The sequence below is a fragment of the Bacteroidota bacterium genome (genome assembly GCA_016713765.1).
Classification (GTDB): Bacteria; Bacteroidota; Bacteroidia; order AKYH767-A; family 2013-40CM-41-45; genus Pollutiaquabacter; species Pollutiaquabacter aromativorans.
The window spans coordinates 1,211,098-1,326,440 of the sequence record JADJON010000001.1 but is presented as its reverse complement, the minus strand read 5'-3'; the positions used below and the strand labels follow the sequence as shown (position 1 = coordinate 1,326,440).

Sequence of the window (115,343 nt, the reverse complement as noted above, 5' to 3'; positions counted from 1 at the left end):
TAGACGGGTTCATAATCAAAGAGCGGGTCTTTGACCTTCCGCACGACGAACCAGAGCAGGTTGCCGATGAACTTCTTCTCTTCGAGTTCGAAACCCGCTGCGTAGAGACGCCCCAGGGCTTCGGTCTTGGAGAGGATCTTGTTCCGGTCACCGGTCAGGAAACGATACAGGTCGCGGGTCACCGGAAGCTTCGGGAAAACGCGCTTGTAGATGAAGTCGACCAGGATCATGAAGTAATTGATCCCGAACGGATACTTATGCAACACGCGCTGGCGGCGGAGGTACTTGGTCTCCACACAACCGACGTAGGTTCCGCCGAGCGGTAATCCGCGGTTCGCAGCGCTGAGAAACGCATTGATCGATCGGATGTCGTTCAGGCGCTTGAGGTTGACGATCGCTTCACAGGAGTCGGGCAACTGCCGTACGCTTTCAGCGATCGAGGTGCGGACGATGGAAACTTTCTTTCCCGACAGTTCTATGAAACGTTCGATGAAGGCACGCACCTGCGGCTCCATCCCGCCGATCTTCTCGAGATGCGGACGCGGGCTGTACCGTTTCTTCCGGGAAGCACCCTGCTTTCTGGGTTGTTGCCAGGCAAGCGCGGCATTACCGTTACCGCTGAACACATTCCAGCGAAGGTCCTGCAGCAGGTTCCGGTTATTGGTGGTCCTTCCGTTCTTCTTCATAGCGCAGCCCTACAAGGGGGAATAGCAAATTACCCCGTGGTAAAGCGGACGCAAACGAAACTCAGCCGAATCATTACAGGATTAAGGCAGTCTTCGGTATTCCGGAATGAACCCCATTCATTTCCGTCGAAGATCCTTGGTGAGCCGGGATGGATAGAAACGGTTCGCAGCCGCTATCCCAGTCCTGGTGTGTGTTTCACGTAAGGGCCTTGATGCTTCCCCTGGTACTCGATTGTTGCTGTTTGCAGTTTCGAATATAGTGCAAGGATTCAGTTGAAGCAACCTTTCTTGTAGAAAATCCGCTTCCAGCGCGGTCTTTGGGCTAAATCACGCGATTTTCTTACGGTTTGACGATTTGCGGGGCTGTAATTTTCTACCTGAAAAAAAGCCGAAATTGCGCGAAAAGCCCGCGGCGGGAGCAACCTACTCCGTCAGGAATTAGTATAATATCAGACTGGGAAAGGGCTTTTTTCCCTGGAGACCGCGTGTTCGCAAAGCCCGCTACCCGCTCACCCGAATGCCTGATAAAAACAAGAAATATTGTCTGCTGACCAACGATGTGGAAACACATTCGATCTGGTTCAATACGCTGCGCGACGAAACCGGCGAGAAGGTACGCGACGAGGGCATGCCGATCCTGCTGGACATTTATAAAAAGTTCGGCGTGAAGAGTACGTTTTACTTTGTGGGCGACATGGTGGTGAAGTTTCCGGAAGTCGTGCGTGCCATCCTGGCCGACGGTCACGAAGTGGCCTCGCATGGCTGGACCCACGAAGTGGATGAAGCATTCGACGTGCTGCCGTATGGGAAACAAGTCGAGCACCTGCAGCGTTCGCGCAAGGTCCTGGAAGACATTTCCGGTCAGGCGGTCGTTTCGTTTCGTGCACCAGCGCTGCGTGTCAACGAACATACGCCCCGCGCATTGGCTGAAGCGGGTTACCGCACCGATAGTTCCGTGGCTTCCCAACGCTTCGACATGTTTCTGTCGTTCGGCGGCATGAAGAAACTGAACTGGCTCAAGGCACCGCGCCTACCCTACCGCACCGATCCCGACAATCTCTTTCGAAAAGGTAACGGACCGATCGTAGAGGTACCGCTGACCGCTTTGTTGTTCCCATTCGTAGGGACAACGCTACGCCTCTTCCCGGGCGTCACCAGTCTGCAACAACGGCTTTTGCATGCCGAGACCCGTTCCAACGGAAAACCGATGGTATTCGACGTGCATCCAAACGAATTCATCGAAGAACATACCGAACACCGCACCATCGCACGACGAACCAACAACCCGGTCAAATACCTCCTGAACGATGTGGTCCGTGGGAAAATGAAAGTGAAAAACCTGGGACGCAAAGCGATCCCGCTGTACGAGCAATTCATCCGCTTCTATCAGTCGCGCGGGTATGAATTCATCACCGTACGCGAGTACGCAAAGCGACAAGGGTTTCTGAACGACTAATCACACGTTGTATGCCGGCACAAGAAGTACTGGATTTTTACGGATACAAAGGCACGCTGGGCAAGTTGCGCTACGCGATCAAATTTGTCTGGCGGTTTTTCCTTGACAAGCTCGCCTTCTTCTGCTTCATCAAAAGCTGGCGTACAGTCATCCACCGGTGGCGCGGCGTGAACATCGGCAAGGACGTGTACATCGGTCATGAAGTGATGTTCGACCGCGTCTTCACCGATCAGATCTTCATCGGCGATCACACCTCCGTGGGCGACCGGACCATCATCACCGCGCACGCGAACATTCCGTCGAATACACGATTGAAAAAAATATATCCGCGCAAAGTCATGCAAACCCGCATCGGGCGCGGCGTCTGGATTATGCCGAACGTCACCATCGCTCCGGGCATCACCATCGGCGACGAAGCGGTGATCGCGACCGGCTCGGTGGTAACGAAGGATGTGCCGCCCCGTTGTCTTGCGGCCGGGGTTCCTGCCAAAGTGGTGAAGGACTTTTCCGATCACGAAGCGTTCAAGAGCGGTCCACTGCCCGACTGACCGCAATTACTGCCAAGGCATGCACGTACTGATCTATCTGCACCATCCGGCGCATTTCTATCTCTTCAAGCACACGATCCGCAAGCTGAAGGCCGACGGTCATCGTCTCACACTGATCGCGACGAAGAAGGACGTACTCGAAGACCTGTTGCGCAAGGAGGGACTCGAATACCGGAACTTTCTTCCGCACGGCCGTAAGGACAACAAGTGGTCGATCGCGCTGGGATTGCTCAAGCAGGACCTCCGCTTGGTTGCTCAATGCCTCCGCGACCGTCCGGACCTGATGATCGGGACCTCGACGGAGATCTGTCATGTCGGTTGGTTGTTGCGCATTCCGAACATCTTCGTGAACGAAGACGATGCCGCGATCGTGCCGCTGGTCGACAAGCTGGCTCATCCGTTTGCCAAACACCTGTTAGCACCGGAAGTCTGCGTAACCGGACGGCCCGGCAAGACCATCACCTATGCCGGCAACCACGAACTGGCCTACCTCCACCCCGATCTGTTCACGCCCGATCCCGCCGTCAAGCAGCGTTACATACCGGAAAACACGCCCTACTTTCTCCTGCGCTTCGCCAAGCTGGGCGCGCACCACGACACCAACGCCAAAGGGATCAGCGACGCGATCGCGCGTAAACTCATTGAATTGCTGGAGCCGCACGGAAGAGTGTATATCACTTCGGAACGCGCGCTGGCTCCCGAGTTCGAGCCCTACCGCTTGAACATCCATCCGATCGACATTCACCACATCATGGCCTTTTCATCGCTGTTCATCGGTGACAGTCAGACCATGTCGGCGGAATCCGGCGTGCTGGGCGTTCCGTTCATTCGCTTCAATGCCTTCGCCGGGAAGATCGGCTACCTGGTCGAATTGGAAGAAAAGTACCGCCTGGGTGTCAGCATTCACCCCGATAACGAAGAGGGCTTGTATCAACAAGTGACGACCTGGCTACCCCTGTTGCACGATCGTCAACACTGGGAAGCAAAGCGCCAGCGTTTCCTGCACGACAAGATCGAAGTCGCGAGCTTCATGACCCGGCTGATTGAGTCGGGGAATTGGTAGAGGGAGGAAGACGCGAGACCGAGACCGAGACCGAGGGACGAGGGACGAGGGGCGAGGGACGTGGGGAAGACGCGAGACCGAGACCGAGGGACGAGGGACAGGAGGAAGACGCGAGACCGAGACCGAGGGACGAGGGACGTGGGACGAGGGATGTGGGGAAGACGCGAGACCGAGACCGAGACCGAGGGACGAGGGGCGAGGGACGTGAGACAAGGGGAAGACGCGAGACCGAGACCGAGACCGAGGGACGAGGGGCGAGGGACGTGAGACAAGGGGAAGACGCGAGACCGAGACCGAGACCGAGGGACGAGGGGCGAGGGACGTGAGACAAGGGGAAGACGCGAGACCGAGACCGAGACCGAGGGACGTGGGGCGAGGGACGTGAGACAAGGGGAAGACGCGAGACCGAGACCGAGACCGAGGGACGTGGGACGTGGGACGAAGACAGCTATCGAAACTCACTATTCACTGCCGCCTTCGCTAAAGCTATGGCGTGCAGGATTCGATATTCGCTATTCACTCCCGCCTTCGCTAAAGCTACGGCGAGCAGGATTCACTGTTTACTGTTCACTGTTTACTGTTCACTATTCACTATTCACCAATTCCGCCAATGCCAGCATCATCCAGGCGTTGCTCCAGCGCATGAAGGAGATGCGGTTAGTATGGTGGGGGTATTGACGATAATAGAAATGTCCAGTCTTAGGATCCTGCATGTGGCGGATGGTCCAGTCGGCGATCGTCTTGGCTCTGGGGGCCGTCTCCGGCGATAGTGCGCGCCAGCGGTTCAGCGTCAGGATGCCCTGGCTCTGGTTGTGGATCTCGGTGGGATACTCTTTCGGAATGCGCCACAGTCCGCGCCCGTCGGCATGAAATTGCACATCGTGGAAATAGCGCAGACCTTTGTGCACGGCTTCGGGCCAATGCGCGGGCTGGTGCCCGGTCAATTGCATCACATACGCGATCGAATCGATCACATAGCCCTGGTGAAAGTCGACCTGGTGGCGTTCCACACCTGAATCGGGTTCAAAACTGTATTTCCAGTGTCCGTCGGCGTGCTGTTGTCCGACTACGAATTCGGTGGCGGCAACTGCCAGGCGCTTATCCGTTTCGTCACCGTTTAACGCGTAAGCACGCGCGAGGATCTCGGCGCCGAGCAGGCTGGCATTGTAGCAGACATCCGGGAAATAGGGACTGTAACTGAAGCTGATTCCGTTCTTCAGTTCCGTACGCGGAAGATCGTTGACCACGAACTTCCCTGCATCGAGGATCAGTTGTTTTGCAATCGGATCCCCGGTAAGTTGATGATACTCCCAAAGCCCCTTGACCACGAAACCGGTGGCCACCACCGTCGGGGCGAAAGCCGGCAGATGCTTTTTCGGTGTACTCCAGCCGAAGTTGTAACCCCAGCAAGCATGTTGGAAACCCTTGCTCCTGTTATCGCTCAGCCAATTCAGCAGGAAGCTCATCTGCTTCCGGTAATCGCGCTCCGGAAATTTCCGTTGCAACAACGCGTAGGCATGCAGGAAGAGGCCCATCGCCTTCGGATTATGTCCTTTCCGAATGCCTAAGAGAGACCGGATGTTGACGGGATTTCGCTTTTGGATCTGGGTCGCGATCACTTCACCCCAGCGGCCGAACCAGCGGAAGGGGATGACCGCGTTGAGCGTATCGTACGGATCATAGCCTTTGTAGCCTTCGCGCTCGACGTAGGCGACGAGACGATCCAGGGCGTCCCGAAGATCAACCGTTGCTTCCCCGGATTTCATTGATCAAGGCGCACGACCTGGCCCTTTGTCGCGATCGATTCGAGGATGGCAAACGTGGCGGCAGTCGCGTTGAAAACGTCCGACGCGGGAATCGGCGAAGGTTGACCGTTCCGAACAGCCTCCAGAAAAGCGCGCACTTCCGCTTTGTGGCCCTTATCCTGGACACCTTTTTCGCTCACGCTGTTCTTTCCAAAACTCGAAAGCTCCCGGAAGTCGTTCATCACGGAAACATTTCCTGACTGGTATACCTCCAGGTATTCTTTCGGCAGTTGCTTGTTGCCGTTCGAGAAATAGGTGATACCGGCCACACTGCCATTGGCAAAGCCGAGGGTGATTGAAAGCGTATCCTGCTGATTGGCGGGATCGGCCATGGTCATGGCTGAAACCTGGGTAACCTGCGACGCGGCCAGGAACGAACAGAGGTCCACGAAGTGGCAGACTTCTCCGACGATGCGCCCACCTCCTACCGAAGGGTTGTGGATCCAGTGATCAGCGGCCACATGCCCCGCATTGATCCTGTATTGGATGGCAACAGGCGCGTTCGATGAGAGTGTTCGCTTGATCTTTTTGATCATCGGAGCGAAACGACGGTTGAACCCTACCATCAGACGCGATTGTCCTTGCTGATAGGCTGCTTGAATAGCCGTCAACTCGTCGGGATGCAGGCAGAGCGGCTTCTCGACGAATACATCCTTCCCGGCCTTCAAGCCATCGAGCACCAAGGCTGCATGGGTATCGTGTCGTGTTGCAATGAAAAGGACGTTGACTTCCGGATCGTTGATGACTTCGGAAGCATCGCCGGTACACCGCACGAAACCATGCTTATCGGCGATGTTACGCGCGTTGTTCGACCTGGCGGTGGAGACATGGATCATCCGGCCGAGGCCTTTCATAGCCGGCAGCAGGAAATTCTGTCCGAAGGAACCCGCGCCGACCAGGCCGATACCCGGTTCGCTTCCCGCCTTCTTTCGTTCCTGAAACTCGATGCGGGTCTTTAACGGACGGCTCGTATCGTATCGCAGGAGAACCCCGACAAAGGGTTCGGCGCGGTCGAGAATCAGTTGGTAAGCGTTTTTCGCTTCGTTGAAATCGAAGCGGTGCGTCGTCAGTGGCTCCAGGTCGATGCGTCTTGAACGCAGCAGCTCGACAAAGGCCATCATATTCCGGTTCTCGGTCCAGCGTACCCAGGCATAGGGGTAATCCAGTCCCTGTTCTTCGTATTCCGGATCATAACGACCGGGACCGTAGGAGCAGGACATGCGGAGTTCCAGTTCTTTCTTGAAATAATTCGGACGTTTGAATCCGGTCGGGACCGCTCCGACAACCACTACCCTGCCCTTTTTCCTGCAAAGTGCGCCGGCCAGATCGACCGGATCGGTGGAGTCGGTGCCGGCTGTGATGATTACCGCGTCGGTACCATGTCCGCCCGTAAAGTTGGAAACGATATCTTCCAACTGTTCGAGGCGCCGTGACAAGGCGAGGTCACATCCCATCGTTTCCGCGAGGCGGACCATCCGTTCGTCGATGTCGATCCCGATGGTTCGTACCCCTGCTGCACGCAGCAACTGAATGGTGATCTGCCCCAGGAGTCCGAGTCCGATCACAACGCAATTTTCCCCCAACCGCAGATCCGCCTGGCGAATCCCCTGAAGGGCGATGGAACCGACGGTCGTATAGGCCGCCTGTTCCAGTGATACGTTTGGATCAAGCTTAACGCACAGGTTGACAGGAACCATCACCACCTCCGCGTGATTGGCGGTAGAACCGCCGCACGCTACGCGATCGCCGACCTGGAAATCACGGACATCGGATGCCACCGCGATCACCTCCCCCGCGCAGCTATAGCCGAGCGCTGAGGGCGCATCGAGCCGATTCATGACCATGCGGTAGGTGTCTTTCAGTCCGAACGTCTTGACCGCTTGCAATACCTTTTTGACTTCTTCCTTACGTGCACGCGCTTTGGCGATGTACCCCAGGCGCGCGTCCTTGACCGACTTACCTTCCGTACCCGCGCTGATCAGGGAAAAATGATTTCTGACCAGAACAGTACCGGATGTCAATGCCGGAAAAGGAACTTCCAGCAGTTGCATGGTTCCGTCTTTCAGATTCTGCGTCAGTTGTTGCATACGATGTGGTACTACGCGGCGATAACGGCCCGAAAGGTCGCAGCCAGTCTTTCTACCATACGTTTTTCGGTAAATTCCGTTTCATACAAATGCCGCGAAAACTGTCCCATTTCAACCCTTTTGGCGTCGTTTTGGATCAGTTCCTTCAGGTGCGCTGCAATAGCGGCCGGATCACGAACGGGTACAATGAATCCATTCTTTCCATCCAACACACTCTCGACGATGGCTCCCTGGTCGGTGGAGATGATCGGCAGTCCGGCAGCCATGGCTTCAACCACCACCCAGGGGTGACCTTCCGGCGCTCTCGGCGGAAAGATGAAAATATCGGCTTCGGATAAGAATTGAAATTTCTTCTCACCGGCATCGGCCGGATGAAAGCTGACCGGCAGTTGATGCGTCTGCACGAGCGATTCGCAAGATTGTTGGGTCACCGATGATCGCCATCCGCCCACTACATCCAGTCGAAAATCCGCCACCCCCTGCTCTTTCAATAACCGAACAGCCTCTACGAGGTCTTCGATCCCTTTGGATGCCTGCAGGTTGGCCAGGTAGAGCAAGCGAACCGGATGATTCGCTTTGGGTCGACTGCTAAGCGCATAATCCGCACCGTTGGGAACCACATAGATTCGTTCTGGCGGATAGATCCCCGCGAACAGGTAGCGCAGGTTGTTCCCGAGGACGATGACACCGTTGGTTCGTCGCAGGACACCTTTGACGAACGCCCGTGTGATCGCGCTACTACCCTTCATCCAGTTGAGGAAATTGCTACCACGCAGGTGGATGAGCACTTTGCGACCAAGGAGCAATGCGATCAGGATAAATACCGCGTCTTTTAAGAAGCCGATCGTCGACTGACTGATCGGCACCAACACCACAGCCGGGTGCTCACGCCGGATCGTTTTCCAGAGATGACGGTAGATCCCGATGTTTCGTCCGATTTTCGCAAACGAAAACTTACCCATCGCGGTCAGCGACTTTACCGCCCGTGTATCGACGTGTACCAGCCTGAACTGTTCATTCAGGGAGGACTTCAGGATGATCTGCGTGGCGAGTGAAGGCCCCATGTAAGGCGGCGGGATCTTACCCAGAAGGACAACAACCGGTTTTTCCATCAGGTAGCGGTCGAAGTTGATGGGGCCGGTCCCGCTGCCGGGAATTGAGGCGAAGTACGAAACACCGGTCGGGGAGGCGGCGCCCCGTAGGCTTTTTGCTTCTTCAGCAAAGCGAAACTGAACACCGAAAAGAACACATACTGGAACCCGGGATAGATCATCGGGAGCGTGGTCATGGAATACATCATCAGGGCCGCCACCGAGGTCAGGATGAGGAAACGTTCGGGCACTTTATAGATGGTCCAGCGAAAGAAAATACTGAGGATAAACAATACATAAAGCGCTACACCGAAAATTCCGGTCATGAAAAGAATGCGGACAAAATCATTGTGCATACCTCCACTCATCATGATCGGCGCCTGTCGGAATCCGGACAATGCAACGCCAAAGAAGTGAGCGATGGATGGCATCTGACCCCAGATCTCAAAGTACCGCTCCCAACGGGATATCCGGCCATTGAAACCGTATTGTATGTCCACATCCCCTTCCCACACGTTGAATTCCTTTGCGATCAGGGGATAGATGTACTGATCGTAAACGAGTGTTGCCAGTAAGGGTACCACGATCAATCCCACTACGATCAACACGCCATACCCCTTGACATTTTTTGAATTGAAGTAAAGCAGCAGTGCGATGATCACCGCCAGGGCTCCCCAGGTGGTCACGTGTCGCAACTGGATGATACCGATCAGCGCCGCCGCGAACAAGATGAGCAGTTTGCTGGCGGTCATCGGATTCGTCTTGCTCTTGGTGAAGATCCGATCCAGGAAGAAGTAGACGCTGATGATCACCGAGTTGATGAAGTAGATAAAATAATTGGCGCTGTCGGCATAATACCCCCGCAGACGGGCGCCTCCGCCCCGACCAGCCGAGACGTATTCCGGATCGACCGGACCGAAGACCAGTTCGAGGGCCATCGAGAGGTACGGATAGACAGCTGAGTAGAGAAACGTCTGGAGAATGAAAACGAGGTCGCGCTTTGACTGGATAAAGTGGCGGAGATAAAAGAACAACAGGGGTGGTGATAAGTACTTCAGCGTGTTGCCGAAGTTATCCATCGAAGCGTCGTAAGTGAGCAAGGCGATCCCGTTTACCAGGATCATGATGGCCCAGATCCGCATGTACTGGTCTGTTGCGACGGACCGGATGTTTTTCATCCGGTTCATGGCTACGAAGCACAGGATCGGCGTCAATACACCAAGTATATAGATGGGCGAATAAAGGGAGCCGTAGTCCTTGAGAAAGTAGAAGTTGTCGGCGACGGGACGCAGGAACAGGAAGATCGGGAACCACTTCCGGGTCCAATCCAGTTCCTTCCAGTGATCTTTCCACTCGCGAAACGTCAGCATGCTAACAACATCAAAGCCGCATTAACCTTCGGCAAGCAGGGTTTCGACATACGCACGCGCGCTGTCGGTGAGAGAGAATCGCTGCCGGATGCGGTCCGCTGCACGGATACCCATCTGCCGCGCCTGTTCGGGATGATCGAGCAATTGACTCACCCGATTTGCGACGCCGATGGTATCAGCATAGTCCATGATGAAACCCGTTTCACCTTCCACGACGAGATCCGGAGCAGCCCCGGCATGCGGAGAGCAAATGACCGGCAATCCTGCTGCCATTGCTTCGTTCAACACCAGTCCCCAGATATCGAAGTCGGTCTGAAACAGGAATACACTGCTGCGAGCCAGAATGGCCGGCAATTCTTCCTTCTGCTTATACCCGTGAAATACCACACAGGTTTCCAAACCGTTGTTTTTTGCCCAATTTTCAAGCTCTTCACGTTGATCGCCATCCCCGACCAGGTCAAGAACGAAATCAGTACGCGATTCTTTGAGCTTTTTGACCACTTCCAGGACCCTGACCACATTTTTCCTGGCGGAGAGATAACCTACATAGGTCAGATGAAAAGGCGGGCCGGCGGTAAGGGATTTTCGAAGGCCTTCGGTTTCTTCGGAAAAAAAGGTCGTATCGACCGTATTAAAGGCCAAGCCAACCCGATCCGGCCGTGCACCCAGCCCGATGAGATAGTCTTTGGCCAGTGTTCCATAAGCCAGGAAACCGCTTGCTCTGCTGACGACCAAGCGTCTCTGCAGGCGACGTAAAAACGAGTCGTTTCGACCTGGATGCGCGATGGCACCGGACCAGATGATATACTCCTGTCGGGCCCACCAGGATCTCCACCAAAGCCGCATGGTTGCAAGTGAAAAGCCGCTGACCACTACCCGATCCGCCTGTTCGGCGCGAATCGCTTTCATGATGCCCCCATAAGAGAACATGGTCTTTTCGGAATCGCCAAACGCCACCGAGGAGGAACCGAGGAAAGCAAAGGGGAACTGACATTGCTCCGCCTGGAACCTGAACTTCCGACGCGCATATCCCTCAGCGCCAAAGAGCACTTTCAACTCGATGCCACGGACTTTCAACTGCCGGTACACCTCATTGAAAAGCGGGATCCGGTAGGGAGTCGGAATATTGGTAACGATGAGGATCTTCCGGATGGCCATGATCGGTTAACCCAGCCACCGGCGGAACCAGGCCATCAGGTAATAGAGGGTCCAAAGGGTGTTGGCCACCTGTTCGTTCCCCCCTTTCAGGCGTTCCACCTGCCGGTGTAGTCCTTCATACCTGAACTGAGGGAAATCGTTGCAGAAAGGCCGGAGATTTTTGCTGATATAATCGACCATCAGGTCACCCGCCCAGGCCTTCAGGGGTACGTTGAACCCCCGCTTTTTCCGGTATAAAATATCGTGATCGAGCAGTCCCTCGAGCGATTTTTTCAGGATCCATTTCGGTTCTCCATCGCGGATCTTCCACTTTTCCGGGATGTTCAGCGCCATGTTGACAAACTGATAGTCCAGAAAAGGCGTTCTCACCTCGATGGAGTGTGCCATGCCCAGCCGGTCCATGCGATGGAGGTAATAGTTGGGCACGTTGAACTTGAATCCGAGGTAGCACATCCAGTCCAGCGGACTGCTGTCACTTCTCCGGTCAGCTTCCTCGTACTGCCGACGGAACGAAGCGATGACCGAATGACTGTCCAGCTCAGCTGTCCGACGATTATAGTCTTCGGATAGAAAATCACGCTTGGTACTCTCCTTAAAGCTCTTGGCTCCTCCCCAGAAGAATTCCTGATCACGCGCCGCCCTGGATAAGATCTCGTAGCGGGGAGAGGTGCTATCCAACAAGCCGTACAAACCGGCAACCGGACGTTTAAGCATGGCAGGCATTGCCCGAAAACGTTCGAAGGCCGGATACAAGCCGGCCACCCGCATCCAGTTGCGATAACCGGCGAAGAGCTCATCACTGCCGTCGCCGGTCAGTACGACAATGGTCCCGTTCTCCCGGGCTTTTTCCGAAATGAAATGGATCGGAATGCAGGTCGCGTCAGCGAGCGGCTCATCAAAGATGTCCACCATCTTCGGGAGAAACTCCCGGATATCGTCGGGGGTGACTTGCCGCTCGTAGTGGTCGGTACCGAATTTTTTGGAGATCCTTTCGGCATAGACGCGCTCGTCGAATTCGGGCTGACCGGAAAATCCGATGGAATACGTTTTGACCGGCACAGTTGTCATCCCCGACATCAACGCGACAATGGCGCTGGAATCTACACCACCACTGAGGAATGCTCCTACCGGCACATCGGCAACCATGCGATAAGACACCGCTTTGCGCAGTCCTTCCAATACTTCCGCGGAAAGTTCCCGCTCGTCGCGTGCGCCGGTATGCTGGTATCCGACCTCCCAATACGGTTGGTACTCGTGAATGCCATTCCGTTTCACCTTCATCCAATGCGCCGGGTGAAACTTGTGAATGCCTTTGAACATCGTCAAAGGAGGCGGAAGCAGATTATAGGTCAGGAAATGATACAGTGCCGACTCGTCGAGTTCCCGTTTCACAAAAGGCAGCTCGAAGAGGGAGCGCAACTCGGAAGAGAAGGCAAAGACGCCCTCCTGCAAGGTGTAATAGATCGGCTTCTTACCGGCACGGTCACGCGCCAGGAAGAGCTCTTCCTTTCGCGGATCCCAGATCGCGAACGCGAACATCCCGTTGAGATGATCCAGGCAACGCTCGCCGAAGCGCTCGTAGAGTAATAACAGGATCTCGGTATCGCTATCGGACCGCAACCGCTCCCCGCGGAAAAACTGCTCCCGGAGTTCCTTGTAATTATAGATCTCCCCGTTGAAGACGATCACATTCCCGGAAGGGCTGAGCATCGGCTGATGCCCGGCGGGCGAGAGGTCGATGATGCTCAGGCGACGATGGCCAAGGTGTACACCTTCCGTTTCGGTCCCCCAGTAGCCTTCATCATCCGGCCCACGGTGTTGTAAAGCCTGATTCATGCGGCCCATCAGCTCGGGAGCATGATCCAGGCGCCTACCGTGAAGATTCCAAAAACCGTTGATGCCGCACATGAGGACAGATACGCTGCTGTCGTAAAAACGCAGCTGCGACGATTATAGCAAGATAACTATTACGGAGAAAAACGGTTTCCGTTCCATTTATCCGCCTTGCATTACCTGGTCGACCACGACTTTCCAGCGTCGCTCAAAATAGGCCAGGTCAAACTGACGGATATAGTCATATCCCTTTTCGGCGTAGGTCCTCCGGTCTTTGAGTACAGTCTCCACGGCGGCCACCAGCTCTTCGGGACTTTGAACCTCGGGTTGCCCGGCGTTTTCCAGGAGTTCGTGCATGCCCCCGGTACCGCTTCCGACGACCGGAGTACCGCTCAGCAAGGCTTCGTGGGCGATACGGTTCCAGCCCTCGATCATCCGGGAATATGCGATCACCACATCGGATGCCCGCAACAAGCCACGATAATCCTGACGGTTGAGCTTCAGGTACTGCACGGGAAGGTCTCCGGCACGGTTGGCAGCACCGGTCATGACCAGGTGGTAGGGTTGATCCTTCAAGGCTTCGGATACCTCGTAAACGCCCTTTTCCCGAATGGCATTACCGATATAAACCAGTGGTTTGTCTTCCGGCAGTCCATGTCGGACCCGAAAGGCACGCGCATCGAATCCGGGAGTACGATAAGGTTCAGGATCAAAGGCGTTGTAAATGACCTCTACCTTATTACAACCCTGTGTGATGAAATAGTCCTGCCAATAGCGGGAAACCGTGACCACGCAATCGCAGGATTTCGTGCGCCGGATCAGGCGGTCGAAATACCAACGGTGGTAGCGACTGGAGCTTCGGATCACCGGATCGATATGATGGATCATCGCGATGGAACGCTGCCCTGGCAAACGTCGGCCGTAAACGATCGGGAACGGCTCCAGGATGAGCAGATCGGCCTTTGCCTTGTGGCGCGACATCTTCCACCAATACGCCAGCACATTCTCCTTTCCCCGAATGGTAACAGGATCGATCGCAATCGAAAAGTGGTTCTTCAACGCAATAGCAGCCTGAACATCGTAGGCATTTCCACCGTTCATGGGAATCTGATCCGGGCCGACCCGGAATGCCTCGGCTACGGTAGCCGTCTTACTTTGCCAAAGGATGTTCATCCGTCTTAAGCGAATACGGCAGAATACTCGTTACGGTTCCAGATCATAGTGAATTCGCATGGCCAACCTGAAAGGCACTGGTGAGGGCGAAGAAACCCGGCAGGTTTTGCCGTGTCCGGTTTCTCAATCCGGTTGAAAAAGCATAATACTCGCGCACCAGCGGGTTGTTGACACTACTGATGAACGGAACTTCGAACACGAACCTGTTCAGGCGGTTTTGCAGGTTGAAGTACTTCCGCCCAAGGAGCGCGTTACCGAACGGGATACGAAAACCGTGTCGGCTTGCACGCAAGACCTTGCCGGACCGAACCTGGATATTCTTCGCGTAGTTGAACACGGAAGTTGCCGGCACTTCAAACGGCTCCGCTTGCAGGTACGTCTTCAGGAAAGTTCCATAAGCAGGATCAAAACGGCGAAACCAATCGTCCACCGCCCGGTTGTTTTCGGCTTCACTTCTCGTGAACCATTGGTCACGCATCATCATCACTTCCTCGAGCATTCCAATCCAGTCCGCCTGTGGAATACCGAGTGAACGGGCATCGTTCAGTAAACCTTTCCCGTGCAACAAGAGCGTCCGGATACGAAGCAGCCCGTACTCCCGTTGGAGAAACAAGCTGATGTACATCCGAAGCATGAATTCAAGGGCGATCTGTCGTTCGATCGTGGAGCGATGACCGGGAGGTAAATCCTGACTGCCAGCCAGCAGGTTTTCGCCCGAAAGCAGATGATAATTCTGATAGAACGAAAAACGCTGAGCAGCCAGGAAGTCGGATCGCCTTGCTCCGTAGAGGGTATGTACGAACAGATAACGCGACATCGGATCAAGACCATCCAAAGGATGTTCAGCAACCGCGGCATCGTCCTCAAAGACGGCTACGAGATCGATATCCGAAATCCCGGGATGCCCGACACTGCCGATCGAGTAAACAGTGACCAAACCGGGCTGTCTTCGCAACCATTCGATGCGATTATCGATAGCGCGCGCATAGTCTTCCCGTGTAGCGGGCCTGACAAAGTCGGAATATTGAAATGAAGGCCCTCTCATTTTCCGATTCGACGACGCATCTCCGTGATCAGCGTCTCGAGGGCTTGCAATTTTTCCTGCTCAAACAATGCTTTCACTTCCCGACTCAGGGGCGTTCCACGGGACTTTCTCCAGTGCAACCAGAGCCAAGAGCTTTTTGACAGCATCCATTTATCGAATCCTCTCGGCTGAAAATTCCAATTGGCCCTGTAGGCCGAGTATTCATCCATGATGGACCAGACCGAAGGGCTGAAATCGGCACGGGCAGCGGTAAAGCTCTCCCGCTTGAAGATTCCTTTTTGGTCGCGGGCTTGCACGTACAAGGCTGGCAAGAGCATCACTTCGCTCATGAAGACCTTGGCCTGGTAGAAATTCGCAGGGACGCGCCCATTGCGGATCTTTCCCGACAAAGTATCCGCCATTCTCCTGAAACCCTGATCCAGAGGATCGTGCTCCAACCTGGAGATAGAAAGGCGCATATCCTTGTATCCGTAGATGCTGCAAGCATTCTTAAGCACTTCAACAGGCAAGAAAGATTCCGGATACTGACGGAGATCCGAGGAAGTCAGTACAAACCATCCATGGTGCTGCAAGGGGTCGATTTGCAACATAGGTGAACGCAATCGATGCAGTCGGGCAGCCAGATCAGCAAGCCTTGGCGCGTCTTGAAATACTTCGTCGTTCAGCAGGATCAGTCCGTCAAAATCACTGTACGCAACCGGCTCCCCGCTACCGAAACTGCCATGCAGGACGATTCCGTCGATGTCGCGTCGAAACTCTTTCTCCAGGGTGCCGCGGAGGTCCTCTATCCGAACATCCCGGTATTTGTAGGGAGGAATTACAACCTCCTCTGCAGGCAGGGTGGGTAGTGCGGGTTCCAAAACGCGATAGTCCTCGCAAATCTGGGCTGCATGCGCGCGAAAACTCCATGTGTCGGAAAACAATGAACGAACCTGATCGGAAGTGCTGAAAATCGCGCCATTCACATAGCGGTTCAGCCTGGCCCGGAATTCCGATCGCTTCATGCTCATATCAGGATGCAGTAAACTGCCACTTTCGTTGAATTGTTTCAGGCTCTGCTATTCGGAACTCCAAAACTTCCGCAATTTACGGTACAGCGGGCAATCCGCCTTGCGAATCATGCAGAGTTATCCCTCCATCAGGAGCACTTGTCAGGGACTCAATCCCTTTTCAGCACAAAGCGCAGCCAGGCACCGGTCCGTTCGTCGAAAGAGAGCGGCGCAACATCCTTTTTAGCCTGAGCAGCGATCCCGGCCGCCCATTCCGGTTGTTCGATGGCTTTCCGGATTCCGATGAGCAGGGCTTTGCTGTCATCCGGTTCTACGAAAATCACGTTCCGATCGTTGATCACATCACGTGTAGCGGCGAAGTCGGGGGTCACGACCGGGTTTCCAGTCGAGAGGTATTCGTTGATCTTTTGTGGGTAGTTGAATTCCACCATATGGTCCTCGGAGGTATAATAAGAAACCAACACATCGGCCGCGAGTTGATAATCGCGGATAGCAGTGGAATCGTTCAGAAACCCGGTCAGTACTACGTTGCGAATGTTTCGCTCCGCACACCAGGCCTTGATCGCTTCAACCGTGCTGGCACGACCGCCGGTAAACAGGAACCGGTAGTTCGGCTCCAACCCAGCGGCTTCGAGGATATGCCGCACTTCCCGGTTACTCAATCCTAACTTGCCGGTATACACCACCAATGGCGCTTTTTCCGAATAGCCGATACGCCGACGGGCCTCCTCTTTGGTACAATCATTCGGATATGCAGGAACCGGCGCAAGCGCGAGCATGAACCGGTCTTCTGGTACGTCAACCAGTTTTCGAACCGCGTCTTTCGTCGCTGAAACTCCTGCCAGTAGAAAATCGCTGTTCTTCGCCACCCACTTGTACAACTTACGGTCCTTCATTTCCGCCAGCAGAAAGACGGTTCTGATCGCGGGTCTGCCGCCCAGCCATTTCATCAGCAGCAGGATCGGCAGCAGGAGATTGGGGTCGCGTGAAAATACCAGCGTTTGTTTTCGCTTACCGGAAAAGAACCGCAGGCGCAAGGCGGTCATGCTAAAGGCGAACATGATCCAGCCGATCCTCCACCAGGAGGGGCTGTGTTCGCGCAAAGGCGTCCAGTGCATGCGTTCACGAACGGAAAACCGCGTGCCATACATCTTCGGGATCTCGGCACGCCGGATGTTGTCCCGCATATACGTGTACGGATAGACGATCTCCACCTCGGCGCCGTGACCGGCCAAAGCGTCGCTCATGCGCATATCGTAGATGCGGTTGGTGGTAGGACGCAACAGGCAATACGGCGACAGGACGATGATGCGGAGGTCAGGATAGCTCATGTCTGGCAAGAAAGTGATGTAGAATATCCTCATCCACCCCGGGACTGAACAAGATCGACCCGCACACCCTGGCCGGTAATGTCGAAGCGGAACTAACAAGATCCCGAAACACCTGGACCATCAATACGTCCTGGATGAAACGATACGTGCGCAATACCCGGTCAAAGGCCTGCAAGCCGTAGTTCGGAAAAGCAGCTTGTGCCAGGATCGGGCCGGTATCCATGCCTTCATCAACCCGGTGCACCGTTGCACCGAGAAACTTATCGTGTGAAGCGGCAAGTTCCTCTTTACGAAACAAACCCGGGTGAGCCGGAAGTATGGATGGGTGGGAATTGATGATCCTTCCGGAAAAACCGCTCACCAATTCTGCCGGCAGCAGAAATGGAAATCCACACAAGAATACCAGTTCGGGATGAGTCGTCTCCCAATCCCTTGCAACAGTGCCGAAAGCCTCTTCCCGGTTGCTTTTGAAGCGAAGCGATTCACCAAGGGCGGGATCAGAGCCGACTTGTCCTAAGACAGCCAGTGCGGTGGACGTAGTACTCGTAGCGAAACAGGAAACGATACTGAATCCGACCAATCCGGCTTCGCGTGCAGACAGCAGTGCACGAAGGTCCCCTCCTGCACTACCACATAACATTGCGATTCGCGGAGCACCAGGTGTTGGTTGATCGCCCATCATCGGCTCCCACGGGTGCGTAGAAAATCCTTGATCTTTCTGGAAACGTTGAGCACTTGTCCACGGGTCATCTCCGGGAAGCTGGGCAGCAACAGGCATTGATGATTCAGCTGGTTGGCGACAGCATGCGCTCCCTTGAACCGGCTGAGGTGCACGTGTCGGTCGATCGGATAGAACATCGGCCGTGTTTCGATGTTGTTCTCGAACAGGAACAACTCCAACGCGTTCTTGGTCGGAAGATCGAAGCCTTCGAACCGGACGGCAAACATCCACTGGGCATGCTCCGTACCGGGTTCCTCTTGCTGGAAGCGGATCTCATCCACCTCCCGGAGTTGCTCCCGGTACAAATCGAACACCTCGCGCTTCCGGTTCCTGATGTCGGCAACGAGTTCCAACTGTCCACAGAGAATCGCTGCCTGAACGTTCGTCATTCGGTAATTATACCCGAGCTTATCGTGCACATAACGCACCGACGATTGTCCCTGCCCTCTTACCGAATTCAGGTATTCGAATAACTCCTCGTCCTGTGTGAAGACCGCGCCGCCTTCGCCGCTCGTGATGGTTTTATTCCCGAAGAACGAGATGGAACCCATCAACGAGCCGGTGCCGGCAGGGATTCCGTCGTAACTGCCGAACAGCCCTTCGCAGGCATCCTCCACGATCACCGCCTTCGGAAACCGTTTCCGCAGGGCGGGGACATTGATGATATTTCCGAGGTTGTGAACAACCAGCAAGGCGGTGTCGTCCGGGATTTCCCGGATCGCGCCATGGTCCATGTTCCAGGTCGACAGATCCGCGTCCACGATCTCGAAATCGAATCCGCCGGAATATAAAAAACTGTTCCACGCTGCTACGTAGACATTGTTCGGAACGATGATCTTACGGATATGCGGATACTTGAACTTCAAGCCCAGCGCCAGCATGTGCGTGGCACAGGTACCGTTGTTGACCAGTACCACGTACCGGCTCTTGATCAGCTCCTTCAGTTGCTCCTTCGCCTTATCGATATAGACACCTTGCGAAGAGATCCAGGTCGAATCGAGGGCATCGTGCGCGTAGCGCAGGGAGGAAGCCGGCAGGTAGGGTTTATAGATCGGCAGCATCAGTCAGCAGAAATGTAATCGGTTCGTTCTCTTAGTCCTTATTCTTCACAGCCGCTCCGCCCTTCGTCGCGAACTGTATTCCCAGGATGCCTTTCTCGGCAACAAACTCCGTGAACGAAGTATTCTTGTGAACATCATCCGAAAGAATGAGTCCATTCTTCTTGACAGCCTGGTAAACCGCTCTGAATTCAAAAAGCATATTCTCATAACTGTGGTCGCTATCGTGAAAGAAGATATCGATCGAACCAAGCTCCGCGATCAGTTTCGGCAACAACTCCTGTGAAGGACCCAGCCTTAACTCCCATCGCTGTCGCAGCAGGTCGGGCACTACCCATCCGGATCCCTGACGAATATTCTCAGGATTGTAACTCCGCAAATCCTGGTTCGGCAGGTCGATGGAATACAACTTGCCTTTACCATTGCGGTGCAGCGCGTTGAGGATGGTCCAGGACGAAACGCCGTGCGCAACACCGGTCTCCACCATCACCTCCGGCTGAGCACAGCGCACGATGAAATAGAGGAACTTGCCGAAAAGATAGGTCGGTCGGTTGCCTGGAAGTTGCACGTCGGGCAATTGATTCATCGGTACGAATTCCCAGGAACGAATTTCCTGGAGCGCCTGACGCGCGATCTTTTCATCGAAACGGTTGCCCAGCAATTTCTTTGCGGAATGCAACAGCATCACCTCGTGCAAGGGCTGCTTATCACCGAAGGCGAACCGCGCCAGGGCGATCGGGTGGTGCAGAAACGTGCTGCGGTTATATTGGATCATCATAGTTGTAAGGATGCGGACTCCGACTCCTGTGAACGAATTTTCCGGTCTGCGGCCCACAGGAAATAAGCCAGACTGAACAAGTTGGTACTCAACAACGCGATCGCCATTCCGGTAGCCTGCCATTGGCCGATCAGCCACCAGGCAAGCAGACTTCCGCCCAGGATCGTGACGACATAGACTTTGATGCGCAACCCGACCAGACCCAGGCTTTGGATCAGGGGGATGGACCAAAAGGTCATGACCCCCACCACCGAGGCGATGAGAAAATAAAAGAACGATGCTGCGGCGGGAGCATACTCCGCGCCGTACAAGGTTACGATCACCCACCGGTTCAGGAAGGCCATGGCCGTCAGGAACAGAATGGCAGGAAGCACCGTAATGGAGGTGATACGAAACAACATTCGCCTTGTTTCAGCGAATTTCCGTTCCGCAAGCAGTTTCGAGAGCTGGGGATAAATGGAGGAAACCAGGGGGTCCGTCAGGATCAGCACCGAATAGGCCAATTTCTTGGAGACGGAATAAAAACCGACCTGTACTGCACTGGAAAGCGCCCCCAACAAGAGCACATCGCCCTGGTTGATCATCGTTTTGAGCGAATTGCCAATGGAATTTCCGAGCACGAATTTTCTGAACTCCGCCAATTCCTGACGGGTGAGACGTACCGACAAATTCCAATTCGGGCCAAGCTCGCGCCGAAGTTCCCAAAACGCCAGCGCATTGATGATAAAGCCGTTCAGGAAACGGGCAACGATCACCGCGAAGAAAAAGATTCGCAGGTCCTTCGGGTACACCAATACGGCTACGGTGATACTGATGGTCTCCACGACATCCATGATCATCTGGATAACGGAGGTCGCCCTGAACTTGTAATAAAGCCGGAGCAATCCCCGGCTGATGGAATTCAAATAGGTCACGCTGGCAGCAACCGCGTAGGCTACAATGAACCAATGCAGATCAGGTAACTCAAAGAAGGTGGAATAACTGAAGAAGGCCAGTCCGGCTACCACGACGACCGATAAAGCCGCCATCGCCGCACTCAGCCACAACGACACCTTGACCAACGCGACCAGCTTATCGTTTCGTTGCTCTGCATGGAAGATCGCGCCTTGTCGAATCAGGGCCGTACCGATGTTGAGATTCAGAAATTCCTGGATGAGTCCGACGAAAGCCGTTACCATCGTAAAGGTTCCAAAAATCCCTGCTCCCAGTCCACGGGCAATCACCACGGACCGGACGAATGCCAGACCCGTGCTGAACATGTTCGAGAAGAACACCCAGGCACTGTTTCGAAATAGCCTCCGGCTTTCGGGATCCAGACGTCGCTTAAGAAAACTCTTCATCTCGAAACGCAGGCAACGAATTATTCGGGAGAGTGGGCAAACCGATCAGGATGCCGACTCGTCGGGGTTCTTCTTCTCCTTCTTCCGGAGGAAACGTCTCTTCTTCGGCTGGTCATCTTCATCCATATAACCGTAGCCACTGCCATAGCCATAACCGTAACCATAACCGTAACCATAACCGTAGCCATAGCCATAGGGCAGGCTTCCTGCTTTCACGGCATTGAGGATGATACTGAGGTTCCGGATCCGGCCGTCCTTGTACAGTTTATTGATCACCTCCAGGTGATGCTTGCGGGTAGTGTTCTGTCGAACGACATAAATGGTGGCCATCGCACGCTGAGAAAGCAGCATGGCATCGGTCAACAAACCGATCGGCGGACTATCCACCACGACATAATCGTAATTCGCTTCGAGGAAATCGAACAGCACATCCATCCGGTCGCTCATCAGCAATTCGGAAGGATTGGGCGGCTTGGGACCTGAAAGCACAATGTCCAGGTTTTCAACACCGGATTTCTGAATCACCTCTTTCAATTCAACGGCGCCGATCAGGAAATTGCTCACCCCGACGTTACTGTTGAGCTCCATCCGCTCCGGAGACTTGGGTTTGCGCAGGTCCATACCTACAAGGATGGTGCGCTTTCCCGACATGGCAATGATGGTGGCGAGGTTGAGTGCGCAAAAGCTCTTCCCTTCTGCCGGAATGGAAGAGGTCACGAGGACCGTAAAACACTTCTTTCGATCGGGATTGAAATACTGAAGGTTTGTCCGAATGGAACGAAAGGCTTCCGCGATGTATCCCTTGGGCTTCTCACGAACGATCATTTCCGTGGTGATGTCGCTCAATCCGACTATCCCCAACATCGGGATGGATGTGGAGCGCTCCAGCGACACACGGTCCTGGATCTTGTCGTTTAGCGCATCGCGGAGGTAGGTAAAGGCTACCGGCAGTAACAAGCCCAGGAGAATGGCGATCGCGTAGATCTGCATTTTGACCGGACGCACGGGAGTAAGTCCTGCCGACGGACGATCGATCAGTTTATTATCCGAAATGGTAGATGCCAGGATGATGGCCGTTTCCGCACGTTTCTGCATGAGATACGTGTACAAGGCCGCTTTGACATCGCGCTGACGCTCGATGTTTACGATTACGCGCTGCGAGCCGGGAAGCAACCGGATCTTCCCTTCCACCCTGCTCAACTGGGTCGTCGCCTCGGATTGCGAAGCTTTCAGGCCCGCCCGGATGCTTTTGATATTCTCGAGCAGGTCCGTCTTGGTATTCTGGATTGCCAGGTTCAACTCGATCATCCGGGGGTTGTCGGAAGTCGCGCTGGTGCTGAGCAGGCTACGCTGGTTTTCCAGGTCGTTGAGCTGCGTGATCAGCTTGAGCAGCAAGGCATCATCGATTCCGATACTTGCAGGAGAAAGTCCCTTGAGGTCCTTTTCCTGACGGACGTAATTCTCGAGATAATTCAGAAAGCTCAGTTTGAGGTCTATTTCTGAAATTCGCGAGTCGTAATATTTTGCGCTCTCCAGGTACGACTGGGCTTCGGTCTGTACGTCGGTGATACCCTTTTCCGAGCGGAATTTCTCGTACTCTCCTTCCACTTCATTCAGGTCGCGTGTGATGATCGCGAGTTGTTCATCGATAAAGTTCAGTGAATTGCGCGCGAGCTCGTTCTTATCCTCAATATTCGATTGCAACCAAACCTCGATCAGCTTGCCGAGAAAATCTACGGCCTTATCCGGTACGGCATTCTCCAGCGACAAGCGCAGGATCGATGATTGTTTATTGGGAATGGCGACTTCCAACGCGGATTGATACTGATCGACCAGGCGTTCGGGATTATTGAAACGCAAGATGTAATTGCGCTTCTCGAACTTGGGATTGTTGAACGCCGTGTTGTTGAAGAAGTCCATCTTCTCCAGCGAGAAGACTCCGATCCGGTTGGTGATCTTCTCTCCGAAGCGATACGTCCCGGTTATCTCCTTCTCCTCCCGGGGATCGAAATATCCGAATTCGAACTTGGCATCATTGAGGATGCGGATGTGTACCGGTGTCGAATAGGCGAAATAATTCAACGTATCCGGCCTGAACCGGAAGGGGGCGTCATTGTATCGTTCAGAGGTCTTGACGAATCCCTTCAGGTAATAGCTGATATCGAAATTGAGATCCTTCACGGTCTTCATGATCAGACCGCGGGAACGCAACACTTCGATCTCATTCTGGATGTTACGATCGGTCGTAAAATCGTCAAGCTGCTTCAGGATGTCCGCCGCATCGGTTGAACTCTTCGGCTGCTTGACCATGACCGTTGCGGAAGCACGATAGATCGGCGTCACGTACCAGGTATAATAGTACGCTACGATCAGGGCCAGGGCAAGGCTGATGATATACAAGTACCAATACCGCAGGACATAATTGAAAAAGAAATAACGAAGGTCAATGCCCTGTTCTTCCTGTTCCTGTTGCAGTTCCGGTATGGGCTGCTGCGATTGCATCATTGAAGGATATTCGGACTGCTTCCAAACGTGGAGATTCCCCGCGTTTGCAAGCCGACCTGTTAACTAATCAATCGTCCAATACTCAGGAAACATCAATTGCTTCCGAATGCCGACATTTTATCCCGATTGTTTACTGAAAAAGGCCGGAATTGTTTCATCTGCTTTGCTTACCGCGCCTGCAGGACAAGAAAAAAAACATCGAAAACGTCCCAAAAAGCGAGACGCAGCCCCATCTTTCGACAAGGCTGCGTCTCTGGTTCGCAGTTTTCCAATTACTCCACTATCAAGGTGAATCGGGTCATTCCCAGTTCATTTCCATTGATCACGAAGAAGTACATACCCGGGGTCATGCCTGCCAGATCCAATTCCCGAAGGTTAAGACCTTGTTCGGCAGTGAAACTGAATCCCTTCACACGTCGTCCGGCCGCATCGTAGGCTTCGAGCGTCACGTTTTCGTGTGCAGGTGCTTCGAATCGGATCTGTGCACGGTCCTTCGCAGGATTCGGGAACAGCTCGAGGCGCGTAGCTACGGCATCATTCGCCAGGCTTCCGGATGCACGGCAAGCGACAGGAGCGATTGCCAGGGTGGCGGTTCCGGAGTTACCGCAGCTGCTGCGAGCACGGATACCGACAACACCTCCGGTAGAACCGACGTTGATGACGGCGAAGGTATTCGTGGTCGGGGTTCCGGTCAGGACAGTCGAACCGACCGGTACCAGTACATCATACGAGGTAGCTCCGGGAGCGGCATTCCAGCTCACCAGAATATCGGTGCCGATGCACGGGGTATTCGATGTGGTGGTCAATCCGGTCGGGTTGGCCGGGTTGCCCGTGACGGTCACGCAGCGCTGGAATCCTGCACCGCAGGCGTTGTTTCCATAGACACAGATCTGTCCGGAAGTAAAGCTTCCGCTGAAGGTCACCGTGATGGAATTCGTGCTGGATGAGCCGGTCGCACCTGCAGGCAAGGTCCAGGTGTAGCTGGTAGCGCTTGCAAGCGCCGGGATCGAATACGTGTAGGTCTGGCCGCAGACACCGGTACGCGGATCACCCGTGATGTTACCCGGAGTGTTCAGCTTGCCGGAAACGACCGACTTGCAACGCTGAGGCGAGTTGGAAACAGGGCTTCCGCAAACACCGACTGCAATCACACATACCGAACCGGAGGTGAATCCGCTCGTCGTAGTTACCGTGGCCGAAGTACCCGAACCCGATACGGAGATTCCGGATCCGGTCGTGCTCCACAAGTAAGATACTGCACCCGGAACAGGCCCAATGACATAGGTAGAAGAACTACCCGGACAGATCGATGCAGGGCCCGAAATGGTTCCCGGGATTCCAGGAGCCACAGAAAGGTTGATGCAACGCGTAGGTCCGACATAACCACAGGAAGTGACACCTGCAACGCAGATGTTACCACCCGTAAATCCAGGACCGAAGTTAACAGTAGCGGAAGTGCCGGTGCCGGATACCGATACGCTCGGACTGGAAGACGTCCATACGTAGGAGACTGCGCCGGCCATCGGTGCAATCGTATAGGTACCGCTGGTGTTCGGACAAGCCGTCAGGCTGCCGCTGATGGCACCTGGAACAGACAGTGTGGCACGGATCCAGAGGCACTTGATGTTCGGAGACACACCGCAACCGTTGGTAGCCTGTACACAGATGTTCCATCCGGAGTTACCTCCAGAGGGCAATGCGGTAAAGGTCAGGGTCACGGAAGTCGACGTAGAGGTGTACGGGGAAGGTTGACCGTTGATCAACACACCCGGGCCTACCGTCCAGTTGTAACCGGTCGCACCCGGAACCGTCGTAGCCGTTACTACAGCGGTGTTACCGATACAAGCAGCATCGGGCCCGCTGAGGATACTGACCGTAGGCAACTGCGACGGGCTGACCACGTCAACGTCCACAGAAACGCAAGCGGTCGTGTTGCAAGCGCCTTCGGCACGGACGAAGTAAGAGATCAAGCCAAAGCTACCCGGAGTAATCGTGATGGAAGCACCAGTGCCAATCGGGCTACCGGTTCCACAACCACCCTCATACCATACCCAGGAGGCGCCGGTTCCAAGACTTCCTCCGGTAACCGATAAGGTTACGCTGTTACCGAGGCAGATCGAAGCGCTGGAAGTATTGGCAGCCGTCGGAGCTACAGAGTTGCTGTTGGTAGAACCGACAGTTGCGCTGCAGGAGGCCGTACAACCATTTCCGTCGGTGACGGTATAAGAGTATGTACCAACCGTCAGGCCACCGAAGGTGCCGATGCCGGAATAAGCGCCATCACCACCAGTTGCAGAAACCGTGATTGATCCAGTATTATCGTCAGGGCAGGAAACATCGGTAGCAACACAAGTAGCCACCAACGGAGTTCCCGTTACGTCCCACTGACAAGTCGTGGTGTTGAATGAAGCAGTTTCGTAGCAGGCAAGCGTCGGCATGGCCGGCTGGGTGCCTGTTACGTCCCACTGACAGGTCGTACCGTTGAACGAAGCAGTCTCGTAGCAAGCCAGGGTCGGCATCACCGGTTGCGTACCGGTTACATCCCACTGACAGGTCGTACCGTTGAACGAAGCGGTCTCATAACAAGCAAGCGTCGGCATAGCCGGCTGGGTGCCTGTAACGTCCCACTGACAGGTCGTACCGTTGAACGAAGCGGTCTCATAACAAGCAAGCGTCGGCATAGCCGGTTGCGTACCGGTTACATCCCACTGACAGGTCGTACCGTTGAATGAAGCGGTCTCGTAGCAGGCAAGCGTCGGCATAGCCGGCTGAGTGCCCGTTACATCCCACTGACAGGTCGTGGTGTTGAATGAAGCAGTTTCGTAGCAGGCAAGCGTCGGCATGGCCGGCTGAGTGCCCGTTACGTCCCACTGACAAGTAGTAGTGTTGAACGAAGCGGTCTCGTAACAAGCCAGAGTCGGCATAGCCGGCTGGGTGCCTGTAACGTCCCACTGACAGGTCGTGGTGTTGAATGAAGCAGTTTCGTAGCAGGCAAGCGTCGGCATGGCCGGTTGGGTACCCGTTACATCCCATTGACAGGTCGTACCGTTGAACGAAGCCGTTTCGTAGCAGGCAAGCGTCGGCTGTGCCGGCTGGGTGCCCGTTACGTCCCAAGAACAGGTCGTGGTGTTGAACGAAGCGGTCTCGTAACAAGCAAGCGTCGGCATGGCCGGTTGCGTACCAGTTACATCCCACTGACAGGTCGTAGTGTTGAACGAAGCCGTTTCGTAGCAAGCCAGGGTAGGCTGTGCCGGCTGGGTGCCCGTTACGTCCCAAGAACAGGTCGTGGTGTTGAACGAGGCAGTCTCGTAGCAAGCCAAGGTCGGCTGTGCAGGCTGGGTGCCTGTTACGTCCCAAGAACAGGTCGTGGTGTTGAACGAAGCTGTCTCGTAGCAAGCCAAGGTCGGCATCACCGGTTGCGTACCAGTTACATCCCACTGACAAGTAGTACCGTTGAACGAAGCCGTTTCGTAGCAGGCAAGCGTCGGCATGGCCGGCTGCGTACCGGTTACATCCCACTGACAGGTCGTGGTGTTGAACGAAGCGGTCTCGTAACAAGCAAGCGTCGGCATGGCCGGTTGGGTGCCCGTTACGTCCCACTGACAGGTCGCACCGTTGAACGAAGCAGTTTCGTAGCAGGCAAGCGTCGGCTGTGCCGGCTGGGTGCCCGTTACGTCCCAGGAACAGGTCGTGGTGTTGAACGAAGCCGTCTCGTAGCAAGCAAGCGTCGGCATAGCCGGCTGGGTGCCTGTTACGTCCCACTGACAGGTCGTGGTGTTGAACGAAGCCGTTTCGTAGCAAGCCAAAGTTGGCATGGCCGGTTGCGTACCAGTTACATCCCACTGACAGGTCGTACCGTTGAACGAAGCGGTTTCGTAGCAAGCCAAAGTCGGCATGGCCGGCTGGGTGCCTGTTACATCCCACTGACAGGTCGTGGTGTTGAACGAAGCAGTTTCGTAGCAGGCAAGCGTCGGCATAGCCGGTTGTGTACCCGTTACGTCCCACTGACAGGTCGTGGTGTTAAATGAAGCAGTCTCATAACAAGCCAGTGTAGGCTGTGCAGGCTGAGTGCCTGTTACATCCCACTGACAGGTCGTACCGTTGAACGAAGCAGTCTCATAACAAGCAAGCGTCGGCATGGCCGGCTGAGTGCCCGTTACGTCCCACTGACAAGTAGTAGTGTTGAACGAAGCGGTCTCGTAACAAGCCAGAGTCGGCATAGCCGGCTGGGTGCCTGTAACGTCCCACTGACAGGTCGTGGTGTTGAATGAAGCAGTTTCGTAGCAGGCCAGGGTAGGCTGTGCCGGCTGGGTGCCCGTTACGTCCCAAGAACAGGTCGTGGTGTTGAACGAGGCAGTCTCGTAGCAAGCCAAGGTCGGCTGTGCAGGCTGGGTGCCCGTTACGTCCCACTGACAAGTAGTAGTGTTGAACGAAGCAGTCTCGTAGCAAGCAAGCGTCGGCATAGCCGGTTGCGTACCCGTTACATCCCACTGACAGGTCGTACCGTTGAACGAAGCAGTCTCGTAACAAGCAAGCGTCGGCATGGCCGGTTGGGTGCCCGTTACGTCCCACTGACAGGTCGCACCGTTGAACGAAGCAGTTTCGTAGCAGGCAAGCGTCGGCTGTGCCGGCTGGGTGCCCGTTACGTCCCAGGAACAGGTCGTGGTGTTGAACGAAGCCGTCTCGTAGCAAGCAAGCGTCGGCATAGCCGGCTGGGTGCCTGTTACGTCCCACTGACAGGTCGTGGTGTTGAACGAAGCCGTTTCGTAGCAAGCCAAAGTTGGCATGGCCGGTTGCGTACCAGTTACATCCCACTGACAGGTCGTACCGTTGAACGAAGCCGTTTCGTAGCAGGCAAGCGTCGGCTGTGCCGGCTGGGTGCCCGTTACATCCCACTGACATGTAGTACCGTTGAACGATGCAGTCTCATAACAAGCCAGCGTCGGCATGGCCGGTTGCGTACCAGTTACATCCCACTGACAGGTCGTACCGTTGAACGAAGCCGTCTCATAGCAAGCAAGCGTCGGCATGGCCGGTTGCGTGCCCGTTACATCCCACTGACAGGTCGTACCGTTGAACGAAGCGGTCTCATAACAAGCAAGCGTCGGCATGGCCGGCTGGGTGCCTGTTACATCCCACTGACAGGTCGTACCGTTGAACGAAGCGGTTTCGTAGCAAGCCAAAGTCGGCATGGCCGGCTGGGTGCCTGTTACATCCCACTGACAGGTCGTGGTGTTGAACGATGCCGTTTCGTAGCAAGCCAGGGTCGGCATAGCCGGTTGCGTACCGGTTACATCCCACTGACAAGTCGTACCGTTGAAGGAAGCAGTCTCATAACAAGCCAGACCCGTCGGAGCTGCAGGTTGGGTACCCGTTACGTCCCACTGACAGGTCGTAGTGTTGAACGAAGCAGTTTCGTAGCAAGCCAGGGTCGGCATAGCCGGCTGGGTGCCCGTTACGTCCCACTGACAAGTAGTAGTGTTGAACGAAGCGGTCTCGTAACAAGCAAGCGTCGGCATGGCCGGCTGGGTGCCCGTTACATCCCACTGACAAGTAGTACCGTTGAACGAAGCGGTCTCATAACAAGCAAGGGTCGGCATCGCCGGTTGTGTACCCGTTACGTCCCACTGACAGGTCGTAGTGTTGAACGAAGCAGTTTCGTAGCAAGCCAGGGTCGGCATAGCCGGCTGGGTGCCCGTTACGTCCCACTGACAAGTAGTAGTGTTGAACGAAGCAGTCTCGTAACAAGCCAGGGTCGGCATTGCCGGTTGGGTGCCCGTTACGTCCCACTGACAAGTAGAAGTGTTGAACGAAGCCGTCTCGTAGCAAGCCAGCGTCGGCATAACCGGCTGGGTGCCCGTTATGTCCCAGGAACAGGTCGTGGTGTTGAACGAAGCGGTTTCATAGCAGGCAAGTCCGGTAGGTGCCGGGGGCTGCGGTGTTACCGTCAGGTCAAGTACTTCGAAAGCGCAAGGACCTACCTGAGCGGTGTAAGAGCCGCTTGCGGTGTAGGACTGGCTATTCACCGACCAAGTGTAACTAATGCAAGCCGAAACCGTGGTGGAGTTGTATGTCGGCGCAGGCCCGTCATTTACAGTGGCCGAACAGGAAGCGGTACAACCGTTCGCATCCGTAACCGTGTAGTTATAGGTTCCCGCTGGTACGGCAAAGGTGCCGTCACCGCTATAAGGAGTGGTTCCACCAACAGCCGCTACCGTAACGGATCCGTTACCGCCGAAGCAAAGTGCATCCGATGCACTACAGGAAGCTACCAGGACCGCAGGTTCGGTGATCACCACCGTACAGTTGGCCGTGCAGCCATTGGCATCGGTAACCGTGATCGGGTTGGTTCCCGCTACTGCTCCTGCATAGGTGCCGGTGCCCGAGTAAGGACCCGTACCGCCCGTTGCGGAAACGCTGAAGGAACCATCGTTACCTCCGTTACAGGAAACATGATTGAGGACGGTGCAGGTAAGCACCAGTTCAGCCGGTTCTCCAACCGTTGCTGAACAGGAAGCTGTGCAACCATTCGCGTCCGTCACGGTGTAGTTATAGGTGCCTGCGGCTACCGAGAAGGTACCGGTGCCCGCGATCGCACCCGTGCCGCCAACCGCTGTGACGTCAACCGAACCGTTGCCGCCGAAGCAGACCGCGTCGGTTGCCGAACAGGAAGCGACAAGTTGAGCAGGTTCACCGACCGTAGCCGAACAGGAAGATGTGCAACCATTAGCGTCGGTGACCGTGTAGTTGTAGGTGCCCGCGGGTACCGCGAACGAACCGTCACCGCTGTAAGGAGTCGTACCGCCGACAGCCGATACCGCTACCGATCCGTTAGCACCAAAGCAAAGCGCGTCGGTAGCAGAGCAGGAAGCAACCAGCTGCGCAGGTTCTCCGACGGTAGTAGAGCAAGAAGCGGTGCAACCGTTTGCATCCGTAACCGTGTAGTTATAGGTTCCCGCAGGTACGGCGAAGGTGCCGTCACCACTGTAAGGAGTGGTTCCACCAACAGCCGATACCGTAACGGATCCGTTACCGCCGAGGCAGGGCGCATCCGATGCGGTACAGGAAGCTACCAGCACCGCAGGTTCGGTGATCACCACCGTGCAGTTGGCCGTGCAGCCATTGGCATCGGTAACCGTGATCGGGTTGGTTCCCGCTACTGCTCCTGCAAAGGTGCCGGTGCCCGAGTAAGGACCCGTGCCGCCGGTGGCGGAAACGCTGAAGGAACCATCGTTACCTCCGTTACAGGAAACATGATTGAGGACGGTGCAGGTAAGCACCAGTTCAGCCGGTTCTCCAACCGTTGCTGAACAGGAAGCTGTGCAACCATTCGCGTCCGTCACAGTGTAGTTATAAGTTCCAGCAACTACCGAGAAGGTACCGGTGCCCGTGATGGCACCCGTGCCGCCAACCGCTGTGACGTCAACCGAACCGTTGCCGCCGAAGCAGACCGCGTCGGTTGCCGAACAGGAAGCGACAAGTTGAGTAGGTTCACCGACCGTTGCGGAACAAGACGATGTACAACCGCGTGCATCGGTGACCGTGTAATTGTAGGTACCGGCAGGTACCGCGAACGTACCATCACCGCTGTATGGCGTCGTACCGCCAACAGCCGATACCGCTACCGAACCGTTACCACCAAAGCAAAGCGCGTCGGTAGCGGAACATGAAGCTACCAGGAGTGCCGGTTCGGCGATGGTCGCAGAACAGGAAGAAGTACATCCGTTTGCATCGGTCACCGTGTAATTATAGGTGCCGGCAGAAAGGCCACCAAAGGTTCCGGTTCCGGAGACGGATCCGGTGCCACCCACGGAGCTGACGACCACCTGGCCGTCTGTAAGTCCGAAACAAGAGATATCAGTAGCAACACAGGAAGCGACAAGGGCGGCAGGCTCGGAAACAGTGATACTGGTCGATGCCTGGCAACCGTTCGCATCCGCAACCGTGTAGTTGTGTGTACCCGCACCTACCGTAAACGTACCCTCGCCGGTGTAAGGACCTACTCCGCCGGATGCAGTTACCGTGACCGTCGTAGTTCCACCGTTACACAAAATCGGCGCGTCTTCCACAACTGATATTGCAACCGCTGAGGCGGGTTGATTGATCGTTACAGATGCCGATCCGGTACAGCCCAAGCCGTCCGTGATCGTTACGCTATAGGTGCCGGCTGCCAGTCCGGTTGCTGTGGCCGTAGTTTGTCCATCAGACCACAAGTAGGCCGTGTAGGAACCGTCGCCACCCGAAGGGGTTACCGTTGCAGAACCGGTCGACTGGCTAAAACACAGGACATCAGTTGATGAGAAAGTTCCACTGATTGCAGGATCCAGATTGACCGAAGCTGATGCAGAGGCGGTACATCCGTTACCCAGGGTTGAAGTGACAGTATACGTGGTTGAGGTGGAAGGAGAAGCGTTCACAGATGCGCCGGTGGTCTGATTGAGACCGGCTGCAGGCGACCAGGTAAAGGTCCCCGGCAGATTAACACCGAAGGTGACATTGTTACGCGAGGTATAGGAATAAGTCATCGTGCCGGTATACCCGTCCAATGTGGCAGGGGTCTGGTTATCGACACGATACAAGGTAGTTGCCGTAAAACCTATACCCGTATTGAAGGTAGCAGCATTGGTACCGGTAGAGGGCGAACTATTGTTCGAAAAGTTCATTTCCACCAACAGGTTACTGGTACCGTTCCAGGTAAAGGGAGACGAAAACGTGAATACGTTCTGGCCGGTGTTCGGCGTATAATTCGTAGGACCGTAGACCGTTGTCCAGCCGGTCGATACCGGGGAAGTCGTCAGGGCAGTAAGCGCCGTGTGTTGCACCTTAACGCGGAAGCTGGTCAGGGCAAGCGATGTGTTGGCAGCTCCGAGGTTGATGGAGATGGAGGTGATCTGCATACCGGCCGTCAAACCAAGCGCCGTCAGTTCACTCGCACGCCAGAGCATTTGTTGCTTCGAACCGCCGTAGTAATTCTGCAGCGGGTTCGGTCCTAGCGTGCTGGTGATAGATTGAGCCGAGCTGGTGGAAGTACCCGTTCCTGAAACGAAACTTCCAGATCCAAGTCCTCCACTCGCGGCAAGTGCTTCGCTCGCACCAGGACAGATCGTCGCAGAAGAAGGGGAAACCGCAACAGCCGAAGGTGCAGCCAGTAAGCTCACGGTGGCAGTAGCTGTCGAACCGTTACAGCCGTTGGCCGTAGGAGTTACGGTGTAGGTAACAGATCCGGTGGGGCTTCCAGAATTAAGGGTAAGCAATTGCGCTATCGTAGCTCCGCTGGAAGCCGATGCACCGGTTGCATTGGACTGGCTGGCCGTCCAGGAAAAGGTTGCACCGGAAACGGGGCTCGACAATGCAAAGCCGGTGGTTCCGGAGCCACAGAAGGATTCAGTTGACGGGGCAATGATGGCAGCAGGTATCGGTTTCACAGTCACAACTACATCGTAAGGCGCTCCAGGGCAGCCATTGGCAGTCGGAGTAACGGTATAGGTTGCGGTGCCATTTGAGGTTCCGCCATTTGTAAGTGTCTGGTTAATACTCGTACCGCAGGAAGAAGCACATGGAGTTGCACCCGATACGCCCGACTGACTAACGGCCCAGGCATAAGTAGTACCGGTGACAGAACTGGTCAGGGTTACGCCGGCTCCGGTACCTGAACAAACAGCGGGCGTGAGGTTGGAGGCATTTCCAACCGGAGTAGGTGTCAGGGTAACGACCACCGTAATCGTGGAACCCGTACAAGTTCCATCGGTCGGCGTCACTGTGTAAGTGGCAGTGCCCGACGTCCCACCTGCATTGGAAAGGGTCTGGCTGATGTTAGTTCCGCAACCTGATGCACAGGCAGATGCACCTGTCACACCACCCGCCTGAGAGACGGCCCAGGTGTAACTGGTACCCGGAAGGGAACTGGTCAGATCGATGTTCGTAGTAGCCGACGATCCGCAGAAAGCCTGCGAGGAAGGAGTAGCCGTAGCCACAGGACTCGGATTCACCGTGATGGTGACTACCGTAGTCGAGGCACTCGTACAACCGGCAGGAGTGGTTGCCGTTATGGTATATACTGCGGTACCGGCAACCGTGTTGTTGTTGCTCAGGATCTGATTGAGACTCGTCTGGTTGCTGGCAGACGTTCCGCCTGTGACACCAGATAATGTTGGAGTCGGCCATGAATATGTTGTACCGGAAATTGCCGGACTGATGCTCAAGGCAACACCTGCTCCTTGTCCACTGCATATCGTATTGCCGGAAGGCGTGGCAGTAGGTGCGGAAGGATTCGCATTTACCGTAAGGGTAGCGGCGTTCGTAGCAACAAGGCCATTGAAAATCGCGCGATACTGATTGCCGTTATCGCCGGTGACAGCTGTAAAGGAATAGGTTGCTGAAGTGGCTCCGGAAATGTTCGACCACGATGAACCGCCGTTGGTAGAGACCTGCCATTGCACAGCAGCTCCAGAAGGACTGCTTGCAGCGGTGAACGATACGGTCCCTGGATCAGCACATACCGACTGATTGGACGGCTGCGTGCCAACGCCAACAAGCTCCTGGATATTGATATTATCCATGGTGATCGTTCCGGTTGAACTTCCGTAATAGAATTTCAAATCCTCCAGGGGATCCCCGCTATCTTCTGCGTTCACATCATTCCAGACGCGGGTGGTACCCACCCAGAAGTCGATACGATTATTTGCAACTGATTCCGATGTACCGCTGGGAGAAATATAGGTCCGGGTAGACCCGGAATTATTCAGCACCCAGGTGATGGTGTAGGTAGTTCCAACGGAATAGTTGGAGCTGGTAGCAGCATTTGAAACATCGTTGAACCGGAAATTTGAAGTTCCCCGGAAATCAATCGACATGCGGGCAAAGGTGTTCGCATCGGATTCATCGGAATTTCCCGTACTGAAACCGGTTCCAACACGCCAGGTGGCGGGAGTGGTGGCATTTGTGGACGGTGTTCCCGATACGCGAAGATCGAACTTGTAGACAATCGCGGACGGAACCGGACTGAAGCTCGTACTGCGAGAAAACGAACAAGCGCCCGAACCTCTTGTGAAGGCCAGGTTATTACTCGAGGCGCTGACAGAGCTACCTGAACCTGCCGTGATCGCGTTGAATTGGCCGGTACTGGGAGTAGTAGCGTTAACATAAGTACTGACCGTCGTCGAGGAGTTAAAATCCTGACTGAACACTTGCGCGTAGCTCTCCGAAGAGAGCAAACTGGAAAACAACAATACGCCCAGGAAGAGTGAGAACCTGGACATTGTCTTACCGGAAGTCGAGTATCCGTGTATCATGCGAGAGGGGTTTGTGTAGTTGCGTATGTAGTGGCTGACCCATCAACTGCTCGTACTTTCGTAAGAGCATTCGACTGGGCAAGTGGTTTTATTAGTTTTCTATCGAAAAAAGCAGAGGGGGTATAAAGAATTAGTTATTTCAGATGGGGCGATATGGCGGTTGATAAGGTTGGAGCAAATGGAATCCTGAATGAAAGATGAATACAAAGAAACCCCCTGAAAGGCCCATGAATCAAGGGTTTTAGGTGAATGCACCTACAGTTTTTGGCCAACGCCCGATAAAACTTGGCCAACAAACCAACCCGCTTTACTGGCAAATGTTAAATCTCCGAAAAAGGCAATAACCCCGGAAACCAGCCATGGTGGCCGGTTTCAAAGCAATACGACAAATGACGTAGGAATCAGACTCGCTGCATCCACATCCAAAACGCCTATCTCAAGGTGTAGGTATGCCCAGGATTGGCTTAAACGTAAAAGGGGTCAAACAAGGTCTCCACGCGTCTGGCGCGACCATAAAAGGCATAATACTCAGGCAAGAAACCGGCATCCGCCTTCCGATGGCGCGGCGAAAACCAACGCTTCAGAAAAAACTCCCGCCGGTTGTCGTTCCATCGCTTCGATTTCTTCCGGCTTTTCTTCATCATCTTCTTCGTCTGCTTCGACTGCAACTTTTCATGTTGCTTCCGTCCCTTGCGGATGGCTTTGTCGAGTTCGGCTGCCTGCTTCGCCTTCTTCTTATCCGCCTTCTTCTGCTCCCGTCCCAACGGCATGGGCTTCGGCGAACGCGCATCCAGGTCCTGCGCCGCCATCGGTTGCAACAACGACATCATGAAAAGGAAAACGATCAGCTTCAGTTGCTGGCGTAAATCGGACATCGAGAGACGTATCATGGATGTGGTAATAACAATTGAACGGCCACCCGGCCGGAACCGGGATGACCGTTCATGGGTAGTGACAACAAGATTCCTTCAACCGCTCGATTAACTCTTCGGCTCCAGGTCCATCCCGCAGGTCGGACATTTTCCCGGCTGGTCGGAAATCACCTCCGGATGCATCGGACAGGTGTAGGTGGTCGTGTGCGCACTATCACCGGCTACCTGAACCGAATCGGTAGCAGGACCGGAAGATTTTTGCTCACCGCTTCCGCAAGCAGCCAGCAATAAAAGACCGCCGGCGGTCAGACAATACAATATTCGTTTCATCGTTGTATTTTTGATCAAAGTTAGACCCAACACCCTGACCTCCTTCCATTGCCCGGACGCACTTTTCAACCTGGACCTATCAACTACCTCCTGCTCCTGATGATCGGGTGGATGGCCATTTCCTCCTGTAGGAAGGAAAACGATTCCCAAATCCCCAATGTTCCGGTCAATTTGACCCTCTATCTGAGCCTTCCCGAATACAGCGCCCTCAACAGCGTCGGCAACTCTATCACCATCAACGGCGGTTATAAGGGAATTATTGTCTACCGAAAAAGTATCGACGATTTCGCCGCCTACGACCGTGCATGTCCTTATGACCCCACGGCCAGCGGCTCCATCCTGAATGTGGACTCCAGCCTGGTACAGGTAAAAGACGACAAGTGCGGTAGCCGCTTCAGCCTGTTCGACGGATCCATCACTAATGGCCCTGCATCACGGCCGCTGCGTGCGTATGGGACAGAATACGATGCGGCGGCGCAGAGTTTGTATATTCATAATTGAGTGAATAGTGAACAGTGAACAGTGAACAGTGAACAGTGAACAGTAAATAGTGAATAGTGAATAGCGAATAGCGAATAGTAAATCCTGTCCGCCGTAGCTTTTACGAAGGCGGGAGCGAATAGTTACCAGTTATTAGTTTCTAGCTATTAGTTGTAATAGTTAGAACTTCACCTGACAGACAGGGTTGGTTAAAAGTTATTTCCGGTCTGACGGATTTTTAAGGATCCGTCGCCCGGAATAACTTTTAACCGGTTGCTAATTTATCGAGCATTTTACTTTGCGCCAAGGGTATGCTGTCCAGGAATGTCTCCATTGGTGTTTTACCAAAGCAGTATTTTCCGGTGTGTGTCCTTTCACAGTTGTACTCTTCTATCCACTGATCCAGATCCTTCTGTAATTCCTCCAGCGATCCAAAGACCTTTTTCGGAAGGCAACCGCATAAAACTCGTTCTGGATTGTCCGATGGAAGCGTTCGCAGATGCCGTTGGTTTGAGGATGCCGGGCCTTGGTACGGCTATGATCGATATCCTCCAGTGTCAGATAAAGACTGTACTCATGACTCTCCCGCTTGCCGTTGTACTCTGTACCCCGGTCTGTGAGTACCCGAAGCAGCGGCAAGCCATGCTCCTCAAAGAACGGTAGCACCTTGTCGTTGAGCATATCGGCTGCCGTCAAGGCGTTCTTACGGTCATACAATTTGGCAAAGGCTACTTTGCTGTAGGTGTCGATGAAGGTCTGCTGGTAAATCCGGCCTACACCCTTGATATTGCCCACATAATACGTGTCCTGGGCTCCAAGGTAACCGGGGTGCTCGGTTTCAATCTCGCCAATGGCTTCCTGCTGTTCCCGTTTCTTTTCCATGGCAACCAGTTGCGCTTCGGTGAGAATCAGTCCGTCTTGGGCCACTTTCGCCTCCAAAGCCTCAAGCGCTTGGCAAAGGTCTCCAGATCATGCCGCATCCAGATATACCGTACCCCGGCCGGTGAAACAGAAATCCCCTTCTTACGCAACTCGTTCGATGCACGAAGCTGACCGTAGGCCGGATAGTCTGTGGCCATCTGTACGATGGCGTTCTCCCAGGCTATATCCATCCGATTGGCCAGTATCGGCTTCTTCCGACTGATCTCCTGCAGAGCCGTCTCCCCACCGGTATCGTACAACTCTTTGATCCGATAGAAACTATCCCGTGAATAGCCCATCACTTTGCACGCCTGGGATACATTACCCAATTGTTCGGCTAACTTCAACAAGCCTAACTTGGTTTTGATTAACTTAGCTTCTGTATTCATTGTCTGACAGTTTAGGGGTTATTGTTATGTTTCGTATCCTAAAGATAACCCTTATCTGTCAGATTAAATACTAACTAGTACATATTAGTTACTAGTTTCTAGTTTCTAGTTTCTAGTTTCTAGTTACCCTTACCGATACCTTGTTACCAGCGCCCTCCTTCATGCTTTCTTGCCATTTACCCTATCGAACTTTGGGCCCATTTTATGGCATGTGTTTTGTCTTCCTGATTCACCCCCATTAATTTCTAATTTTCTTTCCCCTTAACCAGTCGTCCATGAAACTTACACGTCGGGCTGTCCAACATCTTTTTCTTCGTGCCGGTTTTGGCGCGCTGCCGGCAGAGTTGGATCGCTGGGAAGGAAAGGATGTGGAAGATCTGGTGGACCATCTTTTTAACGAGTCGGAACAGATCGAAGACCTGAACCTCATCCCCGATCCCTTGAAAGGTCGGGCCGAGGTTTCCAACTTCCGCGTATTAGCCATGATCCTCCGTTCCGGACCGGAGATGCAGAACCTCAACTTTCACTGGCTTTACCGGATGGTCGAATCGCGGGCTTGCCTGCGCGAAAAGGCGACCCTCTTCTGGCACGGACATTTCGCCACCTCCGCCCCATTCTCCTACCTGATGCAGGGTCAGAACAATTTTCTGCGACGCCATGCGCTCGGTTCCTTCCGGGACCTGTTGCACGGCATTGCACAAGACCCTGCGATGATCATTTATCTCAACAACCAGGAAAATCACAAGGACCATCCGAACGAGAACTTCGCCCGCGAAGTGATGGAGTTGTTCACCCTGGGCATCGGTAACTATACAGAGCACGACATCCGGGAGGCCGCACGCGCCTTCACCGGCTGGAAAGTGAATCGCAAGGGAAAATTCGAAATCATCGACACCGATCACGATACCGGAACCAAAGTAGTCCTGGGAAAAACCGGCCCGCTCGACGGTACCGAGGTGCTCGATCTGCTGCTTGCGCACCCCGCCCTACCCGACTTCCTTTCCGGCAAACTGCTTCGATTCTACTTCCATCCCAACCCATCCGATGAGCGCATTCGGGAACTAGCCGGTGTGTTACAAGAACATGATCTTCATATCGGCAAAACCCTCCGCCACCTGTTCACCCGGGATTGGTTTTATGACGCCTCGGTGATGGGATCCATGATTACCGCTCCGGTACCGTTGCTGGTTCGCATGATCCGCTACTTCGGTATCGAGTTCGAACGGGGCGAAACGCTCCTTAGGCTGCAACAAAACCTCGGTCAGACACTTTTCTTCCCTCCCAATGTGGCAGGATGGAAAGGACACCGCGACTGGATCGACAGCGCCTCTCTCCTCTTGCGGCTCAGCCTCGCCGATCGCTTTTTACGCGAACGCGCCTTAACGGCTCGCGGACGGCCGGAGTTTGAAGAAACTTCACAAAAGAAACTTCAGGAAGAGGCTATCGCCCGCATCACCGCCCGATTCGAAATTCCTGAAAAAGCCTATGGCGCTCAAACTCCGGATACCTGGATCGACGCATTGTCGCGGGACCTGCTGACCACGGACCTTTCCTCCAGCACACGAAAGGCACTCCCGACACCAGCCACCCTGAAGGATGCCTGTATAGCCGTTTGCAGCCTGCCTGAATTCCAACTCGTCTGACCATGCTTCGTCGCGACTTCCTCCGAACAACCGGCCTTGCCTCCACAGCGCTGTTTCTGCCCGCCTTTCTTCGCGGTTCCGTCACACAATCGTTCAGCGGTCGCAGGGTGATCGTGATCCAACTCACCGGAGGCAACGACGGGCTCAACTGCATCGTTCCCTTCCGCGACGACCACTACTACTCCGCCCGGCCGGGTATCGCCCTCCGCAATAACGAATTGCTCCGACTAAACGACGATGCCGCTTTCAACATCAACCTGCGCGGGTTGGCCGATCTGTTTCACAAAGGCGAAGCAAGCATCCTGAGCAGCGTCGGTTATCCTAACCCGAACCGCTCTCACTTCCGTTCCATGGATATCTGGCATAGCGCCAGCGATGCCGACCGCTACGTTCAAACCGGATGGATCGGCCGTTACCTGGACGCGCTGAAATCCTCCAATGCAACGCCCGCACACCTGGCCCTGGAACTGGACGAAAGTCTCAGCCTGGCATTGAAGGGCGAACAGCGTAAGGGCATGGCCACACCCGATTCTAAACGCCTGCAACAACTGCTGAAGCGACCGCTGTTGCGCAGCCTGGCGCAAGCATCACTTCCGGAACAAGGGGAAAGCACCTTCCTGTATCGTACCCTTCGCCAGACGGTCGAGAGCGCGGACTATCTCTCCGCACATACGAATAGCACCCACACGACGGGCAACTATCCGAACCATGCATTCGGCAAACAACTCCGTCAGATCGCTTCGCTGATCGGAGCCGGAGTTGAGACACGGTTTTTTTATGTTTCACTTCCGGGGTTTGACACGCACGCCTTACAGAAGAACATTCAAAACCGCTTGCTGAAAACCTTTGATCAGGGCCTGAGCGCGCTGATCCACGACTTAAAGCAACAAGATCGATTCTACGAAACCCGCATCCTGGTCTTTTCGGAATTCGGCCGACGGGTGGCGCAGAACGGCAGCAACGGCACCGACCACGGCGCCGCCAACTATGTCTTTCTCGCCGGTGGCAATATGCGTCGCAAAGGATTGATCAACGGCCTACCCGACCTGGGTGATCTCGACGAGGGAGACGTGAAGTTCAAAACCGATTTCCGGCAGGTTTACGCGACGATCCTGGAAGAATGGCTGGGCGAAGACGCGACGACGATTCTCGGGAATCACTACCCGACCCTCAACATCCTGTAAGAACTATCGATCCGGCGAAGCGGAGAGGTTGACAACAGGGGCTGTCGACGCGAACCTGACCTGATGGCGATGCAGAATACCCAGGATCTCCAGGTGGATACGCTCCTGTACCGCCAGAAACTCTTCGAATACGGGCGTCTTTACGATATAAACCACCAGCAATTCCAAGCCGTGTTGCGTGACGTTCTGCAGACGAACGATAAAACCGGATTCGAGCTCGTGTTGCACTTCAATGTAGCCGCGAATGTCCGTCAGGACTTCTTCGATCCGTTCCGGCGGAGTGGAATGTTCCAACAGAAAAACCTGACGGGACCTGCGCACCTCACGCTCCGTTTCGTTGATGAGTTCCGCGTCGACCATTTTCTTGTTCGGAACAGTCACCAGCATGCGGTCCAGGGCACGGATCCGGGTCGAACGGAATCCTACGCTTTCAATCTTACCTTCCACCGGACCAACTTTCACCTGGTCACCGACACGAAAGGGTTTGTCAAGAAATATCGTAAATGAACCCAGCAGGTTCTCCAGTGTTTCTTTTGCCGCCAACGCGAAAGCAAGTCCGCCGATCCCCAGTCCGGTGACCAGCGATACGACATCGAGATCAAACGAGACCGCCAGAGTGATGAGCAAGCCTACGCCTGCCAGGATCACCTTTATTCCTTCCTTGACAAAAGGAACCAACTGATCATCCGACCGGTCTTCCGTTTCGCGCGCGCGCTCGATCAGGACCAATCCGAAGAAGTCGACCAACCGCAGCACTATCCAGGTAACGGCGACAACGACGGCGCCTTCGAACAACTGGTGCAGCACGAAGCGCAGGCCGAAGACATTCTCCGGAACCAGCTTCCATTCCTCCGGAAAATGCAGGCGGTCACAAGCCACATAAAGAATCAGGATCAGGAAGAGGAATCCAACCGGCGCCGCAGTCAGCGCCAGGAATTTTTCGGATCCAACCCGGTGGCCCTGCTTCCGCACGACGCGATAGAACAGGCGGGCAATGAGCTTGGAGATAAAACGCTTGAGGGCGAGTCCGGCCAGTAGGATACCAAGGAACCAGAGATAACTCTCCAGCGTGTTACCCAGAAAGGTTTGATTCAAGACGGAACGGAGAGAGAACATGGCAAAATAAACGACCGGGAAGACGAGCATCTTCCCGGTCAAAGTTAACAGCTTATCAGATCAACTTTTCCAGCGCGATCTCAATGGCCGTCTGACTCAATCCACGTTTTCCCGGATTGCGATGATACACGGCTTCCAAGGCGCCGCCGATGCATTCGGAAACATCGTGGAAGATGGCCTCATCGGTGATCGGCGTTTCATCATTCATCAGATAGCGGAATACCCGCGCCATACCACAGTTCGCGATGAAATCCGGAATCACACTGCAGTTGTTGTCGGCGAACTCCATGATCGGTCCGAAGAAGATCTCCTTGTCCGCGAACGGGACATTGGCTCCGGAGGCGATCACTTCCAGCCCCTTGGATTGCATAGCATCCAAGTGCTCGCGTTGTACCAGGCGGGATGCCGCAGCCGGAACGAAAATTTCGGCACCGGTCTGCCAGATTTCCTGATTGATCTTATCAAACGGTATGATTCCCTCCGCGTTCAACTGATTACCCTGACGCTGGAGGAACAATTCCCGTACTTCTTCGAAAGAATAGCCCGATGCCTTGATCAGACCGCCCTGACGATCGATGATTCCGACAATCGAAACGCCCATCTGGGCGAGGTAATAGCCCGCGGCGGCCCCTACGTTACCCCACCCCTGCACAATCGCGCGTTTGCCCTTGACACTTCCGCCCCATAAGCGGTAATAATGCAGGACCGAAACAGCCACCCCATAGCCGGTGATCATATCCGCCACGGTAATGGGTCGGGTGAGTTCCGGCGAATAGGCCAGGTCCTCCAGGCGCTTTTTCACGCCGCGCTGAAGCTGGCCGATGATCCGGGCCTTTTGCTCCTCTCCGGCATTGAAGTGGGCTACGACCGTTCCCTCTTGCGGGTGCCGGAGTCCCAGCTTTTCCGTGATCGGGATGACGTCGTGGATCTCGTCCACGTTCAGGTCGCCGCCCGTCCCATAGTAGGTCTTTAACAGGGGCATCACCGCCTTGAACCATCGTTCCAAAACCCCCTGCTTGCGGGGATCGGACGGATCGAAATTGATCCCGGACTTCGCCCCGCCAATGGGAGGGCCACTGACAGAAAACTTGATTTCCATCGTTTTTGCGAGGGATTCTACCTCCCGCTTGTCCAGGCCCTTCCGCATCCGGGTACCGCCACCGGCGGAACCACCCCGCAGGGAGTTGATGACGATCCAACCCTCCGCTTCGGTTTCAGCATCTTTCCATTCGAATACGATCTCCGGACGCTTTTCTTCAAAACGACGGATCAGATCCTTAACCCGGAGGGCTTCGGCGACAGGCAACGATTGATTCATGGTACTCATTGGCGGGGCAAACCTACGGCAAATAGCCGCACCGGACAACCAAGGCAAACCCCGACCGGGTCCACGATTTTTTTTCCGGAATCGGTTGTATGGTGAATAATTGTTCTTGTAATTTTGGATTCACGGAAATAAGTTTGCCTACCACCACTTCAAAGAACCCAACGCACCATGGCAACCAAGAAGAAGCCCGCGAAGAAGGCGAAAGCCAAGGCTAAAAAGGCTCCGGCCAAGAAAGCCAAGAAGGCCGCACCGGCCCGGAAAAAAGTCGCAAAGAAAGCGGCTAAAAAACCCGTCGCCAAGAAGAAAGCGGCTTCTAAAAAACCGGCTGCGAAAAAAGCTGCAGCGAAAAAGCCCGCAGCAAAGAAACCAGCCGCGAAAAAACCGGCAGCCAAAAAACCAGCGGCTAAAAAACCTGCGGCTCCGAAACCCGCAGCGAAAAAACCCGCAGCGCCGAAACCGGTAAAGTCACCCGAAATTCCGTTCGAACAACCGAAGGTGATTTCCATGCAGGAAGAGATCATCGAGATCCGTCCGCTGACCGAGGCAAGTGACGAGGACAACGGCATGGAAATGTCCATGGATGAGGATATCAATATGGAAGACTCCGGTGGTATGAATGACTTCGACGAAGACGAAGACGATTTCTGATCCCTACTGACTTAAATACAAAAGGCCGCCGAATGGTGGCCTTTTTCATTATCAGCTCTTGCGTCGTTCATAGATAAATCGAACCTGCACAGTGATCCCTGTGTGCACCGGTGACGGACGCGAGTACGTTGACTTCCTGTCGCCAGCGAAGTAACCCGAGGAAAGCGAATATCAACGCTTCTTTAAAGTCAATGATGGATCCGTCGGGAACACAGACTTCGACCGGAGATTTTTTTCGGATCAACTCCAACAGGTAATGGTTGCGTGCGCCTCCGCCGGTTACCAGAAGTTTGCCAGATGCAGACAACCCTTCAGGAGCACGTATCCCGGCGGCAATGCTGGTCGCGATGTGTTCGCAAAGCGTAGCAAGCAAGTCCTCTTCGCGCAACCTGAATCGGGATAGGATGGGATCATAATCCCGCTCCAGATCTTCGCGACCGAGCGACTTGGGCATTGACCGCCGATAATAGGGCAAAGCCGACAGCTCCGCCAACAATTCCGAATTGGGTTGTCCGTCTTGTGCCAGCAGGCCATCGCGGTCGAAGGGTAATCCTCGCCGTGCAGCTACCGGATTGAGCAAAAGGTTGCACGGGCACAGGTCTCCGGCTACACGACGATTACCCGCTGAGAACGATATGTTCGCGATCCCACCCAGGTTGAGGCAGTGCGTAAATTCACCGAACAACAGTTGGTCGCCCACCGGCACGAGCGGAGCGCCTTGTCCTCCGAGCGCCACATCCTGCATGCGGAAATCACTCACCACCGGCAATCCCGCAGCTACCGAAAGTGCGGCGCCATCGCCCAACTGGAACGTAAAACCGTTACCGGGTTGATGGTAGATGGTGTGCCCGTGGGAGGAGACGAAATCCGCGCTGCAGCTGCGTTCGGCCAGGAACTTCCGGACTTGTTCCCCGAGGTAACTCCCATAATGTACCTGCGCTTTTACAAGCGATTCAGCATCCGCTTTATCAATGCTTCGCAACAGGGATGCGATGCTTTCGGGATACGTCACGGTCTCCGCTTCCACGATCCGATAGCTCCAGGTATCGCCTCGGACGAACTCACACAACGCGATATCCAGTCCGTCGAGCGAAGTACCGGACATTAATCCGACCACCTGGTAAGTTTCCGGACTCATTCCGCAACGATTAGTTTACCCTGAAGGTGCGCCCCCGACTCGTTCTCCGCTTCCACGATATAACAACCGGGTAATAATGATCCCAGATCCAAACTTTCCCGTGCTTCCGGAACGCGCATCCGGACACGCCCGAGGAGATCGAAGATTACCAGGTCTTTGACGGGACCAGGAGCGAGACGGACGATCCCCTTTGCCGGGTTCGGATAAAAATGCAGGTAATTGGGTTTCGGAAACCCATCAACCAGGTTGAGGACGATTGCACCCGAAGTATCCATTACCAGGAAATAAAATGCGGAAGAACCGCTGCCGGCACCAGCCGTACCCACGATCGCATAGTTACCCTCCGCCGTTTGAAAAGCGTGCTTCCCCCGATCGTTCAATCCGGCCATGTGCGTATGCGACCAAAGCAAGGAGCCGGAAGAATCGAATTTGGTTACATCCAGTTGCGAAGCGGATTCCCCAACTAAAAGCAGGCAATCGTCTTCAACCGGAAGTATGTCATGAATACGTTCCTGGTTGGCCGTTCCAAGCGATCGCGTCCAGAGCGAATCACCCGGTTCGTTGCACCGCACCACAAAGCGATCGGATGGAGATACCGAGGAAACGGAAGTCGCTCCTGCCACGACAAAACCACTTTGCAGCTGCGCAAGCGAAGCGCCGGAAGCCCATCCATTTCCGAAATACTTCCGAAGCCAGAGCGAATCGCCGAGCAGGTCGGTATGCAGCACAAACAGGCAGCCACTGGTATCGCCCTGATCGAGCAGGTACCCGGTAAACAGATAGGATGAGTCGGGAACCTGTTCCGCATCGAGCAACTGTCCTAAACGGATGTTGTAATCCTTTGTCCAGGTAGTTTGTAAGGCGTCGTCCAGTTTGCGCACATGGAAACGGTAACGGTTGGTCGCGATTTCCAGCCGATAACCCGCCAGCAACCAGCCGCCTTCCAGCGCGTCGACCAGCGCGGTGAACCGAACCCGTTCGCCGGTCATCCGATAACGGACTTGCGTGATCAATTGACCCGTGCTATCGATCTGCCAGATTGCACCCGAGGTGTTGCCCACGCTATCGACGACACCAGCCAGCATCCAACCATTGACCGTTGCGCACCAATCGGTCAATGTCCAGAGGGCGCCGCTTGATCCGTATTGTCGTGTAGAAATCGTATCGCCGTATTCATTCAAATGGCAAATGGCGATGGTGCCCGAACCGGTAGCGGTGTTAACCAGATTGCCAACCAGCAGATAAGTTCCATCGGTCAATTGTGCAGCCCGAATACCCTCGTGTTCACACTGCGGGTCGAGTCGGATAACAGCCGCACAAGTCGGCTCCAACGCGCTAACTTTCAAGGTCATAAACGGACATAGGAGCGACACGCAAATGCTGAAAGCCAGCCTTCGCGTTACGCTTCTCCATTCTTTTAGAATACCGTTCAAATCCGTAGGTTTGTCCGCACAAAATACGCCCTTTCCCGGTTGGAAATGCGGCGTTTTCCCCGAAAAACAACGAATTAAGAACAAGCGACTGCCATGCATTTCGAGCTGACCGAAGAACACCTGATGATCCAAAAAGCTGCCCGCGATTTTGCCCAGACAGAATTGAAACCGGGCGTCATCGAGCGCGACGACCATCAGAAGTTCCCCGCGGAACAGATCCGTAAAATGGGCGAACTCGGTTTCCTCGGCATGATGGTGGACCCGAAGTACGGCGGCGGTGGCATGGATACCATTTCCTACGTACTGGCCATGGAAGAGATCTCGAAAGTGGACGCCTCCGCATCCGTGGTCATGTCGGTGAACAATTCGCTCGTCTGCTGGGGCCTCGAAGCATTCGGTTCAGAGGCACAGAAGCAGAAATACCTGGTTCCACTGGCCAAGGGCGAGATCATCGGCGCCTTTTGTCTCTCCGAACCGGAAGCCGGCTCGGATGCTACTTCGCAACACACCACCGCGATCGACCAGGGTGATCACTACCTGTTGAACGGCACCAAGAACTGGATCACCAACGGCTCCTCCGCTTCGGTGTACCTGGTCATGGCCCAGACTGACGTGGCAAAAGGTCACAAAGGCATCAACGCGTTCATCGTGGAAAAGGGCATGCCCGGTTTTACGATCGGCCCGAAGGAAAATAAGATGGGTATCCGCGGCAGCGACACCCACTCGCTCATGTTCGCGGATGTCAAAGTCCCGAAAGAAAATCGCATTGGCGAAGACGGCTTCGGTTTCAAGTTCGCGATGAAAACCCTCACCGGTGGCCGCATCGGTATCGCCGCGCAGGCGCTCGGCATCGCCTCGGGCGCTTACGAACTTGCCCTGCAATATTCGAAAGAGCGCAAAGCCTTCGGCAAGACCATCTCGCAGCACCAGGCTATCCAGTTCAAACTGGCCGATATGGCCACCAACATCGAAGCTTCCCGCCTGCTTTGTCTCAAAGCCGCCTGGCTGAAGGACCAGAAGCAGGACTACGGGCTGGCTTCGTCCATGGCCAAACTCTTCGCTTCCCAAACGGCCATGGAAGTCACGACCGAAGCCGTACAGATCCACGGTGGTTATGGTTACGTGAAGGAATTCCACGTCGAACGACTGATGCGCGACGCCAAGATCACTCAGATCTACGAAGGCACATCGGAAGTTCAACGCATCGTCATTTCCCGTGAGATCATCGGGAAATAATCCTCGTTCCTGCTGATGAAAAGAATCCTCCCGCTGCTCCACTTCGTGTGGATCGCCCTGCTTTTTTCGGCCTGTACGCCACAGCGGAAGATAGTGTACTTCCAGGATGGACTTCCTTCCGCTCTGGCGCAACCCGGCGCCTATACGCTCCGGATCTATCCCGGAGACATTCTCTCGATCAATATCTTTTCCATTAACGCGGAAGCATTCCCATATCTCGCAGTACCGGCCGACCGGCCGACCAGCGATACGCGTTCGGCTTATGAAAAAGGCTATATCGTAGCCGAGAACGGCGAGGTCAACCTACCGCTGGCCGGGAAGGTCAACCTGAACGGCATGTCACTCGCGGAAGCCAATCGCGCCATCACCGCGAAGTACAAAGAATACATGGAAGATCCGTTGGTGACCGTCAAGAAACTGAACTTCAAAGTGACGGTGCTCGGCGAAGTCAACAAGCCCGGCACTTACCCCGTTCCCAACGAACGCATCACCCTGGCGGAGGCCTTGGGTTATGCGGGCGACCTCAACACCTTTGGCGACCGCTCGGCGGTGAAATTGCTGCGCTCGGAGAACAACCAGATGCGGGAATACAAGATCGACCTCACGAAAAGCTCGAGCCTCACACCCGAAACCTGGTACCTGCATCCTGACGATGTCGTGTACGTCGCTCCGGTACGCCGCCGCGCTTTCCAGAACATCAACCCTTCGGTCACGCTCTTCGCTTCGGTGATCTCCACCGCCATCATTGCCGTCACCTTTTTCCTGACCCAAACCAAATAACATGCGCGCCAGCACCGACAACCGTCCACGCAACGACGACGAGATCGACCTGCGCCTGCTCTTTTCGAACATCCGTAGGAACTGGCACTACTTCCTGATCTCCTTACTCGTTTTCGGAACCGCCGGCCTGTTGTACATCCGTTTTACACTTCCGGTATTCGAAGCGAATACGAGTGTGCTCATCAAGGACAGCAAGAACAAGTCGAGCAATATCGAAGACATCCTGACCGGCGACCTGTTCGGCAATGTCAAAAACGTCGCCACGGAGATCGGCATTCTGCGATCCCGATCCGTCCTGCAGGAAACCATCGAAGAGCTCGGATTGGGCGTCAGTTATTACGGAAAGACCACTTTTTTCCGTTATCCGATATACAAGAACAACCCCTTCATCGTTGAACCGCTGTATGTTCAAGACGGCGTGTACGATGAAGAGTTTCACATCCGCCTGCTGGATTCACTGACCTATCAGCTCGAGATCGAAGCGGACAACCGGTTGGTGGACGATTTCAACTACTCCTCCAAACATCGCTTCGGCGAAGAGGTCCAGACAGCCCGATTCAAACTCCGCATTGTAAGGAACGATCCTTCCTTCGCGGCACGTCAGGACGATGACTTCCGCTTTGTCATCCAATCGACCAACAAACTGATCGCCTGGTATTCGGAAAAGATGAAAGCCGAACCGATCAACAAGGACGCGACCATCATCAACATCACCATCCAGGACCAGGTGCCCGAACGTGCCGTGGATTTCCTCAACACCCTGGGAAAAGTCTACATCAACCAGGACGTAAAGGACAAATCTTCCGTCGCCGCGCTGACGCTGAAGTTCGTGGACGAGCAACTCGAGGAGATCTCCAAGACCCTCAACGCGACCGAACTGGAACTCCAGCGGTTCAAGGAACAAAAAGGAACCGTTGACCTGAGCGAAGAATCCAAGGCCTACCTCGAGCGTGTCACACGGGTCGATGCCGACCGGGCTAAAGCCGAGCTGGAATTGAAGTCGCTGGATTACCTGTACAACTACGTAAAGTCGAACAAGGACCTCGACCAACTGGCTCCGTCCAGCCTGGGCACACCGGATCCCCTGCTGATCGACCTGATCGGTCAACTGAAGAATCTGCAGACCAAACGGCGCAGCCTGCGGTACGGCGCCAGTGAGAACTCTCCGGCGATCAAGGTCATTGACCAGCAGATCGAAGAAACCAAAGCGTCGCTGATCGAGAACATCAACAGCCTCCGCAACCAGACGCGCGTCAGCCTGGGTACGATCCAGGGCCAGTTGGCGGAATACGAAGGCTCGATCCGCAAGATCCCGAACATCGAACGGGAACTGCTCGGCATCCAGCGCAATTTCTCGGTGAATGAGAATATCTACCTCTACCTCCTGCAGAAGAAAGCGGAGACCGGTATCGCCAAGGCAACGGCCGTGTCCGACAACAAGGTGCTGGACAGCGCATCCTTCAACGAGATCCCGGTGATCCCGAACCGCAAGGCGGTGGCGATCATCACGCTCCTCCTCGCGCTGGTATTGCCCATTCTCTTCATCGCCCTGCAGGGCTACCTGAAGAACACCGTCAGCAACCGCGAGGATGTGGAGAAGCAGACGAAAGTACCCGTGATCGGCGTCGTGGGACACCACACCAGCAGTGAACGCCTGGTGGTGAGCGCCAAGCCGAAATCGGCCATTGCCGAAGCCTTCCGTTCCATCCGCGCCAACCTGATGTTCCTCGGACTGGCCGATCAGCACAAGATCGTACTCATCACCAGCTCCGTGGGTGGTGAAGGAAAATCCTTTTCGACCCTGAACCTTGCGGCGGTCCTGGCCTTGCAGCATTACCGCGTCATCATCGTGGGTATGGACTTGCGCAAGCCGCAACTGGTGCAGGATTTCGGCATCGACAACTCCATCGGGGTGAGCAACTACCTCATCGGTCGCGCGACGCTGGAAGAAGTCATCCACAAGACTTCGGTCGACGGATTGGAGATCATCCCGTCCGGTCCGGTCCCGCCGAATCCGGCGGAACTCCTGGCCAACAAGCGGACACTGGAAATGCTCCACTCGTTACGCGACCGCTACGATTACATCATCATCGACACACCGCCGGTGGGGATCGTGAGCGACGCCTTGGTGCTGATGAACCATGCCGACATCAACGTCTTCATCGTTCGCGAGAATTACTCGAAGAAGGAGTACATCAAAACGATCAACGAGATCCACGAACAAGGAAAAGCAAAGCACCTCTGCATCCTGCTCAACGATGCCGGCACCAACCAACGCTATGGGTACGGCTACGGCTATAGCTATGGTTACCACGGCTACGGCTATTATGACGAAGAAAATCGGAAGAAGAAGTTTTTCAGGAAACCGAAGAAGGCATGAAAAAAGCGGCTCCAATGAGCCGCTTTTTTGTTTTATTCGATTATTGGACGTTTTTTATTAAAAAAATAAGCCCGACGGAGTACGCCGGGCTCAAGGTTTTCACCTTCGGCAATTTAGCCTTACTGTGATAAGATGACTAAATGATTTTTCAATCACTTGACACAAAACTACTCAATGAATACATTTGAGTCAAGTAATATTTTTAAATAATATTTTATGAAAAAAAGATTAGGCCTTGATATTGGCACCAACTCCATCGGGTGGGCATTGGTGGAGGATGAAAAAAGAATCCTTGGTTCCGGAGTTCGAATTTTTCCAGAAGGGGTGGTGAATCTAGGAGAAGGAGAAAAAGAAATTTCGAGAAACAGCGAACGGCGACAGTTCAGGGGATTGCGGAGGCAAAACTTCCGACGAAAATTACGGAAGAAGATCCTGCTGAAAGAGCTTTCAAAAGCCGGCTTATGCCCCATTTCGCCGGATGAACTACAGGGATTTTTCCGGGCCAACAAATTTCCAGATTCGCCTGGGATGCGCGAATGGTTTCGCCTAAACCCCTATCTGCTCCGGGCTAAAGCGCTAAAAGAGCAATTGCAAGCGGAAGAGCTTGGTCGACTGCTCTATCACATGGCTCAGCGGCGTGGTTTTCAAAGCAACAGCAGAAGCACCCGAGATGACAAAGAGGAAAGCGTCCTTTTCACAGGAAATCAAGAGGAAGGCAAGACCGGCATTAATGAAACTCAATCCTTAATTGGTAACAGCACATTAGGCAGCTACCTCGCTACCATTTATCCTCCAGATGGAGAATCCTATTCTGCCGGAAGGCCGCGCATTCGAAATCGTTACACTACCAGGGCTATGTATCAAATGGAGTTCAATGCGATCTGGAGCGCACAGAGCAAACTGAACCCATTATTGAGCGAGGAAATGAGAATCCGGTTTGGCGGTACCAGGAAACAGAATGATCCGCAGGATGGAATCTTGTTTTTCCAGCGGCCATTGCGAAGTCAGAAATATCTTATCGGGAAATGCACATTTGAGCCTAAAAAGCCCAGATGCCCGGTAAGTGCGATCCCATTTCAATATTTCCGTCTCTATCAATTTCTAAATACGATTGAGTGCAATGGAGAGCGGCTTAGTCGGGAAGAAGTCGACACTGCTGTTGATTATCTGACAGCTTCCAAAACAGATAAAAAAATCAAAGACCTTCGAAAGCTTTGGAAAAAGAAAGACGAATACTACCGGTTCAATTATCTTGAAGACGACAAAGTAAAGAACGCGCAAACTTTAGCTTCCTTATCAGGTTTGAGTTTCAACAACCGGACCTGGCAGGAGTTAAGTCAAAAGGAACAAGAAGATATCTGGCATGTGCTGTTTTCCTTTGAAGACAAGGATAGCCTGGAAGATTATGGGCGTAAGAAATGGAAATGCAGCGAAAAAGATCTCCAGGCTTTACTTAAAATCCGGCTGGAAGAAGGATACGCCAGCCTGAGTAGAAAAGCGATCAACAACATACTACCTTTTTTGAAAGACGGACATCAATATGATATCGCAGTCTGTCTGGGAGGAATAAGAAATGCGTTTGGCAACACCTGGGATTCACTTTCTCCCGAAAACAAGGACTTCATCATTACCAACGTCCCGGAAATTGTTCGCTCTGGAATTAAAGGTGGTTACCTTGAAGAGCTAAAGGCCTTTCTGGTCCGCGAATTCGGTTTCACGGAAAAACAGTTAAACAAACTCTATCACCACAGCGAATCTATCCGAGCCGGGGAATGGGTTGAAAAACTGCCTTACGGCCCAGCGGCAGACCGCATTATCCAGAATCTTCGAAACCCCGTCGTCTCTACAGCGCTTTTCGAATTGAGAAAAGTCGTTAACGCGCTCATCGAAAAGTTTGGAAAGATCGAAGAAATTTCCGTGGAACTTGCACGCGACTTGAGAAACCCACGACAAAAGCGCTGGCAAATTCGAATGGAACAAAACCGGCTGGAGCGATACAATGAAGAAGTGAAAAAACGGCTGAATGAGCACGGCAAAGTACCTTCCGTCGAAAACATGCTTCGTTATAAATTATGGGAAGAATGCCAGCACACCTGTCCGTATACCGGCAGAGAGATCAGCATTACTCAATTGTTCAGCGGAGAAGTGCAAATCGAGCACATTTTCCCCTGGAGCAAATCGTTGGACGACAGTTGGCTCAATCTTACGCTGTGTTTTGCCGATGAAAACCGTTTGAAAGGTGAACGCACTCCGTACCAACACTTCATCCGCTCCGGGAAAGCAACTTGGGAAGATGTTAAAAAACGAGTCATCACTCAATTCTATGACACGAAAGAATTTCCGAACCGTTACCGGAAATTCAAACGGTTCACTGCTGAAAAGTTTGACGAAGAAGGTTTCATCGCAAGACAACTAAACGACACCCGGTACATCAGTAAAGAAGCGACAAATTACTTATCACAAGTAGCCGAAAAGGTCTCCGTAGCGCCCGGCAACATGACCGCCATTTTGAGAGGAAAGTGGGGACTTAACACGATACTTAGCGATACCGATGCCAAAGATCGTAAAGACCACCGGCACCATGCCATTGATGCCTTGGTCATGGCCACCTACAAACTTGCGCACTTACAGGAATTACAAAAATGGAATAAATACAATCGTGCTGCCGAGCTGCGAAATTTCCCCATGCCCTGGGACAGTTTCCGGCAGGATGCCGAGCTGAGCATACTTTCCATACTGGTATCGCACAAAGCAGATCGCAAGGTATTGACGCAGCGTAAATTCAGATTCAAGAAGGGCAAGAACGAATTTCAGAATACAGGCATCTCGGCGCGAGGGCAGTTGCACATGGACACCGTGTATGGAAAACGAAAAGCGCCCGGACAGTCCGAAGCCTATCATGTTCGAAAATCACTGAAAGGGCTTAGCGAAGCTGCTTTCCCGAAGATTGTCGACCCCCGGGTGCGTGCGCTGGTATATGACCGGCTACGTCAACGCGGGATACCAATTGATCAGAAATCCGGCAAACCCAAACCGGAGACGAAGGAACAAAAGGAAGCCTTCAAAGCTGCATTTGATATTCCTGTTTTGCTACCCAATAAGAACGGGGATCCGGTTCCTGTCCATAAAGTGCGAATCTCCGAAAACCTTGGGAATGCCGCCAACCAGAATGCCGGGATTAACCGCTATGTAAATCCGCGGAACAATCATCATGTGCTGATTTATCAAAACGACAAGGGCATCATGGATGAAGAGGTTGTGACTTTCTGGGAAGCAGTAGAAAGAAAGAGACAAGGCACCCATATCTTTAGATTGCCATCTAATGGAACTAGGACCATTGCTTGTTTGACCTCGAATTCCCCATTCTTTATTGGACTTTCTGGCGAAGAAATAACTTCCAATCGAGATAACCCTTCCTTTCTAAGCAAACATCTTTACCGTGTTCAAAAATTTTCATCTCCTATTTATGAGTTTCGGCTTCATAGCGAAGCAACAATTACAAGAGATGAATCACCGTTTTTTCACCGAGTTTCATCCATTAAAGGTTTTTTTAACTCGAAGGTTACTTCTGTCAGAATAAACGTAATAGGCGATATTATTGGTCAACCTGTTAAAATTGAGCAGGAAAATTCGGAATGATCAAACGCACCATATATATAACAAATCCATTTAACCTTACCACACGAAACAAACAACTTGTCGTTCGTGGTAAAGATAACAATAGTGAAACTACAATACCGATTGAAGATATTGGAATTGTACTTATAGAGTCTCGGGAAGTAAACCTAAATTCCCATCTATTAAGTGAACTTGCAACAGCAAATGTTGCCGTGTGTGTTTGCGACGAGACCCATCACCCGATCGGGCTTCAACTGCCGCTCAACGGACACAACTTGCACGGAGAGCGCTTTCGAATGCAATTATCGGCAGGCGAAACGCTTCGAAAACAATTGTGGTCGACCATTGTCAAGGCCAAGATCAGAAATCAAGGACAGGTTTTAGATTATTATGGGTTTGAAAGCACTGCCTTAAAGGAACGGATACGGCAATTACGCTCAGGCGATCCAGGAAACGAAGAAGGACAGGCGGCACGCTATTACTGGCAAACACTCATGGCTGAAGTACCGGGTTTTTACCGGGACCGGAACGGACCTCCACCCAACGGACTTTTCAATTTCGGTTATACGATCATCCGGACCGCTGTAGCCCGATCCCTGGTAGGTTCGGGTTTGTTGCCGGTGGCAGGCATCCATCACCATAACCGGTATAACGCTTACCCGCTGGCGGACGACCTCATGGAACCCTTTCGACCCTGGGTGGACAGGGCGGTGGTCGCCATTGTCCGTCAGTCGGGCCCCGATGCTCCACTGGATAAAGATGTGAAGACAAGTCTGGCTTCCATACTCACACAAGACGCTGCATTCGAAAAAAGCACCAGTCCGCTTTTGATCGCGATCCAGCAGTCTGCCGCGCAACTGGCCAGGTGTTTTGAAACAGGAAAAGTCGAGCTGTCGTTTCCTTCCCTCTGACCATGCGGCATCAGGAGAGGATCAGCGCCTACCGTGTCATGTGGATCCTGGTGTTTTTAGACCTGCCAACGGAGACTAAAAAGGATCGCAAGAACTACGCGCGATTCAGAAAGGACCTGCTACAAGATGGATTCACGATGATGCAATTCTCCGTTTACCTCCGGCACTGCCCAAGCGGAGAAAATGCTGCTGTACACATCCGAAGAGTGGAAAAGTCCCTACCGAAGAAAGGTCAGGTGAGCGTATTACAGATCACCGACCGTCAGTATGGCGACATCCTGAATTTCTGGGGTAAATCGTCTGAACCGCTTCCTCCCCCGCCACAACAACTGGAGCTTTTCTAGCCAATTTTTAATTTTTATCCGGTAAAGAACCCTACCCAACCAGCTGGTTCACAGGCCAAAATGGAAGGGTAGGTTAGTCAATATCGGTTTTAGTCATCAAACCACAGCCAGTCAATATCGGTTTTAGTCATCAAACCACAGCCACGACGGCAGCCGGCGTTTCTACGTCGGCGTTAGTCAATATCGGTTTTAGTCATCAAACCACAGCGCTGAATGATTTCTCTCTTTCTTCAATTTAGTTAGTCAATATCGGTTTTAGTCATCAAACCACAGCAGATATTCCTTGAATTCGCCAACAGTTATTGTTAGTCAATATCGGTTTTAGTCATCAAACCACAGCTTCGGATTGCGAAACAACGAACACCATGCGGTTAGTCAATATCGGTTTTAGTCATCAAACCACAGCTTCTCAGCGTCACGAGAATTATCCATTAAGGTTAGTCAATATCGGTTTTAGTCATCAAACCACAGCTTAAAGGCTCTCCTCCGGTAACTTGTGTTTGTTAGTCAATATCGGTTTTAGTCATCAAACCACAGCTTCTTTGCCATGGTCTGAATTTATGGGGTGGTTAGTCAATATCGGTTTTAGTCATCAAACCACAGCGTCTGTGTTCCGCTTCCTCCGTTCGCCGCCGTTAGTCAATATCGGTTTTAGTCATCAAACCACAGCCTGAGCGGTCGATGCGACAAAGTCCAGCAAGTTAGTCAATATCGGTTTTAGTCATCAAACCACAGCTGCACCCCTGTCAGTTGATCGGCCAGTTGCGTTAGTCAATATCGGTTTTAGTCATCAAACCACAGCGGCCAGTACTTTCCGAGGACATGGAAGCAGTTAGTCAATATCGGTTTTAGTCATCAAACCACAGCCAGTTGCTTGAAATCCCGCAGGAAGCTCTTGTTAGTCAATATCGGTTTTAGTCATCAAACCACAGCACCTGCTCGGCATCACGTACCACCCGGCCGGTTAGTCAATATCGGTTTTAGTCATCAAACCACAGCTTTATCAGCGTTCGCATGACGGATCGCGGAGTTAGTCAATATCGGTTTTAGTCATCAAACCACAGCGAGGGGTGCGCATCGAAAAAAAAAATCGCCGTTAGTCAATATCGGTTTTAGTCATCAAACCACAGCAGTATAGGTATTTATAGGTTTGTGTCCTTCGTTAGTCAATATCGGTTTTAGTCATCAAACCACAGCTGTAGGTTTCTGCGCCGCGATCGGTGCTGTGTTAGTCAATATCGGTTTTAGTCATCAAACCACAGCGCTGAGCAGTTCGGTATTCTTTGCCAGTTTGTTAGTCAATATCGGTTTTAGTCATCAAACCACAGCACCATGACCTCCCAATATCTTTGGCCGCCGGTTAGTCAATATCGGTTTTAGTCATCAAACCACAGCGGCAGCTTCGACTTTTGCCTTTACTTCCTCGTTAGTCAATATCGGTTTTAGTCATCAAACCACAGCTGTAAGAATACCTATTGACAAAAAAGCAGAGTTAGTCAATATCGGTTTTAGTCATCAAACCACAGCAAAGGCGGGTATCGACATGGAAACGCCGAGGTTAGTCAATATCGGTTTTAGTCATCAAACCACAGCTTGCGGTTATGACGCTGATGTTTACGGGTTGTTAGTCAATATCGGTTTTAGTCATCAAACCACAGCGCTAAATGATTTCTCTCTTTCTTCAATCTAGTTAGTCAATATCGGTTTTAGTCATCAAACCACAGCTCAATGTCTTGTTTCCTGATTACGCAACCGTTAGTCAATATCGGTTTTAGTCATCAAACCACAGCTCGAAATACGGTTCTTCAATTTCCGCACCTGTTAGTCAATATCGGTTTTAGTCATCAAACCACAGCTACACGAAACTGATTCGGCCCGAGCTGATGGTTAGTCAATATCGGTTTTAGTCATCAAACCACAGCAGCATCTCCCTCTTAGCCTTGGTCTTTTCCGTTAGTCAATATCGGTTTTAGTCATCAAACCACAGCCAGGCTACAATCGCGGCGGCACTTGGTATAGTTAGTCAATATCGGTTTTAGTCATCAAACCACAGCCCATTGACAGGATGGAAGAATTGCATTTCTGTTAGTCAATATCGGTTTTAGTCATCAAACCACAGCCTTGATGGTCAGGTGCTCGATCTTCTTTTCGTTAGTCAATATCGGTTTTAGTCATCAAACCACAGCATCAACGACGCAGCACCCATCGTTCGCATGTTAGTCAATATCGGTTTTAGTCATCAAACCACAGCTTGCGGTTATGACGCTGATGTTTACGGGTTGTTAGTCAATATCGGTTTTAGTCATCAAACCACAGCCGTGAAGCGATACGACTGGCAGTAGCAGGCGTTAGTCAATATCGGTTTTAGTCATCAAACCACAGCTTGGGTTTCTTTGCCCTTGTCCAGGGTGGTGTTAGTCAATATCGGTTTTAGTCATCAAACCACAGCTGGGGTCCAGGATTTAGTTCTTCGCACTTTGTTAGTCAATATCGGTTTTAGTCATCAAACCACAGCACGATCAGCACGTCCGAAACCGAGGATACGGTTAGTCAATATCGGTTTTAGTCATCAAACCACAGCCAACGCTCGATTTTCGTCTTTGCATAGAACGTTAGTCAATATCGGTTTTAGTCATCAAACCACAGCACCGTCTTTGTAGTGATATAGTTGTGCTGTGTTAGTCAATATCGGTTTTAGTCATCAAACCACAGCGTTAAATACTTTGGTGAGCCTTATTTCAAAGTTAGTCAATATCGGTTTTAGTCATCAAACCACAGCGGTCGGGGAAGAATAAGTCATAATCTGTCTGTTAGTCAATATCGGTTTTAGTCATCAAACCACAGCGGGTTAATGTGTGTTATCTACTTTCTGAATGTTAGTCAATATCGGTTTTAGTCATCAAACCACAGCGGGCAGGTCGAGGCCGTAATCAAACGAGGCGTTAGTCAATATCGGTTTTAGTCATCAAACCACAGCTCAGAAGCGTTAACTAACGCGGCATACTTGTTAGTCAATATCGGTTTTAGTCATCAAACCACAGCAACCCCGTGTGTATTAACACGGGGTTTATTGTTAGTCAATATCGGTTTTAGTCATCAAACCACAGCGAGCGGATGCATGGTCACGAAAACAACATCGTTAGTCAATATCGGTTTTAGTCATCAAACCACAGCCATGTGTCCCCAATTAACCAGACACACACTGTTAGTCAATATCGGTTTTAGTCATCAAACCACAGCGGGCAGGTCGAGGCCGTAATCGAAGGAGGCGTTAGTCAATATCGGTTTTAGTCATCAAACCACAGCGCTGTTGATGATGTTGATGGAGCTTCCTGTGTTAGTCAATATCGGTTTTAGTCATCAAACCACAGCAATGGGCGTAAGATGGTGATCGTCAGGGCGGTTAGTCAATATCGGTTTTAGTCATCAAACCACAGCCGGGCAAATTCAATTTTATCGTCCGACATGGTTAGTCAATATCGGTTTTAGTCATCAAACCACAGCATGGGGTCGCGATTATTACAGTGAGTACTCGTTAGTCAATATCGGTTTTAGTCATCAAACCACAGCATGTGGCCACCGAGCTTGATGCATTGGGCGTTAGTCAATATCGGTTTTAGTCATCAAACCACAGCAATAGGATCTACCTCGTAATTCTTCCGCCAGTTAGTCAATATCGGTTTTAGTCATCAAACCACAGCACCCAAGCGTTGATGCCTTGCCAGGTCTAGGTTAGTCAATATCGGTTTTAGTCATCAAACCACAGCTCCGCGTCTTTAGCCCTGTCCGGGTAGTGGGTTAGTCAATATCGGTTTTAGTCATCAAACCACAGCCTGCGTGATACGCTCCCAATGCAACGCATTGTTAGTCAATATCGGTTTTAGTCATCAAACCACAGCTGCCGCCTTCTTCCTCTCCTCTTCCAGCTTGTTAGTCAATATCGGTTTTAGTCATCAAACCACAGCGCCTCGCCCGTTGCTTGGATCGCCGCATCGGTTAGTCAATATCGGTTTTAGTCATCAAACCACAGCTCCCGTATGGAGCGGTATCGCAATTGCCCCGTTAGTCAATATCGGTTTTAGTCATCAAACCACAGCTTGGACTTGCCGGTACCACGGCCGGCAATGGTTAGTCAATATCGGTTTTAGTCATCAAACCACAGCTGATCACGCTGTCAAACACTTCACTGAGTTGTTAGTCAATATCGGTTTTAGTCATCAAACCACAGCTCTTCGACCGACATATTGATCTCGCCAATGGTTAGTCAATATCGGTTTTAGTCATCAAACCACAGCATTGTTCTGTTGTTTTGTTTCTTTCTCAATGTTAGTCAATATCGGTTTTAGTCATCAAACCACAGCTGCCTTGGAGAATGGATGCCACGAAGTTGGGTTAGTCAATATCGGTTTTAGTCATCAAACCACAGCAAGAAGGACGTGACGGCATCGGAGCTGACCGTTAGTCAATATCGGTTTTAGTCATCAAACCACAGCCCAGTTCGACGGCGAGCTGGTACTGCTTTGGTTAGTCAATATCGGTTTTAGTCATCAAACCACAGCCAGTTTCGCGATATGTACAACCGCCTACAGGTTAGTCAATATCGGTTTTAGTCATCAAACCACAGCATCTAATGCTTTATATTAAAACTTCGTACCGTTAGTCAATATCGGTTTTAGTCATCAAACCACAGCGCTTCGTAGGTACGTCCCAACGGGGAACGTGTTAGTCAATATCGGTTTTAGTCATCAAACCACAGCGGTGTACTTTTTCATGCGCTTAGTTATTTCGTTAGTCAATATCGGTTTTAGTCATCAAACCACAGCGGTGTTGCTGATCGTGAGGACACGCGCCTTGTTAGTCAATATCGGTTTTAGTCATCAAACCACAGCCGGCCATACTCGGTAGTGAATGTCTCCGGGTTAGTCAATATCGGTTTTAGTCATCAAACCACAGCCGGATGGTAAAGAACGACAAAGGCATTTTCGTTAGTCAATATCGGTTTTAGTCATCAAACCACAGCTGTATATCATGTAAAGCGACATTCGGAACGGTTAGTCAATATCGGTTTTAGTCATCAAACCACAGCGTTGTACGCACGAAGGCTACCGATCCACTGTTAGTCAATATCGGTTTTAGTCATCAAACCACAGCCCGGCGTTGTATGCCGTGATGTTGCGTGTGGTTAGTCAATATCGGTTTTAGTCATCAAACCACAGCCCTGATGAAGCCAATGTTGTTGACCCGGAAGTTAGTCAATATCGGTTTTAGTCATCAAACCACAGCGCTTGCGCCTCCGAAACCCGGAGCTCATTCGTTAGTCAATATCGGTTTTAGTCATCAAACCACAGCATAGGTTTGGTTATAGTATTCGTTTGCCCAGTTAGTCAATATCGGTTTTAGTCATCAAACCACAGCGAGGACGAATTCGCCCGGCATTACCGGGCGTTAGTCAATATCGGTTTTAGTCATCAAACCACAGCATTGGAGGTAGGTTTTAAGTGATGCGAAAAGTTAGTCAATATCGGTTTTAGTCATCAAACCACAGCGCCTGGTTGATGAAGTACCTCAGGTTCCGAGTTAGTCAATATCGGTTTTAGTCATCAAACCACAGCTATCTGGTGCGCCCGGTACATCTGCACAGGGTTAGTCAATATCGGTTTTAGTCATCAAACCACAGCCATAAGTTCACGGACAGTCTGCTGAGCAGGGTTAGTCAATATCGGTTTTAGTCATCAAACCACAGCTACTGCGCCGTACATTCCTACGACCTTACGTTAGTCAATATCGGTTTTAGTCATCAAACCACAGCAAAATCATCCTCTTCATCGTATTCTCGTTGTTAGTCAATATCGGTTTTAGTCATCAAACCACAGCACTGACAACATGCACCATCCAGTACACGAAGTTAGTCAATATCGGTTTTAGTCATCAAACCACAGCGGTGGATGATTTCCCGGCTTTTTGTTCCGCGTTAGTCAATATCGGTTTTAGTCATCAAACCACAGCCCTTGCAGTTGGAGTCGTTTCATCAGACGAGTTAGTCAATATCGGTTTTAGTCATCAAACCACAGCACATAAGCGTTCGCATGTCGGAACGAGGAGTTAGTCAATATCGGTTTTAGTCATCAAACCACAGCTTTGTATTGCAGTTTCACCAAATGGAAATGGTTAGTCAATATCGGTTTTAGTCATCAAACCACAGCTACGAGCCTCCGGTCTACCGGGTATCTCTCGTTAGTCAATATCGGTTTTAGTCATCAAACCACAGCTGGTTACGGTCGTGTGGGTTACTCCGGCCTGTTAGTCAATATCGGCTTTAGTCATCAAACCACAGCAATCGAAAGTTCAATTGGGAATTGATGAAACGTTAATTGAAAAGTAATTTCTACGACGTTATTTGTAAATTGTGCCTGGCCGCAGCTACGAGCAGCGGCCGAAGGTAGATGTCGACTATACCTAGTCGGCATTTGCCATTTTTAAGTAGTTGCTCCACTGCGTTTCCGCATAACTTCTGCTATGAGGTATAGTTATGGCTATAGAAATACTTTCCACTAGTTGACCGAATTTAAAATCCGTCATTAATCATGCCTTTAATTAGATTAGTGTTTGCACATTATTAGTCTAAGCAAATCCTTTTTAGGAGCGGAATTCAGACAGAACACATCAACCATTAAGAAATCGAGGGTAGTAGTTTACTTGAAATCGCTACCATGACATCAGCAGGCGCGCGCTCTTGCTTTACTTCACGGCCCGCTTTCGTTATTTTCATCGTCGAATCTCTCAATACTTCATCACAAAGCCGTTTCATTTCCACGTGCCGGGACCCATCATGATATACGAATCCCGGTTGCTTCACTACATAATACGCCCATTCATCGTTTACATGGATGGCACAGGCGACCACGTAATGGACCATCCATTCTTCGCGGCTGTAGCAGTCATGCCAGATGTACAGGCAACCTGCTGTGCTTGCTATCAATTCCGCTAATGATGACTGATATTTCATACTTGCAAAGATTTTAGGTATGATAATGTAAGGAGAAATCCTGAAATAACGCTTCTCTGCTCTGTGTATTCAAAATTAACTTGAAATCAAATCAAGTCGACTGGTTAGGTTAAAAAATAGCGTCCAAACAACCATACTAAAAACTGAAAATTCAATTTAAATTTGCTCCACGGCCGCAGGTACGCCCAGCGGCCCCGGAAATAGCCGGTACGAAAGTGTCGGCTGTTTCCATTTTAAGCTCGGGGAAATACATAAATACATTTGCATATCTTCGAATCGGTGCGCAGGTACGTCCAGCGGCCCCGGAAATGGCCGATGCGAAAGTGTCGGCTGTTTCCATTTTTGTTAGCCGCAGCAATCATTCTGAATCTTACCTCGCAGCCTGCACCTTGTGCAACATCAAACGCGCGATGTTGCCGGCGCGCTCCTTCGCTTCTTCGGCTTTAGTACCGGCGAATAGGCTATCGACCGTTTGATTGAAAAGCTGCTTCCACGCGTTGAATGCTTCTTCGTCCAGGGTAGCCTTTCGGCTGAGATCAACGTGGGGCAGCATCGGGTTGCCGGAATAGGAATTTTCCCCCAGGAGCAGCGTAGCCCAAAAGGAATACATCTTCGGAAGGTGCGCCGTCCAATCGACCTTCGCCACCTCGTTGAAGATCGGTCCGAGTAATGCGTGCTCGCGTACCTGCCGGTAAAAGGAATCGACGAGCGTGATAACGTCCTGCCGATTGGTAATGTCGTTCATGGATGATGTTCACAGTGCAGGCCACAAGGCCTACCCCGCAAAATTCCCTGGCCTGCTTCGGGCTTGCAATACGAAATCACATTCCGGTACATGATAAAAATGGCCGGGCGATCGCTCGCCCGGCCAGTCTGAACGGTTTAAGGAATTACTGAATTACCAGCCGAACCGGTGTCAATCCGTCGACGCGCAGCAGATACAATCCCGGACTGAACCGCTCCAGTCCGATCTGCACTTGCTTGTCGCCGGAAAGCTCCCGCTGCTCGATCACCTGACCTTGGAGGTCCAGGATCTCCACGCGCTGCATGGACTTCTCGGAACGGATCGAAACGAGATCGCTGGCAGGATTGGGATAGACGATCAACGCGTCCGTTGCTGCAGACACGTAATAACCGGTAGAGGCGCAATCGTTCATTGCACGCGGAGTCGGTGTGGTACCATCGACAAAGGGTCCGGTTCCATCCGCGCAACGGGAAGCGGACAGGTCCTGCGTCTGTTGCTGGTAGAGTATGCTGTCGGCCAGTACGCCCAGCGAATCGGACAACAGGATCGTATCGCCGCTGAGGGTAAGATTGAAATTCGTGTGGTAGTCGATCCAGGTGGTGTTCTGGTCGTCTGCCCAGATCAACAGGTAGCCATTGGCAGGAAGGATCGCCGTCCGCGGGAACTGCCACTTGGTCCGGTTATTCAGGTCGTTGCTCAGGTAAAGGTCACCCAGCCCGAGCGGAACACCGGTTTTGTTCTTCACTTCGATCCAGTCCTTGTACTTTCCTTCTTCGTTCGTGATACCGCTCGAGTTACCGGCCAGGAATTCATTCACCGTGACGTCCGCGCTGGTGGCCATGGTGATCGTGGCAAAGAGCGTGTAGAACTCGTGCTCGGCGCGCTCCGGAGAGAACATGCCGGCGCTCGCATTCTCCGCGTAGAGGTAGTACTCCATCTTGAGCGAATTCACCGGAATCGTTGCGCCATACACCCCATCGCCCGCAGCGCCATCGCCGTGGAGTCCGTCGTCGCTCATGGCCACACGAACGAATACATCGCTATGCTTGTACCGGTAACCCAGGTAAACGGCACTCGAAAGGGCATTGCTGACGGAGGCCGTGATGTTCACCGTGGAACCGTACACCGCCGTAGCAGGATCGGCCGCCACGGCGCTGATAGCCGGCGGAGCAGCGCTGAGTTGCGTCGTTCCACTCAGGTACGTGGTACGCGTATCCATGAGCTCGTACACCCCGCAGGTTCCGCCCGGCCCACCACCTCCTCCACTGACCGTCGTGGTCAGGTTGCTTTGGTATTGGGTATAGGTGTAAAGGAAATTCGGATCGGCCTGCACGGACGAGTCGATGAGCGTGCGCAACTGTCCGATCAGGTTTTTGTAATCCGCATTGGCAAAGTTCTCGTTGTTGAGCGTACGCATGTGCGCCAGGTACATGCGCTTGTACATCGGATCCGACAGCAGGTTCCTGATCAGGGGCCAGTTGGCGTCCGTTTCGTGCAACACGGGTGTGAGGTTCTGCATGGCCGTTACCCCTCCACCGCCGCCGCCGCCACCCGCACCGGTATTCGTGAAGCTGCCGTACGCCATGTTGACGTCCCATACCGTGGGAATCCACCGGCGGTTGTGATCATAGTAGAGGTAGTAATTCTGGCGAAAGCCGCCACTGTAGGAATCCAGGTTGACCAGTACGTTGTTGTAGGCCAGCATCCAGAGCGCACGGTCCACATCGACGAACGTGTGGGCATAGTTAGGATGATTCGTCAGGCTGTCGCAGAAGCGGATGAGATCGCCCCAACCATAGTCGGATTGCAGTTCGTAGTAATTGTAATAGAGCGACGAATCCGTGCCCAGGTAGATCAGGCTGGAACCGGTCCCGCTCATCACGTTGCGCGGGTTGCACTTGAAATACGAGGAGTAAGAGGAATGGTAATGATCCTCGGCAAAGGAGTTGCCGACATCCTCCGAATTCGTGTAGAGGCCCCAGTAGGCTCCGTTCACGTAGACCCTGGCATAGTTACAACGGGGAGCATCCATGTATTGGCGACAGATCGAATACGCGGAAACCTCGCGAACCATCGAAGGATCGGAAAATCCGTTTGCCAGTTTGATGTCTTCGTGACCCTCGTAGTCCTGGTCAATGACCTTGTCGAGTTTGATGTGAAAGGGGTTCTTCACCCGACTGGCGCTGTAGGAACTGTTGCCCTTGTACTTGACACCCGCCTGGGGAAAGTTGACGCCATTGACGTTTACCGAATCGGCTATGATGTAGCCATCGGTGCCGGCAGCCGCGGTGTCCAGTTGATAGTCCCAGTTGGAAGAACCGAAGTAGATACGGACTTCCTGAATGGTGTTGAGGTCGTAAAAGGTGTCTTGTGCTTGCAGGCCGAATGTGAACAGGGCGAACAGGGCGGAGAGGATGGGCGTGATGTTGTGCATAGGGGAAATGGACGACGGCAAGTAACAAAAGTTTAACCTGGCCGGAATAAAAAGACGATGAATCCCGCCGGTTTGTCGGTCAACGCAGGCATTGTCATTCGAATGTCATGGCCTGTGTGAGAATCCGCAGGGGTGGACAACTCGGGCAATCACTTGAAACGCTCGATTTCCAACTTGACTGTTGGGGTCCGAACCATTCAGTATCCGGCACATCAGAAAACAGTTGCCGCGATCAGGAGGATGGTCAGAAAGATCAGGCCGAGAGCAAATAAGAAGAGATTGTCGGCAGCGTTCTCCAGTCGAATGGCCCGGCTTTCCTTCTGACCTATTGAGGGTAGGGAAACTACAACTTTAAAGGCAAATTATGGTAGGATGTTGATGTCTCAAAAAGGCTTTTTTGGAGTCAATTTTTAGAAAAAACGCCTCTTCTTCATAATAAATATGACACCAAATTCATCAATTAAATCTTGCGTCAACGCCAAACTTATGACACGCTTAAAAGTGAATTACAAGCGGTACTCAAAATACTTCTTAAGATTACTAATGGGTTGTTCGAAGAATCGGAATGAAAGGATTGCCAAAACAACCGTAAAAACAAAATGTACGAATGCTTGTCCCAACGCAGAACTCGTCCATTGTAAGTAGTCGATGGTTGCCATTTCTCGGATAAGAAGAATGTCGAGTGTTGGAACTAAATTGTGATAAAGGTATAGTCCATAGCTGATTTGTCCCAAGAACAAAAACAAAGGCCATTCGAGAATCTTTTTAGCCCGACCGGTAGCTCCGAAAGAACAAATTAGAATACAGGTCCAAGCAAAGTAAGCAAACGCCATTGGCACAAGCACACAGATAAAAAGAGCGTTTGCAAAGTGATAACGCAAATACAGAACAATGCTAAGGATAAGGAGAGATGATGAAAGTAGCAACTTTCGTTTTTCGAATAAGCGGTGAGCAACATTTGTATATCGCTGTAACCATGCTAACAAAGCACCGATGCCCAAGTAGTCGACAGAGCTTAGAGAAAACAAGGAGATATCAAACAACGAGTAGTTGAGTGCCCAAAGAATTATTTTTGAAAAAATTCCAGTTACAATCATGGCAAAAAGCATTCCCTTCAAATATTTTTTTGGAGTAAAAAACACAAGAAAAGGAAAGACGATGTAGAATTGTTCTTCTATCGCTAACGACCACATATGACCGGAACCTGGAAGCCAATACTCCAATTGCATCACTCTAAAATTGACCGTGTAGGTTAAAAACCAAACAAGATTATCTTTGACAGAAGGTAATTTTAGAAAATAGAAAATAAAGATTGTCGCATAATAGGTCGGAAAAATTCGAAGTGTTCGTCTAGTATAAAATGTTTTGAACGCATGCATAAGTGCACTTAATTTATCGCCGGCCACCTCAATGCTTTCTTTTTGTTCGAGAAGAATGTTGCCAATTAAATAGCCACTCAACACAAAGAAGAGGAGAACTCCATCACCAAATGGAATGTATTCGGTAAAAGCAAATTGAGAAAACCAATGACTAATCATTACCCCCGCCACCGAAAAAAAGCGCAATGCATCTAATTGCGGATACTTCACTTTTTTTACTTCAGGCAATAGTTTCATAGAAATGCGGAGCGAGATTTCGAAATTTCAGATGCGGAAGGTATTTATGATTAGAGTGGAAAGCAAAATCCGACCGGATCGCCAGGAACGACAGGATGCTGGCGGCCATCAACAGTACCGAGGCTACGACCGTGAATTCGTCGATCAGCGATTGCTCCGAGTAGTTGGCGATCCGGAGGGAAGTCAAGACCACCAGGCAAAAGCCCAGGAGGTTCGACGATGAATTGAGGATGTGCGAGGAGGTGGGAGCTTTCATGTTTTACACGACGAAAATTGATCCTGCGCATGAAGTTGCAGTGACGCACTCAACCGGCGATCGCTTCCGCCACCTTTTCCATCTTCGTGCTGCGGGAACCCTTGATGAGAAACCAGGTCTGTTCGAAGCGTTGCTGGCGCATCCAGGCCGCAGCCTTTTCGGAATCGTCGAAATGCATGCAACTCAGTCGGCCGGCCCAGGTGGCAAAGCGCGCGCCGACCAGGATGATGTTGCTAAAATTCGCAAGGCGCAGTCGCTCCGCCAGCCGCATGTGTTCTTCCTCGGAAGCCTCGCCCAATTCCGCCATTTCGCCGAGGCAGACGACTTTCCGATCTGCCACAATCGCTTCGAAATTCCGGAGCGCGGCTTCCATGCTCGTGGGGTTCGCGTTGTAGGCGTCGAGCACGATGGTGTTGCTGCCGCGGTGGACCAACTGCGACCGGCTGTTGTCCGGTTCGTAAGCCTCGATAGCCGCCCCGATCTGTTCCGCCGAAACGCCGAAGTAATTCCCGATGCAGATCGCGGCCAGTACGTTCTCGAAATTGTATCGACCGACGATCTTCGCTTTGATCTCTCCTGCCACCGTACCATACGTCCAGCGCAAGTGGAGCCCCGGCAATTCGCCCAACAACTCACCCCGGCAGTCGCAATCGGCCGTAGTGCCGTAACGCTGCCGGTGCTCGGCGCCGCGTACGGCGACCATTTCCGTCAGGTGTGGATTGTCGTTGTTCAGGAAAACGAGCTTGCCGTGCGTGCCGATCCATTCGTACAACTCGCCTTTCCCTTTCTTCACGCCTTCGAATCCGCCGAAGCCTTCAAGATGCGCCTTACCCACGTTCGTGATGAGGCCGTAGTCCGGCTCCACGATCTTGCAATACGACGCGATCTCCTGCTGATGATTGGCGCCCATTTCGATGACCGCGAATTCGATTTCATCCGTGATGGACAAGATGGTCAGCGGTACGCCTATGTGATTGTTCAGATTTCCTTTCGTCGCGAGTGTCTTGTACTTCTTCGCGAGTACCGCGCGCACCAGTTCCTTCGTCGTCGTCTTGCCGTTGGAACCGGTAATGGCCAGGAACGGAATACGCAGCTGCCGGCGATGGTGCTGCGCCAGCAATTGCAGGCTGGTCAGCACATCCTCCACCAGCAGACAACGCGGGTCCGTGACCGCGCCGGGCTCATCGACCACCGCAAACGCGGCGCCGGAAGCAAGCGCTTTTGCAGCGAAAGCGTTCCCGTTGAAGTTCGGTCCCTTGAGGGCGAAAAAAAGGCAACCAGGCACAATCGTCCGGGTATCCGTGCAGACAACAGGATGTTGCCGGTAGTACTTGTAGAGTGCTTCGAGCGGGATCGACATTTTGCCAAAAATAACGGGCTTGTAACCCCAAATCGTGCAGGAATCGGTATTTCATCCACGACCCGCTGTAGAGAAGCCTGAAACACGAAAGCTACCGGGTTCAAATTCAAGCCCCGGAAAGGATTCGTAAAACAACTGTAAAATACTGAATTTCAATACTCCAGGAGGCGTTGAGGAGTATAGAAACAAATTACCAACAGGCTACCGGATTCGCCCGAAAAACGCTACTTTTGCGCCTTCAAAACGCAAACCAAACGCATCTCCATAACCATGGCAAACATTGGTAAAATCACCCAGATCATCGGTCCGGTAGTGGACGTGAGCTTCGAAGCCGAAGGCGCGACCCTGCCGAACATCCTCGACGCACTCGAGATCGAACGCCCGGGCGGCGCACTCGTGATGGAAGTGCAGCAGCACATCGGGGAAGACACCGTCCGCGCGATCGCGATGGACTCCACCGACGGTCTGACCCGCGGGACTCCGGTTCGCGCCATGGGCGCCCCGATCCGGATGCCGGCCGGTGATGCCATCAAAGGCCGCCTGTTCAACGTCGTTGGCGATGCCATCGACGGTATCGGTTCCGTTTCCAAAGATGGCGGCGTTCCGATCCACCGCACCCCTCCCCGCTTCGAGGACCTCTCCACCGAATCAGAAGTACTGTTCACCGGTATCAAAGTCATTGATCTCATCGAACCTTACGCCAAAGGCGGTAAGATCGGTCTGTTCGGCGGCGCAGGTGTAGGCAAGACGGTTCTGATCATGGAACTGATCAACAACATCGCCAAGTCGTACTCCGGTCTTTCCGTATTCGCCGGCGTAGGCGAGCGTACCCGTGAAGGAAACGACCTCCTCCGTGAAATGATCGAGTCGGGCGTTATCCGCTACGGTGAAGAGTTCAAGCACAGCATGGAAAAAGGCGGCTGGGACCTCGGCAAAGTGGATCGCACGGAACTCGCTAAATCGCAAGCCACCCTCGTGTTCGGTCAGATGAACGAACCTCCGGGAGCCCGCGCTCGTGTGGCGCTCTCCGGTCTGACCGTTGCTGAATACTTCCGCGACGGCGACGAGAAATCCGGCGGTCGCGATATCCTCTTCTTCATCGACAACATCTTCCGTTTCACCCAGGCCGGTTCCGAAGTATCCGCGCTGCTCGGCCGTATGCCGTCGGCCGTAGGTTACCAGCCGACCCTGGCCACCGAGATGGGTCTCATGCAGGAGCGCATCACCTCCACCAAGCGTGGTTCGATCACTTCGGTACAGGCGGTTTACGTACCGGCCGACGACTTGACCGACCCGGCTCCGGCGACCACCTTCGCTCACCTGGATGCCACCACCGTATTGAACCGTAAGATCGCCGAACTCGGCATCTATCCGGCCGTTGACCCGCTGGATTCAACCTCGCGTATTCTCTCCCCGGCGGTTGTCGGCGCCGAGCACTACAACACCGCCCAGCGCGTGAAGATGCTCCTCCAGCGCTACAAGGAACTGCAGGACATCATCGCGATCCTCGGTATGGATGAATTGTCGGACGACGACAAACTCGTCGTACACCGCGCCCGCCGCGTGCAGCGCTTCCTCTCGCAGCCGTTCAACGTGGCCGAGCAGTTCACCGGTATCAAAGGCGTGATCGTTCCGATCGAAGAGACCATCCGCGGTTTCAACATGATCATGAACGGCGACGTCGACGAATATCCGGAAGCCGCCTTCAACCTCGTCGGCACCATCGACGACGCGATCGCAAAAGGCAAGAAGATCCTCGCCGAAAGCAAGTAATTATCGTTGAACGTTGGAAAGTTGAACGTTGAAAGTTTGGTTACCATCCGGAGCTACTTAAACTTTCAACCTTCAACTTTCAACCTTCAACCTTCAACTAACAGACATGTTTCTCGAAATCATCACCCCCGATAAAAAGGTCTACGCCGGCGAAGTGAGCTCGGTTGCCGTACCCGGCACCAACGGCAGCTTCCAGGTCCTGAAGAACCACGCCCCGATCATCTCCTCCCTGCTCAACGGCAAGGTGAAGGTGAAAGACAAGGAAGGCGAAAAGGTCTTTTCCGTAAAAGGCGGCGTCGTAGAAAACCTCAACAACAAAGTGGTGATCCTCGCCGAGTCGGTCTGATCCGCTGCTTCAAATCTTCAGAAAGCCTTCCCGTTTGGGAGGGCTTTTTTGTTTTCATATTCCGGGCTTCGAATCGGAGGCACACGGACTACACGGATAAGACGGATGCTCACGGGAATATATCCGCGCAAATCCGCAACATCCGCGGTATCCGCGTGCCATCAATTTGTGACCACTTTCGGCAGGCATAGGATTAGTAGCACAGCGTATACCAGAGGACACACAGCGTCCCACAGAGATCGAACTCTGCGCGACTCTGCGTGCCCTCTGCGTGACTCCGTGTAACTAAAAACTACGAAGCAGGCAGGTGAATCAAACATCTCCGCGGGATCCGCGTGCTATCCCTGTTTGACCCTCATCAGATTCCGCGATTCGCCGAAAGTTCCGGGATTTCGTATCTTGACATACCGCTATCAAGCTTTCCCGCATGCCGCTCCGCCTTTTATTCTTGCTCGTGGTGTGTTCCCTTCAGGCCGGGGCTCAGTTCACCGACCGCTACTGGACGTTTGGCGACAGTGCGGCCATTGACTTTAGAAACATCTCCAATCCTGTTCCTGGAGAATCCGTGTTGCGTGCTCGGGGTAATTGCGCAAGCATTTGTGATAGTAGCGGAAACCTGTTGTTTTACGCGGGTGCTCCTTATGTTCCTTATTGGCTTTCGGGGGCCACTATTAAGCAAGGCTATGTAGTGAATAGTTCTCATCAGATGATGGAGAACGGCGATACTATTGTGGGAACAACATTTTATCAGGAAATGGTCATCGTCCCCAATCCTGGTAATTCTAATCAATTTTACCTATTCACGTGTGAGATTATACCCAGCGCAGAGCAGGGTTTCTATTGGAACCTAATCGACTTGAGCTACAACGGCGGCTTGGGAAAAGTGATTCAGAAGAATGTGCAACTTCAGAATTTTCCTGTTAACGATGGACTTGCAGCGGTTAAACATGGGAATGGGCGGGACTGGTGGGTGGTGCACACCAGATGGGAAGCAACAATTGGCCATAATGAGTATTTCATCTATCTCGTTACTTCCGATGGTGTTTTTCCACAACCAGTCCAGAATATTGGTGACTTGTTGATTGAAGGTTTTTTAAGACTGAAGTTTAGTCAGAATGGCGAATTACTGGTTGCGACCGGTTCCAATCATACCATCGACTTATATGATTTTAACCGATGTACAGGTCTGCTTTCTAACTATCGTCAGATTCTATTGAGAACTGAGCCTACACTTGAGTACTTAACCTGGTCAAGTGAGTTTTCTCCGGATAACAACAGGTTATATACAACCTCAATTCCATACGGCAATAATGATACCCTTTCATGTCTCCTACAGTTTGATTTAACAGCGCTTGATATTCGATCAACATTGGACACCATTCAAACTTTTCTTGACCCCTTCATTTGTGGATTTGTAAAGCTGGGACCAGATAGTCAGATTTACCTGTCTCATTTTACAGACTTGAATGATTGCGATTTCTTCTACCTCTACTGCGACACCACCTACTACCCCGAGATCATGAACCTGAGCGTGATCCACCAGCCCAACGAGTTGGGGGCGCTTTGTGATTTCCGGCCGTATAGTTTTTATCTGGGTGGTCACCGCTCTTACCACGGCCTGCCCAACAACCCCAACTACGAGCTGGGGCCGCTGGCGGGGAGTGTGTGCGATACGCTGATCACGAGCGTGAGTCAGGTGCCCGTGTTTGAGCCTGCGCAGTTGAAGCTGTTCTTCCATACCGGCTGGCGGCAGTTGTTTGTGAACGGGCAGCAGCTCAAGGGCAAGCAGGGCAGTCTCTCGCTCTACTCGGTCACCGGCCAACTCCTCCGCCGCGAGGAGATCAGCATCCAGCCGCCCTACTACACCCGCCAATGGGACCTCAGCGGCACGGCCGCCGGGGTCTACATCGTGGTCCTGGAAACGGAGAAGGAACAGGTGAGTGGACGGGTGGTGGTGGAGTGAGGCTGTTGCCTGTGTGCTTCGTGGTTTTTGGCACACGGAGTACACGGATATCACGGATGCTCGCGGAAATATCCGTGTCATCCGTGTGCTAAAGATTCGACGTACGCTGCCCCTGCACATGCCTCCCCCAATTCAGGGTTCCGAAAAAATCACTATCCTTGTTACCCACACAACCCAACTTCAGGACATGAAAAAGATCACCTACCTCGTACTCCTGCTGGCCGGCGCATTGCTGGCCTCCTGCTCCCGCCAGGAAGAAACGCAGCCGGGAACCTCCACCGACGGTCTCGTCCTGCGGATGAAACAGCACCCGCAACAGGCCCCGACCGAAGCAGCCTACACCCGCGCCCAGACCGACGAAAAGGTCGTGGAGATCCTCAACCGGCAGAACGATTTCAACTGGGAATGGGCCGACCTCCGCACACTCTGGAGCGCCGCCCAGGTGACCGGCGAAGTGGCCGTGGGTTACAAACCGCTCTCGGTAAACGACGTGGACCCGATCATCCACAAGATCAACATCCACTCCGCCGAATGGAAAGCGGTGCACGACGCGCTCATCGAACGCGTGCTGCAGCAACTCAACAGCACCGGCACGAAGACCTACACCCGCGACGAGATCGTCGCCGAGGATGATCCGGTTCTGCCGCTGATGATCCTGCGCGTCACCGACAAAACCGCGCTCACCCTGCTGCGGAACATCGAGAACGTCCGCTACCTCGAGCCGTACGGCTACTGGCCGCAGAACATGACGATGCGCTCCATGTCCTCCTCCGGCTGCAGCAGCTCCACCGAGCCGCTCAACAGCGCCGACTGGACCACGATCACGCCCGGTTGTCGTCTCCCCTGGAACTACAACAACATGAACATCCCCACCGCCTGGAACACCGCCGAAGGACAAGGCATCCAGATCGGTGTAATCGATGCCGGCCTCAGCTCCTCGCAGGCCCTGATGGGCGCGCAGTTCAACGACGGCATGAGCAACGTCGGCCGTACCGTCACCGTCGATTATACCCGCGGCAACAGCGCCTACACAAGCTGCTCCCACGGCACCTCGATGGCCTCCACCGCCGCAGGTCCGCGCAACGCGCAAAACGCGACGACCGGTGTCGCTTACAAATCCAGCCTCCACTTCATCCGCTCCTGCGACGACGTCGTGCTCGATGCTTCCGCCGAACTTTCCGGTACGAAGAACGCCCTCATCCGCATGGGCGACATGCCCGGCATCCGCGTCATCAGCATGTCGATCGGTACGCCCTTCGGCAGCGGTGTGCTCAAAGACGGCGTGAACTATGCCAACGGAAAAGGCAAACTCATCTTCGCCGCGGCCGGCACTTCGTTCTCCTGGACGAGCTGGTGGGGCGTGATCTACCCGGCAGCCTACTCCGCCTGCGTAGCGGTCACCGGCGTGAAAGAAAGCGGTTCCACCTGCGCCACCTGCCACGACGGCAGCCAGGTACGCTTCACCGTACCCATGGAACGCACAGCCAACAGCAACCGCAACTCGCTTGCGCTGATGCCCAACGGTACGACACCGGCCTACATCGGCGGCAGCTCGGTAGCGACCTCTACGGCAGCGGGTGTCGCTGCGCTGGTGTGGTCCGCGAAACCAACCCTCACCTCCGCCCAAGTCCTCGACATCATGACCCGCACCGCGCAATTCTACCCGTCACGCAACTCGACGAAAGGATTCGGCAATATCAATGCAGCGGCGGCGGTGACGCTCGCCACGACGTATTGACGGTTAAAACTGGTAACTAGTAACTAGTAACTAGTAATTAGTAACTAGTAATTTGTGATTAGTGATAAGTTTCCAGTTCTAATTACTAATTACCAATTACCAATTACAATCACCTCTTCCACCCACGGGAGACGCTCCATGTAGCGTCTCCCGTTTTTTTATCCGGAATATTCCCGTTGCAGGCCTTTTGAAATTTTCCCGTGAATGTCTCAAATTGACTCGCTACAGGTATGTTCTTTTCATCCGTCGCTTCTCGCATCTCGCACCCAACCTTCGTCCCTCGCATCTCGTCCCTCGTCCCTCCGCGAAGCGGACACGTTGATCACTTCGTTGAACCGTCTCCTCCCGCTGTCCGCTCGCGGGAGCTCGCTGCCATCGGGGCTATTTACGGGCGACGAGCTTCGTCAGAAGAAAAATAAAAAAACGCCGTTGGCTAGGATACCGGGACCCCTAAAGGGGTCCGGGGCGGTGGTTCAAAACTTCCGGCAGTAGATTAAACGCATGGGACATTGAATCACCATCGATGTTTCATGACAACCTGTGGACATATGAATCACCTTCCCCCAAAAAAAATGATGACACGCCGCTAGGATACCGGGACCCCTAAAGGGGTCCGGGGCGGTGGTTCAAAACTTCCGGCAGTAGATTAAACGCATGGGACATTGAATCACCATCGATGTTTCATGACAACCTGTGGACATATGAATTACCTCCCCCCCCAAAAAAAAATGATGACACGCCTCTAGGATACCGGGACCCCTAAAGGGGTCCGGGCCGGTGGTATACGACGAACGGTGTGACCTGAATCGAATTGAATGTTCTACAACGAATGATGGCTCATGACTAGCTGCTAGAATAAAATTCACCTCCCCCCACAAACTAAAATGATGACACGGTGCCAGGATAATGGGACCCCTAAAGGGGGCCGGGCCGATGGTTTGCAACGAACGGTGTGACCTTGCTCGAATGGATTATTCTACAACGAACGTTGGCTCATGACTAGCTGCTGGAATAAAATTCACCTCCCCCCACAAACTAAAATGATGACACGGGGCTAGGATTATGGGACCCCTAAAGGGGTCCGGGCCGATGGTTTGCAACGAACGGTGTGACCTTGCTCGAATGGATTATTCTACAACGAACGTTGGCTCATGACTAGCTGCTGGAATAAAATTCACCTCCCCCCACAAACTAAAATGATGACACGGGGCTAGGATTATGGGACCCCTAAAGGGGTCCGGGCCGATGGTTTGCAACGAACGGTGTGACCTTGCTCGAATGGATTATTCTACAACGAACGTTGGCTCATGACTAGCTGCTGGAATAAAATTCACCTCCCCCCACAAACTAAAATGATGACACGGGGCTAGGATAATGGGACCCCTAAAGGGGGCCGGGCCGATGGTTTGCAACGAACGGTGTGACCTTGCTCGAATGGATTATTCTACAACGAACGTTGGCTCATGACTAGCTGCTGGAATAAAATTCACCTCCCCCCACAACTAAAAGGTTGACACGGGGCCAGGATAATGGGACCCCGACGGGATCCTGCCGTGAGGAACCTATCGCGGTAAATGGATACGAACTGGTGGCAACAATGCCTCTGGTGATTATTCCATGCATCTCGCATCCCCCCTCCGCTACGATCACCCATTCTCCCTGATTTACGCCCCCCCATTTCACCAAAATCATCGCTACCGGCTAGGATAATTGGACCCCTACGGGGTCCTGCCGTGAGGAACCAATCGCGGTAAATGGATACGAACTGGTGGTAACAATGCCTCTGGTGATTATTCCATGCATCTCCTCGCATCTCGCTCCTCGCAACTCGTCCCTTTTTCTCCTCCTCGCAACTCGAATCTTTTTCCTCGTCCCTTTTTCTCCTCCTCGCGCCTCGCAACTCGAACCTTCTTCTCGTCCCTCGCCCCTCGTCCCTCGTCCCTAAAAAAAGAAACCCGCTCCAACGAAGGAACGGGTGTCTCAAAAACGGGGCGCAGCGATTCTTAGTAACGGTAGTGGTCAGACTTGAACGGTCCGGTGCGCAGCACGCCGATGTACTTGGCCTGCTCGTCGGAGAGTTCGTCGATTTCTACGCCGATCTTCTGGAGGTGCAGACGTGCCACTTTCTCGTCGAGGTGCTTGGGCAGCGTGTACACTTTGTTCTCGTACTCGTGGTGACGGGTCCACAATTCGATCTGCGCGAGAGTCTGGTTCGTGAAGGAGTTGGACATCACGAAAGACGGGTGACCCATGGCGCAACCGAGGTTCACCAGACGGCCTTCAGCCAGGACGATGATGTCCTTGCCGTCGAGGGTGTACTTGTCGACCTGCGGCTTGATGGTGTCCTTGGTGTTACCGTAGTGCTTGTTCAACCAGGCCATGTCGATCTCGTTGTCGAAGTGACCGATGTTGCACACCACCGCGTTATGCTTCATCGCCTTGAAGTGGCGATCGGTGATGATGTTGAAGTTACCAGTGGCGGTGACGATGATGTCGGCTTCTTTGATTGCCTGATCCATCTTCTTCACTTCGTAGCCTTCCATGGCAGCCTGCAGGGCGCAGATCGGGTCGATCTCGGTCACGATCACGCGGACTTTGGAGTCGCGCAGCGATTCGGCCGAACCTTTGCCAACGTCGCCGAAGCCGGCAACGACGGCAACTTTACCGGCCATCATCAGATCGGTCGCGCGACGGATCGCGTCGACGAGCGACTCGCGGCAGCCGTATTTGTTGTCGAACTTCGACTTGGTCACGGAATCGTTCACGTTGATCGCGGGAATCGGCAAGGTGCCGTTCTTCATGCGCTCGTGGAGACGGAGAACACCGGTGGTGGTCTCTTCCGACAAGCCCTTGATGCCGGTGATCAGCTCGGGGTATTTGTCGAATACCATGTTGGTCAGGTCACCGCCGTCGTCGAGGATCATGTTGAGCGGCTTGCGGTCTTCACCGAAGAACAGCGTCTGCTCGATGCACCAGTCGAATTCTTCCGCGTTCATGCCTTTCCAGGCATAGACCGAAATACCGGCTGCGGCAATGGCTGCGGCAGCGTGGTCCTGGGTGGAGAAAATGTTGCAGGACGACCAGGTCACTTCCGCGCCGAGTTCAACCAGCGTTTCGATGAGCACAGCCGTTTGAATCGTCATGTGCAGGCATCCGGCAATCCGGGCACCCTTGAGCGGCTTCTGAGCGCCGTACTCGGCACGCAATGCCATGAGGCCCGGCATTTCAGCTTCGGCCAGTTTGATCTCCTTGCGGCCCCATTCGGCCAGGGAAATGTCCTTTACCTTGTATTTCACGAATTTCTCGACAGTGGAGGTGTTTGCCATATGGTTTTGAAGTGACTTAGTTTGCTGAATTTCAGGCTGCAAAGATACGATTTTACCGGCTTATTCCCCAACCGAAAATCAGGGATTTTCTGCTAAAACCGGGCTCAGGAAGTATCTTGCAGGACAAACAGCGAGGAATGCCAATTGTTTTCCGATACGGCAACGATGATGCTGCGCTTTCCGGGGCTGTCTGGCAGTGTACCGAATCGACAGAGGCCCTCGGCGAATCCCTTTCGTTGAGTCCCGAGTCTCGTGCGCTCCTGGCATCCTTCCGCAGCGAAAGACGCCGGCGGGAATGGCTGACCGTTCGCCGGCTGCTCAACGAACTGCATCCCGATCAGCCCGCCCCCGAGATCCTGTATTCCGGAAACGGACGCCCTTCGCTTTCCGATGGCAGCCACATTTCCATTTCTCATTCGGAACACTATGTAACCCTTTGCTGGTCGCGCAGCCATCGGCTGGGTTGCGATCTTGAATCCATCCGTCCGCAGATCAATCGCCTTGCCGGCAAATTTGTCGGGAGCCAAGAGCGTGAATTCCTCGGCGAACACCCTTCGCTCGAAGCGCTGCACCTCGTTTGGGGCGCGAAGGAATCGCTTTTTAAACTGTATGGATCAGGCGGTGTGGATTTTCGAAAAGAGCTCGAAGTATCCAGCTTCCTGATCGGAGAATCGGGAACACTACGGGCAGCGATTCGAAAGACAGACTTCAATCTGGACACGTTGATCCACTATCGCTTTTTCGACGACATGCTCCTGGTTTATACCGCCCATCCGGCATGACAGTAAGTGTTTTCGTACTTTAGCCAGAGCGTATGGAACAACGGATCCTCGAATTGCTCAAACGTGCCCGGCGGGAAAACCGGAAATTGTTCGCCGTCCTGGTGGATCCCGATAAGTCGGACGAACGAAGCCTCGATGTACTGACGAAAACCGGCAAGGAAGCCGGTATCGATCTCTTCCTGGTCGGCAGCAGCATCCTGCGCGACGACCGCTTCGATTCCACCCTCCTCCGGCTGAAACAGCAGGCGCATTGCCCGGTGATCATCTTTCCAGGCAACGCGATGCAGGTAAGCGAACATGCCGACGGGATCTTACTGCTCAGCCTGATCAGCGGTCGTAATGCCGACCTGCTCATCGGACAACATGTCCTCGCTGCGCCCTTCCTGCGAAACAGCGGAATAGAAATCATCCCCACCGCTTACCTGCTCATCGACAGCGGCGCTCCGACCTCGGTCAGCTATATGAGTCAGACGCTGCCCATCCCGCACGACAAAGACGATATCGCCTCCTGTACAGCATTGGCCGGCGAGCAACTCGGTTTGCAGGTATTGTATTTGGATGCCGGCAGCGGTGCCCGACACCCGGTCAGCGCCCGCATGATCCGCAACGTTCGCCAAGTGACGAACATACCGCTCGTCATCGGTGGTGGTATTCGTACACCCGAAAAAGCAGCCGAACTCGCGCAAGCCGGAGCCGATATGATCGTCGTTGGTAACTCCCTCGAAACCGATCCCGGGATGTTGCAGGAACTCGCGGATGCGGTACACCTGACGGTGCGTTAGAAGTTTCGGGTTCCGGGTTCCGGGTTTCGGGTTTCGGGTTTCGGGTTCGAGTTCCGATTTAAAAGAGTACGATGAATGAAATGTTATCCTGAGCAGATAGAGCTTTCAGAATTTAGGGAATTGACAGAAATAACCGGAAACTGGAAACCGGAAACTGGAAACCGGAAACCGGAAACGCGGACCTATTTCCCCTCCCTTACTCGCCTACCGCATCTTTCCGTGCAAACTGCCGGATCGAGTTGGCGTTGGCGTTGAATTTTAGTTTGAAGCGGCGACTGAAGTAGGCAGGATCTTTGAATCCTACGCGGTGGGCGATCTCCTGGATGTTGTCGGGTTGTGTTCGCAGGAGTTGCATCGCTCGCTCGAGGCGTTGGTTCTCGATATAGTCCTGGAGATTCTGGCCCGTCAGGGATTTGAAAAACTGTCCGACGTAGTCTTCGCTGACATACGCGATATTCGCGATTACCTTGTTGGAGAGGTCCTTTTCCAGGTTGCCCTGAATGTATTTTACGATGTCGACCAGACGGCGGTCGGCGAGAAACTCCAGCCGCTCCACATACGGACGAAACCTCGCCTGCGAGTCGATGTACCGGCACAGGTGAATGATGATCTCCTCCATGTAGTTGGAGATGATCTTATCCCGTCCCAGTTTGTTCTGCTCCTGCTCCTGCGTGATGTAGCGGATCAGATGGCCGAATTCCAGATCGGCCGGCATGGGAATGGCCGGCAGTTGCAGGATCTCGAAGAACGGAATGGCATTGTAGAGGAGGACTTCAAACGATATCTCCGTGTACAACTCTTTTAGCTGGGAAAAGTCTTCCGAGCACGATACATCCCGAAGAAATTCTTCACGCGGATGTGCACCTGCGAATCCCTCAGGACCGATGACGGTCTGTCGTCCCGAACCGAACCTCAACTGATGTTGTTGTCCGGCAGGGAAGAAATAGAAATCACCCGGCGAAACGGGAACAGCATGTGGACCCACCGACAGGTGGCCCTTGTTCAACATGTAAATTACATTGTGCTGTTCCATCCTACCCTGGAAGGCGAACGGATGAATCACTTCGCGAAAGGCAGACCCGAGAAAACGGATCTGAAGAGAGTCAATAAACTTGTTTAGCAGCGACATAATACCCCCCAAATTTGAAAGCGGTTGCTCGCTACAAACAACCTCCCCCGAATTAGCAGTACCGAAAGTTAGCCATTTCATCTTGGTATTATCCAAGTCTGGTACGGATAAATTCAATTGATAAGGCGCAAGATTTTCCTGAATTCAAGCCGAATTTCAATTTTGACACCCTCCTGACAAAATCAGGGCTCCATAACCGTCAAAATTCGCCCTTCACTCGAATTACTCATCTTTGCAGGGTGCAGGAAATAGTCAGCATGTTCAACCAGCAAATGACCTGGCTGGAATTTGCAGGAATGTTAACCGGTCTGGCCGGAGTATGGCTCACCGTTCGCGCATCGGTGTGGTGCTTTCCGACAGGCATCCTGTGCGTTTCGATCTACGCGTATATTTTTTTTCACCCCACTGTCCGGTTATATGCCGACGGTATCCTGCAGTTGATCTTCCTACCGTTGCAAACCATCGGCTGGATAAACTGGAGGACAAGGAGGGAAACGACCACCCGGATCACCAGAACGCCGCGCAAGGAATGGGGCATACTCTTCCTGGTTTTTCTCGCGGGCTGGTTCTTTCTCTCTTCCATGCTGCATCGTTACACCAATGCTTATCTACCCTGGCTGGACGGTGCGCTGACAACACTTTCACTGATCGCCCAGTGGCAGATCGCACGAAAACAACTGGAGAACTGGCTCCTTTGGATCTTCGTCGACATCCTGTATATTCCCTTGTATTTCTCCCGTGACTTGCCCCTGACCGCCTTCTTATACCTGATCTTCCTGTTCATGGCTATCGCCGGTTATCGCGCCTGGAGAAAACAACTCGCTTCCGATGCCTGAACATCCGATCGTACGCATAGCCTTGCTCGGTCCCGAATCGACGGGGAAGTCCACCTTGGCCGAACGGCTGGCGGAACAATATCAAACGGTCTGGGTACCGGAGTTCGCGCGCACCTACCTCGCAACACTCGATCATCCCTACACAGCAGCGGATGTGTTGCATTGTTTCCGGGAACAAGTCGCGGCAGAAGAAAGCGCTACGGCTGCTGCCAGCCGGTTGTTGTTTTGCGATACGGAGATCATCAACTTCCGTGTCTGGTTGATCTACCGCTTCGGCCATTGCCCTTCGTTCGTATCCGACGCCTGGACCCATCGTTACGATTTCTACCTCCTCACCTATCCCGATATCGCTTTCGAACCGGATCCCTTACGGGAACATCCGGGGCGTCGCCTCTTCTTCTTTGACTGGTACCGGCGTGAACTGGAAATGCGCGGAGCGAACTACTCCGTGATAAAAGGCGAAGGTGAAGCGCGAATCCGAAACGCGAAACTCGCGCTGGATCAATTTCTTGCTGCGCGGGCTCAGTAGCGGAAAACGTAACGAAGGGAAACCCCGAAGTCGATCCATTCCGGACCGGGGTTCAGGAACTCGAAAAAAGGCGTCGCGTCGATACCGATGGTCAGCGGCACTACCTTGCGCACCTGGTATTCGATCTGGATCGTAGCGTCGACACCCACGGATACAACATCCTTCTCGTAGTAATCGGCCTCATCTCCGTTTCGCTTGTAATATCCCTGCGGATCAAAGGGGAAATAGCCGGCATGCGCTCCTCCGCCGACAATGAAATCGAGCGGCAACTGAACGATCGGCAATTTGAACGGGATCTGCTTGATCACAAAACCCTTTGCCGTATAACCGCCGGAGGCGATGTTGGTATAGTACGCGTCGATCTGGTAGCCGATGGCATTGTTCGTATTCGCGAAGTATTTAAAGGTGACCCCCGTATTGAATTTACCGGCCCGTCCACCAATGGCCGCATAATACAACTGCGCACTGGCGAACTGGGCGCTCAAACAACCGAAGAGGAATACGATCAGATATTTTTTCATGCCAAGACGAAAATAGCGAATTAGTCTGTATCCGGTGCTATCGTATTCTTGCTACCTTTGTCCTCATCACTGGGGTGCCCCCTGATCCACGGGGGCTGAGATCATACCCATCGAACCTGAACAGGGTAATGCCTGCGAAGGGAGGTAGGTAAACAATGCGGGCGCGCATTCGCCCCGGTCTGCGCGTTGTTGTTTAACCTAAACGATCAAAAACATGCTTATTGGAACGTGCCGCGTGAACAGGTTTCGGCGGCTGTTGACTTTCGTACTCCTGCTCGTATCGGCGCAGGGAACAGCTCAGGGTGTCTTATCCGGCACCTTAGTGGATGCCGTTACCAAAGAACCAGTGATCGGCGCACTGGTTCGGGTCGACGGCTCCTTTACGGCTACCATCAGCGACCTCCATGGAGGATTTCGCTTTTCGCAACTACCCGCGGCGACCATCGCGCTCTCGGTGACGCACCTCAGCTATAACGATCTTCACGTGACGGCCACCGTTCCGAAAGAGAACCTGCAACTGTTGCTGGAACCCAGGACCATCCTGTCGGATGAAGTCACGGTGACCGCAACCCGGGCCGATAACAAATCGGCGATGACCTACACCAGTGTTACGAAGGAAGACCTGCAATCGCTCAACCTGGGTCAGGACCTACCGATCCTGTTGAACTACCTGCCTTCCGTCGTCACCACCTCCGATGCGGGAGCTGGCGTCGGCTACACCGGCATCCGCATCCGGGGCAGCGATGCCACCCGCGTAAATGTGACGATCAACGGCGTACCGGTCAATGACGCGGAATCTCATCAGGTCTATTGGGTCGACTTGCCCGATATCGCTTCGTCCGTTGACAACCTCCAGGTGCAACGCGGCATCGGGACATCCACCAACGGAGCCGGCGCCTTTGGCGGGAGTATCAACATTCGCAGCGACGCGACCAGCCCGGAGGCCTTCGGTGAGATCAACAGCTCCTATGGTTCGTTCAACACCTGGAAAAACACCCTTCGGTTCGGAACCGGATTGTTGCAGGGGAAATTCGGGCTGGAAGGCCGGCTGTCAAGGATCACGTCGGACGGTTTCATCGAGCGGGCCAGCAGCGACCTGCGTTCCTACTACCTCAGCGGCGGCTACTTTGGAAAAAACCAGTCGCTTCGCTTCGTACTGTTCTCCGGGAAAGAGCAGACCTACCAGGCCTGGTACGGAGTACCGGAAGATTCAGTGGCAACCAACCGGCAATTCAATCCGGCCGGACTCTACTTAGGACAAGACGGACAAGCCCGTTACTACGACAACCAGACCGACAACTACCAGCAGGATTATTACCAGGCCATTTACAATCGTACACTGGGTAAATACTGGACATTGAACGGTGTCCTGCATTACACGAAAGGCCGCGGCTACTATGAAGAGTATCGACCGATGGATGCGTACTCAGATTACGGGCTCACGGATCTGGCGATCGGTGACAGCGTGATCACGGCAACGGACCTTGTCCGGCAGCGGTGGCTGGACAATGACTTCTACGGCCTCACCGCGTCCGCCAATTACCTGTACGATCGCTGGGACCTGCGGTTGGGCGGAAGCCTGTATCGCTTCGAAGGCTTACACTTCGGAGAACTCACCTGGGCGCAATTATTGGGCAACGTGCCCACGCCGTATCGCTACTACGAGAACAGCGCGGAGAAGAACGACCGGAACATGTTCCTGAAAGCGCATTACACCCTGAGCCCCGGACTTTACCTGATGGGCGATCTGCAATTCCGCACGGTGGATTACACGTTTGAAGGACCCGACCGTATGGGCAACCGGCTTCCACAAACTGTCAACTTCAACTTCTTCAATCCGAAGGCCGGCATCACCTACGAGTGGAATGCACGGCACCGTGTATACTTTTCTTTTGCGCGCGGGAGCAAGGAACCGGTGCGCGACGACTTCGTCGATTCTTCACCGGAGAGTCGCCCGAATGCCGAACGCATGACCGACTTTGAAGTAGGTTACCATTTCAACGCGCGAGCTGTTCGCCTTTCCGTCAATGCCTACCTGATGGACTACACCGACCAACTGATCCTGACGGGAAAGATCAACGATGTGGGTGAATACACCCGGCAGAATGTTCGCGACAGCTACCGGGCCGGCATCGAATCGGAACTCGCCTGTCACCTGACCCCCAGGTGGGTGTTGGCCGGCAATCTGTCCATCAGCCGCAACCGCATCCGGGAATTCAACGAGTACATCGACGATTACGACCAGGGCGGGCAACAGGTGAACACCTACCGGGATGTTCCGATCGCTTTTTCACCCGAAGTAATCGCGGCACTGCAACTCATCTTCAAACCTGCCAAAGGCCTCAGCCTGACGGCGGCGAATAAATACGTCGGGCAACAATACCTCGACAATACCGCCAACAATGACCGTAGCCTGGATGCATTCCTGGTCACCGATCTACGGGCCGAATACCGGTTCTCGATAAAATCGATCAGGGACATCAGCTTCCGCTGGGCGGTCTACAACCTCTTCAATCGGGAGTATGCCCCGAATGGTTATACGTATTCGTACATCTACGGCGGGCAGACCACAACCGAGAATTTCTATTATCCACAGGCGGGGATTAATGGGGCGATTGGTGTTTCGGTTCGATTTTGAACCAGTGGGAGATGGGAATTGCAAGTTGAAGGTTGAAGGTTGAAGGTTGAAGGTTGAATTCATCGGAAATAGGTTGACTCGTCGATTGGTCTACCGCTAACGTTCAACCTTCAACTTTCAATACTCAACTAAAAACGGCGGGGATACGCACACGAATTGCATCCTACTTGCAATTACAACTCGGCGACATATTCACCTTCGCCGATTTCACGACCAGTTGGTCGATGCGTGTCTGTTGTTCCTGCGTGAGCAGGATGCCGCGCAACTCCAGCAACTTCAGGTTCTGAAGTCTGGAGATTTCGTCGGGCACATCTTCCAACTCGTTGTCCCACAATTCGAGTACTTCCAGCTGCTCAAGATCGCCGATCGTCTCCGGTAGTCGCACGATCTGGTTTCGGTTGAGCCCGAGAAAAATCAACTGACGCAGGCGACCGACCTCACGCGGCAGTTCCGACAATTGGTTGTTGGACAAATTGAGCCGCTCCAGAAAAACGAGATTTCCGATTTCAGCAGGCAGGGAATCGATCCGGTTGCGACTCAGATCCAGTTCCCGAAGATTGGTGAACGAAAAAATCTCCGACGGAATGGAATCCAGTCGTTGTTTTGACAAGTTCAGCCGGAATACCCGTTCCGGGTAAAGCCGGGCTTCCTGCATGCTCCGGTAGATGTAATTCGAGTCGTTGACCAACGCAGAGGACTGTGCAGAGGCCGACGAAGATCCGAACAGAGCGGATAGCAGGAAGAGGCAGGCGAACAGGGTCCGCATCACAGGATAAACGTCAGGAAAGCAGTTTTGTTGCATCCAAACGGTCCTGTTCCAATTGCCGGCGCAGGGCATCCAGATCGGGCAGGTTTCGGTCTTCGCGAATTCGGGCATGAAACCAAATTCGAAGGCTTTTACCGTAAATGTTCTCGTCAAAATCGAAGAGGTTGACTTCAATGCTCCGGGTCTTTCCCTGCACCACCGGACGATTCCCGATGTACAGCATTCCATTGAGCCTGCGCCCGGCGTAGTCGGCTCGTACCGCATAGATACCCTCCGCCGGTATCAACTGATACGGGGCTTCGATGCGCAGATTTGCAGTGGGAAAGCCAATGCTTCGTCCGATGTGGTCGCCCTCGACGACAGTTCCCGAAAAAGAAAACGGATGTCCGAGCAGTTCGGCAGCACCGGCCACATCCCCCTCGAGCAACGACTTGCGGATCTTGGTCGAGCTGACTGCCATTTCGTTGACCAACGCGGCTGGTATTTCCTCCAGCTGAAAGCCATAGACCGGTGCCATGACTTCCAGATCCTTGTACGAACCCTCCCGGTTGCGTCCGAACCGGTGATCATAGCCGATCACCAGCGTCGAGGTTCCTATGGCATTTACCAGAACGTCCCGCACAAATTCCGTGGCGGAAATGCGGGAAAATTCCTTGCTGAACGGCTGAACGATCAGGTGATCGATCCCTGCTTCACGCAGCAGTCGTTCACGTTCTTCGATGGTCGTGATCAGTTTGAGGCTATCGTCATCCGGTTGAAGGACGGTTCTGGGGTGCGGAAAAAAAGTCAAAACCACCGTCTCCCCACCGTCGCGCGCCGCCAGCTCACGCATTCGGCGAATGATGTGCTGATGCCCGGCATGGACCCCGTCGAAGGTGCCGATGGTGACCACGGCTTTTTCCAGGCGGGAGAACTGATCGAGCGATGAATAGACTTTCACGGATTACGGTTGGGCTGCAAAAATAACATTCGCCGGCGACCCGCACGGAATCATTGGAGATGCGTCTCAGGATGCGTACGTTTGCGGCCGTTTAACACCAATTCTACACGATTATGAGCGGTAACAAGATAACCATGGCCGGCGGTAAGCTGCAGGTGCCTTCGGATCCCATCATTCCCTTTATTGAAGGCGACGGCACGGGCCCGGACATCTGGCGCTCGTCCGTGCGCGTACTCGACGCGGCTGTGGAGAAAGCCTATCAGGGCAAGAAAAAGATTGTTTGGAAAGAAGTCCTGGCCGGTGAAAAGGCGTTCAATCAGACCGGGAACTGGCTCCCCGACGAAACACTGGCTGCGTTCAAGGAATACCTGGTCGGCATCAAGGGCCCGCTGACCACCCCCGTCGGCGGCGGCATCCGGTCGCTCAACGTGGCGCTTCGCCAGATCCTTGACCTTTACGTGTGCCTCCGCCCTGTTCGTTGGTTCGAAGGCGTACCGTCACCCGTCAAGAACCCTGGCGCGGTGGACATGGTCATCTTCCGCGAAAACACCGAAGACATCTACGCGGGTATCGAATTCGTTGCCGGCTCACCGGAAGCGAAAAAAGTGCTCGACTTCTTGGCGAAAGAATTCCCGAAAGAGTTCAACAAGATCCGCTTCGGAGCTGAAGAAAAAGGCGCGGAATATCTGCGCATGGCAGGTTCGAATGATTCAGCCGAAGTGAATGTAGGCCTGGGCCTGAAAGCCGTTTCCAGGATCGGCTCCGAACGACTCATCGGCAGCGCGATCGACTACGCGATCCGGCACAAGCGGAAGTCGGTGACGATCGTTCACAAAGGGAATATCATGAAGTTCACCGAAGGCGCTTTCCGCGATTGGGGTTATGCACTTGCCGAGAAAAAGTACGGCGATAAGGTTTACACCTGGTCGCAATGGGAGCGCACGAAGAAAGAGAAAGGCGAAGCAGCCGCTAATGACGAACAGAAAGCCGCGCTGGCTTCCGGCCGTGTATTGGTGAAGGACGCGATCGCAGACATCACCCTGCAGCAGGTCCTGACGAGACCGGAAGACTTTGACGTCATCGCGACCCTGAACCTGAACGGCGACTACCTGAGCGATGCGCTCGCCGCACAAGTGGGCGGTATCGGCATCGCCCCGGGCGCGAACATCAATTATGTTACCGGCCACGCCATCTTCGAAGCTACCCATGGAACCGCGCCCAAGTATGCCAACCAGGACAAAGTGAACCCCGGTTCCGTGATCCTCTCGGGTGCCATGATGCTGGAGCACCTCGGCTGGATCGAAGCGGCCAACCTGATCTATTCCGGTATGGAGAAGAGTATCGGCGCAAAACGCGTCACGTATGATTTCGAACGTCTCATGCAGGGATCAACCCTGTTGAAGTGTTCGGAGTTCGGCGACGAGATCATCCGGAACATGTAAACGAACTTTTTCTCAACGCAACCCCTGCCGGTCGAATCGTACCCGCAGGGGTTGTTCATTTTCACCCCGATCCGGCCGCTGCCGTACCCCCTCAATGATTACCTTTGGCCGACCTCGACTATGACCCTGATCGGAGCGCTCATCAAACAAGGCCTGATTCTCGGCTCACGTGTTCGGCTGCGGGAGCTTGACCCCGCCCGCGAACAACGTAAAGAGCTGCGCAAGTTATTGCGCGCGGCACGTTCTACGGCCTTTGGAAAGCATTACGGCTTCGATGAACTATTGTCGGCGCGCGACTTCAGTGCACGCTTCCAGGATCGGGTTCCGTTATTCACTTACAATTCGATTTACAAAGACTGGTGGCACCGTTGCCTGGCGGAAGAGACGGATGTTTGCTGGCCGGGTTATGTGAAATATTTCGCGCTATCGTCCGGGACTTCCGAATCGGCCAGCAAGCACATTCCGGTGACGAAGGAAATGATCAAAGCCCTTCGGAAAGCCAGCATCCGGCAGATCCTGACGCTCGGACGCTATGACCTTCCGGCAGAGTTTTTTGAAAAAGGCATTCTCTGGCTGGGTGGATCCACCGACTTGAAAAAGCATGGCGGTTATTACGAAGGCGACGTGAGCGGCATCTCCGCAAGGCGTGTGCCGATCTGGTTCCAACGCTATTACAAACCGGGAAAGGAAATCTCCCGTGAAAAGGACTGGAACATCAAACTGGAAGAGATCACCCGTCAGGCGGCGAATTGGGATATCGGCATCATCACCGGTGTTCCGTCCTGGGTACAATTGCTGCTGGAAAAAGTGATCGAACGGTACAAGTTGAAAACGATCCACGACCTCTGGCCCAACCTGCGCGTTTATGCGCACGGCGGGGTATCCTTCGATCCTTACCGGAGTTCATTCGATAAATTCTTCGCGCATCCTGTCCACTATATCGAAATGTACCCTGCTTCGGAAGGCTTCTTTGCCTTCCAGACGGAACCCGGTGTGCGACACATGCGCATGGTGATGAACAACGGGATCTTCTTCGAGTTCATCCCGTTCAACGAGACGAATTTCGATGACAACGGCGAACCGCGACCCGAAGCGAAAGCGGTCACGATCGACAAGGCGGAGAATGGAAAAGACTACGCCCTTGTTTTGAGCAGCTGCGCCGGCGCCTGGAGGTATCTGATCGGCGACGTGATCCGGTTCACGGACGTTTCCCAGGGCGATATCATCATCACCGGCCGCACCAAACACTTCCTGAGTCTGGTGGGTGAGCACTTGTCGGTCGACAATATGAACCACGCGGTAGAAGCGGTTAGCCGGCGTTTCAGCGTCGACATTCCCGAATTCACCGTATGTGGCGTCCCGCATCAGGGCAGCTTTGCGCACCAATGGTACCTCGGTGTACAACACGGTTCCCTGAACGTGGATGAAGCCGGTCGGCACCTCGATGAGGAGTTGAAACGACTGAACGACGATTATGCGGTAGAGCGTGGTTCGGCCCTGCACGCTCCGATGATTACCACCATTCCCGCCGAGCGTTTTTATCAATTCATGCAGGCAAACGGACGGATGGGCGGGCAGAACAAGTTCCCGCGTGTCATGAAGGCTGCCCAGCACGACGCCTGGAAAAACTTCCTCGACGCGTCGCGTTAATCTTCCCTGTATGCTCGAGCCCCTGCTGAGCGGTATCACATTTGGCCTGGCCCTGGCCCTGATGGTAGGGCCGGTCTTCTTCGCCCTTATCCAGACCAGCCTCCACGAAGGATTCCGCGCCGGACTGTTCTTCGCATTCGGGGTCTTTGTCAGTGATGCCTCGCTGATCGCTTTGGGTTACCTGTTCGCCGGACAGCTCGACCTGCTCAACACGCACCGCGACATCATGGGATGGGTGGGCGGTTCCGTCCTGATCATCTTCGGCGTCGTGCAGATGACCCGGCAGCCGAAAGCGAAGGAAGTCGATGATGATCGTCGCACCGTGCATGGCCATTACCTGGTTCGCGGATTCCTGATGAACACCCTCAACCCGATGGTCCTCCTGTTCTGGTTAAGTGTGATCGGTATCGTCAGCTTACGCGAGCAATACAGCTTGTCGGATCGCTTCACCTTTTTCGGAAGTGTGCTGGGTACGGTACTGAGCACCGACCTGCTCAAATCCTATGGCGCCGGAAAACTGAAGCGACTCCTCAACGCACAGGTGATGAAATGGATCAACCGCATTACCGGATTGATCGTGGCGGGATTCGGAGTGGAAATGATCGTGCGGGCGTTCCTGCAGTCTTGAACAGCGTGAGGAATACCGCTAATACATCGTAACCGTTACCCCTCCTTCACTTCCTCCCGTCCGTCGGCATGACGCGCGAATCGGGTGCGGGAGCGATCGTGCACCTGGTCGTACCGCGGCCAGGGCCAGCCGCCGAATTGTGTGCGGTGGTAGTCCTCAAAAGCCTGATTGATCTCTTCCTTCGTGTTCATCACGAAGGGACCGTATTGGATGACCGTTTCGCCGATCGGACGACCCTGCAATAACAGGATGCTTGCAGGGTTATCGCCTGCGACGATTTCAACGACAGCATCCGGCTCCAATTCGACAGCATTGTAGCGTGGGATCGCCGTCGCAGCTACACGAATGCCCTCTCCTTCGTAGCAGTAGATCGTACGGTTGACACCCTTGGATGCAGCCGGAAGTGTCCAGCTGCTACCCGCCTCCATCTTGATATTCCATACCGCTACCTCGTGTTGTTCCGGTGCGGCCCACGAATCGGGCGGCGGCGCTGGAGCGCGCTTGTCGCCGATCTTTCCGGCGATGATTTCTACCACTGTTTTCTTTCCAGCTTTATCCCGATGCACGTAGTTCGGAATGCTGTCGCGCCACAACATCTTGAAGTGCGGCTCCACCATCTTGTTTCGTGCCGGGAGGTTCAGCCAGATCTGGAAGAGTTCCATCGGATTCTCCTTCTCCTGGCTGAGCAAGGGAAACATCTCCGAATGCTGCACGCCTTTCCCGGCGGTCATCCATTGTACATCTCCATTGCCATAGCGTCCTGCCGCGCCCATCGAATCGGCATGGTCGACCAGGCCTTTCCGTACAACCGTAATGGTTTCAAATCCGCGGTGCGGGTGCCCGGGGAAGCCTGGCACTTTCTTACCATGGTACATGCGGAATCCGTCCTTGATAATGAAATCATCGCCCAGGTGCCGGCCCTGCAGTGAACAGGCGGGGCCCATTTCCATGTTCCCTTTGGGAAACTGGTCTTCGTGATGGACACAAAAGAGAAAGGGGTCCGCGGTTTCCCATTGGAATCCCAGGGGTTTGATTTTCCGGATGGCTGGCATGGGGGAGGTGTTTTCTGCATCGCCTCCGAGTTTTTTGGAAGCAGCGACTAAAGGAGCCGCCAGGGCGGTCGTCAGCCCCAGGGCGAAGCGCGAAAGGAAGTTCCGGCGTTGGAGTGGCTCACTCATGATTCAGGATGTTTTAGGAAAATAAATCGTGTGGCGAGGCAAGTGTATAGTTACAAAAAACAGTTCATACGGTCAATAGTTTCCCCTTTTTCTGTTCACTCACACTGTTTCTTACTCTCACACTACCCTTCCGTGGCATTCGTGCGGAGTGTGAGAAACAGGGTGGCTGAGCAGAAAAACACTGTACACTCACACTGTTTCTTACACTCACACTATCCTTCCGTGGAATAAGTGCGGAGTGTGAGAAACAGTGGGAGTGAGCAGAAAAACACTGTACACTCACATTGTTTCTTACACTCACACTATCCCTTTCTTAGCATTAGTGCGGAGTGTGAGAAACAGTGTGGGTGAGCAGAAAAACACTGTACACTCACACTGTTTCTTACGCTCACACTACCCTTCCGTGGAATTAGTGCGGAGTGTGAGAAACAGTGGGAGTGAGCAGTCAAAAAAAAAAAAAATGCCCCCCGGAGCTAACCAGGAGGCCTTATCGTTGTGGACGCTACAGGATTCGAACCTGTGACCCCTACCCTGTCAAGGTAATGCTCTAAACCAACTGAGCTAAGCGTCCGGGCACCCCACGGTGAGGTGGGGGCGCAAAAGTAGAAAATTATCCAACGCCAGAAAATCCTGCCGGCTTTCCTACCCCAAAAAAGCACAGTACGACGGGTTTTTTTAGCTTTGGAGGCCGATTCACCATGTCATGGCCAGCCTGATCTCCGACCACCCGTTTCGTTCACCACTGGCTGAACAGGAAACAGGCCTCTGCCTGGTAGACGAATCACTCTCGAACCATACAGCCGGCACGTGCGATCTCTTCGCATTGTTCTGCGGCGGCGGGTTGAGTATCAGCCTGCAGGAACGACGTAGCCGCAAGTTCCTGGCGCTCGAAACGCTACCTAATGCGGAGCAACCGGGCAGATCCTCCGCCGAACAGTTTCGACTTGCGGTGAACGAGAGTCGGATCCTCAAGGAATTCGAATTTAGCCGGAGTTTCCTGGGATTCGGTAACGCCTGGTACACCCTGGTGCCAAACGGTCTCTTCCAGCAGGGTGACGAAACGCGCCTGCTTCGCTTTACCCAAAGCCGCAGCGATCTGCAAGCGTTCCATCAACGCATTCAGGGCTTTGATGCCCGTCTGATTTTCGGACTCGAACCCGAACTCTACCACATGGCCGCGCATCTGTTTCAAAACCCGGTCGTGCTGCATGCGGTAGGCGCTCAGTTGGAACGCGCCTCCCTTGAATCGAGCATTGGTAGCCAACCAACTGTTTCCCTGCACCTCAGTCAGCGGGAACTCGATATCCTGGTGTACAGTGGAAAGAAACTGCTCCTGCAAAATTCCTTTCCGGTCAATACCGCCGACGAAGTACTGTATTACACCTTGTTCATACTGGAACGGCTGGAATTGATGCCGGATCAGGTAAACCTGGAGATCTTCGGAAGCGCTGACCCGCGCAGTGGAGCCCTTCTTCGGCTGAAAGACCATCTTCCTCAGCTTCGAGTGGCCGGATGGCCCGACTATTTTCAAGCCAGCTATAAACTGCTCGAAGTGCCGGCCTACCGTCACCTCGATCTATTCAGCCTGAGCCTGTGCGCATCATAGGAGGCAGTCGCAAGGGGCGCATGCTCCAGGCGCCGGCCAAGTTGCCCGTCCGCCCGACTACCGACTACGCCAAGACCGGGCTGTTCAACATTCTGAGCAACCGCATCGACTTCGAATCCGTCAGCGTCCTGGACCTGTTTTGCGGAACAGGGGGTATCAGTTTCGAATTCGCTTCCCGTGGATCACTTTCCATTACAGCTGTGGACCAGCATGCAGGTTGTGTGCGCTTCGTTCAGGAAACGGCGCGACAGCTGGACTTTCCCGGCATCCGGACCCATAAAGCGGATGTGTTTCGTTACCTCAAACAGCCCGCCATTCCCTATGACATCGTCTTCGCGGACCCGCCTTTTGAACTGGAGGAATCCGACCGTCTGCCGGAACTGGTTTTGAACAACGGCTGGCTGGCACCTGAGGGTATGTTCATTCTAGAACACCAGGCTAAACGGAAAATCGTATCCGTTTACGAACCGGCAGAAGTGCGCGTTTACGGGAACTGCGCATTTTCCTTCTACACTTTCAAACCTGTACAAGACTAAGCGTTTCGTAACTTCGTTCACTCGCGCAAGCACCATGAAAAAGATCGCCGTTTTCCCCGGCTCCTTCGATCCGATCACGCTGGGTCACGAGAGCATCGTTCGTCGTTGTCTGCCACTCTTCGACGAGATTGTGATCGGCATCGGGTATAACTCGAACAAACACTATTTCTTTTCGCAGGATCGGCGGGAACATTTCATCCGGCAGACCTTCGCCGACGCCTCCAACATCCGGGTGGAGCGCTATAGCGGTCTTACCGTTGATTTCTGCAAATCGATCGGGGCGAATTACATCCTGCGCGGGCTCCGCACGTCGGCTGATTACGAATTCGAACGCGCCATCGCCCAGATGAACCGGGCGCTGCATCCGGGCGTCGACACGATCTTTGTCGTGGCGGACCCCCACTTGTCACACATTTCGTCAACGATTGTTCGCGACATCCTGCTTTATCAGGGAGACGTCTCGCAATTCGTCCCGAAGTCGGTGACCCTTTGATCGATCAGGCTTTTTCGGACTTGAGATACCGTTCCAGCATCGCACGCAGGCTGGCATAGGTGTTCCCCAGGAACACACGGGAAAACTCATCACGCGACATCCAACGTGCATTCGTGATGGACTCCTCGAGCTGGGGCAACAGCGCTTCGTTGCCTTCGTAACGCATGCGGTACCAATGCGTCTTTTTCAACAAGCGCCGGCCTTTTTCCTCGTACGTATGAAACGTAGGACGAAGTTCCGATTCAATGACCGGTGACGTGATTCCACATTCCTCCTCTACTTCACGAATACCTGCTTCCTCAGGACTTTCATCCCCGTCAACCTTGCCCTTGGGAAGATCCCATTTACCTTTCCGGAAGATCGCCAGTAGCTCGCCATCAGCGTTTTCCACAACACCTCCGGAAGCTTCTACAAGGGTGAACATGTGGCAGAACTGAAGCCAAACCGTATCGGGATGCTCACAGAGGTAGAGAATACCGTTCGGCGACTTCTCCTTGCTCAACTCGCGGATGGCCTGCTCCAGCGTCATTTCCTGTTCACTGGTGATCAGGTAGCCGGGTTGAAAATCAGTACCACCGGCGTTGTACACTTCTACGAAGTGCAAGGGTTTATCATGCAGATAAGCAGTGTGAATCACATGAGGAAGATAAATACGATTCAGGAAGATTGGTAATGATGAGCGAAAATTAATTTGAATCCTTCTGTTGCCACTAGTGGAACTCCCCATTTAATCCATTGATCAACATTCCGGACCCAAACAATTTTTGGTCATCGTAAATCCCGTGACAAGCTCTCATCCGAAGTTCGTAGGCAGGAACCGTGTGTACAGTGGGGTTGCTGCAAGGTCATTCAACCGTCAATCAGTAGGAAACGCCCGAATTGCGTAGTTTTGCACCATGTCCCAGCGCGACGACACCGCCCACACCATCGCGGAGCACCTGCTTCAAATCAAAGCCATTCGCCTGCAACCCGAAGAACCCTTTACCTGGGCGTCGGGCTGGAAATCACCCATCTACTGCGACAACAGGATCGCCTTGTCTTATCCAAGGATCCGCACCTACATCCGACAAGAGCTGGTCAAAGCCATCGAAACACGATTCGGCAAGCCGGAAGTGATTGCAGGTGTCGCGACTGCTGCGATTCCGCAAGGAGCGCTCGTAGCGGAAGCATTGGGGTTACCATTCGTTTACGTCCGCTCCTCGCCTAAAGACCACGGCCGTCAGAATCTCATCGAAGGCGAATTGAAACCCGGACAGACAGTCGTTGTGATCGAAGACCTCGTCTCCACCGGAAAATCCAGTCTGAAAGCGGTAGAGGCCTTGCGTGAAGCCGGCTGCACCGTGAAAGGATTGTTGGCCGTGTTCTCTTACGGATTGAAAAAAGCCGAGGAGAATTTCCGGACCGCTCACTGCCCGTTTTACTCGCTCAGCAACTACGAAGTGCTCCTGGAAAAAGCCGTTGAAACAAAAGCGGTATCCTCCCAACACCTTGAAGTTCTCCGCCAATGGCGACACGATCCTGAACATTGGAACACGAAATGAAAGTTGTTGGTTTCGAGTTCCGGGTTCCGGGATTGAAATTGAAATCTGCAGCGCTACCTGATGCTAGTGCATTCACCCTTACCATTACACTTTAAAACAACTCGAAACCCGGAACCCGAAACCCGGAACCCGGAACAAATAACCCTCATGACCCGCTTATCCTCCGACACCGTCACCTGCCCCAAGAACCCGGAAACGATCTTCGGTTTTCTATCCGACTTCAACAACTTTCAGCGACTGATGCCGGATCAGGTTACCAACTGGCAATCCACTTCCGATAGTTGCAGTTTTACCATTGCCGGAATGGCAACACTGGGCATGCGGATACAGGAAAAGACGCCCCACAGCAGCATCAAAGTCGTACGCGACGGCAAAGCGCCCTTTGATTTCAACCTGACGTGCACCATTGCGCCGAACGGCACAGGTTCTGACGTACAATTGTTGTTTGATGCCGACCTGAACCCGATGCTCAAGATGATGGCAGAGCGTCCGCTCACCAACTTCCTGAACTTGCTGGCACATAAAATGAAGGAGATCTGAGCGGCAAGCTCAGCAATCGAGTACGTACCGGATGGATTTCAGGTCGTACTTCACCACCGATCCATCCTCGTGTTCGAGGCAAAGTCGGCCTTCCGGGGTAATGTCCTTGAAGCGCGCCCGGAAAGTGCCGTTTGAATCGCTGAACAACGCCCATACTCCCCGCCGGTATTGTCTCGCAATGAATTCCTGCCGCAAGCTTTCCGTTTTCCCTTGCTTCAACTGAAGGTAGCGGTGCTCCAGGTGGTTACACAATTCGATCACAACGCTTTCGATCTCATGCTGGTGGCGCGTCAGGACCGCGAGTGAAACCGGATTCGGCAACTCGGCAGGGAACATCGTTTCGTTCACGTTCAATCCGACTCCCAGAATACTGGCACCGATCCTGCTCCCCTGGATCGTGTTCTCGATCAGCAGGCCGGCGACCTTCTCGCCATTCACGTAGATATCGTTGGGCCACTTGATCTGCACCTCGTCCGTGATGAATGAAGCTACGGTGTCTGAAACAGCCAAACTGAAAATTTCGTTAAGCCGGAAGACTTCCGACAAGGGCAGAAAGTCCGGACGGAAGTAAAAGCTGGCCAACAGGTTCTTTCCGGGAGCGCTGAGCCATCGGGTGCCCTGCTGACCACGTCCTTCGGGTTGTACGGTCGTGCAGACAAGTGCACCCTCCGGCAGGGATTCGCGCCGGAGCAGATCGCCCAGGTAGGCATTGGTCGACGCGACGGAGTCCAGATCAAACCGCCTTCGGCCTGTGAATAAGGTTGTTAACTCGCGTGTCATATCAGGAACCGGCAGAAGCTGATCCCGTTGTAATTTAACGGGTACAATAAATTGCTTACCTTTGCGTCTCTATAATTAATTAAAAACCAGCCTTTCACCCACCTGAATGCCCAAAACAAAAAAGGCCCCTGCGCGTAAAGTTGCTAAAAAATCCGTCCGTAAATTGGCCGAACACGAACAGCTGCGCGACGCGATCATCGAGGGGATGCAGGAGAAGAAGGCGAAGGATATTGTCTGGATCGACTTACGCAACCTGAAAAATTCCGTTGCCGACTTTTTCGTCATCTGCCACGCCGACTCCCGGACACACATTGAATCCATCGCCCGCTCCATCGAAGAATTTGTTTACAAGAAATTGGGGGAAGAGCCGCTTCATTCCGAAGGACAAACAAATGCGGAATGGATCCTGCTGGATTATTTTACCGTCGTCGCCCACGTCTTCCTGCAGGATAAACGTGAATTCTACGGGCTGGAACGCCTGTGGGCAGATGCCGATATCCAACGCATCGCAAGTAACTATTAAACCAAAACATTGTTAAGCTGTCGACCGTCTGCGAATCCGTGTGTTTGACACGCGGAACGGTTGTACGGTTTCAGTACGTCTACCATGAGTGAGGAGAAGAAAAACCCGGAGCAGCGTGAGAGCGGCAATAAGGGCGGCGGCAAGAAACTGCCGGGTCCGCCACGTTTCAATTTCAATTTCTATTGGATCTATGGGATCATCATCGTCATCCTGATCCTGACCCAGTTGTTCCAATGGGGCGGAACCGAACGCAAGACCACCTTCGATAAATTCGAGCGAAACATGCTCATGACGAAGGATGTCGATCGGATCGTCGTGACCAACGATGTCGCCCACATTTACATCAAGCCGGAACGGCTGAAAGAGGACAAGTACAAGGAAGTCCGCACCAAGACCTGGGGCAACATCGACAATCCGGGGCCGCACTTCATTCTGAACACCGGTCCGGCTGAATTATTCGCCAAGAAGATCGAAGAAGCCCAGAAAGATTTCCCCGCAGAGGAGCGCGTTTCACTCGAATACGAGCAAGACAACCGCACCCTCTGGGATATGTTCTTCACCTGGATCCCGACGATCGCCTTCTTCGTGCTGATCTGGGTGCTGGTCATGCGACGCATGAATACTGCCGGCGGCGGCAGCCAGATCTTCAACATCGGCAAATCGAAAGCGCAACTGTTCGACAAGGAGTTGCAAGTGAAGGTGACCTTCAACGACGTTGCCGGACTCGAAGAGGCAAAGGTCGAAGTGATGGAAATCGTCGACTTCCTCAAGAACCCGAAAAAGTACACCCAACTCGGCGGTAAGATCCCGCGCGGTGCGTTGTTGGTAGGTCCTCCCGGAACCGGAAAGACTTTGCTCGCCAAAGCCGTGGCCGGTGAAGCGCAGGTGCCTTTTTTCAGCCTGTCGGGCTCCGATTTCGTTGAGATGTTCGTTGGCGTCGGCGCATCACGCGTTCGCGACCTGTTCCGCCAGGCCAAGGAGAAAGCGCCTTGTATCATCTTCATTGACGAGATCGACGCGATCGGCCGCGCGCGCGGCAAATCACCTTCCTTCAGCGCCAACGACGAACGCGAAAGCACGCTCAACCAGTTGCTTACCGAGATGGACGGCTTCGGCAGCAACTCTGGTGTTATCGTGCTCGCGGCGACCAACCGCGCCGATATCCTCGACCGAGCGCTGCTTCGTCCCGGACGATTCGACCGGCAGATCTACGTTGAGTTGCCCGACCTGAACGGACGCCATGCCATCTTTAACGTTCACCTGAAACCGCTGAAGACCAACGAAACGGTTGATGTGGAATTCCTCGCCCGTCAGACACCGGGCTTCTCCGGCGCGGACATTGCCAACGTCTGTAACGAAGCCGCGCTCATCGCGGCTCGGAAGAACAAACAAGTCATCGAACGACAGGATTTCCTCGACGCCATTGACCGTATCATTGGCGGCCTGGAGAAGAAGAACAAGATCATCTCGTCGCAAGAGAAGAAGGTGATCGCTTATCACGAGGCGGGCCACGCTTCGGTAAGCTGGTTGCTCGAACATGCCCATCCGCTCGTCAAGGTGACCATTGTCCCGCGCGGAAATTCACTCGGTGCCGCCTGGTACCTGCCGGAAGAACGGCAGATCACCACGAAGGAGCAGATCATGGACGAAATCTGCGCCGCCCTCGGTGGCCGTGCCGCGGAAGACATTATCTTCGGGAAAGTATCGACCGGTGCGCTCAGCGATCTGGAGAAGATCACCAAACAGGCTTACGCCATGGTGACCATTTACGGCTTGAACGAAAAGATCGGCAACATCAGCTTCTACGATTCGACCGGCCAACAGGAATACAACTTCGGCAAACCGTACAGTGAGCTCACCGCTCAGACCATCGATCAGGAAGTAAAGAAGATGATCGATGAAGCATACGAAAGAACGCGCAACCTGCTCATGAAGAACAAGGAGAAGCTCGACCAACTCGCACAGCGACTCCTGGAACGCGAAGTGATTTTCAAGGAAGACCTTGAACAGATCTTCGGCAAGCGCCAGTGGGAAGACCGGGAGGTACCGAGCCTGAAAGCTCCATCCTCGAACGGCAATTCCACGGCCACGCCTCCGGCAGTCCAGGATCCCGCTCCGACCGTTCCTCCGGAGCCCGGACCCGCCCTCACCGGAGGGCAAGCCTGAACCAGACTGATAGGGAGCGGCGCCAGTGGGCGCCGCTCTTTTTTTTTACCTCCGCCAATTACCCAATTCGTATCTTCGTTGAGTTCGAACGCGCAAAGCGTATGCAAGAGAGTACGACCCGGGAAAAAGTCCTCAAACGGATCCGCCAGGCGCTGATCCATAAGACCAATCCGCAGTTTCCGGTCATTGACTGGGAAAAGAATGTCTATTCAGAAGGTCAAGCGGACAGCCTGGAAGAACAATTCGCCGAAGCTTTTCAGAAGATCGGCGGACGATTCGTCTATTGCGAGAACGAACTCGACTTCGCCGAGCAACTGGTTACGCTTGCCAGCGACTCCGGTTGGAAGCAGATCCATTGCACGGAACCCTGGCTGACGGAACTCTTTGACCGGGTCGACTTCCCATACGTCCGGGAGACAAATGAATACCCGGAAGAGATGGTCGGAATTACCGGATGTGAAGCCCTCGTCGCCCGGCTGGGCAGCATCCTCGTCTCCTCCCGCCAGGGCTCCGGACGCAGACTGTTCGTTGCACCGACCATTCACATCATCGTAGCACGCACGCATGACTTGGTGCGCGACCTCAGCGAGGCCCTGGCCCGGGTGAAAGCAAAATACGGTGAACAGTTCCCTTCCTTTGTCGCGTCACTTGCCGGTCCGAGTCGCACCGCCGATATTGAAAAGACCTTGGTTAGTCCGGCACACGGACCGCGGGACATCTATGTGTTCCTGATCGACACCAACGAAGCCTGAATGGAGCCGCAGTGGGAGCGTGTTTATTTCACGGGACAAATTCACCAGGCCGAGATCGCTCGTGAGATCCTGGAAGAAAACAGCATTCCTTCCGTCATCGTCGACAAACGGGATTCCAGCTATCTTGTCGGTGATATTGAATTGTACGTCCGGCCGGAAGACCTTCCGCTCGCCCGGATCATCCTGAAGCAGCACGAACTGTGAACAACCTCACCCAACGCGTCCTCACCGCTATCGTCGGGGCATCCCTCCTGATCGGCGCAATTGTTTACAGCGAGGCCTCCTTCCTGCTCATCCTGTTGTTGATCACGGTCCTGTCACTGGTGGAATTCTACCGGCTCGCGGAAGGCGACGGGATCCGTCCACAGACATCCTTCGGATTGTTGATCGCGGGAATCGTCTTCATCCCGCCGCTGCTGAACACATTCGGCATCGCGCTGAATCTCCTGCCCCTGCTGATCATTACGCCCTTCATTGTCTTCATTCGGGAATTATACACCGGCGCCGAGAAGCCCTTCACCAACATCGCTTACACCCTGCTTGGACAGATCTACCTGGTCGCTCCGCTATTTCTCTTTTACCTGTTCGGCTTCCAGGGCGTTGATCCGACGCAGTACCATTGGGAGAACATCCTGGGCTTCCTTTTCATCCTGTGGGCCAGCGACACCGGCGGCTACTTTGCCGGCCGGTTTCTCGGCAAGCACAAACTCTTCGAACGCGTATCGCCCAAGAAAACATGGGAAGGCTGGATCGGCGGTTTGGTACTCGCCTACGCGGTTGCCTGGATCGTCAGCGGCTATTTTACCAATTTCAATCGCACCGATTGGATGGTCATCGCCGGCCTCATCGTTGTTACCGGAACACTGGGCGATCTGGTGGAATCGCTTTTCAAGCGTAGCATCCAAATCAAGGACTCGGGGAGTTTGCTGCCCGGGCATGGAGGATTTCTGGATCGCTTCGACGGGCTTTTCATTTCCGTCCCGTTCGTGTTTACTTACCTCCTGCTACGCTGATGGGCCAACTCATGCGACGATTTCCGGACGCATGCCTGGCTTTCATCGCACTGGTTTACCTCTTGTTTGTCATTAATGTAAAATTCGGCAAGGATCGGTGGAAAGACATTATCGCCTACGACGGGAAAGGCTACTATGCCTACCTGCCCGCGCTTTGGATCTACCATGATCTGCAATTCAATTTTTATCCGGCGATCGAAGCGAAGTATTATACCGCGGCCGGATATTTCGACTATCGTGAAAAGGTCGGTGATGTACGGCTGAATAAATTCAGCGTGGGTACAGCCGTCATGATGGCGCCGTTCTTTCTTGCCGGCGACCTCTTCGCGCACGCCAGCGGCGCAGCGATCGACGGCTGGTCTTTTCCCTATCAGGCCGCCATCAGTATTGCCGGCATCTTTTACGCATTGCTGGGGCTCGGGCTGTTGAGACGGACTTTCACTGTTTCCGGAGTGCCGGATCTTCCTTCCGGATTGATCCTCTTGAGCCTCGCGTTCGGGACACACTTGTTTTACTACGCCCTGAACGAACCTTCGATGTCGCATGTCTATTCCTTTGCAGCCATAGCAGCCTGGATCTACATCGGCCAACAGTATGCCAGGAGTCCCGACAGATCCCGCATGCTTCAACTTGCCTTCTTACTCGGACTGCTGATCGTCATTCGTCCGGTGAACGGAATGGTGCTGTTTTCACTTCCCTTCATCGCAGGGCGAAACGGGTGGCACAACATCCTGAGTTCGCTGATAAGCCGACCATGGCGGTTGGTCTCCTATGGTTCAATCGTCTTGGGTTGGATGCTGTTTCAGGTGCTGCTGAACTATGCCCAATCAGGAAGTCTGATCCTCTACACGTATGGTGAACAACGACTGGACCTGTTGCATCCACACCTGTTCGATTTTTTGTTGAGCTACCGGAAAGGACTCTTCATTTATACACCCTGGTGTTTACTGGCCGTACTTGTTTCGTTCGTCTTGTTCCGCGATGATCCATGGCGCGCCATCAGCGGCATTGGATTCCTGGTGTTGGTGATCTGGGTGCTATCATCCTGGTCGCTCTGGTGGTACGGCGGAAGCTTTAGCTCGCGTCCCATGGTCGACTACCTGCCGTTCTTTGCACTCTTGTTGGGCGTGGCTTGGTCTGCCCTTCGTAAAAACAGGATAGTCCGGATCGGGTTACCCGCTGTACTGTTCCTCGTTGTTTTCGTCAATCAGGTGCAGACTTATCAGTACCGATACAACATCATCCATTGGGATAGCATGGACCGGGAGCACTATTTCCGGGTGTTCCTGCGGGTGGATCAATTGGGACAAAAAACAAATCCCAATGCCGACCTCCTGGAAAACCGTTGAGTCGAGCACCTATGTTATCAAGATAATCGCCGAAAACACCCTGTTTTAGGCCAATTTCGCGGAATGAACGGGGCGGTTTACCCGAATAAATTCCCCCAATCCCCCGGAATACCTACTTTTGTCGCCCCAATAGGAAAGCAGCATGGCTGTGGCAGAAAAAGCAGCGCAGAAACAAGCGCAACCCAAGGAGACTACCAATCCTTATGAATCCATGATCCAACGGTTCGATGTAGCCGCGAAGATCATCGGTCTCGATGAAGAGACGTACAATATCCTGAAAACCCCGCAACGTCAGTATGTCGTCAGCCTTCCGGTTGCGATGGACAACGGAAAAGTGCAGGTGTTCGAAGGTTACCGCATCATCCACAACACCAGTCGCGGACCGTCGAAAGGCGGCATTCGCTATGCACTGGAAGTCAATCAGGACGAAGTAAAAGCGCTTGCTGCCTGGATGACGTGGAAATGCGCCATCGCCGATATCCCGTATGGCGGTGCGAAAGGCGGTATCACGGTTGACGCTTCCAAACTTTCGCTCGGAGAACTCGAGCGATTGACACGTGCCTACACCCGCGCGATGGTGGACGTTTTCGGCGTCGACAAAGACATCCCTGCTCCCGATGTCGCGACAGGACCGCGCGAGATGGCCTGGATCGTTGATGAATTCTCCCGTATGCAAGGTTCTTTCCAACCGGGTGTCGTGACCGGCAAGCCGCTTCACCTCGGAGGTTCCGAAGGTCGTGTTGAAGCGACCGGACGCGGAGTAAACACCGCGGCGCTCGAAGCCATGCGCCAGATGCGACTCGACCCGCGAAAAGCCACTGCCGCCGTGCAGGGATTCGGCAATGTCGGGAGCATTTCCGCCAAGTACATGGAAGACGCCGGCCTGCGCATTGTCGCCATCAGCGATCATACCGGAGCCTTCTCCAATTCGAAGGGCATTTCCATCGGCGACGCGATCAAATACCGCAACGCCAACAACGGAGTACTGAAAGGATTCACGGGTGGGAAGTTGATCTCCAACGAAGAACTGCTCGCGCTGGATGTGGATGTGCTCGCACCCTGTGCACTGGAAAATCAGATCCGACAAGCCAATGCAGCGGATGTGAAAGCCCAGTTGATCGTGGAAGGCGCCAACGGACCCACTACGGCCGGGGCCGATAAGATCCTGCAGGAAAAGGGCATCATCGTCGTGCCCGATATTCTGGCCAATGGTGGAGGCGTGACCGTTTCCTACATGGAATGGACGCAGAACCGGTTCGGCTACTACTATGCGGAAGACGAAATCAACAAGCGCGCCGACCGTTCCATGTCACGCGCATTCGAGAACGTCTGGGCTGTAGGTAAAAAGTACAAAGTTTCGATGCGCATCGCCGCCTATATCTTCGCGCTGGAGAAAGTCGCCAAGGCGGTTCAGTCGCGCGGCCATTATTGATCTAACCTCACCGGAAAGGCGTCACCCCCGACGCCTTTCTTCTTTTGCATAACTCGCCTCTGCCTATGCGGATCCACAAAGAAGGCTACGCTACGATCTCGCTCACGATCGTCGTCCTCCTCGCCCTCAACCTGCTGGCCGGATTTTTCCTCTCGGAAATCCACCTGTTGCGCCAGTTGTTGTTCGTCGTGTCGATCGTTCTGTTCCTCCTGGTCCTCCAGTTCTTCCGTCACCCGCAACGCAAGATCACCCGGAACGAGAAACAAATCATCGCCCCTGCAGACGGCAAAGTAGTGGTCATTGAAGAAACCCAGGAAGACGAATTCCTGAAAGATCGCCGCATCCAGGTCTCGATCTTCATGTCACCTGTCAACGTACACGTGAACCGCTACCCGATGAGCGGCAAGGTCGTGTACAGCCGCTACCATCCCGGTTTATACCTGGTAGCCTGGCATCCGAAGTCGTCCACCGAGAACGAGCGCACCACGGTCGTCATCGAAAACGGAGCCAAGACGCAGGTACTGCTGCGTCAGATCGCCGGCGCTTTGGCCCGACGCATCGTTTGTTACCCGCAGGATGGTTGGATGGTAAAACAAGGAGAAGAGATGGGCTTCATCAAGTTCGGTTCCCGCGTCGACCTTTTCCTACCGCTCGACGCGAAGATCAAGGTGCAGCTGGATCAGAAAACGCGCGGCGGCGAAACCGTCATCGCGGAACTTGCCTGATCGGCCCTTCGATCATTTTACGAAATATCTTTTTAAGGCCTTCGCGCTGTTCCGCTGCGCGTATCGACCGTTTGTCCGTCACCTACCGTGAAGGAGAAACTCAGCGTGTTGTTTGAATTATACCGACCGCTGCCTTCTATGGTATCACCGGAGATGATGGTGCGGATGAACGAAAAATCCGATCCGCTGACCGTTGCAGGAATGAAGGTGCCACTGCCGTAGCCATCAAAATTCTCGAACAAGACCTGATCCGGCGCGCTGTTCGAGGCGGTAATGGTCATGTTGAAGTTGATTGAACCCTGCACCGAACCGGTTGATTGTCCCAGCCAGTCGCCCAGGAATTTTTCCCGGTCGTTACCGGAAATGTCTCCGTCATCGGTCTTTTCACACGAACTGAGTCCGAATACGATCAGGCAACAAAGCAGTCCGGGAAGCAGGATGCGTTTCATGGGATGAAGATAAGCAGGGAACAGCCGCGATAAAGCAAGCACTATGCCGGAAAAAAGAACGGGCGAAGGTGAAGAACCCACGCCCGTATCCGTTGCATACCGTCGTTTATTTGAGTCGGCTTCCCAGGTCGAGCCGGAACTTCCGGGCGGTATCGAGCGCAATATCGTAACCCGCGTCCGCATGGCGGATGACGCCCATTGCCGGATCGTTGTGCAAGACGCGCTCGAGGCGCCGCTTTGCTTCTTCCGTTCCGTCAGCGACGATGACCATACCGGCGTGGATGGAATATCCCATACCGACTCCGCCGCCGTGGTGGAGCGAAACCCAACTCGCACCACCTGCCGTGTTGATCAAGGCGTTCAGGAGTGGCCAGTCAGCGATCGCGTCGGACCCATCCAGCATGGCTTCGGTTTCCCGGTTGGGAGATGCCACTGAACCCGTATCGAGGTGGTCACGGCCGATCACGATGGGCCCTTTGACTTTGCCCGTTCTTACCAGTTCATTGAAGGCAAGCCCGGCCTTCGCTCGCTCACCCATGCCGAGCCAGCAGATACGCGCCGGCAATCCCTGGAAGGCGATACGCTCCTGCGCCATCCGGATCCAGCGATGGAGGGAAGTGTTCTCCGGAAAAAGTTCGAGAATCACTTTGTCGGTCTCTGCGATATCCTGAGGATCACCCGACAGGGCTGCCCACCGGAACGGTCCTTTGCCTTCGCAGAAGAGCGGACGGATGTAAGCCGGAACGAAACCGGGGAAATCAAACGCGTTCTGAACGCCGCGCTCCTGTGCGCGTGCGCGCAGGTTATTACCGTAATCAAACGTGATGGCGCCTTGCTGTTGCAAATCCAGCATCAGGCGCACGTGCTCGGCCATGGCGTCGTAAGCCAGGTCGATGTATTGCTTCGGGCTCGATTCACGCATCACATTGGCCTCGGCGATCGTCAGCCCTTCGGGCAGATATCCTACCAGGGGATCGTGTGCGGATGTCTGATCGGTCAATACGTCCGGTACGATACCACGCTGCTTCAGACGTTGCAGCATATGAACCGCGGTACAAATGACGCCGATCGACTTATTCTCCCCCTTGGCTTTGAACTCCAGGGCAAGGTCGATGGCTTTGTCGAGGTCGTGCTCGATGATATCGAGGTAGCGGGTTTCCACGCGCTTCTGTGCACGCCACTCCTCCACTTCAGCGGCAAGGCAGACGCCTTCCGCCATGGTGATGGCCAAGGGTTGCGCACCGCCCATTCCGCCAAGGCCCGCGGTAACACAGAGTCGGCCCTTGAGGGACCCGCCGAAGTGTTTTTCGGCAACCGCGTTGAAGGTCTCATACGTTCCCTGCACGATTCCCTGTGAGCCGATGTAGATCCAGGACCCGGCGGTCATCTGACCGTACATGATGAGTCCTTTTTTCTCCAGTTCGTCAAAGACGTCCCAGGTAGCCCACTTAGGAACCAACTGTGAATTACTGATCAGGACCCGCGGCGCGTCACGATGCGTCGGAAGAATACCGACCGGCTTTCCGCTTTGGACTAGCAGCGTTTCATCGTCGCGCAAGTCCTTCAACGCTTTTACGATCAGCTCGAAGCTCTCCACATTCCGCGCCGCCTTTCCACGGCCGCCGTACACGACCAGGTCTTCGGGCCGTTCGGCCACTTCCGGATCAAGGTTGTTCAACAACATCCGAAGTGCGGCTTCCTGGATCCAGCCTTTACAACTGAGGAGGGTGCCGTGCGGCGTTTTTGTTTTCGTCAGGTCGAGCTTTTCGGTGCCTAGGGTCTTTGACATAGCTGCAGTGTCAGGATGGGTATTTTCGCTTCTTGGTGTCGTCCTTCTTCCTCCACGGACAATGGCGGCAACCGCTTTGACAACAGTAACCCCGCTTGAGGTGGTATTTTTCGGTAAAGACGACGTAGCCTTCCGGAGAGAGGTAATAGTCTTCAGGATCGAACTTGTCTGTGAACTTCATGGGTCCGCAAATCTTCGGATCACGCCGTCGGGAAATGAACGGTAAATTTTAGCAAATTTAAGCAATCCGACAGCCTTCTCCAATGTCGGAATATGCTGATTATTATGCCGTTAGCCTTACCCGAACAGCGGATCATCCAGACTGTATCGCTTCCGAACAAGGAAATCGGGCTATTTGTTCAGCGCGACGATCTGTCGGACCCCTGGTTGGGCGGAAACAAAGTTTACAAACTCCGCGAAAACCTGATGGCCTTTCGCCGTTCAGGAAAAAAGGCCCTGCTTACATTCGGCGGGGCCTGGTCGAACCATCTGGTTGCTACTGCGGAACTCTGCCGCCGCGCAGGAATTCCCGTTGTTGGGATCGTCCGGGGCGAAGAGAACCGGAATCCGCGACTCGACTTTCTTCGTTCGGCGGGCATGCGATTGGTCTTCTCCGAGCGCGAACAATATCGGCGCAAAGAAGACGAAGCATCGCAGACTTTCTACTGCCAGGCTGCCGCACGGGAACTGGACTGTTCGCCATCGGATTTCCAGGTAGTTCCTGAAGGTGGCTCGAATGAAGCCGGCTTCCAGGGAAGTAAACGGATCCTGGATCCGGCGATCTCTTCGACCTTCACCCATGTTGTAGTGGCCTGTGGAACCGGAACGACGCTTGCCGGACTCACGGCATCCTTGCTACCGCATCAACAGGCCATCGGGATCGCGGTGGTGCATGATCTGAAGAATATCCGTGAACGGCTTCGCACGTTCGGGGTAAAGGACGAGCGCTATATCCTCCTCGACGATTTCGTCTTTGGCGGATATGCCAAAAAAAATGCGGAGCTGCTCGAATTTTGTACCCAATTCGGGGTTGATACAGGCATCCCCATCGAACCCGTCTATACCGGAAAAGCATTTTTTGCGGTTATCCGGATGATCAACGAAAACTACTTCCCTAAAGGCAGTAAGGTGCTGATCATCCACACGGGTGGCTTGTATCCGTGCGATGCAGCATTCGAAATCTGCACAAGTAGCAAATTGGCTGTATCCAATTCGTAAAATTGCCGTTCAAAGGGATAAGAAAATAGCCCTGGATTCCGTTATGTCTTTCGTGAAATGCTTCCGCCGAATTTTACCCGCCGCCCTGTCGGTGCTGTCCGCCTTTTCGGCGGGTGCCAGTGACGCGGTAAAACTGACCCGGACCGAGTATATCAGCCTGTACAAGGACGATGCGATCCGGGAAATGTATCGTTCGGGCGTTCCGGCCAGCATTACACTTGCCCAGGCCTGCCTCGAATCAAGTGACGGCAACAGTCCGCTGGCAAAAGTGGCGAATAACCACTTTGGCATTAAGTGTTCCAACTGGGACGGCCCGGGCTATTACCAGGACGACGACAAGCCGAATGAATGTTTTCGGAAATACAACTCGGTCTTTGAATCCTTCGACGACCATTCGAATTTCTTGAAGACCCGTCCGCGCTATTCCTTTTTATTCGAACTCAATCGTACCGATTACAAAGGTTGGGCGCACGGTCTGAAGAAGGCCGGCTACGCAACTGATCCGACCTACGCGAACCGACTCATCAAGATCATTGAAGAGCACAACCTGCACGTCTACGATCTTGCAGAGAATCCGGAAAACCGGCCGATCGCCAGCACCAACACCATCGTTCCGGTGGAGGCACGTCCCCTCCCACCCGTTGAAAACACGGTACGTGAGCAACGGGTGTTTGTCCCCAGTGTTGAGCCGGTGGACATGTTCTCCAACCGCCGCATCGAACGGAACAACGGGGTGGAGTTCATTCGTGCGCGCAAGGGCGATACGTTCGAGTCACTTTCCCGTGAATTGAGCTACGGATATTGGCAATTGCCTAAATACAACGAACTGCCCGAGAACACCCCGTTATTCGAAGGACAGATCATTTACATCAAACCGAAAAAACGCGACGCGGATACTCGTTTCTACGTTGTAAAACCCGGTGATACCGTCCATTCCGTTTCCCAGGAACTTGGTATGAAGACCCGTTTTCTTTGCAAGTACAACGAGCTGGAAGAATCGGCCAGCCTTGCACCGGGCACACGACTTCAGGTAGCGGAATAAGTTCCGTTCAGAACGTGATCCTTACGAAGTACAGTTTATTCTGCCGGTAAGCGGGCAGCAGCAGCGTTTCCTCGTCGACCTGTTTACCGGATCGCGGGATGATGGCGACGCGCTCCACTTCATTGAAAAGCGTTTCCGTCCGTTGCGCGCCTTTTCCGTCAACGATCGATAACAGCACGGACGAATCGTCGTCGATGTATTTATTGAAGAGGGAATACTGCATTCCATTGGAAACGACGGAACAGTAGGACGAATAGTAGCCACTATCGTCGATCGAATTCTGGTCCTTTTGAACCACGTTGCTCCAGGAGATACTGCCGGCGGGATCCATGGAGATCAGCAGGATGTTGCCGAAATGGTAATAGTAATGCGTCACACTGGCCTGCATGTAGAAATCCCAATACGTACGAGTGGTCTGGTAAAAGGACTCCGCGACGATCACCGCGCCCCCGTCGTTACGCAGGATGATCCGGTCGATCGAGTAGTTGACCAACTCCCCACTGCCCCGGTCACGGCGATCGCCGGACGTTTTACGCACGAACTCCTGGCTGAAGGGAGCCGTCAAAACCCGCGTGGTCGCGAGCGCATCCTCTTCCAGGCCGTAATAGAAAACACCGGACGTCGTGTAGTTGGTTTTATCCGAGTAAAAACCTGCGACGACAATTCGGTTATTGCGGTTATCGGCCGCCAGCGAAACATCCGTCAGAAAACGATCCTGCACTTTGATCTCCTGATTGACCAGGCGATCACCGGAATGCTGATAACCCAAGAGGCGGTAATAGCTCTCTCCTGGCGCTTTGACTTTCTTGTCTGTCAGGAACTCGATGCCAAGAATGTAGAAGTTCCCCCGTTCGGTGAGCACATAACGAAGCGGTGAAAACCGGGGCTGTTCGGTATCGACCGGGATCTCTTTCCGGTAGAGCAACGACAATGCAGTATCGAGCAACACCGCTTCGAACGATTGTCTCGAACCATCCGATGGGACTTTTCGGTAGGTGAAAACGAACTGTGATTCGTCACGATTCAGCAGAATACCCGGCTTGTTGTCTTCATCGAGCCTGCTTACCGCGACGGTATCGATCAGGACTGGGGTGCCGATGTAGGCTGCACCCGTGCCAAGATACTGGGCATAGAAGCGAAACTGTCGGGTGGACTTATCCTGCCCATAGGAAACCACCAGGACGCGGCCATTGACCACCTTGATATCTGCGAATCGGGTATCATCCGATTGGGCGTTGAGTTCGCCTTCCCATCGCAGCGCCATTTCCATGGAAAAGTACTGAAGGAAATACTTCCGACTGCGCAGTCCTGCCCGATCGCGGTCGGTATCAAGGCTGATGTTGCTGCGCAATACGAAAAACCCTTCGTCATCGCCTCCGATGATCTTGAGGTAGGGGAATTTCGGGTTTTCTGGAAGCGTTGGCGACCACTTTATCTCCCTGCCAAAGCCGGGAAAAGCACCAATCAAGGTCAATAAAATCAGTGTACGTGAAAAAATTCCCAGCATAAAGCACTATCCATTTCGGATTCCAAAATTACTACTTTTAAGAAGGATTCCGTGGACTCGGCATCAACCCTTCGATCTTTATCAAATTTCAAGAACATGCGACAACATTCACTTTTGACAACAATGTTTTTCCTGTTGGCGTTCTCGGCTTTTGCCACTCAAACAACTCAAGACCGGAAGCTTCCCTTCGAAAAAGAAAGCGAAATCGCAGCATCGAATGGAGGTTTGTCAGTCCAGTTCATACTTGATGTTCCCGATTGCGATTCGCTTTGTATCGGACAATTCTCCTGCTTCGTGCAAGGCGGTGTACCACCCTTCACTTATAGTTGGTCGACCGGCTCAATAGACAGTTTCACTACGGGCGTTTGCGCACAATCCCAGATCAGTCTATACGTCGAGGACTCCGTAGGCGATTGGGTCAACACGGTATATTTCGTTCCACAGCCCTTACGGTTCCTGGTGACGACCACCCCGGCCAGTTGCGCAACATGCTGCGACGGCAGCGGACTTGGAACCGTCAGCACTTCGTGCTCGCTCCCCGTTACTTATCTTTGGAATCCTGGCATGGTTACTCTTCCCACCATAAATAACATGTGCGGGAATATCACTTATAGCCTATGCGTTACGGATGTATGTGGATGCACCTTATGCGACACACTAATACTCTGCGGGTTTCCTGCCGGGACCTCTAACCTCATCGCCGATCGGCCAGTATTCCAGGCAACCTATGCATCAGCCGGTCAATGCATCATGGCTTCCCTATTGGATGGACCATCCACCGCGCAGTTCGACTTATATGATCTTCAAGGCAGAAAGATCCTGCAATCGACTCTGGAGAAAAGCGAAACCAGAAGCATCAACGCGGCCGCCCTGGCTTCCGGAACTTATCTTGTCGTGGTAAGCGATGAAAATCGTCTGCTCGGAAATCAACTGCTCGTCATACCCTGACTACTTCCTGTTCCATGATGCGTAAATCTGGTATAAGCCTTCTCGTATTTCAAATCTTCCTGCTGATCCAAGCGGAAGCGCAATCGCCCGACCTTACCCGTCTGACCGACTGGATGGCCGGATCTTACAGCAGTGAGGCGCAGCACTTACGCGACACTGCCAACTATTTCGACATCCGTTTGCTGATGGCTCCTATCTGGAAAGAACGATCGGATGGTCATTGGTTTTACGTGGAGCAGGCCGTTGCCGATTACCTTGATAAACCCTACCGCCAACGGGTTTACCGCATCCACGAAATCGAACCCGGTGTTTTCGAGAGCGTCATATACACCCTGCAGGAACCCTTGCGTTTCACCCACCATCCGGAACTGCTGGAGAAACTTCCAATTGACAGTCTGACCGAGAAGAAAGGATGCTCCGTAATACTGCGAAAGCAAGCCGACGGACAGTTCGCCGGAAGCACGGTGGGTAAGCAATGTCCGAGCGACCGAAAGGGCGCTGCCTATGCTACCTCGGAAGTAACGATCACCCCGGAACGTTTGCTTTCCTGGGACCGTGGTTATAACGAAAAAGACGAGCAGGTCTGGGGCGCGGAGAAAGGCGGTTACGAATTCGTCAAGTTGAAGGGTCGCTAACGCGCTTTCCCGCTTGTACTATAGTCCTTCCAAAATAGTGGACGGCAGGGTTTGACCCGCGCCTGTAAAACCCGGTCCAATACGTCCGGGCATTTTCGTACGAACTGCTGGATGTCCTGCTCCGATTCGGCCTCCATGAGGGACACGATGCCGCTTCCATTTTCAAAGGAGGCTGCCATGACCAGGGAACCTTCGCGGAAGGCTTTTTGCAAATACAATTCGTGCCTGCTCAGATCGACCGATTGAAAGGTGCGTTGCGCAGGAAATGATTCGCCCATCGTCCACAAGACGAAGTAAAGGCGCTTGAGCGAGGCAGAACGCTCGTCCACGGGTGGGGGTTGCATGGCCGGAAGCATTATGAAGGCCGAAGGAAATACATCGGGCACCGACAAGTTTCACGGAAGTGTTAGGGATTGTCAGGGATGGATCATTTTGCGGTGGTGGGTGAAGAGGAGGTTAGTGAATAGTGAACAGTGAATAGTGAATTTTACCTGCCGAAGCATTAGCGTAGGCAGGAGTGAATAGTGAGGCTGAAAACCTCACTTCAGGTTTTTATACAGAAATGAACAGACGGAATAAATATTAATGGGATTTGGAAATACTTTGCGATTTCATGCTTAGCATGTAACAGGCGACAAGAATTGTAACCATGGCGGAGGTTCCGAAGGCCACAAAGGGTCCAAAGACGGTCCAGAGTATACCGGTCAGCGTGCTGGATAACAGCGTCGCGATACTTTGGAAAGCGGTAAATGTACCAACCGCTGTTGCTGTGTCCTTTTTTTCGCACACAGTCGTTATCCACGCTTTGGCAATACTTTCGGTTGCCGCGGCATAGATTCCATAGAAGGCGAGAAGAATCATGTAAATCTCAATCGAAGAACTCACAGCGAAGCCTGCATACACTCCTGCAAACAAAAACAAACCCATCACCAGCACATTTCGAAAACCGAAACGATCAGCGACCATTCCAAGCGGATAAGCTGCCAGCGCGTAAATGAGATTATAGAAGCAATAAGCGCCGATCACTGCCGGATCGCTCATTCCCGATTCGCGCATCCGCAACAAAAGAAAAATATCCGAACTGTTGACGAGTGCAAAGACCAGCAGCGCTGCGACGAGTTTACGATATGCCGGATCCGCAATTCGCCAATAGCGAGTAAAATCAAGGAACCGAACCGGCGAAACCGTTTTTGCCTGATTCTGGGCTCTTCTTTCACGCAGAAACATGGTAAGTACGATAGCCCCAAAACCAGGCAGAAACGCAAGTAGAAACAAGTGTCTATATGCGCCCGGGTGATAACTCAAATAGAGCAAGGCAACCAGCGGACCAAGTACCGCACCGATCGTGTCCATTGCTCGATGGAATCCGAACACACGAGCCTTTGTTGCAACCGAAGCGTCAGCCGACAGCAATGCGTCGCGGGCACCGGTTCGTATCCCTTTGCCGACGCGATCGATGGTCCGGGCAAAGAAGACGCCAACCGGACGAACAGTAATCGCAAACAGAGGTTTGGAAATGGCACTCAAAGCATAACCCCATTGGACAAATGGCAGCCTGCGCCCCTTCACATCGCTCAGATGTCCGAAATAACCTTTACTCAAACCTGCTATCGCCTCCGCAATGCCTTCCAGCAATCCGATCAACGCCATGGAAAAACCAATCGAACGCAGGTATCCGGGCATGACAGGATACAAAAGCTCACTGGCGAGGTCCGTACACAGGCTTATCAGAGAAAGCAGCAGAACGTTTCTGGATATCAATCTGGACATCGTATGCTTATAATCCGGGTTGGAACGCTGAACTTCGTTTGAAGCG

Annotated in this window: 86 protein-coding genes, 1 tRNA gene, 1 pseudogene, 1 CRISPR repeat array and 1 riboswitch (1 of these 90 running past the window's edge); of the genes and pseudogenes, 42 read left to right on the top strand and 46 right to left on the bottom strand. The window is 53.4% G+C overall.

Going from position 1 to position 115,343, the window contains the following annotated elements; genetic code table 11:
• Nucleotides 1-686 carry the 5' portion of a sugar transferase gene (locus tag IPJ96_05160; GenBank protein ID MBK7909737.1) on the bottom strand. 493 nt of this gene lie to the left of the window's left edge, so the window shows 686 of its 1,179 coding nt (coding positions 1-686); its start codon is at nt 684-686; the stop codon falls past the left edge of the window.
• Between the two features lie 517 nt (nt 687-1,203).
• Here IPJ96_05160 and IPJ96_05155 point away from each other — a divergent pair.
• Genes IPJ96_05155 through IPJ96_05145 form a run of 3 tightly spaced genes read left to right on the top strand, consistent with a single transcriptional unit; the run spans nt 1,204 to nt 3,753 of the window.
• On the top strand, nt 1,204-2,142 hold the full coding sequence (locus tag IPJ96_05155) for a polysaccharide deacetylase family protein (protein MBK7909736.1): 939 nt from the start codon (nt 1,204-1,206) through the stop codon (nt 2,140-2,142).
• A gap of 11 nt (nt 2,143-2,153) precedes the next feature.
• Complete coding sequence (locus IPJ96_05150; protein MBK7909735.1) at nt 2,154-2,690, top strand: acyltransferase; 537 nt, start codon at nt 2,154-2,156, stop codon at nt 2,688-2,690.
• A 19-nt stretch (nt 2,691-2,709) separates the two neighbouring features.
• A complete protein-coding gene (locus IPJ96_05145; GenBank protein ID MBK7909734.1) occupies nt 2,710-3,753 on the top strand; it encodes a DUF354 domain-containing protein in 1,044 nt (347 codons plus the stop codon).
• A 584-nt stretch (nt 3,754-4,337) separates the two neighbouring features.
• Here the strand turns inward: IPJ96_05145 and IPJ96_05140 are convergent.
• The 18 genes from IPJ96_05140 to IPJ96_05055 all read right to left on the bottom strand — a co-directional run bounded on the left by IPJ96_05140 (nt 4,338) and on the right by IPJ96_05055 (nt 36,551).
• Entirely contained in the window at nt 4,338-5,519 is a 1,182-nt protein-coding gene (locus IPJ96_05140) for a hypothetical protein (GenBank protein MBK7909733.1), read from the bottom strand.
• The gene (locus IPJ96_05135) at nt 5,516-7,645 is read right to left on the bottom strand and encodes a bi-domain-containing oxidoreductase (GenBank protein MBK7909732.1); all 2,130 of its coding nucleotides are present in this window, start codon (nt 7,643-7,645) and stop codon (nt 5,516-5,518) included. The genes IPJ96_05140 and IPJ96_05135 overlap by 4 nt, the downstream gene beginning before the upstream one ends.
• An 11-nt stretch (nt 7,646-7,656) precedes the next feature.
• Complete coding sequence (locus tag IPJ96_05130; protein MBK7909731.1) at nt 7,657-8,757, bottom strand: glycosyltransferase; 1,101 nt, start codon at nt 8,755-8,757, stop codon at nt 7,657-7,659.
• The gene (locus IPJ96_05125; protein MBK7909730.1) at nt 8,757-10,106 is read right to left on the bottom strand and encodes a hypothetical protein; all 1,350 of its coding nucleotides are present in this window, start codon (nt 10,104-10,106) and stop codon (nt 8,757-8,759) included. The genes IPJ96_05130 and IPJ96_05125 overlap by 1 nt, the downstream gene beginning before the upstream one ends.
• 21 nt (nt 10,107-10,127) lie before the next feature.
• On the bottom strand, nt 10,128-11,264 hold the full coding sequence (locus tag IPJ96_05120) for a glycosyltransferase family 4 protein (protein ID MBK7909729.1): 1,137 nt from the start codon (nt 11,262-11,264) through the stop codon (nt 10,128-10,130).
• A 6-nt stretch (nt 11,265-11,270) separates the two neighbouring features.
• Nucleotides 11,271-13,172 (bottom strand): asparagine synthase (glutamine-hydrolyzing), encoded by a 1,902-nt coding sequence (gene asnB, locus IPJ96_05115; protein ID MBK7909728.1) that lies wholly within the window; start codon nt 13,170-13,172, stop codon nt 11,271-11,273.
• Between the two features lie 87 nt (nt 13,173-13,259).
• Nucleotides 13,260-14,270: a glycosyltransferase family 4 protein gene (locus IPJ96_05110; protein MBK7909727.1), complete on the bottom strand. Its 1,011-nt coding sequence runs from the start codon at nt 14,268-14,270 to the stop codon at nt 13,260-13,262.
• Between the two features lie 43 nt (nt 14,271-14,313).
• Nucleotides 14,314-15,315, bottom strand: a complete 1,002-nt coding sequence (locus tag IPJ96_05105) for a hypothetical protein (protein ID MBK7909726.1) — start codon at nt 15,313-15,315, stop codon at nt 14,314-14,316.
• Complete coding sequence (locus tag IPJ96_05100) at nt 15,312-16,319, bottom strand: hypothetical protein (GenBank protein MBK7909725.1); 1,008 nt, start codon at nt 16,317-16,319, stop codon at nt 15,312-15,314. The genes IPJ96_05105 and IPJ96_05100 overlap by 4 nt, the downstream gene beginning before the upstream one ends.
• Nucleotides 16,320-16,474: 155 nt before the next feature.
• Complete coding sequence (locus IPJ96_05095; protein MBK7909724.1) at nt 16,475-17,656, bottom strand: glycosyltransferase; 1,182 nt, start codon at nt 17,654-17,656, stop codon at nt 16,475-16,477.
• On the bottom strand, nt 17,643-18,296 hold the full coding sequence (locus IPJ96_05090; GenBank protein MBK7909723.1) for a hypothetical protein: 654 nt from the start codon (nt 18,294-18,296) through the stop codon (nt 17,643-17,645). Before IPJ96_05090 ends, IPJ96_05095 begins: the two co-directional genes overlap by 14 nt.
• Before the next feature lie 38 nt (nt 18,297-18,334).
• The gene (locus IPJ96_05085; protein MBK7909722.1) at nt 18,335-19,438 is read right to left on the bottom strand and encodes a DegT/DnrJ/EryC1/StrS family aminotransferase; all 1,104 of its coding nucleotides are present in this window, start codon (nt 19,436-19,438) and stop codon (nt 18,335-18,337) included.
• 31 nt (nt 19,439-19,469) lie between these two features.
• A complete protein-coding gene (locus IPJ96_05080; protein ID MBK7909721.1) occupies nt 19,470-20,213 on the bottom strand; it encodes a class I SAM-dependent methyltransferase in 744 nt (247 codons plus the stop codon).
• Nucleotides 20,210-21,553, bottom strand: a complete 1,344-nt coding sequence (locus tag IPJ96_05075; GenBank protein MBK7909720.1) for an oligosaccharide flippase family protein — start codon at nt 21,551-21,553, stop codon at nt 20,210-20,212. The genes IPJ96_05080 and IPJ96_05075 overlap by 4 nt, the downstream gene beginning before the upstream one ends.
• 45 nt (nt 21,554-21,598) lie before the next feature.
• The gene (locus IPJ96_05070) at nt 21,599-24,058 is read right to left on the bottom strand and encodes a polysaccharide biosynthesis tyrosine autokinase (GenBank protein ID MBK7909719.1); all 2,460 of its coding nucleotides are present in this window, start codon (nt 24,056-24,058) and stop codon (nt 21,599-21,601) included.
• A gap of 272 nt (nt 24,059-24,330) precedes the next feature.
• Nucleotides 24,331-35,349: a T9SS type A sorting domain-containing protein gene (locus IPJ96_05065; protein ID MBK7909718.1), complete on the bottom strand. Its 11,019-nt coding sequence runs from the start codon at nt 35,347-35,349 to the stop codon at nt 24,331-24,333.
• 464 nt (nt 35,350-35,813) lie between these two features.
• A complete protein-coding gene (locus tag IPJ96_05060) occupies nt 35,814-36,239 on the bottom strand; it encodes a hypothetical protein (protein MBK7909717.1) in 426 nt (141 codons plus the stop codon).
• Between the two features lie 90 nt (nt 36,240-36,329).
• A complete protein-coding gene (locus tag IPJ96_05055) occupies nt 36,330-36,551 on the bottom strand; it encodes a hypothetical protein (GenBank protein ID MBK7909716.1) in 222 nt (73 codons plus the stop codon).
• A 48-nt stretch (nt 36,552-36,599) separates the two neighbouring features.
• On the opposite strand from IPJ96_05055, the gene IPJ96_05050 reads away from it, so the two are divergent.
• Nucleotides 36,600-37,052, top strand: coding sequence for a hypothetical protein (locus tag IPJ96_05050; protein ID MBK7909715.1), 453 nt, complete (start codon nt 36,600-36,602; stop codon nt 37,050-37,052).
• 244 nt (nt 37,053-37,296) lie between these two features.
• Here the strand turns inward: IPJ96_05050 and IPJ96_05045 are convergent.
• Nucleotides 37,297-38,341 (bottom strand): annotated as a pseudogene (locus tag IPJ96_05045) (IS481 family transposase).
• Between the two features lie 275 nt (nt 38,342-38,616).
• Between IPJ96_05045 and IPJ96_05040 the strand changes: the two are divergent.
• Both IPJ96_05040 and IPJ96_05035 read left to right on the top strand, forming a co-directional pair.
• Nucleotides 38,617-39,984 (top strand): DUF1800 domain-containing protein, encoded by a 1,368-nt coding sequence (locus IPJ96_05040; GenBank protein MBK7909714.1) that lies wholly within the window; start codon nt 38,617-38,619, stop codon nt 39,982-39,984.
• A gap of 2 nt (nt 39,985-39,986) precedes the next feature.
• The gene (locus IPJ96_05035; protein ID MBK7909713.1) at nt 39,987-41,168 is read left to right on the top strand and encodes a DUF1501 domain-containing protein; all 1,182 of its coding nucleotides are present in this window, start codon (nt 39,987-39,989) and stop codon (nt 41,166-41,168) included.
• A gap of 3 nt (nt 41,169-41,171) precedes the next feature.
• On the opposite strand, the gene IPJ96_05030 is transcribed toward IPJ96_05035, so the two are convergent.
• The 3 genes from IPJ96_05030 to IPJ96_05020 all read right to left on the bottom strand — a co-directional run bounded on the left by IPJ96_05030 (nt 41,172) and on the right by IPJ96_05020 (nt 44,117).
• Nucleotides 41,172-42,314: a mechanosensitive ion channel family protein gene (locus IPJ96_05030; GenBank protein MBK7909712.1), complete on the bottom strand. Its 1,143-nt coding sequence runs from the start codon at nt 42,312-42,314 to the stop codon at nt 41,172-41,174.
• 25 nt (nt 42,315-42,339) lie between these two features.
• Nucleotides 42,340-43,602 (bottom strand): amino acid dehydrogenase, encoded by a 1,263-nt coding sequence (locus tag IPJ96_05025; protein ID MBK7909711.1) that lies wholly within the window; start codon nt 43,600-43,602, stop codon nt 42,340-42,342.
• Between the two features lie 158 nt (nt 43,603-43,760).
• Complete coding sequence (locus IPJ96_05020; protein ID MBK7909710.1) at nt 43,761-44,117, bottom strand: hypothetical protein; 357 nt, start codon at nt 44,115-44,117, stop codon at nt 43,761-43,763.
• Here IPJ96_05020 and IPJ96_05015 point away from each other — a divergent pair.
• Nucleotides 44,116-44,259, top strand: a complete 144-nt coding sequence (locus IPJ96_05015) for a hypothetical protein (protein MBK7909709.1) — start codon at nt 44,116-44,118, stop codon at nt 44,257-44,259. The genes IPJ96_05020 and IPJ96_05015 overlap by 2 nt on opposite strands.
• Nucleotides 44,260-44,326: 67 nt before the next feature.
• On the opposite strand, the gene IPJ96_05010 is transcribed toward IPJ96_05015, so the two are convergent.
• On the bottom strand, nt 44,327-45,397 hold the full coding sequence (locus tag IPJ96_05010) for an anhydro-N-acetylmuramic acid kinase (GenBank protein MBK7909708.1): 1,071 nt from the start codon (nt 45,395-45,397) through the stop codon (nt 44,327-44,329).
• Nucleotides 45,394-46,749 (bottom strand): T9SS type A sorting domain-containing protein, encoded by a 1,356-nt coding sequence (locus tag IPJ96_05005; protein MBK7909707.1) that lies wholly within the window; start codon nt 46,747-46,749, stop codon nt 45,394-45,396. The genes IPJ96_05010 and IPJ96_05005 overlap by 4 nt, the downstream gene beginning before the upstream one ends.
• Before the next feature lie 174 nt (nt 46,750-46,923).
• On the opposite strand from IPJ96_05005, the gene IPJ96_05000 reads away from it, so the two are divergent.
• The 6 genes from IPJ96_05000 (at nt 46,924) to cas2 (ending at nt 56,099) form a co-directional block, all read left to right on the top strand.
• The gene (locus IPJ96_05000; GenBank protein ID MBK7909706.1) at nt 46,924-48,066 is read left to right on the top strand and encodes an acyl-CoA dehydrogenase; all 1,143 of its coding nucleotides are present in this window, start codon (nt 46,924-46,926) and stop codon (nt 48,064-48,066) included.
• Between the two features lie 15 nt (nt 48,067-48,081).
• Nucleotides 48,082-48,846, top strand: coding sequence for a polysaccharide export protein (locus tag IPJ96_04995; GenBank protein MBK7909705.1), 765 nt, complete (start codon nt 48,082-48,084; stop codon nt 48,844-48,846).
• A gap of 1 nt (nt 48,847) precedes the next feature.
• Entirely contained in the window at nt 48,848-51,226 is a 2,379-nt protein-coding gene (locus IPJ96_04990; GenBank protein MBK7909704.1) for a polysaccharide biosynthesis tyrosine autokinase, read from the top strand.
• A gap of 216 nt (nt 51,227-51,442) precedes the next feature.
• Nucleotides 51,443-54,865 (top strand): type II CRISPR RNA-guided endonuclease Cas9, encoded by a 3,423-nt coding sequence (cas9, locus tag IPJ96_04985; protein ID MBK7909703.1) that lies wholly within the window; start codon nt 51,443-51,445, stop codon nt 54,863-54,865.
• Nucleotides 54,862-55,755: a type II CRISPR-associated endonuclease Cas1 gene (cas1, locus tag IPJ96_04980; protein MBK7909702.1), complete on the top strand. Its 894-nt coding sequence runs from the start codon at nt 54,862-54,864 to the stop codon at nt 55,753-55,755. The genes cas9 and cas1 overlap by 4 nt, the downstream gene beginning before the upstream one ends.
• A 2-nt stretch (nt 55,756-55,757) precedes the next feature.
• A complete protein-coding gene (cas2, locus tag IPJ96_04975) occupies nt 55,758-56,099 on the top strand; it encodes a CRISPR-associated endonuclease Cas2 (GenBank protein ID MBK7909701.1) in 342 nt (113 codons plus the stop codon).
• 106 nt (nt 56,100-56,205) lie between these two features.
• Nucleotides 56,206-62,434: a CRISPR direct-repeat array (repeat unit 36 nt; unit sequence GTTAGTCAATATCGGTTTTAGTCATCAAACCACAGC).
• Nucleotides 62,435-62,769: 335 nt separating this feature from the next.
• Here cas2 and IPJ96_04970 read toward each other — a convergent pair.
• From IPJ96_04970 to IPJ96_04945, 6 genes are all read right to left on the bottom strand, one after another.
• Nucleotides 62,770-63,105: a hypothetical protein gene (locus IPJ96_04970; GenBank protein MBK7909700.1), complete on the bottom strand. Its 336-nt coding sequence runs from the start codon at nt 63,103-63,105 to the stop codon at nt 62,770-62,772.
• A 370-nt stretch (nt 63,106-63,475) separates the two neighbouring features.
• The gene (locus IPJ96_04965; GenBank protein ID MBK7909699.1) at nt 63,476-63,850 is read right to left on the bottom strand and encodes a group III truncated hemoglobin; all 375 of its coding nucleotides are present in this window, start codon (nt 63,848-63,850) and stop codon (nt 63,476-63,478) included.
• Between the two features lie 145 nt (nt 63,851-63,995).
• Complete coding sequence (locus IPJ96_04960) at nt 63,996-66,284, bottom strand: CotH kinase family protein (protein ID MBK7909698.1); 2,289 nt, start codon at nt 66,282-66,284, stop codon at nt 63,996-63,998.
• 506 nt (nt 66,285-66,790) lie between these two features.
• On the bottom strand, nt 66,791-67,900 hold the full coding sequence (locus IPJ96_04955; GenBank protein ID MBK7909697.1) for an acyltransferase: 1,110 nt from the start codon (nt 67,898-67,900) through the stop codon (nt 66,791-66,793).
• On the bottom strand, nt 67,884-68,156 hold the full coding sequence (locus IPJ96_04950) for a hypothetical protein (protein MBK7909696.1): 273 nt from the start codon (nt 68,154-68,156) through the stop codon (nt 67,884-67,886). The genes IPJ96_04955 and IPJ96_04950 overlap by 17 nt, the downstream gene beginning before the upstream one ends.
• A gap of 49 nt (nt 68,157-68,205) precedes the next feature.
• Nucleotides 68,206-69,516 carry a UDP-N-acetylmuramoyl-tripeptide--D-alanyl-D-alanine ligase gene (locus tag IPJ96_04945; GenBank protein ID MBK7909695.1) on the bottom strand — a complete coding sequence of 437 codons (1,311 nt, stop codon included), beginning with the start codon at nt 69,514-69,516 and terminating at the stop codon, nt 68,206-68,208.
• Nucleotides 69,517-69,786: 270 nt separating this feature from the next.
• Between IPJ96_04945 and IPJ96_04940 the strand changes: the two genes are divergently transcribed.
• The 4 genes from IPJ96_04940 (at nt 69,787) to IPJ96_04925 (ending at nt 75,336) form a co-directional block, all read left to right on the top strand.
• Nucleotides 69,787-71,289, top strand: a complete 1,503-nt coding sequence (locus IPJ96_04940) for a F0F1 ATP synthase subunit beta (GenBank protein MBK7909694.1) — start codon at nt 69,787-69,789, stop codon at nt 71,287-71,289.
• 106 nt (nt 71,290-71,395) lie between these two features.
• Nucleotides 71,396-71,635, top strand: a complete 240-nt coding sequence (gene atpC, locus IPJ96_04935; protein MBK7909693.1) for an ATP synthase F1 subunit epsilon — start codon at nt 71,396-71,398, stop codon at nt 71,633-71,635.
• Between the two features lie 427 nt (nt 71,636-72,062).
• Nucleotides 72,063-73,598: a T9SS type A sorting domain-containing protein gene (locus tag IPJ96_04930; protein ID MBK7909692.1), complete on the top strand. Its 1,536-nt coding sequence runs from the start codon at nt 72,063-72,065 to the stop codon at nt 73,596-73,598.
• Between the two features lie 187 nt (nt 73,599-73,785).
• Nucleotides 73,786-75,336: a S8 family serine peptidase gene (locus IPJ96_04925; GenBank protein ID MBK7909691.1), complete on the top strand. Its 1,551-nt coding sequence runs from the start codon at nt 73,786-73,788 to the stop codon at nt 75,334-75,336.
• Between the two features lie 2,003 nt (nt 75,337-77,339).
• Here IPJ96_04925 and IPJ96_04920 read toward each other — a convergent pair.
• Nucleotides 77,340-78,662 carry an adenosylhomocysteinase gene (locus tag IPJ96_04920; protein ID MBK7909690.1) on the bottom strand — a complete coding sequence of 441 codons (1,323 nt, stop codon included), beginning with the start codon at nt 78,660-78,662 and terminating at the stop codon, nt 77,340-77,342.
• Nucleotides 78,663-78,799: 137 nt separating this feature from the next.
• On the opposite strand from IPJ96_04920, the gene IPJ96_04915 reads away from it, so the two are divergent.
• Together IPJ96_04915 and IPJ96_04910 are read left to right on the top strand one after the other, a co-directional pair.
• Nucleotides 78,800-79,444 carry a 4'-phosphopantetheinyl transferase superfamily protein gene (locus tag IPJ96_04915; GenBank protein ID MBK7909689.1) on the top strand — a complete coding sequence of 215 codons (645 nt, stop codon included), beginning with the start codon at nt 78,800-78,802 and terminating at the stop codon, nt 79,442-79,444.
• 32 nt (nt 79,445-79,476) lie between these two features.
• Nucleotides 79,477-80,226, top strand: coding sequence for a geranylgeranylglyceryl/heptaprenylglyceryl phosphate synthase (locus IPJ96_04910; protein ID MBK7909688.1), 750 nt, complete (start codon nt 79,477-79,479; stop codon nt 80,224-80,226).
• Nucleotides 80,227-80,422: 196 nt separating this feature from the next.
• Here IPJ96_04910 and IPJ96_04905 read toward each other — a convergent pair whose 3' ends face one another.
• A complete protein-coding gene (locus IPJ96_04905) occupies nt 80,423-81,355 on the bottom strand; it encodes a helix-turn-helix domain-containing protein (GenBank protein MBK7909687.1) in 933 nt (310 codons plus the stop codon).
• Nucleotides 81,356-81,612: 257 nt separating this feature from the next.
• On the opposite strand from IPJ96_04905, the gene IPJ96_04900 reads away from it, so the two are divergent.
• Together IPJ96_04900 and IPJ96_04895 are read left to right on the top strand one after the other, a co-directional pair.
• On the top strand, nt 81,613-82,191 hold the full coding sequence (locus tag IPJ96_04900) for a nicotinamide mononucleotide transporter (GenBank protein ID MBK7909686.1): 579 nt from the start codon (nt 81,613-81,615) through the stop codon (nt 82,189-82,191).
• Nucleotides 82,184-82,720 (top strand): ATP-binding protein, encoded by a 537-nt coding sequence (locus tag IPJ96_04895; protein MBK7909685.1) that lies wholly within the window; start codon nt 82,184-82,186, stop codon nt 82,718-82,720. The genes IPJ96_04900 and IPJ96_04895 overlap by 8 nt, the downstream gene beginning before the upstream one ends.
• Here IPJ96_04895 and IPJ96_04890 read toward each other — a convergent pair.
• On the bottom strand, nt 82,714-83,241 hold the full coding sequence (locus IPJ96_04890; GenBank protein MBK7909684.1) for a hypothetical protein: 528 nt from the start codon (nt 83,239-83,241) through the stop codon (nt 82,714-82,716). The two genes, IPJ96_04895 and IPJ96_04890, sit on opposite strands and share 7 nt — an antisense overlap.
• Before the next feature lie 60 nt (nt 83,242-83,301).
• Nucleotides 83,302-83,402, top strand: a riboswitch (TPP riboswitch).
• A gap of 53 nt (nt 83,403-83,455) precedes the next feature.
• Between IPJ96_04890 and IPJ96_04885 the strand changes: the two genes are divergently transcribed.
• Nucleotides 83,456-85,879, top strand: a complete 2,424-nt coding sequence (locus tag IPJ96_04885; GenBank protein MBK7909683.1) for a TonB-dependent receptor — start codon at nt 83,456-83,458, stop codon at nt 85,877-85,879.
• A 163-nt stretch (nt 85,880-86,042) separates the two neighbouring features.
• Here the strand turns inward: IPJ96_04885 and IPJ96_04880 are convergent, their stop codons facing one another.
• A complete protein-coding gene (locus IPJ96_04880; protein ID MBK7909682.1) occupies nt 86,043-86,645 on the bottom strand; it encodes a leucine-rich repeat domain-containing protein in 603 nt (200 codons plus the stop codon).
• A gap of 13 nt (nt 86,646-86,658) precedes the next feature.
• Nucleotides 86,659-87,585: a bifunctional riboflavin kinase/FAD synthetase gene (locus IPJ96_04875; GenBank protein ID MBK7909681.1), complete on the bottom strand. Its 927-nt coding sequence runs from the start codon at nt 87,583-87,585 to the stop codon at nt 86,659-86,661.
• A gap of 113 nt (nt 87,586-87,698) precedes the next feature.
• On the opposite strand from IPJ96_04875, the gene icd reads away from it, so the two are divergent.
• From icd to IPJ96_04860, 3 genes are all read left to right on the top strand, one after another.
• The gene (gene icd, locus IPJ96_04870; protein ID MBK7909680.1) at nt 87,699-89,027 is read left to right on the top strand and encodes an NADP-dependent isocitrate dehydrogenase; all 1,329 of its coding nucleotides are present in this window, start codon (nt 87,699-87,701) and stop codon (nt 89,025-89,027) included.
• Nucleotides 89,028-89,147: 120 nt separating this feature from the next.
• The gene (locus IPJ96_04865) at nt 89,148-90,677 is read left to right on the top strand and encodes a GH3 auxin-responsive promoter family protein (protein ID MBK7909679.1); all 1,530 of its coding nucleotides are present in this window, start codon (nt 89,148-89,150) and stop codon (nt 90,675-90,677) included.
• A 10-nt stretch (nt 90,678-90,687) separates the two neighbouring features.
• Nucleotides 90,688-91,305 carry a LysE family transporter gene (locus IPJ96_04860; protein MBK7909678.1) on the top strand — a complete coding sequence of 206 codons (618 nt, stop codon included), beginning with the start codon at nt 90,688-90,690 and terminating at the stop codon, nt 91,303-91,305.
• Nucleotides 91,306-91,340: 35 nt separating this feature from the next.
• Here IPJ96_04860 and IPJ96_04855 read toward each other — a convergent pair whose 3' ends face one another.
• Nucleotides 91,341-92,483 carry a pirin family protein gene (locus IPJ96_04855; GenBank protein MBK7909677.1) on the bottom strand — a complete coding sequence of 381 codons (1,143 nt, stop codon included), beginning with the start codon at nt 92,481-92,483 and terminating at the stop codon, nt 91,341-91,343.
• 496 nt (nt 92,484-92,979) lie between these two features.
• Nucleotides 92,980-93,054, bottom strand: a tRNA-Val gene (locus tag IPJ96_04850).
• A gap of 132 nt (nt 93,055-93,186) precedes the next feature.
• On the opposite strand from IPJ96_04850, the gene IPJ96_04845 reads away from it, so the two are divergent.
• From IPJ96_04845 to coaD, 3 genes are read left to right on the top strand one after another with little or no spacing between them, the layout of a single operon-like run.
• Nucleotides 93,187-94,089, top strand: a complete 903-nt coding sequence (locus tag IPJ96_04845; protein MBK7909676.1) for a DUF3822 family protein — start codon at nt 93,187-93,189, stop codon at nt 94,087-94,089.
• Nucleotides 94,077-94,625 carry an RsmD family RNA methyltransferase gene (locus IPJ96_04840; protein MBK7909675.1) on the top strand — a complete coding sequence of 183 codons (549 nt, stop codon included), beginning with the start codon at nt 94,077-94,079 and terminating at the stop codon, nt 94,623-94,625. The genes IPJ96_04845 and IPJ96_04840 overlap by 13 nt, the downstream gene beginning before the upstream one ends.
• A 34-nt stretch (nt 94,626-94,659) precedes the next feature.
• On the top strand, nt 94,660-95,118 hold the full coding sequence (gene coaD, locus IPJ96_04835) for a pantetheine-phosphate adenylyltransferase (protein ID MBK7909674.1): 459 nt from the start codon (nt 94,660-94,662) through the stop codon (nt 95,116-95,118).
• A 4-nt stretch (nt 95,119-95,122) separates the two neighbouring features.
• On the opposite strand, the gene IPJ96_04830 is transcribed toward coaD, so the two are convergent.
• Nucleotides 95,123-95,755, bottom strand: a complete 633-nt coding sequence (locus IPJ96_04830) for an NUDIX domain-containing protein (GenBank protein MBK7909673.1) — start codon at nt 95,753-95,755, stop codon at nt 95,123-95,125.
• A 259-nt stretch (nt 95,756-96,014) separates the two neighbouring features.
• Between IPJ96_04830 and IPJ96_04825 the strand changes: the two genes are divergently transcribed.
• Together IPJ96_04825 and IPJ96_04820 are read left to right on the top strand one after the other, a co-directional pair.
• On the top strand, nt 96,015-96,659 hold the full coding sequence (locus tag IPJ96_04825) for an orotate phosphoribosyltransferase (protein ID MBK7909672.1): 645 nt from the start codon (nt 96,015-96,017) through the stop codon (nt 96,657-96,659).
• Between the two features lie 147 nt (nt 96,660-96,806).
• Nucleotides 96,807-97,199 carry an SRPBCC family protein gene (locus IPJ96_04820; GenBank protein ID MBK7909671.1) on the top strand — a complete coding sequence of 131 codons (393 nt, stop codon included), beginning with the start codon at nt 96,807-96,809 and terminating at the stop codon, nt 97,197-97,199.
• Between the two features lie 9 nt (nt 97,200-97,208).
• Here IPJ96_04820 and IPJ96_04815 read toward each other — a convergent pair whose 3' ends face one another.
• Nucleotides 97,209-97,979 carry a biotin--[acetyl-CoA-carboxylase] ligase gene (locus IPJ96_04815; protein MBK7909670.1) on the bottom strand — a complete coding sequence of 257 codons (771 nt, stop codon included), beginning with the start codon at nt 97,977-97,979 and terminating at the stop codon, nt 97,209-97,211.
• Between the two features lie 106 nt (nt 97,980-98,085).
• Here IPJ96_04815 and rsfS point away from each other — a divergent pair, with 106 nt between their 5' ends.
• The 8 genes from rsfS to IPJ96_04775 all read left to right on the top strand — a co-directional run bounded on the left by rsfS (nt 98,086) and on the right by IPJ96_04775 (nt 105,939).
• Complete coding sequence (rsfS, locus tag IPJ96_04810) at nt 98,086-98,502, top strand: ribosome silencing factor (protein ID MBK7909669.1); 417 nt, start codon at nt 98,086-98,088, stop codon at nt 98,500-98,502.
• A gap of 84 nt (nt 98,503-98,586) precedes the next feature.
• Entirely contained in the window at nt 98,587-100,668 is a 2,082-nt protein-coding gene (ftsH, locus tag IPJ96_04805; GenBank protein MBK7909668.1) for an ATP-dependent zinc metalloprotease FtsH, read from the top strand.
• Nucleotides 100,669-100,769: 101 nt separating this feature from the next.
• Nucleotides 100,770-101,420: an LUD domain-containing protein gene (locus IPJ96_04800; GenBank protein ID MBK7909667.1), complete on the top strand. Its 651-nt coding sequence runs from the start codon at nt 100,770-100,772 to the stop codon at nt 101,418-101,420.
• Complete coding sequence (locus IPJ96_04795) at nt 101,421-101,624, top strand: DUF2007 domain-containing protein (GenBank protein MBK7909666.1); 204 nt, start codon at nt 101,421-101,423, stop codon at nt 101,622-101,624.
• Nucleotides 101,621-102,433: a phosphatidate cytidylyltransferase gene (locus IPJ96_04790; GenBank protein ID MBK7909665.1), complete on the top strand. Its 813-nt coding sequence runs from the start codon at nt 101,621-101,623 to the stop codon at nt 102,431-102,433. Before IPJ96_04795 ends, IPJ96_04790 begins: the two co-directional genes overlap by 4 nt.
• Nucleotides 102,433-103,782: a hypothetical protein gene (locus IPJ96_04785; GenBank protein MBK7909664.1), complete on the top strand. Its 1,350-nt coding sequence runs from the start codon at nt 102,433-102,435 to the stop codon at nt 103,780-103,782. The genes IPJ96_04790 and IPJ96_04785 overlap by 1 nt, the downstream gene beginning before the upstream one ends.
• A 142-nt stretch (nt 103,783-103,924) precedes the next feature.
• Nucleotides 103,925-105,214: a Glu/Leu/Phe/Val dehydrogenase gene (locus IPJ96_04780; GenBank protein ID MBK7909663.1), complete on the top strand. Its 1,290-nt coding sequence runs from the start codon at nt 103,925-103,927 to the stop codon at nt 105,212-105,214.
• Nucleotides 105,215-105,279: 65 nt separating this feature from the next.
• Nucleotides 105,280-105,939: a phosphatidylserine decarboxylase family protein gene (locus tag IPJ96_04775; GenBank protein MBK7909662.1), complete on the top strand. Its 660-nt coding sequence runs from the start codon at nt 105,280-105,282 to the stop codon at nt 105,937-105,939.
• Nucleotides 105,940-105,971: 32 nt separating this feature from the next.
• Here the strand turns inward: IPJ96_04775 and IPJ96_04770 are convergent, their stop codons facing one another.
• The 3 genes from IPJ96_04770 to IPJ96_04760 form a co-directional block, all read right to left on the bottom strand.
• A complete protein-coding gene (locus IPJ96_04770; GenBank protein ID MBK7909661.1) occupies nt 105,972-106,388 on the bottom strand; it encodes a hypothetical protein in 417 nt (138 codons plus the stop codon).
• Nucleotides 106,389-106,494: 106 nt separating this feature from the next.
• Nucleotides 106,495-108,177 carry a urocanate hydratase gene (gene hutU, locus IPJ96_04765; protein ID MBK7909660.1) on the bottom strand — a complete coding sequence of 561 codons (1,683 nt, stop codon included), beginning with the start codon at nt 108,175-108,177 and terminating at the stop codon, nt 106,495-106,497.
• 10 nt (nt 108,178-108,187) lie between these two features.
• Nucleotides 108,188-108,358: a hypothetical protein gene (locus IPJ96_04760; GenBank protein MBK7909659.1), complete on the bottom strand. Its 171-nt coding sequence runs from the start codon at nt 108,356-108,358 to the stop codon at nt 108,188-108,190.
• A gap of 104 nt (nt 108,359-108,462) precedes the next feature.
• Between IPJ96_04760 and IPJ96_04755 the strand changes: the two genes are divergently transcribed.
• Both IPJ96_04755 and IPJ96_04750 read left to right on the top strand, forming a co-directional pair.
• Nucleotides 108,463-109,395: a pyridoxal-phosphate dependent enzyme gene (locus tag IPJ96_04755; GenBank protein ID MBK7909658.1), complete on the top strand. Its 933-nt coding sequence runs from the start codon at nt 108,463-108,465 to the stop codon at nt 109,393-109,395.
• Nucleotides 109,396-109,438: 43 nt separating this feature from the next.
• Nucleotides 109,439-110,437: a glucosaminidase domain-containing protein gene (locus IPJ96_04750; GenBank protein ID MBK7909657.1), complete on the top strand. Its 999-nt coding sequence runs from the start codon at nt 109,439-109,441 to the stop codon at nt 110,435-110,437.
• Between the two features lie 7 nt (nt 110,438-110,444).
• On the opposite strand, the gene IPJ96_04745 is transcribed toward IPJ96_04750, so the two are convergent.
• Nucleotides 110,445-111,911, bottom strand: coding sequence for a hypothetical protein (locus IPJ96_04745; GenBank protein MBK7909656.1), 1,467 nt, complete (start codon nt 111,909-111,911; stop codon nt 110,445-110,447).
• Between the two features lie 156 nt (nt 111,912-112,067).
• On the opposite strand from IPJ96_04745, the gene IPJ96_04740 reads away from it, so the two are divergent.
• Nucleotides 112,068-112,892, top strand: a complete 825-nt coding sequence (locus IPJ96_04740; protein MBK7909655.1) for a T9SS type A sorting domain-containing protein — start codon at nt 112,068-112,070, stop codon at nt 112,890-112,892.
• Between the two features lie 14 nt (nt 112,893-112,906).
• On the top strand, nt 112,907-113,527 hold the full coding sequence (locus IPJ96_04735; protein ID MBK7909654.1) for a chromophore lyase CpcT/CpeT: 621 nt from the start codon (nt 112,907-112,909) through the stop codon (nt 113,525-113,527).
• On the opposite strand, the gene IPJ96_04730 is transcribed toward IPJ96_04735, so the two are convergent.
• A complete protein-coding gene (locus IPJ96_04730) occupies nt 113,524-113,871 on the bottom strand; it encodes a hypothetical protein (protein MBK7909653.1) in 348 nt (115 codons plus the stop codon). The genes IPJ96_04735 and IPJ96_04730 overlap by 4 nt on opposite strands.
• Before the next feature lie 238 nt (nt 113,872-114,109).
• Entirely contained in the window at nt 114,110-115,297 is a 1,188-nt protein-coding gene (locus tag IPJ96_04725; protein MBK7909652.1) for an MFS transporter, read from the bottom strand.
• Nucleotides 115,298-115,343 lie beyond the last annotated feature (46 nt).

Excerpts from the sequence above, each read along its gene's own strand:
- IPJ96_04970 (MBK7909700.1), bottom strand. The coding sequence starts at position 63,105 with ATGAAATATCAGTCATCATTAGCGGAATTGATAGCAAGCACAGCAGGT.
- IPJ96_04960 (MBK7909698.1), bottom strand. The coding sequence starts at position 66,284 with ATGCACAACATCACGCCCATCCTCTCCGCCCTGTTCGCCCTGTTCACA.
- IPJ96_05040 (MBK7909714.1), top strand. The coding sequence starts at position 38,617 with ATGAAACTTACACGTCGGGCTGTCCAACATCTTTTTCTTCGTGCCGGT.
- IPJ96_04930 (MBK7909692.1), top strand. The coding sequence starts at position 72,063 with ATGCCGCTCCGCCTTTTATTCTTGCTCGTGGTGTGTTCCCTTCAGGCC.
- IPJ96_04965 (MBK7909699.1), bottom strand. The coding sequence starts at position 63,850 with ATGAACGACATTACCAATCGGCAGGACGTTATCACGCTCGTCGATTCC.
- IPJ96_04940 (MBK7909694.1), top strand. The coding sequence starts at position 69,787 with ATGGCAAACATTGGTAAAATCACCCAGATCATCGGTCCGGTAGTGGAC.
- icd (MBK7909680.1), top strand. The coding sequence starts at position 87,699 with ATGAGCGGTAACAAGATAACCATGGCCGGCGGTAAGCTGCAGGTGCCT.
- IPJ96_04825 (MBK7909672.1), top strand. The coding sequence starts at position 96,015 with ATGTCCCAGCGCGACGACACCGCCCACACCATCGCGGAGCACCTGCTT.
- hutU (MBK7909660.1), bottom strand. The coding sequence starts at position 108,177 with ATGTCAAAGACCCTAGGCACCGAAAAGCTCGACCTGACGAAAACAAAA.
- IPJ96_04910 (MBK7909688.1), top strand. The coding sequence starts at position 79,477 with ATGGAACAACGGATCCTCGAATTGCTCAAACGTGCCCGGCGGGAAAAC.
- IPJ96_04945 (MBK7909695.1), bottom strand. The coding sequence starts at position 69,516 with ATGTCGATCCCGCTCGAAGCACTCTACAAGTACTACCGGCAACATCCT.
- IPJ96_04770 (MBK7909661.1), bottom strand. The coding sequence starts at position 106,388 with ATGAAACGCATCCTGCTTCCCGGACTGCTTTGTTGCCTGATCGTATTC.
- IPJ96_04730 (MBK7909653.1), bottom strand. The coding sequence starts at position 113,871 with ATGCAACCCCCACCCGTGGACGAGCGTTCTGCCTCGCTCAAGCGCCTT.
- IPJ96_04740 (MBK7909655.1), top strand. The coding sequence starts at position 112,068 with ATGTTTTTCCTGTTGGCGTTCTCGGCTTTTGCCACTCAAACAACTCAA.
- IPJ96_04855 (MBK7909677.1), bottom strand. The coding sequence starts at position 92,483 with ATGAGTGAGCCACTCCAACGCCGGAACTTCCTTTCGCGCTTCGCCCTG.
- IPJ96_04760 (MBK7909659.1), bottom strand. The coding sequence starts at position 108,358 with ATGAAGTTCACAGACAAGTTCGATCCTGAAGACTATTACCTCTCTCCG.
- IPJ96_05005 (MBK7909707.1), bottom strand. The coding sequence starts at position 46,749 with ATGACCTTGAAAGTTAGCGCGTTGGAGCCGACTTGTGCGGCTGTTATC.
- IPJ96_04785 (MBK7909664.1), top strand. The coding sequence starts at position 102,433 with ATGGGCCAACTCATGCGACGATTTCCGGACGCATGCCTGGCTTTCATC.
- rsfS (MBK7909669.1), top strand. The coding sequence starts at position 98,086 with ATGCCCAAAACAAAAAAGGCCCCTGCGCGTAAAGTTGCTAAAAAATCC.
- IPJ96_04725 (MBK7909652.1), bottom strand. The coding sequence starts at position 115,297 with ATGTCCAGATTGATATCCAGAAACGTTCTGCTGCTTTCTCTGATAAGC.
- IPJ96_05090 (MBK7909723.1), bottom strand. The coding sequence starts at position 18,296 with ATGTTATGTGGTAGTGCAGGAGGGGACCTTCGTGCACTGCTGTCTGCA.
- IPJ96_05070 (MBK7909719.1), bottom strand. The coding sequence starts at position 24,058 with ATGATGCAATCGCAGCAGCCCATACCGGAACTGCAACAGGAACAGGAA.
- IPJ96_05080 (MBK7909721.1), bottom strand. The coding sequence starts at position 20,213 with ATGATGATCCAATATAACCGCAGCACGTTTCTGCACCACCCGATCGCC.
- IPJ96_04880 (MBK7909682.1), bottom strand. The coding sequence starts at position 86,645 with ATGCGGACCCTGTTCGCCTGCCTCTTCCTGCTATCCGCTCTGTTCGGA.
- IPJ96_04885 (MBK7909683.1), top strand. The coding sequence starts at position 83,456 with ATGCTTATTGGAACGTGCCGCGTGAACAGGTTTCGGCGGCTGTTGACT.
- IPJ96_04795 (MBK7909666.1), top strand. The coding sequence starts at position 101,421 with ATGGAGCCGCAGTGGGAGCGTGTTTATTTCACGGGACAAATTCACCAG.
- IPJ96_04815 (MBK7909670.1), bottom strand. The coding sequence starts at position 97,979 with ATGACACGCGAGTTAACAACCTTATTCACAGGCCGAAGGCGGTTTGAT.
- IPJ96_04820 (MBK7909671.1), top strand. The coding sequence starts at position 96,807 with ATGACCCGCTTATCCTCCGACACCGTCACCTGCCCCAAGAACCCGGAA.
- IPJ96_04990 (MBK7909704.1), top strand. The coding sequence starts at position 48,848 with ATGCGCGCCAGCACCGACAACCGTCCACGCAACGACGACGAGATCGAC.
- ftsH (MBK7909668.1), top strand. The coding sequence starts at position 98,587 with ATGAGTGAGGAGAAGAAAAACCCGGAGCAGCGTGAGAGCGGCAATAAG.
- IPJ96_05110 (MBK7909727.1), bottom strand. The coding sequence starts at position 14,270 with ATGAACATCCTTTGGCAAAGTAAGACGGCTACCGTAGCCGAGGCATTC.
- IPJ96_04955 (MBK7909697.1), bottom strand. The coding sequence starts at position 67,900 with ATGAAACTATTGCCTGAAGTAAAAAAAGTGAAGTATCCGCAATTAGAT.
- IPJ96_05030 (MBK7909712.1), bottom strand. The coding sequence starts at position 42,314 with ATGCTCGTCTTCCCGGTCGTTTATTTTGCCATGTTCTCTCTCCGTTCC.
- IPJ96_05100 (MBK7909725.1), bottom strand. The coding sequence starts at position 16,319 with ATGAAGCGATCGGAATTCCGGGCCAGGCTGAACCGCTATGTGAATGGC.
- IPJ96_05140 (MBK7909733.1), bottom strand. The coding sequence starts at position 5,519 with ATGAAATCCGGGGAAGCAACGGTTGATCTTCGGGACGCCCTGGATCGT.
- IPJ96_05035 (MBK7909713.1), top strand. The coding sequence starts at position 39,987 with ATGCTTCGTCGCGACTTCCTCCGAACAACCGGCCTTGCCTCCACAGCG.
- IPJ96_04915 (MBK7909689.1), top strand. The coding sequence starts at position 78,800 with ATGCCAATTGTTTTCCGATACGGCAACGATGATGCTGCGCTTTCCGGG.
- IPJ96_05085 (MBK7909722.1), bottom strand. The coding sequence starts at position 19,438 with ATGCTGCCGATCTATAAACCCTACCTGCCGGCTTCCTCCCTGCGCTAC.
- cas1 (MBK7909702.1), top strand. The coding sequence starts at position 54,862 with ATGATCAAACGCACCATATATATAACAAATCCATTTAACCTTACCACA.
- IPJ96_05150 (MBK7909735.1), top strand. The coding sequence starts at position 2,154 with ATGCCGGCACAAGAAGTACTGGATTTTTACGGATACAAAGGCACGCTG.
- IPJ96_05000 (MBK7909706.1), top strand. The coding sequence starts at position 46,924 with ATGCATTTCGAGCTGACCGAAGAACACCTGATGATCCAAAAAGCTGCC.
- IPJ96_04860 (MBK7909678.1), top strand. The coding sequence starts at position 90,688 with ATGCTCGAGCCCCTGCTGAGCGGTATCACATTTGGCCTGGCCCTGGCC.
- IPJ96_04925 (MBK7909691.1), top strand. The coding sequence starts at position 73,786 with ATGAAAAAGATCACCTACCTCGTACTCCTGCTGGCCGGCGCATTGCTG.
- IPJ96_04900 (MBK7909686.1), top strand. The coding sequence starts at position 81,613 with ATGTTCAACCAGCAAATGACCTGGCTGGAATTTGCAGGAATGTTAACC.
- IPJ96_04890 (MBK7909684.1), bottom strand. The coding sequence starts at position 83,241 with ATGAAAAAATATCTGATCGTATTCCTCTTCGGTTGTTTGAGCGCCCAG.
- IPJ96_04895 (MBK7909685.1), top strand. The coding sequence starts at position 82,184 with ATGCCTGAACATCCGATCGTACGCATAGCCTTGCTCGGTCCCGAATCG.
- IPJ96_05130 (MBK7909731.1), bottom strand. The coding sequence starts at position 8,757 with ATGGAAAAACCGGTTGTTGTCCTTCTGGGTAAGATCCCGCCGCCTTAC.
- IPJ96_04775 (MBK7909662.1), top strand. The coding sequence starts at position 105,280 with ATGCGGATCCACAAAGAAGGCTACGCTACGATCTCGCTCACGATCGTC.
- IPJ96_04845 (MBK7909676.1), top strand. The coding sequence starts at position 93,187 with ATGGCCAGCCTGATCTCCGACCACCCGTTTCGTTCACCACTGGCTGAA.
- IPJ96_04920 (MBK7909690.1), bottom strand. The coding sequence starts at position 78,662 with ATGGCAAACACCTCCACTGTCGAGAAATTCGTGAAATACAAGGTAAAG.
- cas9 (MBK7909703.1), top strand. The coding sequence starts at position 51,443 with ATGAAAAAAAGATTAGGCCTTGATATTGGCACCAACTCCATCGGGTGG.
- IPJ96_04750 (MBK7909657.1), top strand. The coding sequence starts at position 109,439 with ATGTCTTTCGTGAAATGCTTCCGCCGAATTTTACCCGCCGCCCTGTCG.
- IPJ96_04755 (MBK7909658.1), top strand. The coding sequence starts at position 108,463 with ATGCCGTTAGCCTTACCCGAACAGCGGATCATCCAGACTGTATCGCTT.
- IPJ96_05145 (MBK7909734.1), top strand. The coding sequence starts at position 2,710 with ATGCACGTACTGATCTATCTGCACCATCCGGCGCATTTCTATCTCTTC.
- asnB (MBK7909728.1), bottom strand. The coding sequence starts at position 13,172 with ATGTGCGGCATCAACGGTTTTTGGAATCTTCACGGTAGGCGCCTGGAT.
- IPJ96_04950 (MBK7909696.1), bottom strand. The coding sequence starts at position 68,156 with ATGAAAGCTCCCACCTCCTCGCACATCCTCAATTCATCGTCGAACCTC.
- IPJ96_05055 (MBK7909716.1), bottom strand. The coding sequence starts at position 36,551 with ATGAAACGAATATTGTATTGTCTGACCGCCGGCGGTCTTTTATTGCTG.
- IPJ96_04865 (MBK7909679.1), top strand. The coding sequence starts at position 89,148 with ATGACCCTGATCGGAGCGCTCATCAAACAAGGCCTGATTCTCGGCTCA.
- IPJ96_04735 (MBK7909654.1), top strand. The coding sequence starts at position 112,907 with ATGATGCGTAAATCTGGTATAAGCCTTCTCGTATTTCAAATCTTCCTG.
- IPJ96_05015 (MBK7909709.1), top strand. The coding sequence starts at position 44,116 with ATGCAGGAAGAGATCATCGAGATCCGTCCGCTGACCGAGGCAAGTGAC.
- IPJ96_05075 (MBK7909720.1), bottom strand. The coding sequence starts at position 21,553 with ATGAAGAGTTTTCTTAAGCGACGTCTGGATCCCGAAAGCCGGAGGCTA.
- IPJ96_05135 (MBK7909732.1), bottom strand. The coding sequence starts at position 7,645 with ATGCAACAACTGACGCAGAATCTGAAAGACGGAACCATGCAACTGCTG.
- IPJ96_05120 (MBK7909729.1), bottom strand. The coding sequence starts at position 11,264 with ATGGCCATCCGGAAGATCCTCATCGTTACCAATATTCCGACTCCCTAC.
- IPJ96_05020 (MBK7909710.1), bottom strand. The coding sequence starts at position 44,117 with ATGGAAATCACCTTCGGTTGTTCGAACGGAATTTCGGGTGACTTTACC.
- IPJ96_05025 (MBK7909711.1), bottom strand. The coding sequence starts at position 43,602 with ATGAATCAATCGTTGCCTGTCGCCGAAGCCCTCCGGGTTAAGGATCTG.
- IPJ96_04905 (MBK7909687.1), bottom strand. The coding sequence starts at position 81,355 with ATGTCGCTGCTAAACAAGTTTATTGACTCTCTTCAGATCCGTTTTCTC.
- IPJ96_04780 (MBK7909663.1), top strand. The coding sequence starts at position 103,925 with ATGGCTGTGGCAGAAAAAGCAGCGCAGAAACAAGCGCAACCCAAGGAG.
- IPJ96_05125 (MBK7909730.1), bottom strand. The coding sequence starts at position 10,106 with ATGCTGACGTTTCGCGAGTGGAAAGATCACTGGAAGGAACTGGATTGG.
- atpC (MBK7909693.1), top strand. The coding sequence starts at position 71,396 with ATGTTTCTCGAAATCATCACCCCCGATAAAAAGGTCTACGCCGGCGAA.
- IPJ96_05010 (MBK7909708.1), bottom strand. The coding sequence starts at position 45,397 with ATGAGTCCGGAAACTTACCAGGTGGTCGGATTAATGTCCGGTACTTCG.
- IPJ96_05060 (MBK7909717.1), bottom strand. The coding sequence starts at position 36,239 with ATGATACGTCTCTCGATGTCCGATTTACGCCAGCAACTGAAGCTGATC.
- IPJ96_04800 (MBK7909667.1), top strand. The coding sequence starts at position 100,770 with ATGCAAGAGAGTACGACCCGGGAAAAAGTCCTCAAACGGATCCGCCAG.
- IPJ96_05155 (MBK7909736.1), top strand. The coding sequence starts at position 1,204 with ATGCCTGATAAAAACAAGAAATATTGTCTGCTGACCAACGATGTGGAA.
- IPJ96_04995 (MBK7909705.1), top strand. The coding sequence starts at position 48,082 with ATGAAAAGAATCCTCCCGCTGCTCCACTTCGTGTGGATCGCCCTGCTT.
- cas2 (MBK7909701.1), top strand. The coding sequence starts at position 55,758 with ATGCGGCATCAGGAGAGGATCAGCGCCTACCGTGTCATGTGGATCCTG.
- IPJ96_05095 (MBK7909724.1), bottom strand. The coding sequence starts at position 17,656 with ATGAGCTATCCTGACCTCCGCATCATCGTCCTGTCGCCGTATTGCCTG.
- coaD (MBK7909674.1), top strand. The coding sequence starts at position 94,660 with ATGAAAAAGATCGCCGTTTTCCCCGGCTCCTTCGATCCGATCACGCTG.
- IPJ96_05105 (MBK7909726.1), bottom strand. The coding sequence starts at position 15,315 with ATGAGAGGGCCTTCATTTCAATATTCCGACTTTGTCAGGCCCGCTACA.
- IPJ96_05065 (MBK7909718.1), bottom strand. The coding sequence starts at position 35,349 with ATGATACACGGATACTCGACTTCCGGTAAGACAATGTCCAGGTTCTCA.